Source organism: Roseococcus suduntuyensis (assembly GCF_014196305.1).
Classification (GTDB): domain Bacteria; phylum Pseudomonadota; class Alphaproteobacteria; order Acetobacterales; family Acetobacteraceae; genus Roseococcus; species Roseococcus suduntuyensis.
In genome coordinates this window covers 109,528-220,977 of record NZ_JACIDJ010000003.1, presented here as the reverse complement: position 1 = coordinate 220,977, position 111,450 = coordinate 109,528, and the positions used below count along the sequence as shown (strand labels likewise).

At 71.5% G+C, this 111,450-nt stretch carries 98 protein-coding genes and 2 tRNA genes (2 of these 100 cut by a window edge); 47 read left to right on the top strand and 53 right to left on the bottom strand.

Translation table 11 applies throughout. The features are described 5' to 3' along the window. The 3 genes in view from GGQ83_RS11120 to GGQ83_RS11110 are tightly spaced (at most 47 nt apart) and all read left to right on the top strand, a layout consistent with a single transcriptional unit that may run on beyond the window. On the top strand, positions 1-1,006 hold the 3' portion of the coding sequence (locus GGQ83_RS11120) for a methyl-accepting chemotaxis protein (RefSeq protein ID WP_184383922.1). It extends 611 nt beyond the left edge of the window; only the last 1,006 of its 1,617 coding nucleotides appear in the window; the start codon falls outside the window, past its left edge; it ends in the stop codon at positions 1,004-1,006. A gap of 11 nt (positions 1,007-1,017) precedes the next feature. Beyond that, positions 1,018-2,169 (top strand): PP2C family protein-serine/threonine phosphatase, encoded by a 1,152-nt coding sequence (locus GGQ83_RS11115; RefSeq protein ID WP_242535069.1) that lies wholly within the window; start codon positions 1,018-1,020, stop codon positions 2,167-2,169. A 47-nt stretch (positions 2,170-2,216) separates the two neighbouring features. Beyond that, a complete protein-coding gene (locus GGQ83_RS11110) occupies positions 2,217-2,567 on the top strand; it encodes an HPF/RaiA family ribosome-associated protein (protein ID WP_184383918.1) in 351 nt (116 codons plus the stop codon). A gap of 158 nt (positions 2,568-2,725) precedes the next feature. Here GGQ83_RS11110 and GGQ83_RS11105 read toward each other — a convergent pair whose 3' ends face one another. The 7 genes from GGQ83_RS11105 to GGQ83_RS11075 all read right to left on the bottom strand — a co-directional run bounded on the left by GGQ83_RS11105 (position 2,726) and on the right by GGQ83_RS11075 (position 9,314). Next, positions 2,726-5,083, bottom strand: coding sequence for a chemotaxis protein CheA (locus GGQ83_RS11105; RefSeq protein ID WP_184383916.1), 2,358 nt, complete (start codon positions 5,081-5,083; stop codon positions 2,726-2,728). Further along, positions 5,083-5,742, bottom strand: coding sequence for a response regulator (locus GGQ83_RS11100; RefSeq protein WP_184383914.1), 660 nt, complete (start codon positions 5,740-5,742; stop codon positions 5,083-5,085). The genes GGQ83_RS11105 and GGQ83_RS11100 overlap by 1 nt, the downstream gene beginning before the upstream one ends. Next, positions 5,739-6,755 carry a chemotaxis protein CheB gene (locus GGQ83_RS11095; RefSeq protein WP_184383912.1) on the bottom strand — a complete coding sequence of 339 codons (1,017 nt, stop codon included), beginning with the start codon at positions 6,753-6,755 and terminating at the stop codon, positions 5,739-5,741. Before GGQ83_RS11095 ends, GGQ83_RS11100 begins: the two co-directional genes overlap by 4 nt. Further along, complete coding sequence (locus tag GGQ83_RS11090) at positions 6,752-7,705, bottom strand: chemotaxis protein CheW (protein WP_184383911.1); 954 nt, start codon at positions 7,703-7,705, stop codon at positions 6,752-6,754. The genes GGQ83_RS11095 and GGQ83_RS11090 overlap by 4 nt, the downstream gene beginning before the upstream one ends. Further along, positions 7,698-8,462, bottom strand: coding sequence for a CheR family methyltransferase (locus GGQ83_RS11085; RefSeq protein ID WP_184383909.1), 765 nt, complete (start codon positions 8,460-8,462; stop codon positions 7,698-7,700). Before GGQ83_RS11085 ends, GGQ83_RS11090 begins: the two co-directional genes overlap by 8 nt. Positions 8,463-8,468: 6 nt before the next feature. Continuing rightward, positions 8,469-8,792, bottom strand: coding sequence for an STAS domain-containing protein (locus tag GGQ83_RS11080; RefSeq protein WP_184383907.1), 324 nt, complete (start codon positions 8,790-8,792; stop codon positions 8,469-8,471). 108 nt (positions 8,793-8,900) lie between these two features. Further along, positions 8,901-9,314 (bottom strand): ATP-binding protein, encoded by a 414-nt coding sequence (locus GGQ83_RS11075; protein ID WP_184383905.1) that lies wholly within the window; start codon positions 9,312-9,314, stop codon positions 8,901-8,903. 168 nt (positions 9,315-9,482) lie between these two features. Between GGQ83_RS11075 and GGQ83_RS11070 the strand changes: the two genes are divergently transcribed. The 4 genes from GGQ83_RS11070 to GGQ83_RS11055 all read left to right on the top strand — a co-directional run bounded on the left by GGQ83_RS11070 (position 9,483) and on the right by GGQ83_RS11055 (position 14,199). Continuing rightward, positions 9,483-11,036 carry a Na/Pi symporter gene (locus GGQ83_RS11070; protein ID WP_184383903.1) on the top strand — a complete coding sequence of 518 codons (1,554 nt, stop codon included), beginning with the start codon at positions 9,483-9,485 and terminating at the stop codon, positions 11,034-11,036. Positions 11,037-11,102: 66 nt separating this feature from the next. Then, positions 11,103-12,278, top strand: coding sequence for an acyl-CoA dehydrogenase family protein (locus GGQ83_RS11065; RefSeq protein WP_184383901.1), 1,176 nt, complete (start codon positions 11,103-11,105; stop codon positions 12,276-12,278). Continuing rightward, positions 12,275-13,240: a Bug family tripartite tricarboxylate transporter substrate binding protein gene (locus GGQ83_RS11060; protein ID WP_184383899.1), complete on the top strand. Its 966-nt coding sequence runs from the start codon at positions 12,275-12,277 to the stop codon at positions 13,238-13,240. The genes GGQ83_RS11065 and GGQ83_RS11060 overlap by 4 nt, the downstream gene beginning before the upstream one ends. Next, positions 13,237-14,199, top strand: a complete 963-nt coding sequence (locus tag GGQ83_RS11055; protein ID WP_184383897.1) for an NAD(P)H-dependent flavin oxidoreductase — start codon at positions 13,237-13,239, stop codon at positions 14,197-14,199. The genes GGQ83_RS11060 and GGQ83_RS11055 overlap by 4 nt, the downstream gene beginning before the upstream one ends. Here the strand turns inward: GGQ83_RS11055 and GGQ83_RS11050 are convergent. Beyond that, the gene (locus GGQ83_RS11050; protein WP_184383895.1) at positions 14,184-15,158 is read right to left on the bottom strand and encodes a 2-hydroxyacid dehydrogenase; all 975 of its coding nucleotides are present in this window, start codon (positions 15,156-15,158) and stop codon (positions 14,184-14,186) included. The two genes, GGQ83_RS11055 and GGQ83_RS11050, sit on opposite strands and share 16 nt — an antisense overlap. A 116-nt stretch (positions 15,159-15,274) precedes the next feature. On the opposite strand from GGQ83_RS11050, the gene GGQ83_RS11045 reads away from it, so the two are divergent. The 4 genes from GGQ83_RS11045 (at position 15,275) to GGQ83_RS11030 (ending at position 25,041) form a co-directional block, all read left to right on the top strand. Further along, positions 15,275-16,063 (top strand): SDR family oxidoreductase, encoded by a 789-nt coding sequence (locus tag GGQ83_RS11045; RefSeq protein ID WP_184383893.1) that lies wholly within the window; start codon positions 15,275-15,277, stop codon positions 16,061-16,063. Next, positions 16,060-18,153, top strand: a complete 2,094-nt coding sequence (locus GGQ83_RS11040; protein ID WP_184383891.1) for a hydantoinase/oxoprolinase family protein — start codon at positions 16,060-16,062, stop codon at positions 18,151-18,153. Before GGQ83_RS11045 ends, GGQ83_RS11040 begins: the two co-directional genes overlap by 4 nt. Positions 18,154-18,217: 64 nt before the next feature. Further along, positions 18,218-19,879, top strand: a complete 1,662-nt coding sequence (locus tag GGQ83_RS11035; protein ID WP_184383890.1) for a hydantoinase B/oxoprolinase family protein — start codon at positions 18,218-18,220, stop codon at positions 19,877-19,879. Between the two features lie 212 nt (positions 19,880-20,091). Next, positions 20,092-25,041: an autotransporter-associated beta strand repeat-containing protein gene (locus GGQ83_RS11030; protein ID WP_184383888.1), complete on the top strand. Its 4,950-nt coding sequence runs from the start codon at positions 20,092-20,094 to the stop codon at positions 25,039-25,041. Positions 25,042-25,203: 162 nt separating this feature from the next. Here the strand turns inward: GGQ83_RS11030 and GGQ83_RS11025 are convergent, their stop codons facing one another. From GGQ83_RS11025 to GGQ83_RS11015, 3 genes are all read right to left on the bottom strand, one after another. Continuing rightward, positions 25,204-25,539, bottom strand: a complete 336-nt coding sequence (locus GGQ83_RS11025) for a hypothetical protein (protein ID WP_184383886.1) — start codon at positions 25,537-25,539, stop codon at positions 25,204-25,206. 200 nt (positions 25,540-25,739) lie between these two features. After that, the gene (gene araD, locus GGQ83_RS11020) at positions 25,740-27,464 is read right to left on the bottom strand and encodes an L-arabinonate dehydratase (protein ID WP_184383884.1); all 1,725 of its coding nucleotides are present in this window, start codon (positions 27,462-27,464) and stop codon (positions 25,740-25,742) included. Next, a complete protein-coding gene (locus GGQ83_RS11015) occupies positions 27,464-28,225 on the bottom strand; it encodes an SDR family NAD(P)-dependent oxidoreductase (RefSeq protein WP_184383882.1) in 762 nt (253 codons plus the stop codon). The genes araD and GGQ83_RS11015 overlap by 1 nt, the downstream gene beginning before the upstream one ends. Before the next feature lie 101 nt (positions 28,226-28,326). Here GGQ83_RS11015 and GGQ83_RS11010 point away from each other — a divergent pair, with 101 nt between their 5' ends. Next, positions 28,327-29,838, top strand: a complete 1,512-nt coding sequence (locus tag GGQ83_RS11010; protein WP_184383880.1) for an AMP-binding protein — start codon at positions 28,327-28,329, stop codon at positions 29,836-29,838. Positions 29,839-29,862: 24 nt separating this feature from the next. On the opposite strand, the gene GGQ83_RS11005 is transcribed toward GGQ83_RS11010, so the two are convergent. The 11 genes from GGQ83_RS11005 to GGQ83_RS10950 form a co-directional block, all read right to left on the bottom strand. Continuing rightward, complete coding sequence (locus tag GGQ83_RS11005; RefSeq protein ID WP_207018135.1) at positions 29,863-30,852, bottom strand: Bug family tripartite tricarboxylate transporter substrate binding protein; 990 nt, start codon at positions 30,850-30,852, stop codon at positions 29,863-29,865. Between the two features lie 5 nt (positions 30,853-30,857). Continuing rightward, positions 30,858-32,672 carry a CocE/NonD family hydrolase gene (locus tag GGQ83_RS11000; RefSeq protein ID WP_207018133.1) on the bottom strand — a complete coding sequence of 605 codons (1,815 nt, stop codon included), beginning with the start codon at positions 32,670-32,672 and terminating at the stop codon, positions 30,858-30,860. A gap of 115 nt (positions 32,673-32,787) precedes the next feature. Continuing rightward, on the bottom strand, positions 32,788-33,669 hold the full coding sequence (locus tag GGQ83_RS10995; RefSeq protein ID WP_184383876.1) for an SDR family oxidoreductase: 882 nt from the start codon (positions 33,667-33,669) through the stop codon (positions 32,788-32,790). Next, positions 33,669-34,628, bottom strand: coding sequence for a tripartite tricarboxylate transporter substrate binding protein (locus GGQ83_RS10990; protein WP_184383874.1), 960 nt, complete (start codon positions 34,626-34,628; stop codon positions 33,669-33,671). Before GGQ83_RS10990 ends, GGQ83_RS10995 begins: the two co-directional genes overlap by 1 nt. A 10-nt stretch (positions 34,629-34,638) precedes the next feature. Continuing rightward, the gene (locus GGQ83_RS10985; RefSeq protein WP_184383872.1) at positions 34,639-35,598 is read right to left on the bottom strand and encodes a tripartite tricarboxylate transporter substrate binding protein; all 960 of its coding nucleotides are present in this window, start codon (positions 35,596-35,598) and stop codon (positions 34,639-34,641) included. Between the two features lie 31 nt (positions 35,599-35,629). After that, positions 35,630-36,796 carry an acyl-CoA dehydrogenase family protein gene (locus tag GGQ83_RS10980; RefSeq protein ID WP_184383870.1) on the bottom strand — a complete coding sequence of 389 codons (1,167 nt, stop codon included), beginning with the start codon at positions 36,794-36,796 and terminating at the stop codon, positions 35,630-35,632. A gap of 29 nt (positions 36,797-36,825) precedes the next feature. Beyond that, positions 36,826-37,953, bottom strand: a complete 1,128-nt coding sequence (locus GGQ83_RS10975; RefSeq protein ID WP_184383868.1) for a CaiB/BaiF CoA transferase family protein — start codon at positions 37,951-37,953, stop codon at positions 36,826-36,828. 65 nt (positions 37,954-38,018) lie between these two features. Next, complete coding sequence (locus GGQ83_RS10965; RefSeq protein WP_242535068.1) at positions 38,019-39,365, bottom strand: phosphotransferase; 1,347 nt, start codon at positions 39,363-39,365, stop codon at positions 38,019-38,021. Continuing rightward, a complete protein-coding gene (locus tag GGQ83_RS10960; protein ID WP_184383866.1) occupies positions 39,358-40,563 on the bottom strand; it encodes an acyl-CoA dehydrogenase family protein in 1,206 nt (401 codons plus the stop codon). The genes GGQ83_RS10965 and GGQ83_RS10960 overlap by 8 nt, the downstream gene beginning before the upstream one ends. 67 nt (positions 40,564-40,630) lie before the next feature. Then, the gene (locus tag GGQ83_RS10955) at positions 40,631-41,362 is read right to left on the bottom strand and encodes an SDR family NAD(P)-dependent oxidoreductase (RefSeq protein WP_184383864.1); all 732 of its coding nucleotides are present in this window, start codon (positions 41,360-41,362) and stop codon (positions 40,631-40,633) included. A gap of 62 nt (positions 41,363-41,424) precedes the next feature. After that, positions 41,425-42,369 carry a Bug family tripartite tricarboxylate transporter substrate binding protein gene (locus tag GGQ83_RS10950; RefSeq protein ID WP_184383862.1) on the bottom strand — a complete coding sequence of 315 codons (945 nt, stop codon included), beginning with the start codon at positions 42,367-42,369 and terminating at the stop codon, positions 41,425-41,427. Between the two features lie 123 nt (positions 42,370-42,492). Here GGQ83_RS10950 and GGQ83_RS10945 point away from each other — a divergent pair, with 123 nt between their 5' ends. Genes GGQ83_RS10945 through leuB form a run of 4 tightly spaced genes read left to right on the top strand, consistent with a single transcriptional unit; the run spans position 42,493 to position 46,506 of the window. Beyond that, positions 42,493-43,362 (top strand): ABC transporter substrate-binding protein, encoded by an 870-nt coding sequence (locus GGQ83_RS10945; protein ID WP_184383860.1) that lies wholly within the window; start codon positions 42,493-42,495, stop codon positions 43,360-43,362. Between the two features lie 32 nt (positions 43,363-43,394). Further along, positions 43,395-44,792, top strand: a complete 1,398-nt coding sequence (gene leuC / locus GGQ83_RS10940; protein WP_184383858.1) for a 3-isopropylmalate dehydratase large subunit — start codon at positions 43,395-43,397, stop codon at positions 44,790-44,792. Between the two features lie 5 nt (positions 44,793-44,797). Further along, on the top strand, positions 44,798-45,421 hold the full coding sequence (gene leuD, locus GGQ83_RS10935; RefSeq protein WP_184384350.1) for a 3-isopropylmalate dehydratase small subunit: 624 nt from the start codon (positions 44,798-44,800) through the stop codon (positions 45,419-45,421). Continuing rightward, a complete protein-coding gene (leuB, locus tag GGQ83_RS10930; protein WP_184383856.1) occupies positions 45,418-46,506 on the top strand; it encodes a 3-isopropylmalate dehydrogenase in 1,089 nt (362 codons plus the stop codon). The genes leuD and leuB overlap by 4 nt, the downstream gene beginning before the upstream one ends. A 154-nt stretch (positions 46,507-46,660) precedes the next feature. Here the strand turns inward: leuB and GGQ83_RS10925 are convergent, their stop codons facing one another. The 7 genes from GGQ83_RS10925 to GGQ83_RS10895 all read right to left on the bottom strand — a co-directional run bounded on the left by GGQ83_RS10925 (position 46,661) and on the right by GGQ83_RS10895 (position 51,639). Further along, entirely contained in the window at positions 46,661-47,875 is a 1,215-nt protein-coding gene (locus GGQ83_RS10925) for a beta-ketoacyl synthase N-terminal-like domain-containing protein (protein WP_207018122.1), read from the bottom strand. After that, positions 47,875-48,933 carry a beta-ketoacyl-ACP synthase gene (locus tag GGQ83_RS10920; protein ID WP_184383852.1) on the bottom strand — a complete coding sequence of 353 codons (1,059 nt, stop codon included), beginning with the start codon at positions 48,931-48,933 and terminating at the stop codon, positions 47,875-47,877. The genes GGQ83_RS10925 and GGQ83_RS10920 overlap by 1 nt, the downstream gene beginning before the upstream one ends. Further along, complete coding sequence (locus tag GGQ83_RS10915) at positions 48,930-49,379, bottom strand: 3-hydroxyacyl-ACP dehydratase FabZ family protein (RefSeq protein WP_184383850.1); 450 nt, start codon at positions 49,377-49,379, stop codon at positions 48,930-48,932. The genes GGQ83_RS10920 and GGQ83_RS10915 overlap by 4 nt, the downstream gene beginning before the upstream one ends. Before the next feature lie 3 nt (positions 49,380-49,382). Continuing rightward, positions 49,383-49,679: an acyl carrier protein gene (locus GGQ83_RS10910; protein ID WP_184383848.1), complete on the bottom strand. Its 297-nt coding sequence runs from the start codon at positions 49,677-49,679 to the stop codon at positions 49,383-49,385. Positions 49,680-49,882: 203 nt separating this feature from the next. Further along, on the bottom strand, positions 49,883-50,845 hold the full coding sequence (locus GGQ83_RS10905) for a DUF1579 family protein (RefSeq protein ID WP_184383847.1): 963 nt from the start codon (positions 50,843-50,845) through the stop codon (positions 49,883-49,885). Positions 50,846-50,875: 30 nt separating this feature from the next. Beyond that, the gene (locus GGQ83_RS10900; protein WP_184383845.1) at positions 50,876-51,307 is read right to left on the bottom strand and encodes an SRPBCC family protein; all 432 of its coding nucleotides are present in this window, start codon (positions 51,305-51,307) and stop codon (positions 50,876-50,878) included. After that, on the bottom strand, positions 51,304-51,639 hold the full coding sequence (locus GGQ83_RS10895) for an ArsR/SmtB family transcription factor (RefSeq protein WP_184383843.1): 336 nt from the start codon (positions 51,637-51,639) through the stop codon (positions 51,304-51,306). The genes GGQ83_RS10900 and GGQ83_RS10895 overlap by 4 nt, the downstream gene beginning before the upstream one ends. Positions 51,640-51,834: 195 nt before the next feature. On the opposite strand from GGQ83_RS10895, the gene GGQ83_RS10890 reads away from it, so the two are divergent. Continuing rightward, on the top strand, positions 51,835-52,728 hold the full coding sequence (locus GGQ83_RS10890; RefSeq protein ID WP_184383841.1) for an AraC family transcriptional regulator: 894 nt from the start codon (positions 51,835-51,837) through the stop codon (positions 52,726-52,728). Positions 52,729-52,765: 37 nt separating this feature from the next. On the opposite strand, the gene GGQ83_RS10885 is transcribed toward GGQ83_RS10890, so the two are convergent. Next, a complete protein-coding gene (locus GGQ83_RS10885; RefSeq protein WP_184383839.1) occupies positions 52,766-53,521 on the bottom strand; it encodes an SDR family NAD(P)-dependent oxidoreductase in 756 nt (251 codons plus the stop codon). Between the two features lie 184 nt (positions 53,522-53,705). Beyond that, a tRNA-Leu gene (locus GGQ83_RS10880) sits at positions 53,706-53,791 on the bottom strand. Positions 53,792-53,893: 102 nt separating this feature from the next. Here GGQ83_RS10880 and GGQ83_RS10875 point away from each other — a divergent pair. The 3 genes from GGQ83_RS10875 to GGQ83_RS10865 are packed head-to-tail and all read left to right on the top strand — an operon-like array spanning position 53,894 to position 56,678. Next, positions 53,894-54,610 carry a response regulator gene (locus GGQ83_RS10875; RefSeq protein ID WP_184383837.1) on the top strand — a complete coding sequence of 239 codons (717 nt, stop codon included), beginning with the start codon at positions 53,894-53,896 and terminating at the stop codon, positions 54,608-54,610. After that, positions 54,607-56,004, top strand: coding sequence for an ATP-binding protein (locus GGQ83_RS10870; RefSeq protein ID WP_242535067.1), 1,398 nt, complete (start codon positions 54,607-54,609; stop codon positions 56,002-56,004). Before GGQ83_RS10875 ends, GGQ83_RS10870 begins: the two co-directional genes overlap by 4 nt. 35 nt (positions 56,005-56,039) lie before the next feature. Beyond that, the gene (locus tag GGQ83_RS10865) at positions 56,040-56,678 is read left to right on the top strand and encodes an MBL fold metallo-hydrolase (protein ID WP_184383836.1); all 639 of its coding nucleotides are present in this window, start codon (positions 56,040-56,042) and stop codon (positions 56,676-56,678) included. A 263-nt stretch (positions 56,679-56,941) separates the two neighbouring features. Here the strand turns inward: GGQ83_RS10865 and hemN are convergent, their stop codons facing one another. Next, on the bottom strand, positions 56,942-58,273 hold the full coding sequence (gene hemN, locus GGQ83_RS10860) for an oxygen-independent coproporphyrinogen III oxidase (protein ID WP_184383834.1): 1,332 nt from the start codon (positions 58,271-58,273) through the stop codon (positions 56,942-56,944). Between the two features lie 89 nt (positions 58,274-58,362). On the opposite strand from hemN, the gene hydA reads away from it, so the two are divergent. The 3 genes from hydA (at position 58,363) to GGQ83_RS10845 (ending at position 61,903) form a co-directional block, all read left to right on the top strand. Next, positions 58,363-59,811 (top strand): dihydropyrimidinase, encoded by a 1,449-nt coding sequence (gene hydA, locus GGQ83_RS10855; protein WP_184383832.1) that lies wholly within the window; start codon positions 58,363-58,365, stop codon positions 59,809-59,811. A 110-nt stretch (positions 59,812-59,921) separates the two neighbouring features. Further along, a complete protein-coding gene (locus tag GGQ83_RS10850; RefSeq protein ID WP_184383830.1) occupies positions 59,922-60,890 on the top strand; it encodes a Bug family tripartite tricarboxylate transporter substrate binding protein in 969 nt (322 codons plus the stop codon). Between the two features lie 41 nt (positions 60,891-60,931). Further along, positions 60,932-61,903 carry a tripartite tricarboxylate transporter substrate binding protein gene (locus GGQ83_RS10845; RefSeq protein WP_184383829.1) on the top strand — a complete coding sequence of 324 codons (972 nt, stop codon included), beginning with the start codon at positions 60,932-60,934 and terminating at the stop codon, positions 61,901-61,903. Positions 61,904-61,959: 56 nt separating this feature from the next. On the opposite strand, the gene GGQ83_RS10840 is transcribed toward GGQ83_RS10845, so the two are convergent. The 3 genes from GGQ83_RS10840 to GGQ83_RS10830 are packed head-to-tail and all read right to left on the bottom strand — an operon-like array spanning position 61,960 to position 64,303. Then, entirely contained in the window at positions 61,960-62,532 is a 573-nt protein-coding gene (locus GGQ83_RS10840; RefSeq protein WP_184383827.1) for an HD domain-containing protein, read from the bottom strand. Further along, on the bottom strand, positions 62,529-63,680 hold the full coding sequence (locus GGQ83_RS10835; RefSeq protein ID WP_242535066.1) for an aminotransferase: 1,152 nt from the start codon (positions 63,678-63,680) through the stop codon (positions 62,529-62,531). The genes GGQ83_RS10840 and GGQ83_RS10835 overlap by 4 nt, the downstream gene beginning before the upstream one ends. A gap of 2 nt (positions 63,681-63,682) precedes the next feature. After that, positions 63,683-64,303: a DNA-3-methyladenine glycosylase family protein gene (locus GGQ83_RS10830; RefSeq protein ID WP_184383825.1), complete on the bottom strand. Its 621-nt coding sequence runs from the start codon at positions 64,301-64,303 to the stop codon at positions 63,683-63,685. Between the two features lie 62 nt (positions 64,304-64,365). Between GGQ83_RS10830 and GGQ83_RS10825 the strand changes: the two genes are divergently transcribed. Together GGQ83_RS10825 and GGQ83_RS10820 are read left to right on the top strand one after the other, a co-directional pair. After that, a complete protein-coding gene (locus GGQ83_RS10825) occupies positions 64,366-65,067 on the top strand; it encodes an RraA family protein (protein WP_184383823.1) in 702 nt (233 codons plus the stop codon). Next, positions 65,068-65,565, top strand: a complete 498-nt coding sequence (locus GGQ83_RS10820; RefSeq protein ID WP_184383821.1) for a thioesterase family protein — start codon at positions 65,068-65,070, stop codon at positions 65,563-65,565. A 267-nt stretch (positions 65,566-65,832) separates the two neighbouring features. Here the strand turns inward: GGQ83_RS10820 and GGQ83_RS10815 are convergent, their stop codons facing one another. Continuing rightward, a complete protein-coding gene (locus tag GGQ83_RS10815) occupies positions 65,833-67,218 on the bottom strand; it encodes an NAD(P)/FAD-dependent oxidoreductase (protein ID WP_242535064.1) in 1,386 nt (461 codons plus the stop codon). Positions 67,219-67,301: 83 nt separating this feature from the next. On the opposite strand from GGQ83_RS10815, the gene GGQ83_RS10810 reads away from it, so the two are divergent. The 8 genes from GGQ83_RS10810 to GGQ83_RS10775 all read left to right on the top strand — a co-directional run bounded on the left by GGQ83_RS10810 (position 67,302) and on the right by GGQ83_RS10775 (position 77,218). Next, positions 67,302-68,915, top strand: coding sequence for an amidohydrolase (locus tag GGQ83_RS10810; RefSeq protein ID WP_311727867.1), 1,614 nt, complete (start codon positions 67,302-67,304; stop codon positions 68,913-68,915). Then, positions 68,915-69,856 (top strand): ABC transporter permease, encoded by a 942-nt coding sequence (locus GGQ83_RS10805; protein WP_184383817.1) that lies wholly within the window; start codon positions 68,915-68,917, stop codon positions 69,854-69,856. Before GGQ83_RS10810 ends, GGQ83_RS10805 begins: the two co-directional genes overlap by 1 nt. 10 nt (positions 69,857-69,866) lie before the next feature. Continuing rightward, positions 69,867-70,742 carry an ABC transporter permease gene (locus GGQ83_RS10800; RefSeq protein ID WP_184383816.1) on the top strand — a complete coding sequence of 292 codons (876 nt, stop codon included), beginning with the start codon at positions 69,867-69,869 and terminating at the stop codon, positions 70,740-70,742. A 115-nt stretch (positions 70,743-70,857) separates the two neighbouring features. Further along, entirely contained in the window at positions 70,858-72,465 is a 1,608-nt protein-coding gene (locus tag GGQ83_RS10795) for an ABC transporter substrate-binding protein (protein ID WP_184383814.1), read from the top strand. Between the two features lie 27 nt (positions 72,466-72,492). Next, complete coding sequence (locus GGQ83_RS10790) at positions 72,493-73,926, top strand: amidohydrolase family protein (RefSeq protein WP_184383812.1); 1,434 nt, start codon at positions 72,493-72,495, stop codon at positions 73,924-73,926. After that, positions 73,926-74,915, top strand: coding sequence for an ABC transporter ATP-binding protein (locus tag GGQ83_RS10785; protein WP_184383811.1), 990 nt, complete (start codon positions 73,926-73,928; stop codon positions 74,913-74,915). The genes GGQ83_RS10790 and GGQ83_RS10785 overlap by 1 nt, the downstream gene beginning before the upstream one ends. Before the next feature lie 64 nt (positions 74,916-74,979). After that, positions 74,980-76,026 (top strand): ABC transporter ATP-binding protein, encoded by a 1,047-nt coding sequence (locus GGQ83_RS10780; protein ID WP_184383810.1) that lies wholly within the window; start codon positions 74,980-74,982, stop codon positions 76,024-76,026. A gap of 19 nt (positions 76,027-76,045) precedes the next feature. After that, the gene (locus tag GGQ83_RS10775) at positions 76,046-77,218 is read left to right on the top strand and encodes an iron-containing alcohol dehydrogenase (RefSeq protein WP_184383809.1); all 1,173 of its coding nucleotides are present in this window, start codon (positions 76,046-76,048) and stop codon (positions 77,216-77,218) included. A 12-nt stretch (positions 77,219-77,230) separates the two neighbouring features. Here the strand turns inward: GGQ83_RS10775 and GGQ83_RS10770 are convergent, their stop codons facing one another. Both GGQ83_RS10770 and secD read right to left on the bottom strand, forming a co-directional pair. After that, positions 77,231-78,376 (bottom strand): EAL domain-containing protein, encoded by a 1,146-nt coding sequence (locus GGQ83_RS10770; RefSeq protein ID WP_184383808.1) that lies wholly within the window; start codon positions 78,374-78,376, stop codon positions 77,231-77,233. Between the two features lie 75 nt (positions 78,377-78,451). Then, on the bottom strand, positions 78,452-81,034 hold the full coding sequence (gene secD / locus GGQ83_RS10765) for a protein translocase subunit SecD (protein ID WP_184383807.1): 2,583 nt from the start codon (positions 81,032-81,034) through the stop codon (positions 78,452-78,454). 91 nt (positions 81,035-81,125) lie between these two features. On the opposite strand from secD, the gene GGQ83_RS10760 reads away from it, so the two are divergent. Both GGQ83_RS10760 and GGQ83_RS10755 read left to right on the top strand, forming a co-directional pair. Next, positions 81,126-82,076 (top strand): Gfo/Idh/MocA family protein, encoded by a 951-nt coding sequence (locus GGQ83_RS10760; RefSeq protein ID WP_184383806.1) that lies wholly within the window; start codon positions 81,126-81,128, stop codon positions 82,074-82,076. Positions 82,077-82,159: 83 nt separating this feature from the next. Beyond that, the gene (locus GGQ83_RS10755) at positions 82,160-83,458 is read left to right on the top strand and encodes an HlyC/CorC family transporter (RefSeq protein WP_184383805.1); all 1,299 of its coding nucleotides are present in this window, start codon (positions 82,160-82,162) and stop codon (positions 83,456-83,458) included. Between the two features lie 97 nt (positions 83,459-83,555). Here the strand turns inward: GGQ83_RS10755 and GGQ83_RS10750 are convergent, their stop codons facing one another. The 4 genes from GGQ83_RS10750 to GGQ83_RS10735 form a co-directional block, all read right to left on the bottom strand. Continuing rightward, entirely contained in the window at positions 83,556-84,245 is a 690-nt protein-coding gene (locus GGQ83_RS10750) for a lysophospholipid acyltransferase family protein (protein ID WP_184383804.1), read from the bottom strand. Positions 84,246-84,247: 2 nt separating this feature from the next. Then, entirely contained in the window at positions 84,248-86,143 is a 1,896-nt protein-coding gene (locus GGQ83_RS10745) for a potassium transporter Kup (RefSeq protein ID WP_221223493.1), read from the bottom strand. A 97-nt stretch (positions 86,144-86,240) separates the two neighbouring features. Then, the gene (locus GGQ83_RS10740; protein ID WP_184383803.1) at positions 86,241-87,047 is read right to left on the bottom strand and encodes an amino acid ABC transporter ATP-binding protein; all 807 of its coding nucleotides are present in this window, start codon (positions 87,045-87,047) and stop codon (positions 86,241-86,243) included. 199 nt (positions 87,048-87,246) lie between these two features. Continuing rightward, the gene (locus tag GGQ83_RS10735; protein WP_184383802.1) at positions 87,247-88,191 is read right to left on the bottom strand and encodes an amino acid ABC transporter substrate-binding protein; all 945 of its coding nucleotides are present in this window, start codon (positions 88,189-88,191) and stop codon (positions 87,247-87,249) included. A 453-nt stretch (positions 88,192-88,644) separates the two neighbouring features. On the opposite strand from GGQ83_RS10735, the gene lhpI reads away from it, so the two are divergent. Continuing rightward, positions 88,645-89,559, top strand: coding sequence for a bifunctional Delta(1)-pyrroline-2-carboxylate/Delta(1)-piperideine-2-carboxylate reductase (gene lhpI / locus GGQ83_RS10730; protein WP_184383801.1), 915 nt, complete (start codon positions 88,645-88,647; stop codon positions 89,557-89,559). 129 nt (positions 89,560-89,688) lie between these two features. On the opposite strand, the gene GGQ83_RS10725 is transcribed toward lhpI, so the two are convergent. Beyond that, positions 89,689-90,162: a MarR family winged helix-turn-helix transcriptional regulator gene (locus GGQ83_RS10725; RefSeq protein ID WP_184383800.1), complete on the bottom strand. Its 474-nt coding sequence runs from the start codon at positions 90,160-90,162 to the stop codon at positions 89,689-89,691. Between the two features lie 150 nt (positions 90,163-90,312). Between GGQ83_RS10725 and GGQ83_RS10720 the strand changes: the two genes are divergently transcribed. From GGQ83_RS10720 to GGQ83_RS10700, 5 genes are all read left to right on the top strand, one after another. Further along, complete coding sequence (locus tag GGQ83_RS10720) at positions 90,313-91,431, top strand: TRAP transporter substrate-binding protein (protein WP_184383799.1); 1,119 nt, start codon at positions 90,313-90,315, stop codon at positions 91,429-91,431. Between the two features lie 78 nt (positions 91,432-91,509). Beyond that, positions 91,510-92,121 (top strand): TRAP transporter small permease subunit, encoded by a 612-nt coding sequence (locus GGQ83_RS10715; protein ID WP_184383798.1) that lies wholly within the window; start codon positions 91,510-91,512, stop codon positions 92,119-92,121. Next, complete coding sequence (locus GGQ83_RS10710; RefSeq protein WP_184383797.1) at positions 92,118-93,521, top strand: TRAP transporter large permease; 1,404 nt, start codon at positions 92,118-92,120, stop codon at positions 93,519-93,521. The genes GGQ83_RS10715 and GGQ83_RS10710 overlap by 4 nt, the downstream gene beginning before the upstream one ends. A gap of 14 nt (positions 93,522-93,535) precedes the next feature. Further along, on the top strand, positions 93,536-94,234 hold the full coding sequence (locus tag GGQ83_RS10705) for a hypothetical protein (protein WP_184383796.1): 699 nt from the start codon (positions 93,536-93,538) through the stop codon (positions 94,232-94,234). 58 nt (positions 94,235-94,292) lie between these two features. After that, complete coding sequence (locus GGQ83_RS10700) at positions 94,293-95,177, top strand: polysaccharide deacetylase family protein (protein WP_184383795.1); 885 nt, start codon at positions 94,293-94,295, stop codon at positions 95,175-95,177. A gap of 72 nt (positions 95,178-95,249) precedes the next feature. On the opposite strand, the gene GGQ83_RS10695 is transcribed toward GGQ83_RS10700, so the two are convergent. From GGQ83_RS10695 to GGQ83_RS10660, 8 genes are all read right to left on the bottom strand, one after another. Continuing rightward, complete coding sequence (locus GGQ83_RS10695) at positions 95,250-96,089, bottom strand: sugar phosphate isomerase/epimerase family protein (protein WP_184383794.1); 840 nt, start codon at positions 96,087-96,089, stop codon at positions 95,250-95,252. Between the two features lie 328 nt (positions 96,090-96,417). Beyond that, a complete protein-coding gene (locus tag GGQ83_RS10690; protein WP_184383793.1) occupies positions 96,418-97,227 on the bottom strand; it encodes a class I SAM-dependent methyltransferase in 810 nt (269 codons plus the stop codon). 11 nt (positions 97,228-97,238) lie between these two features. Further along, positions 97,239-99,053, bottom strand: a complete 1,815-nt coding sequence (locus tag GGQ83_RS10685; RefSeq protein WP_184383792.1) for a non-ribosomal peptide synthetase — start codon at positions 99,051-99,053, stop codon at positions 97,239-97,241. Then, on the bottom strand, positions 99,050-100,039 hold the full coding sequence (locus GGQ83_RS10680; protein ID WP_184383791.1) for an ABC transporter substrate-binding protein: 990 nt from the start codon (positions 100,037-100,039) through the stop codon (positions 99,050-99,052). The genes GGQ83_RS10685 and GGQ83_RS10680 overlap by 4 nt, the downstream gene beginning before the upstream one ends. A 39-nt stretch (positions 100,040-100,078) precedes the next feature. Continuing rightward, positions 100,079-100,780, bottom strand: a complete 702-nt coding sequence (locus tag GGQ83_RS10675; RefSeq protein WP_184383790.1) for an ABC transporter permease — start codon at positions 100,778-100,780, stop codon at positions 100,079-100,081. Continuing rightward, positions 100,780-101,547: an ABC transporter ATP-binding protein gene (locus GGQ83_RS10670; RefSeq protein ID WP_184383789.1), complete on the bottom strand. Its 768-nt coding sequence runs from the start codon at positions 101,545-101,547 to the stop codon at positions 100,780-100,782. The genes GGQ83_RS10675 and GGQ83_RS10670 overlap by 1 nt, the downstream gene beginning before the upstream one ends. Further along, a complete protein-coding gene (locus GGQ83_RS10665; protein ID WP_184383788.1) occupies positions 101,544-102,935 on the bottom strand; it encodes an alpha/beta fold hydrolase in 1,392 nt (463 codons plus the stop codon). The genes GGQ83_RS10670 and GGQ83_RS10665 overlap by 4 nt, the downstream gene beginning before the upstream one ends. Positions 102,936-103,088: 153 nt before the next feature. Then, positions 103,089-104,384, bottom strand: coding sequence for a hypothetical protein (locus GGQ83_RS10660; protein ID WP_184383787.1), 1,296 nt, complete (start codon positions 104,382-104,384; stop codon positions 103,089-103,091). Between the two features lie 111 nt (positions 104,385-104,495). On the opposite strand from GGQ83_RS10660, the gene GGQ83_RS10655 reads away from it, so the two are divergent. After that, positions 104,496-105,104 (top strand): sulfotransferase family 2 domain-containing protein, encoded by a 609-nt coding sequence (locus GGQ83_RS10655; protein ID WP_184383786.1) that lies wholly within the window; start codon positions 104,496-104,498, stop codon positions 105,102-105,104. A gap of 61 nt (positions 105,105-105,165) precedes the next feature. Here GGQ83_RS10655 and GGQ83_RS10650 read toward each other — a convergent pair. Both GGQ83_RS10650 and GGQ83_RS10645 read right to left on the bottom strand, forming a co-directional pair. Beyond that, a tRNA-Ser gene (locus GGQ83_RS10650) sits at positions 105,166-105,255 on the bottom strand. A gap of 44 nt (positions 105,256-105,299) precedes the next feature. Continuing rightward, complete coding sequence (locus tag GGQ83_RS10645) at positions 105,300-106,709, bottom strand: MmgE/PrpD family protein (protein ID WP_184383785.1); 1,410 nt, start codon at positions 106,707-106,709, stop codon at positions 105,300-105,302. A 155-nt stretch (positions 106,710-106,864) separates the two neighbouring features. Here GGQ83_RS10645 and GGQ83_RS10640 point away from each other — a divergent pair, with 155 nt between their 5' ends. The 5 genes in view from GGQ83_RS10640 to GGQ83_RS10620 are tightly spaced (at most 8 nt apart) and all read left to right on the top strand, a layout consistent with a single transcriptional unit that may run on beyond the window. Next, positions 106,865-107,836 carry a lytic murein transglycosylase gene (locus tag GGQ83_RS10640; RefSeq protein WP_184383784.1) on the top strand — a complete coding sequence of 324 codons (972 nt, stop codon included), beginning with the start codon at positions 106,865-106,867 and terminating at the stop codon, positions 107,834-107,836. Positions 107,837-107,838: 2 nt separating this feature from the next. Beyond that, on the top strand, positions 107,839-108,732 hold the full coding sequence (locus tag GGQ83_RS10635) for a septal ring lytic transglycosylase RlpA family protein (RefSeq protein ID WP_184383783.1): 894 nt from the start codon (positions 107,839-107,841) through the stop codon (positions 108,730-108,732). Between the two features lie 3 nt (positions 108,733-108,735). Next, on the top strand, positions 108,736-109,971 hold the full coding sequence (locus GGQ83_RS10630; protein WP_242535063.1) for a D-alanyl-D-alanine carboxypeptidase family protein: 1,236 nt from the start codon (positions 108,736-108,738) through the stop codon (positions 109,969-109,971). Positions 109,972-109,979: 8 nt separating this feature from the next. Further along, positions 109,980-110,600: a dTMP kinase gene (tmk, locus tag GGQ83_RS10625; protein ID WP_184383782.1), complete on the top strand. Its 621-nt coding sequence runs from the start codon at positions 109,980-109,982 to the stop codon at positions 110,598-110,600. Beyond that, positions 110,597-111,450, top strand: partial view of a DNA polymerase III subunit delta' gene (locus GGQ83_RS10620; RefSeq protein ID WP_184383781.1) — the 5' portion only. The gene runs 133 nt beyond the window's last position; only the first 854 of its 987 coding nucleotides appear in the window; it begins with the start codon at positions 110,597-110,599; the stop codon falls past the right edge of the window. The genes tmk and GGQ83_RS10620 overlap by 4 nt, the downstream gene beginning before the upstream one ends.

Sequence of the window (111,450 nt, the reverse complement as noted above, 5' to 3'; positions counted from 1 at the left end):
ATCCGGCCGCCGCGCCATCCTGATCGCGACCGGCGTGGGCATGCTGGGCGTGCTGCTGGTCTGGGTGGTGCTGGTGCGGCTGACGGCCCAGCCGCTGGAACGCCTGGCCCGCGCCATGCAGGCCCTGGCACGCGGCGATGCCGGCGTGCGCGTGCCCGAGGCCGGCCGCCCCGACCAGGTCGGCGAGATGGCGCGCGCCGTGGAGGTGTTCAAGCAGAACCTCGCCAACACCCAGCGGCTGATGGACCAGGCGCTGGAAGGCGCGCGGCGCACCGCCGTGGTTACCACCCAGGCCAGCCAGGCCATCGGCCAGGTGAGCGAGGGCGCCATGACGCAGCTCGCGGAATTGCGCCAGGTCTCCGACGCCCTCTCCCAGACTGCCGACGCCATCGCCGAGGTGGGGCGCGGCACCCAGCAGGCCCGCGACACGGCGGCCGAGGCCCGCGCCCTGCTCGCCGAGAACCTGAAGAAGGTGCGCCTGCTGATCGAGACCGTGGATGCGGTGGGCGAGGACACGGAGCGTGTCACGCGCATCGCGGGCGTCATCGCCAAGATCGCGACCCAGACGAACATCCTCGCCATCAACGCCGCCATCGAGGCCGCCCGCGCGGGCGAGCACGGGCGGGGCCTCGCGGTGGTGGCCGAGGAGGTGCGGGCGCTGGCCGCCAATTCCGAGGCCCTGGCGCAGGAAATCGCGGATGTGGTGCTGCTCGCCGGCCGCCGCGCGCGCGAGGGCGCGGGCACGGCCGCCGCCGTGGGCGAGGCGATGGACGGGCTGGAGACGCTCTCCAGCGAGAGTGCCAGGCTGGCCGCCGGCATCGCGGTGGCCATGGAGGAGCAGCAGGCCACCATGGCCTCGCTCGACACCCGCGTGGCGACGCTCACGCGCATCGGCCAGTCCAATGCGACGGCCGCGGAGGAAATCACCGTGACCATGATCGACCTGTCCCGCCTCGCCAGCGAATCCCGCGCGGCGGTGGAGAGCATGGCGGCCCGCCCCGCATGACAACAACGGGCATGAGCACCTCCATCCTGGTCGTGGACGACAGCAGCTTCAACCGGCTGCTGCTGAAGCGCCGCCTGTCCGAACTGGGCTATCCGGAGCCCGAGATGGCGGTGGACGGGCGCGAGGCGCTGGCGGCCATCGCGGCGCGGCGCTTCGACGTGATGCTGCTCGACCTCGAGATGCCCGAGCTGGACGGCATCGGCGTGCTGGAGGCGCTGCACGGCCAGCCCCATGCGCCCCCCGTGATCGTGATCTCGGCGCAGACCGAGATGTCGGGCGTGATCCGCTGCATCGAGCTGGGCGCGGAGGACTACCTCCCCAAATCCTTCGACCCGCCGCTGCTGCGCGCGCGCCTGGCCGCCGTGCTGGAGAAGAAGCGCCTGCGCGACCTGGCCGATGAGCGGCTGGCGGCGCTGGAGGCGGAACTCGAATCCGCCCGCCGCGCGCAGCTTTCATTGGTGCCGCGCGACTTCGCGGGGCTTTCGCGCGGCGCCATCACGGTGGCGGCGCATATGGAGCCGGCGCGGGAGGTGGGGGGCGACCTCTACGACATCCTGCCGCTCGGCCAGCACCACTTGATGTTCGTGGTGGCGGATGTGGCGGGGAAGGGGGCCTCGGCCGGCATGACCATGGCCAGGGCGTTCGGCCTGCTGCGCGCGGCGGCCCGGCTGGCGGATGCCGCGGGCACGCTGCCGGACCCGGGCGCGCTGCTGGCCACCGCCAATGAGGACCTCGCCGCCGACAACGAGGACATGACCTTCATCACCGCCGCACTCGGCATTGTGGACACGCGCGATGGTTCGGGGCGCATCGCGGTGGCGGGGCATGAGGCGCCGCTGCTGCTGGGCCCGGCCGGCGTCGAGACCCTGGGCGGTTGGCGCATCCAGCCGGCACTCGGCATCATCGAGGGCTTGGCCTATGCCAGCGCGCCCTTCGCGCTGGCCCCCGGCCAGGGGCTGCTGCTGCTGAGCGATGGCGTGACCGAGGCGCAGGACCACGCGGGCGCGCTGTTCGGCAAGGAACGCGTGGTGGCGGCGCTGGCGGGACAGGCCGAGCCCGCCCCCGCCATCGCCACGCTGCTGGCGGCCGTGGCGGGGTTCGTGGACGGGGCGCCGGCTGCCGATGACGTGACGGTCCTGGCGCTGCGCCGCGCCGCAACCTGACGCCCCCCGGCGCGCTGTTCCCCCAGACAGTTTGAAGAGGGAAACGCGTGCAGATCCAGGTGAACACGGACGACAATATCTCCGGCCGCGAGACGCTGGTGGCCCGGGTGCAGGAAGATGTGGAGCAGGGCCTGGCCCGTTTCGCCCAGCAGGTGACGCGCATCGAGGTGCATCTGAGCGACGAGAACGCCGCCAAGCCCGGCGACAGCGACAAGCGCTGCCTGATGGAAGCCCGGCCCTCCGGCCAGAAGCCCGTGGCCGTGACGCATATGGCGGCGACGCTGCCCGAAGCCTGGGCGGGAGCCATCAAGAAGCTGCGCGCGCTGCTGGACACGCAACTGGGCAAGCTGAACGAGAAGAAGGGCGCGGAATCCATCCGGGATAATGATCTGAGGTAGCCCCGCCCGATCGTCGCCGGCGCAGCCGGCGGCGTGAATCGGCCGGGCGGTCCAGCGTCCGATCGTCGCCGGCGCAGCCGGCGGCGTGAATCGGCCGGACAGACAGCGTCCGATCGTCGCCGGCGCAGCCGGCGGCGTGAATCGGCCGCCCAGAAAGCCTACAGCCCGTCCGGCTCCAGCAGCAGCACCGCCTCGCCATTGCCGAGCACGCCCACGCCGCCCACGCCCGGCGTGGCCGCAAGCTCCGGGTGCAGCGGCTTCAGCAACAGGTCCGTCCGCCGCCCCAGCCGCGCCACGGCCAGGGACAGCCGCCCCCCCGGCCGGCGCAGCACCACCACCGCGCCAGGCCGCGCGGGCGGCAGGCGCAAGACGGTCTCCAGCGCCAGGGGCGCGGCATCGGCCGCGCATTCCTCCGGGCGCAGCACCGCCTCGACGCGCCCCGCCGGCAATGCGTAGGAATGGCCTCCCGCTTCCACCAGCAGCACGGGCTGGATGGCGGCGTTGAGCGGCACGTCCAGCGTGAAGCGGGTGCCCTGGCCTTGGGTGCTCTCCACCCGCACCACGCCCCCCGCGCGCCGCGCCGCTTCCTGCACCACGTCGAGGCCCACGCCGCGGCCCGAGGTCTCGCTCACCGCCTCGCGCGTGGAGAAGCCGGGCAGGAAGAGCAGCGCATGGATATCGGCCGGCGCCAGCCGTGCGGCGGCGTCCGGCGAGAGCAGGCCACGGTCCACCGCGCGCGCCAGGACCAGCGCCTCGTCAATGCCGCGCCCGTCATCGGCCAGGCTGACGCGCAGCCTTCCGGGCAGGCGTTCCGCGCTCAAAACAAGCTGCGCGGTGGCGGGCTTGCCGGCCGACATGCGCTCGGCGGGGGGTTCCACGCCATGATCGGCGGCGTTGCGGATCAGATGCAGCAGGGGGTCGGCCAACGCATCGGCCAGCGCGCGGTCCAGCTGCACATCCTCGCCCTCCACCACCAGGGCGGCCTGCTTGCCCCCGGCCTCGGCGGCGGCGCGCAAGGCGCGGGGCAGGCGGGTGGCCAGCGTGGCGAAGGGCACGACGCGCAGTGCCAGCACCGCCTCATCCAGTTGGCCGAGCGTCAGGGAGACGCGGCTGGCCGCGCGTTCGGCGGCCCCCGTCGCGGCGCGCAGCCGCTCCAGCGGCCCCGCGATGCGCGCGGCGAAGGCCGGCGGAAGGCGGCCCTGCAAGGCGCCCAGCTCCGCCAGGGCCGCGCGCGCCTCGGGTGCGGCCAGCGCCTCGGTCAGCGCCAGCGAGGCTGAGCGCAGCTCCGTCTCCAGCGCGATGACGGCATCGATCCGGTCCTGCCGCACGCGCATGGTGGGGGCGGGGGGCGGGGCGTCGGCGGGGGCGAGATGCGCCAGCGCCACGCCTTCGGGGTCGGTCTCGGCGCGCAGGGCCGCGATCTCGCCGGCCGGCAGGGCGCTGGCCAGGAAGATGTCCATGGCCTCGGGCGGGCCGGCGCTGGCCAGCACCTCGCCGGTCCGGGCGAGGAAGGGGGCGGCCAGGGATTCCGCGGCGGCGAGCGGCCCCAGGCGCAGCCGCCAGATGCGCTGCCCCCCGGCCATGGCGGCGGCGGCGCGCGCATGGGCCGAGGGCGGCAGCACGGCGGCCAGCCCCGGCGTCAGCGGCGGCGGCGGGGGCGCCAGCGCGCCCTCCAGCGGCCGCCCGGCGGTGAGCGCCGCCTCCAGCCCCGCGGGCCGGGGCAGGCCGCGCAGCGCGAGGTCCTGCACCTGCCGGCCGAGCGTCTCGGCCCCCTCCATCCCATAGGCGAGGGCGGCATCGGCATAGTCGCGCGCGGCCTCGGCCAGTTCCGCCTCCGTGGCCGCGCGCAGCGGGTCCGGGTCGGGCGGGTCGGGCCAGGCGATGGCGGCGCCCGCGGGCAGGCCGGTATTCGCCTCCAGCAGAAGCAACGCCGCGCGCAACCGGCCGAAGGCGGCGGCGGAGCCGGGGGCGGCGCGCAGCAGCATGGCCAGGCGCGGCAGCCCCGCGCCCTCGGCGGCCTCGGCCAGGCCGGGCAGGGCCTCGCCCCGCGCCAGGGTCGGCACCTCCTGCGCGAGCCGCGCGGCGAGGCTGAGGCGCAGTGGCGAGGCGCCCGCCACGGGCGCGGCGGAGATGGCGGGGTGCGCGGCCTCCGGCCGGCCCTCGGCCAGTGCCGCCAGCCGCGCCAGAAGCTCCGGCGGCGGCGGCGCATCGGCCTGGCGCTCCAGCAGTGCCGCGCGCTGGACCCGCAGCGCGTCCACCGCCGCCAGCAGCGCGTCGCGCGCCGGCGCGTCCAGCGCCATGCGCCCGGCCCGAACCAGCCCCAGCACATCCTCGGCACGATGGGCCAGCGCGCCCATGCCCTGCGCGCCAAGGGCCGCGGACATGCCCTTCAGGCTGTGCATGGCGCGGAACAGCACATCCACCGGCGCGCTGCCGTCCAGCCCCAGTTCGAGCGTGTCCAGGTGCTCCGCCGTCTCGGCGGCGAATTCCTGCCAGAGCGGGTCGTCGGCTTCCATCAGCGCTCCAGTGCGGCGCGGGCGGCGCGCAGGATGGCCTCGCCCGACCGCGCGGCGAGGTCGGGCGAGAGCGCGCCCGAGGGCTTGGCCACCGCCGCCCGCGCCCCGCGCCGCAGTGCCTCCAGCGCCGCCGGGCTGCCCGGATGGGCGGCGGAGGACACCACCACCACCTCGCCCGGCCCCGCCAGCGCCCATTCGGCCAGGAAGCCCATGCCGTCCAGCACGGGCATCTCGAGGTCGAGCAGCGTCAGGTCCGGCCGCAGCCGCGCCAGTTCGGCGAGACCCGCGCGCCCGTCCATGGCCTCGCCCACCACGGTGAAGAGGGGGTCGGTGGCCAGGATCTCGCGCAGCAGGCGGCGGATGGTGGCGCTGTCATCCACGATCAGCACGCGCGCTGTGGTGTCAGGTGAGTCCCCGGGCGCGTCGCCAGAGGCCAGCGCGGCCAGCACGGGGGCGGCGGCGCGCAACGCCTCCAGCGCCTCCTCGCCCTCCAGCGCGGAGAGGGCCGCACTGAGCGGCGCCATCTCCAGTGCCTCGGCCATGGCGAGAAGCTGCGCCACATGCCGCCGCGCGGCCGTGAGGTCGGGGGCGGCGGCCAGCGCGGCGCAGCCGGCGGCGAATTCCTCCTGGAAGGCGGCGAGAAGCTCGGGGTCGGTCATGCCGGCCACCAGCCGCGCAGCAGCGCGCCAAGGGCCTGGGGCGGCAGCGCCTCCGCGCCCGCCACACGGGCGGCGGCGGCGCGCGGCATGCCCGGCACCACGGCGCTTTCGGCCGACTGCACCAGCACGCGTCCGCCGATCGCGGCCAGCGCCTCGGCCCCCGCCGCGCCATCCTCGCCCATGCCGGTCAGCACCACCGCGGCCGCTGGCAGGCCCGAGGTGGCGGCGGAACGGAACAGCAGATCGGCCGAGGGATGCACCACGCCACCGCCGGGGGCCAGGCGCAGCCGCAGCCCGTCGCCCGCGCGCAGCACCACGCCATCCTCCGGCAGCAGCAGCGCCTCGCCGCCGCGCAAGGCCTCCTCCGGCCCTGCCGCGCGCACAGGCCAGCCCGCGCGTTGGGCGAGCTGGGCGGCGAGTTCCGGCGCCAGGCCGCGCGGCATGTGCTGGGCGATCACCATGGGCACGGGCAGCGGGCCCGAGGCCGCCAGCAGCGCGGCCAGCGCCTCCGGCCCGCCGGTCGAGGCCGCGACCAGCACCAGCGGCGGCGGCGCCCCCAGCGCTGCCCGCGCGGGCGTGGCACCCGGCCGCCCCACCTGCGCCCGCGCCCGTGCCCAATGCCGCAGCCGGTCGCGCAGGGCGCGGTCGAGATGGCCGAGGTCGAGCCCGCCCAGCCCCGTCTCCTTGCTGATGTAGTCCGCCGCGCCCGCGGCCAGGGCTTCCAGCGCGGCCGGGCTGGCGTCCTGGGTGTGCTGGCTGACCATGACCACGGCGGGCGGGGCGTCGAGCGCCATGATGCGCCGCGTGGCCTCGATGCCCGACAGCACGGGCATTTCCACATCCATCGCCACGAGTTCGGGGCGGAGGCGGCGCACGGCCTCGACGCCGGCCTCGCCATCCGCGGCCTCGCCCACCACGCTGAGGTCGCCATCGGCCTCGATGATGCGGCGCAGCGCCATGCGCATGAAGGCGCTGTCGTCCACCACGACCACACGGAGGGGGGCGGCGTTCATGCCGCCAGCGCCGTGGGGGAGAGCAGCATCAGGTTCTCCCCCTGCACCCGGGCAAGGCCCGTGACGAGGCCTTCGCCGGTCCCCAGCGGGGTGATGTCGGCGGCCGGGACGCGCCGCACCCCCTCGATGGCCGAAACCGCCACCAGGCATTCGCGGGCCAGCGCCAGGCGGATCATGGGCGTGGCGGTGCCATGGGCGGCGGGGGCGGCGCCCAGGCGCAGCCCGGCATCGCGCACCGGCAGCAACTCCCCCCGGTGCGGCGCCACGAAACCGCTGCCACCCGGGCCGCCGCCACCGGGCAGGGATTGCGCGCGGACGGGGGCAAGCACGGCCCGCACGGCCTCGGCCGGCAGGGCGGCGCGCAGCCCGCCCGCGCGGAACAGCACCAGATGGCGTTCGGGGATGGTGCGGCTGGTGGCCTCTTCCAACGCGGGGGGTGCCAGCGCCAGCGCCGCCCGCGCCTCGGGGCCGTCCAGCCATGCCTCGAACTGCCGCAGCGCGGGCACGGCGGGCCCGGCCGCGATGCGCGCGGCGGGCAAGCCGAGCCGCCGCCCCTGCCAGCGCAGCGCCAGCAACCAGGCGGGCGCCTCCTCCGCGCCGCCGCCGCCCGCGAGAGCAAGGCTGTCCAGCACCAGGATGGGCGCGCCGCCGGCCAGCGCCAGCCCGCGCACCCAAGGGGGCGCGCCGGGCAGGGGCAGCAGCTCGGGCATGGGGTGGATGTGCTCGGCGAGCGCGGAGGGCAGGGCCAGCGCCACGCCGGAGAGGCTGAGATGCAGCGCCTCCAGCCCCGTGCCACGGCGGCGCGCGGCGGCGGGCGGCGCGGCTTCGGGCCGGGGCGCGGCCTCTGCGGGCAGGGGGCGGGGCGGGGCCGAGACGGGCTCGGCCGTGCCGCCGCCCAGCGCGCACCAGCCGCCGCCCGGCAAAGGCAGCAGGGGGGCGGGCTCAACCATGGAGGAGGTTCTCGTCCAGATGCGCCATGCCCGGCGGGTGGCGGTCGGTGGGGCCGAGGCCCAGCACGCCGCCGGGCGCCAGCGCGGCCGCGAGCCGCGCCAGCAGCCCCGCGCGTGCCTCCTCCGTCAGGTAGATCAGCACGTTGCGGCAGAAGATCACGTCGAACCCGCCGGGGACGCCGAGGCCCGCATGCAGGTTGGCGCGGCGGAAGCGCGTGCGTGCGCGCAGGGCGGGCGAGGGGTGGCCCCCCGCGAAATCCGGCAGCAGGTCAGGCGGCACCAGGGCCAGCGGGTCGCCCAGGCCGGGTTCCAGCCGGCCGGATTGCGCGCGGGCCAAAGCGGGGCGGCAGAGGTCGAGGCCCAGCACCTCCACGGGCCAGTCGGGCGCGGCGGCGCGGGCCAGGGCGGCGAGGGTGAAGGCCTCCTCGCCCGAGGCGCAGCCGGCCGAGAGCAGGCGCAGCGCCCGCCCCTCGGCGCGGGCCCGCGCGGCGAGGCCGGGCAGCAGGGCGCCGAGGGCCGCGCATTGCGTGGGGATGCGGAACAGCCGCGTCTCCTGCACCGTCACCGCATCGAGCAGCGCGGCCCAGGCCGGGTGGTCATGGTCCTCGGGGGAATTGGCACAGGCGGGCAGCAGCGCCGAGGCGGCCGCGAGCCGCCCCGCCAGCACGGGTGAGGGCGCCAGCCCCGCGATGCGTCCGAGCGCCCCCATCACGCCCTCCGCCAGGTCGCCATCGGCCAGGCGGGCGGGCGCGGACATGGGCGGTCAGCCCGAAGCGGCGTCGGCCCGCGTGTCGAAGGCGGGGATGATCTTGTCGAAGCCGCTGATCTCGAAGACCTCGCGCACCGCGGGCTGCAGCCCGGCCACCGCGAAGCCATGCCCCGCCGCCTTGGCCTGCTTGGCCGCCTTGAGCAGCACGCGCAGCCCGGCCGAGGAGACGTAGCGCACCGCCGAGAGGTCCGCGATCACGGCACCCTGGCCCAGCATCGCCAGCAGCTTCGCCTCGGCCGCCGCCGCCGTCGCGGTGTCGAGGCGGCCGTCGAGCACGGCCACCGCCTTTCCGCCTTCGCTGGTCTCGGTGATCTCCATTCGTGGTCGCTCCGTTGTGGGGGCAGTCCGCGAGGGCGGATACCCATTGTCAGGCACAGGTTAATCCAAGATACGCGCGCCGCGAAATCCGGCCCGCGGAGGGAATGTTCAGAATTCGCGGGGCAGCAGGCAGGTCAGCCGGTTCACGCCGGCCCTTCGCTCCCAGCTGGCGTCGCGCGTCATCTTCCGCAGCAGGTGCAGGCCGAGCCCGCCCACCTCGCGCGAATCCACGCCCTCCTCGGTGTGGGCCGCGGGGGCGGCCAGCGGGTCGAATTCCGGCCCGTCATCCTCGAAGGCGATGGCGACCCCCGCCTCGGTGACGGTGGCGGTGAAGGCGAAGAAGCCCGCGCCCGTGCCGTGCATGACGACATTGGCCGCCAGCTCCTCCGCCACCAAAGCGAGCCGCATGGCCAGCGCGGTGGGGATTTCGGCCTGCTCGGCGAAGGCCTCCACCTCGTCCAGCAGACGCGCCACATCCTCCGTGCCGGGGGGCAGGCGCAGCGTCATGCGGGGCTGGTCCATGCGGGCGGGCCTCGTGTGGTTGGGCGATGAGACTAGCCCCGCCGCCGCGCGCTGGGAAATCCTTGGCTTGACGCGGCGCGGGCTTCGGCGGCACCTCCGAACCAGGAGAGCAAGCCCTTGAAGTTTCTTTGCGTTTTTGTGACATGACGCCGAAGGCGACCGCGTAGCATGGACCTCACAGCCACCCTGCTGGGCGGGCTTGGCCTGTTCTTCCTGGGCGTGCGCGGCCTCTCGGGGCCGCTCGCCGCGCTGGCGGGGCCGCGGCTGCGGGCGGGGCTGGCGGGGGGCACGGGCTCGGCCGCGCTGCTGGGGCTGATGCTGGGCGGGCTGACCCAGAGCAGCAACGCCGTCACCTTCATCACGGCCTCCATGCGCGCCGCGGGGCTGCTGCCCCCGCAGCGCGCCCTGCCGCTGCTGGCCTGGGCCAATGTGGGCACGGCGGGGCTGGTGCTGGTGGCCACCATGGATTTGCGGCTGGCCGCGCTGTGGGTGCTGTTCCTGGCCGGCGTGCTGACCTTCCTGGACCGCGGGCCGGCGGCGGGCGGGCGCCGGGCCGCTGACGCGCAGGGGCGGCTGCGCCCGGCGCTGGCCGCGCTGACGGGGCTGGGGCTGATGCTGCTGGGCCTTGGCCTGTTGCAGGCGGGGGCCGCGCCGCTGCGCGATGCGCCGGGGGTGCAGGCGCTGCTCGCCGCCACCGCCGGCATCGCCTGGCTGCTGGTGCCGCTGGGGGCGGGGCTGGTGCTGGTGACGCAATCCTCCTCCACCGTGTCCATCCTGTTGATCACGCTGCATGTCGCGGGGCTGGTCTCGCTGGAACAGGCGGCGCTGGGCATCTGCGGGGCCTCCTTCGGCTCCGGCCTGGCGGCCTGGATCCTGGGGCGGGGGCTGCGGGGCTCGGCGCGGCAGGTGGTGCTGTTCCAGCTTGTGCTGCGCGCGCTGGGCGCCGCGCTCTTCCTGGCCGCCCTGGCGCTGGAAATGAGCACCGGCGCGCCCCTGGTCCTGGCCGCGACCGGCTGGCTGGCCGAGGGGGCCGGCACCCGGCTCGCCCTTCTGTTCCTGCTGCTGCAACTGGCCATGGCGCTGCTGGCGCTGGTGCGGCCCGAGGCCTGGGCGGGTCTGATGGCGCGCCTCGCCCCCGCCGACGCCCAGGAGGTGGCGGGCCAGCCGCGCTTCCTCCACGTCCAGGCCCTGGCCGACCCGCCCTCCGCCCTGCCGCTGGTGACGGCCGAGCAGGCGCGGCTGCTGGCGCGGCTGCCGGGCACGCTGGGCTCCCTGCGCGGCGAGGCGCCCGAGCCCGACGCCGCCGGCAGCCCGTCGCTGGAGGCGGCCATCGGCCATTTCCTGGACGGGCTGCTGGCGCGGGAACTCGCCCCCGAGGACCTCACCGCCGCCGTCACCGCCCGCGCGCGCCTCGATGGGCTGGTGGCGCTGCGCGAGGCGGTGGAAGGCTTCGCCGAGGCGGGCGCGGAACTGGCCCACCCGCGCGTCGCCCCGCTCGCCGAGGCGCTGCATCTGCTGCTGGAGGAACTCTCCGCCCTCGCCCCCGGCGAGGACCCCGCCTGGCTGGTGGAACTCGCCGCCGACCGCGGCGAGATGATGCAGCGCCTGCGCCGCGCGGCCGCCCAGGACGCGCCGGAGGCCATGTTCCGCCTGACCGGCCATTTCGAGCGCGCGGTGTGGTGGGTGCGGCGCCTCGCCCTGCTGGCGCGCGAGGCGGCTTGACAGCGCGGCGCGCGCGCGCCGACGCTTGCCCATAATCACAACGGGGGGCGCGCCATGAATGACGGCATGCCGGCACGCGCCGGCGCGGCGGAATTCGCCGAATACCTGGAGAATGTCCGCCGCCTGGTGGACGAGGTGCTGATCCCCGCCGAGCCCCGCCTGGAGGGCCAGGAAACCCTCCCCGAGGATTTGACGCAGCGCCTGCGCGAGATGGGCCTCTTCGGCATCTCCATCCCCACGCGCCATGGCGGGCTCGGCCTCACCATGGAGCAGCAGGTGCGCGTGATGCTGGAGGTGACGCGGGCGAGTTCGGTGTTCCGCGCGCGCTTCTCGACCACGATCGGCCTCGGCTCCCAGCCCATCCTCTACAATGGCAGCGAGGCGCAGCGCGCCGAATGGTTGCCGCGCATGGCGAGCGGCGAGGTCACCGCCGCCTTCTGCCTGACCGAGCCCGAGGCCGGCAGCGATGCGGGCGGCGTGCGCACCACGGCGCGGCGGGAGGGCGCCGACTATGTGCTGGACGGGGTGAAGCGCTACATCACCAATGCCCGCCAGGCCGATGTCTTCATCGTGATGGCGCGCACGGAACTGGGCACGAAGGACGCCTCCGGCATCTCGGCCTTCATCGTGCCGGCCGGCACGCCCGGCCTGAGCTGCGGCCCCGCCGACCGCAAGATGGGCCAGGATGGTTCCGCCACCTCCGAGGTGTTCTTCGACGGCGTGCGCGTGCCGGCGGAAAACCTCATCGGCGGGCGCGAGGGGGGCGGCTTCAAGACCGCCATGCGCGGCATCAACCACGCCAGGCTGCATGTCGCCGTCACCTGCGCGGGCCAGGCCGAGCGGCTGATCCAGGAGACGCTGTTCCATGCCCGCCACCGCCGCCAGTTCGGCCAGGCGCTGGCGGAGTTCCAGATGGTGCAGGGGCGGCTCGCGGACATGCGCAGCGAGGCGCTGGCCGCGCGCAGCATGATCCTGGAGACGGCCCGCGCCTTCGACGCGGCGGGCGAGGCGCAGGGCCCGATCATCGCCGACATCGCCTGCTGCAAATTGTTCGCGAGCGAGATGGTGGGGCGCGTCGCCGACCACGCCGTGCAGATCCATGGCGGTGCGGGCTACATGCGCGGCACGGCCGTCGAGCAACTGTTCCGCGACGTGCGGCTGTTCCGCATCTTCGAAGGCGCGTCCGACATCCAGCGCCTGCTGATCGCCCGCGACATGATCAAGGAGAGGAGCGCCCGATGATGCGACGCCGCCATCTGCTCGCCGCGCCCGCCCTTCTGGCCGCGCCGGCGCTTGCCCAATCCTGGCCGCAGGGGCCGGTGCGGATCGTCTCGCCCTTCACGCCGGGGGGCGCCTCCGACCTTTCCGCGCGCTTCGTCGCCCAGGCGCTGACCCAGGCCACGGGTGGCACCTTCCTGGTGGAGAACCGCACGGGCGCGGGCGGCAATCTCGGCATGGACCATGTGGCGAGGGGGCCGGCCGATGGCTCGGTCTTCGTGGTGGCCGCCGCCGCCGCGGCCATCAACCAGACCTACTACCGGAACATGCCCTTCGACCTGCTGCGGGACTTGGCCCCCGTGACGGTCGTGATGATGGTGCCCAATGTGCTGTCGGTGCATCCCTCCTCGCCCGCGCGGGATGCGCGGGGCTTCGTGGAGTGGGCGCGCGGGCAGGCCTCCGGCATCACCTATGGCTCGGCCGGCATCGGCACCGTGCCGCATCTGGCCATGGAGATGTTCTGCCGCCGCGCGGGCATCAGCGCGACCCATGTGCCCTTCCGGGGTTCCGCGCCGGCGGTGACGGAATTGGTGGCGGGCCGGCTGCAGGCGGTGTTCGAGAACCTGCCGCCGCAATCGGGGCAGCTGCGCGCGGGCAGCATCCGGGGCCTGGGCATTTCCTCGACCGAGCCGCATCCGGACTTCGCCGACATCCGCCCCATTGGCGCCGCGTTGGGCTGGGAGGCCTTCGCGCCCGTCGCCTGGCAGTCGCTGATGGCGCCGGCCGCGACCCCCGCCCCCATCATCGCGCGCGTGGCCGAGATCGTCGCCGCCGCGCTGCGCCAGGAGGAACACGCGGCGCGGCTGCGCGCGGCCGGCGCCTTGCCCTCCGGCATGCCACCCGCCGAATTCCACGACTTCCTGGCGCGCGAGGTCGCGACCTGGGGCGAGGCCGTGCGCGCCGCCAACATCAGGGCCGACGGATGATCCATTCCATTCAAACCCGCGCTTCTCGCCTGCTGGGCGTGCGCTATCCCATCGTGCAGGGGGGGCTCGCGCGCGTCGCCAAGGCGGAACTCTGCGCGGCTGTCAGCGCGGCGGGGGGGCTGGGGCAGATCTCCACCGTGGGGCTCGCGGATGCCGAGGCGCTGCGCGCCGAAATCCGCCGTGCCCGGGCGCTCACCGACAAGCCCTTCGGCGTGAACTTCCCCCTCGGCCGGATGGACTTCACCGCCATGATGGAGGTGGTGCTGGAGGAGGAGGTCGCCGTCATCGCCCTTACCGCCGGCAACCCCGCGCCCTGGATCAAGCGCATTGATGGCCGCGCGAAGGTGCTGGTGCTGATCGCGGGGCCGGAGCTGGCGAAGAAGGCCGAGGGCGCGGGCGCCGACCTCGTGGCCACGGTGGGCTATGAGGGCGGCGGCCACCTGGGCCGGGGCGACGAGACGACCATGGTGATGGTGCCGCGCGTGGTGCGCGCCGTGTCCATCCCCGTGCTGGCCTCGGGCGGCATCGCGGATGGGGCGGGGCTGCTGGCGGCCCTCGCGCTCGGGGCGGAGGGTGTCGAGATGGGCACCCGCTTCGTGGCCAGCGCCGAGGCCCACGCGCATGCCAACTACAAGCAGGCGCTGGTGGCGGCGGAGCCCATGGGCACCACCGTCATCAAGCGGTCGCTCGGCATGCCGGGCCGCGCCCTGCGCTCGGCCCACACCGAGGCGATCCTCGCCGCCGAGGCGGCGGGCGAGGACATCGTGCCCATGATCGCGGGCCCGCTCAACGCGCGCGGCGTGGACGATGGCGAGCTGGATCAGAGCTATCTCTGGGCCGGGCAATGCGTGGGGCTGATCGGGGAGGTGGAACCCGCCGGCGCCATCGTGGAACGCATGGCGCGCGAGGCCGGGGAAGGCCTCGCGCGGATGAACAGGGCCTTTCAGCCGACGGGGTGAAGCGCCGGCTTGCCCGCCAGCACGGCGGTCAGATTGTCCAGCGCGCGGTGGCCCATGGCGTCGCGCACCTCGATGGTGGCGCTGCCCAGGTGGGGCAGCAGCACCACGTTCTCCAGGCCGAAATAGCCTTCGAACACCACCGGCTCGCCATCATAGACATCGAGGCCGGCGGCGCGGATGTGGCCGGACTTGAGTGCGGCCACCAGCGCCACGTCGTCCACGCTGCCGCCGCGGCCGGAATTCACCACCAGGCTGCCGGGCTTCATCTGCGCCAGCCGCTCGGCGTTCAGCCACTTCCGCGTGGCGTCGCCGCCCGGGACGTGCATGGAGATCACGTCAATGGTGGAGAGGAAGCCCGCGTCATTGTCGTGGAAGATGGCGCCCTGCTCGGCCTCGGCCGGCAGGCGCTGCACGTCGCGGTAATGGATTTCCATCTTGAGGCCGCGCGCCATGGACGCGAGTTCCCGCCCGATGCGCCCCATGCCGAGGATGCCGAGCTTCTTGCCCTCCAGCGTGACGCCCATCAGCTGCGTGGGCGCCCAGCCCTCCCATTTGCGGGCGCGGACCATGCGCTCGCCCTCGCCGGCGCGGCGGGCGGCCATGAGCATGAGGGTGAGGGCGGTTTCGGCCGTGGCGAAGGAGAGCACCTCGGGCGTGTTCGTCACCGTGATGCCGCGCGCCTTCGCGGCGGGCACGTTGATGTGGTCATAGCCCACGCTGAAGGTGGCGATGGCCTTCACACTGGCGGGGAGCGCCGCGATGGTCTCGGCACTCATCGGGTCGCCCGCCGCGCAGAGGATGCCGGCCGCCCCCGCTTCGGCCGCGCGGCGGGCGATCTCGGCGCCGTCGCGGAACCAGGGATCGTCCTGCGGGTTCAGGCGCGCGTCGAACTCGGCGGCCGCGCGGGCCTCGATGGCCGCGGGCAGCTTGCGGGTCAGCAGCAGGACGGGCTTGGGCATGGTGAATTCCTGGTCAGTTCCGGTGTCGGGCCGCACCATAGCCGCTGGCCCCCGCCTTGCCAGAGGGGGCGCGTTTCGGCAGGGTCCGGCACAGGTTCACCACAGGGGTTTTTGGCATGGATTTCGGGCTGGCAGGGCGTCGCGCGCTGGTGATGGGGGCCTCGAAGGGGCTGGGGCGGAGCATCGCGGAGGCGCTGGCGGCCGAGGGCGCGGCACTCGTCATCACGGGCCGCGACCAGGCGAGCCTGGATGCCGCCTGCGCCGAACTCCGCGCCAAGGGCGCGGGCTTCGCCCAGGGCATCGTGGCCGATGTGGCGGACCCGGCGCAGATGGACGCGCTGGCCCAGGGGGCCCAGGCCGCGATGGGCGGCGTGGACATCCTGGTGCAGAACCATGGCGGCCCGCCGCCCGGCCCCGCCTTGGAAGTCAGCGAGGAGCTTCTCTCCACCTGGTTCCAGCGCATCGTGCTTTCGCCGGTTCGCCTCACCAACGCGCTGCTGCCCGGCATGCGCGAGCGGAAGTGGGGCCGCATCATCAATGTGGGCAGCACGGGCATGCTGCAGCCCCTGCCCAACATGGTGCTGAGCAACACGCTGCGCGCCTCGATCATGGGCTGGATGAAGACGCTCTCGGCCGAGGTGGCGCATGAGGGCATCACCTGCAACATCGTGGCGCCTGGCGCCATCCGCACCGACCGCAGCCTGGAGACGGCGGGCAGCCTGGCCGCGCGCCAGGGCAAGAGCGTGGATGATGTGATCGCGGAGCGGTCCAAGACCATCCCCGCCGGGCGCTACGGCCTGCCCGATGAGTACGGCCCGCTGGTCGCTTTCCTGTGCAGCAACCAGGCCGCCTACATGACGGGCTGCGTGCTGCGCGTGGATGGCGGGATGGTGCGCGGGTGGTGAACACGTCTGTCCGTCTCGCCGCCGACATCGGCGGCACCTTCACCGACGTCGCCCTCGAAGCGCAGGACGCGGACGGCGAGGCCACGCGCTGGACCGCCAAGGTCCTCACCACGCCGCACGCGCCGGAACTCGGCGTGCTGGAGGGCGTGCGCGTGGCGCTGTCGCGCGCGGCACTCACCCCCGCCGATGTCACGCTCGTGATCCATGGCACCACGCTCGCCACCAATGCGCTGATCGAGCGCAAAGGGGCGAAGACCGCGCTCATCACCACCGAGGGCTTCCGCGACGTTCTGGCGCTCGGCAATGAGAGCCGATACGACCAGTACGACCTCAACATCGAGCTGCCGCAGCCGCTGGTGCCGCGCCGCTGGCGCCTGCCGGTGGTGGAACGCCTGGACAACACCGGCAAGGTGCTGCGCCCGCTGGATGAGGCGAGCCTGCGCGCGCACATCCCCTTCCTGAAGTCCGAGGGCATCGAGGCCGTCGCGGTCGGCTTCCTGCACGGCTTCGTGAACCCCGCGCACGAACAGCGCGCCGCCGAAATCCTGCGCGCCGAATTGCCTGACGTGCCCGTCTCGCTGGCCTCCGAGGTCAGCCCCGAGATGCGCGAGTGGGAGCGTTTCAGCACCACCGTCGCCAACGCCTATGTGCAGCCGCTGATGGCGAGCTATCTCGGCCGGCTGGAGGCGGGGCTGCGCGAGATGGGCGTCGCCGCGCCGCTGTTCCTGATGCTCTCGGGCGGCGGCCTCACCACGGTCGAGACCGCGTCGCGCTTCCCCATCCGCCTGGTGGAAAGCGGGCCGGCGGGCGGCGCCATCTTTTCGGCCTTCGTGGCGCGGCAGCGCGGCTGGTCGAAGGTGCTCAGCTTCGACATGGGCGGCACCACCGCCAAGGTCTGCCTGATTGACGACTACGCGCCGCAAGCGAGCCGCACCTTCGAGGTGGCGCGCGTGGGCCGCTTCAAGCGCGGCTCGGGCCTGCCGCTGCGCATCCCCGTGATCGAGATGGTGGAGATCGGCGCGGGCGGCGGTTCGCTGGCCTCGCTCGACGCCATGGGCCGCATCCAGGTGGGGCCGGAAAGCGCGGGCGCCATGCCCGGCCCCGCCTGCTATGGCCGCGGCGGCACCAAGCCCGCGGTGACGGACGCGAACCTGACGCTGGGCCGCTACGACGCGGCGAGCTTCGCGGGCGGTTCGCTCGCGCTGAATGAGGCCGCCGCCGCCACCGCGCTGGACGCGCATGTGGGCGGCAAGCTCGGTCTTGAGCCCGGCATGGCGGCGCTGGGCGTGGTCGAGATGGTGGACGAGAACATGGCCAACGCGGCCCGCGTCCATGCCATCGAGAGCGCCAAATCCTATGAGGGCCGCGCCATCATCGCCTTCGGCGGCGGCGGGCCCGTGCATGGCTATCGCGTGGCGGAGAAGATCGGCGTGAACCGGCTGCTGGTGCCCTCGGGCGCGGGCGTGGGTTCCGCCATCGGCTTCCTGCGCGCGCCCGTGGCCTATGAGGTGGTGAAGAGCCTCTACACGCGCTTCGCCCGCTTCGACCTGGACGGCGTAAACGCGCTGCTGGCGGCGATGAGCGCCGAGGCCTCGCAGGTGGTGGCCGAGGGCAGCTTCGGCGCGCCCACGGTGGAGAACCGCATCGCCTATATGCGCTATGTGGGGCAGGGGCATGAGATCGCGGTGCCCATGCCGGTGCGGGCGCTGGTGCAGGGCGACATCGCCGCCATCCGCGCGGCCTATGACGCCGAGTACACCCGCTTCTACGACCGCCCCGTGCCCGGTTCGGATGTGGAGGTGCTGAGCTTCGCCGTCACCGTCGCCACCGTGGTGGACCACGCGGACCCCGTGGCCGAGGTGATGGACGCCCCCGCGCCCGCGCCCATCCGCACCCAGCAGGTGCGCGACACCGCGACGGGCCAGGTGGCCGAATGGGCCGTCTACGCGCGCGACGACATGGCGCCGGGAGCGACCGTGCCCGGGCCCTGCATCGTGGTGGAGGATGAGACCTCGACGCTGGTGGGGCCGGGGTGGTCGTGCCGGATGGATGGGCTGGGGTATCTGGAACTGACGAAGGGAGACGCTTGATGCTCACCGATTCACGCCTCCGGTGCTCGCTTCGCTGCGCCCTCCTGCGATCGGAGAGACTGGCATGAACGCCCTCGAAAAAATCCAGCGCCAGATCCAATGGAACCGCCTCATCGCGGTGGTCGAGGAACAGGCGCAGACCATGATCCGCACTGCCTTCAGCACCACGGTGCGCGAGGCGGGAGATCTTTCGGCCGGCATCTTCGACCTGGAAGGGCGCATGCTGGCGCAGGCCGTCACCGGCACGCCCGGCCATGTGAATTCCATGATGGAATCCGTGGGGCATTTCCTCGCGAAATTCCCCGCCGCTAGCATGAAGCCGGGCGACCACTACATCACCAACGACCCCTGGCTCGGCACCGGGCACCTGCATGACCTGACGGTGGTCACGCCCGCCTTCCGCAACGGCGCCATCGTGGGGCTCTTCGCCAACACCGCGCACATCATTGACATCGGCGGGCTCGGGATGGGGCCGGAGGGGCGCTCCGTTTTTGAGGAAGGCCTCTACATCCCCATCGTGAAGTGTTTCGACCAGGGCGCGCCCAACGAGACCTTCTTCGACTTCATCCGCGTGGGTTCCCGCACGCCGGTGGAGCTGGAAGGCGACATCTACAGCCTCTGCGCCTGCAACGATGCGGGGGCCAAGCGCCTCGTCGAGATGATGGACGAGTACAAGATGGACAGCCTGGACGGGCTCGCCACCTTCATCTTCGACAGCAGCCTGGCCGCCACGCAGGAAGCGATCGCCGCCCTGCCGCGCGGCACCTACCAGGCCGAAATCCGCAGCGACGGCTATGAGGCGCCCGTCACCCTCCGCGCCGCCATGACGCTGCACGAAGACCGCATCGTGGTGGACTATGCCGGCACCTCGGGGCTGTCCACGCGCGGCATCAACGTGCCGCCCTCCTATTGCCGCGCCTATTCCTGCTTCGGGATCAAGTGCGTGGTCGCACCCGACATCCCCAACAACTGGGCCAGCCTCAAGCCCTTCGAGATGATGATCCCGGAGGGCTGCATCCTCAACGCGCCGCGCCCCTATCCGGTCAGCGTGCGGCACGTCATCGGCCAGCTCATTCCTGACCTGATGATGGGCTGCCTCAGCCACGCCGTGCCCGACCGCGTGAACGCCGAGGGCTCGTCGGCGCTGTGGAACCCGCCGCTCCGCGGCGGCAGCCAGGTCAGCGGCCAGGCGGCCGAGACCGAGGATTTCGAGATCATCACCTTCAACTCCGGCGGCACCGGCGCGCGCCCCACGAAGGACGGGCTGGACGGCATCGCCTTCCCCTCCGGCGTGCGGACCATGCCGGTGGAAGCCACCGAGAACGTCGCCCCCGTCATCTTCTGGCGGAAGGAGCTGCGGCCCGACAGCGCGGGTGCGGGCCAGACGCGCGGCGGCTTCGGCCAGATCATGGAGATCGGCGCCAAGGGCGACGCCGAATTCGCGGTCAACGCCATCTTCGACCGCGTGGCCAATGCGCCCAAGGGCCGCCTCGGCGGCGGCGAGGGCGCCAATGGCTGGGTCGGCCTGGATGACGCCAACGGCACCGTGCTCCGCACCAAGGGCTTCCAGGTGGTGCCCAAGGGCCGGCACCTGCTGCTGAAGCTGCCCGGTGGAGGCGGCATGGGCGACCCGCGCCAGCGCGACCCCAAACTGGTCGCGCGCGACGTGGCCGATGGGCTGGTGAGCGCGGCCGAGGCGAAGCGTCTCTATGGGTGGGGCGGCTGAGCCCCCTCGGCACCGCAGCACCGCACAGCGGCTGATTCACGGCTTCGGCCCACCGAGAGTGCGACGATGGCGGGGTGACCTTCTCCCCGCCCGCCCCTCATTTGGCTTGAGCACCGGGCTTTCCAATCCCCATTCCATGTGTATGACTTTAAAATAACCAAGCATGGGTGGAGCGGTCGGTGCGGTTCGGATCATTTGGCTATGGTGTGGCTTTGCGCAGCAGCACGGCGCTGACTGGCGTCTCGCGTCCTTCCCGTCCTGTCTCGCTGCTGGCCTCGGCTGCCTTCGCGGTGCTGTGCGGCCTGGCGGTGCCGGCCGCCGCGCAACCGGTCTGGATCGGGCCGGGCACGGATTTCAACACCGGGTCGAACTGGAGCACCGGCATCGTGCCGGATGGCGGGGGGGCCATCTTCCAGAACACCGGGCCGACCAGCGTGTTCACCAGTGTCAACACGACTTTCGGTGGCATCACCTTCGCGGCCGGTGCACCGACCTACACGCTGACCCTTGGCGATTTCGCGCAGTTCAGCGCCGATGTCGTCAACAACTCCGGCGTCGAACAGATCATCGTTGTCCCCACCGGACAGACGCTGTTCATGCAGGGTTCGTCCGCCACGGGCACCAACGTCACCTACCAGCTCGTCGGTCAGATGTCGCTTGATAACATCTCCCCGGGCGGGGAGTCGCGGTACGTCATCACGAACCGGCTTGTCTTCAGGGGCGCTGCGCGCAGCACCACGCTGGGTGCGCTCAGCGGCACCGGCAATTTGCAGAGCCTGACCGACAACGACATCACCGCTCGCATCGGCGGGCTCAATACCAATGACACCTTTTCCGGGCAGATCCTCCAGGGTCAGGCCGGCGCGATCCTTCTGGAGAAGGTCGGCACCGGCACGCTGACCCTGGCGGGCCTCAACCTCCACACCGGCGGCACGACCATCACCGCCGGCACGCTGCAGGTGGGCAATGGTGGCACCACGGGCACGCTGGGCAACGGCGCGGTGGTGAACAATGCGGCGCTGGTGTTCAACCGGTCGGATGTGCATCTGGTCGGCAACCTGATCTCCGGCGGCGGTACGCTGGCGCAGGAGGGCACGGGCACGCTGGTCCTGACCGGCGCCAACACCTATTCCGGCACCACGACCATCACCGCGGGCACCCTGCAAATAGGCGATGGCGGCACCATTGGCACGCTGGGCAGCGGCGCGGTGGTGAACAACGCGGCGCTGGTGTTCAACCGCAGCGACGCGGTGACGGTCGGCAACCTGATCTCCGGCGGCGGCACGCTGACTCAGGAGGGCACCGGCGTGCTGACACTGACCGGCGCCAACACCTATTCCGGCGGCACGATCATCAATGCGGGCACCATTGCGCTCGATGACCTCGGCGGCCTCGGCACCGGCCTTGTGACCCTGGATGGCGGTGCGCTGCGCAGCAATGTCACGGGCACGCTTGGCAACAATATCCGCCTCGCCGATCTCGGCACGGGCACGATCGGCGCCGCGACGGGCCAGGCGCTGACGCTGACGGGCCAGCTTCTGCTGGGCCAACAATCCGAACTCGTCTTCGGCAGCCTGACCGATACCGGCACCATCACCGCGCAATTCAGTTCGATTACCCTCGACACCTTGGCGCCGCCCTCCCTGCGGATTGCCGGCGGTACGTTGATCAGCGGCAATGGCAACATTCCCCAGCTCATCCAGCTGGCCACCACCACCACCATCGATGCCGGCGCCACCCTCGACCTGAACGGCAATGCGCCGACATCCAGCTTCGCCATCAACGACCTGCGCGGCGCCGGGCGGCTGACGAATACGGATGTGACCTTTATCCGCGCGGGCGATTTCGCCGGCGAGATCGCGGGCACGATGCGGCTGGAGAAGATCAGCGCGGGCACGCTGATCCTGACCGGCACCAACAGCTATTCCGGCGGCACGACCATAGACGCCGGCACGCTGCAGGTCGGCAATGGTGGCACCACGGGCACGCTGGGCAGCGGCGCGGTGGTGAACAACGCGGCGCTGGTGTTCAACCGCAGCGACGCGGTGACGTTCGGCAATGCCATTTCCGGCAGCGGCACGCTGACGCAGGAGGGGTCGGGCACGCTGATCCTGACGGGCGCCAACACCTATTCCGGCACCACGACCATCACCACGGGCACGCTGCAGGTGGGCGATGGCGGCACCACTGGCACGCTGGGCAGCGGGGCTGTGGTGAACAACGCGGCGCTGGTGTTCAACCGCAGCGACGCAGTGACCGTCGGCAACCTGATCTCCGGCAGCGGCACACTGACGCAGGAGGGGTCGGGCACGCTGATCCTGACGGGCGCCAACACCTATTCCGGCACCACGACCATCACCGCGGGCACCCTTCAAATAGGCGCTGGCGGCACCACTGGCACGCTGGGCAGCGGGGCTGTGGTGAACAACGCGGCACTGGTGTTCAACCGCAGTGATGCGGTGACGGTCGGCAACCTGATCTCCGGCGGCGGCACGCTGACGCAGGAGGGCACCGGCGTACTGACACTCACCGGCGCCAATACCTATTCCGGCACCACGACCATCACCGCGGGCACCCTTCAAATAGGCGATGGCGGCACCACGGGCACGCTGGGCAGCGGGGCTGTGGTGAACAACGCGGCGCTGGTGTTCAACCGCAGTGATGCGGTGACGGTCGGCAACCTGATCTCCGGCAGCGGCACGCTGACCCAGTCCGGCACCGGCGTGCTGACACTGACCGGCGCCAATACCTATTCCGGCGGCACGATCATCAATGCGGGCACCTTGGCGCTGGGCGATTTGGGCGCGCTCGGCGCCGGGCTCGTCACGATCAATGGGGGCACGCTGCGCTCCGACGTGACGGGCACGCTGGCCAACAACATCGGGACCGGCACCAGCGGGACGCAGACCATCGCCGCCGCCAGCGGGCAAGACCTGACCTTGGGCGGCGACCTGATCGTGAATGGACCGGTCACCTTGGCCTTCGGCTCGGCCACCGAGACCGGCACTGTGACCCTGGGCCTGAGCGGCGCCAGCGGGCTAGATACCGCGGCCCTGCTGGTTGCCGGCGGTACGCTGCGGACCGGGAATTTAACTGGCGCCGTGTTCCTCTCCACCTTCGGCACGACGACCATCAACGCGGGCGCCACGCTCGACTACGACACCACGCTGGGGACGGAGTTGGTGATCACCAACCTTCTGGGCAGCGGCACGCTCACCAACAATGGCTTGACGGTCATCTTGCGGGGCGATTTCGCCGGCGAGATCGCGGGCACGATGCGGCTGGAGAAGGTCAGCTCGGGCACGCTGATCCTGACCGGCGCCAACACCTATTCCGGCGGCACGACCATCACCGCGGGCACCTTGCAGGTGGGCGCTGGCGGCACCGCTGGCACGCTGGGCAGCGGTGCGGTGGTGAACAACGCGGCGCTGGTGTTCAACCGCAGCGACGCGGTGACGGTGGACAACCTGATCTCGGGCAGCGGTACCGTCACGCAGGCGGGATCGGGCCATCTGATCCTGACCACAGCCCAGACCTATACCGGCGCCACGCTGGTGCGGTCCGGGCGGCTTTCGGTGAATGGCTCCATCGCCGCATCCGCCGGCGTCACGGTGGAGGCGGGCGGCACGCTGGGCGGCACGGGCACTCTGCCGGGCGTTGCGGTGCTGGCCGGCGGGGCGATCGCGCCGGGCAATTCGATCGGCACGCTGACCGTCAGCGGCAACCTCACGCTGGCGCCGGGCTCGATCACGCAGATCGAGGTGGATGGCCCGCTGGCGGACCGCATCAACGTCTCCGGCACGGCGACACTGGGCGGCACGCTGCAACTGGTGGCGCTGGGCGGCAGCTACAACTTCAACGCGCCCTACACGCTGATCCAGGCCAGCGCGGTGGCGGGCAGCTTCGCCACGGTGGACACGCAGGGCAGCTTCGGCGCCGGCGTGACCAGCACGGTGACCACCACGGCGACAGAGGCGCAGCTGGTGCTGACGCCGGCGATGCTGGAGCCGATCATCACCGACCCGCCGCCGCCGCCGCCGACCCCCGGCGTGCCGGTGCCGATCCTGGGCCAGGGCACGCCGAACCAGATCGCGGTGGCGCGGGGCTTTGACCGGGCGGTGACACGCGGGGCCGATGTCTCGGCCTTCTTCCCGCTGTACAACCTGCCGGCGGCGCAACTGCCGCGCGGGCTGGACCAGGTCTCGGGCCAGGTGCACGCGGTGGCGGCGGGGCTGCACGCGCAGGGCGCCGGGCAGTTCCTGGGGGCGGTCCTGGACCCGGCGCGGAATGCGGAGGCCCTGGGTGATGGCGCGGCCGGTTCCACGCCGCGCTACGCGGTCTGGGCCACGGCGCTGGCCGGCAACCAGCGGATGGGGGCGGGCGGCAACGCCCCGAACTTCGTCTCCTCGACCAGCGGCGGCGTGGCGGCGGGGGCCGATGTGCGGCTTTCGGCGCAGGTGGTGGCGGGCCTCGCGCTCGCGGCGACGGGGGCGACGGCACGGCTGTCGGAGGGCCTGGGCCGGGCGGAAGGCACCCAGTTGCAGGGGGCGGTGTATGGCACGGGCCAGTTCGGGCCGCTGCGACTGGCGGCGGCGCTGGCCTATGGCGCGACGGAACTGTCCACGGAGCGGCAGGTGCCGTTCTTCGGCGCCGGCCAACTGCGTGGGGATGTGACGAGCCAGGGCGTGTCCACGCGGCTGGAGGCCGGGTGGCGTGTGGCGGATGTGCTGCCGGGCGTGGCGCTGACGCCGCAGCTGGCCTTTCAGGGCAGTTGGTACACGGTGCCGAGCTACTCGGAACGCGCGACGGGCGGGCAGGGGCCGGCGGCGCTGGCGGTGGCCGGGCAGACGCACGGGCAGTCGCGGCTGGAGGTTGCGGTGCGGGCGGATATGAGCCTGGGCACGGCGCTGAGCGGCTTCGCGCGGGCGGGCTGGGCGGCGTATCTGCAGCGGGATGCGCGCATGAGCGCGCAGTTCATCGGACTGCCGCAGGCCGGCTTCACGGTCAGCGGGCCGCGGCCGGACGCGCATGCGGCACTTGTCTCGGGCGGGTTGGATTGGCGGCTGAGCCCCTCCACCACCGTGACGGCGCGGGTGGATGCGGAATTGTCGGGCCGCAGCCACGCCGTCAACGGCACCGCGCGCATCCGCTACGCCTTCTGAGGCGGGCGAGGTCCGGCGGCGTTGCCCAGGCTGCGGCCTTCTCTCGGCCAGGCAGCCTGGCAGCACATCAGACCAACTCCGCGGCTCCCAGGAGCCCGCAGCACCTGGGGCAGCGTCCGATCGGGTTGAACCGCGAAGCGGTTCAGCCGATCGGACGCTGCTCTAGCCTTTCGTCGGACGCCGATAGGTGTTCCGCACCGTCTGCAGCAGCGCGTTGTTGTCCTCGCGGCTCACCACATAGATGAAGATCACCGCGAGCCGCCGGTCGCCGATGCAGCGGATGGCGATGCTGTCATCGCCACGCCAGCCGAACACCGTCTGCCGGTCGTTCGAGATGCTGCCACGGAAACCCGCCTGGCGCGTGGCCTCCACGCCGGTGCTGAGGCAGGCATCCTGCCCGTCATTGACGGCTTCCCAGGCGGTGGTCACGGTCGCGGCCTGGGCCGTGCCGATGCCTGCGGCGAGCGCAAGGCCCAGCATCCAAGTGCGAGGCTTCATCATGGCTTCTCCCTCGATCTCAAGGGGCGAAGCGCGCCCCCGCGGCCAGTATGGCAGAAGAGGATGCGGTGGAAACGCTTGACGCAGAAAAATTCCGCCTGGAGCAGGCGGCGTTCACATGCGTTCGCGCAGCCTGCTCCAGCCGTTGTCGAGAGCGGGATTCAGCGTTCTCGGCGATGCCACCTCAACGCCTCCCGCCCCTAATGGATTTCGGGTTCCTCCACCGCTTCCGTGCCGCGCTCCAGGAAATCCATGTCGCAGCCGTTGTCCGCCTGGTTCACATGCGCCTGGTAGAGCCCGGTCCAGCCGCGCGCCTGCACGGGCTTGCGCGGCGTCCAGGCGGCGCGGCGGGCGGCGAGTTCGGCCTCCTCCACCAGAAGGTCCAGCTTTCGCGCGCTCACGTCGAGGCGGATCATGTCGCCATCCCGCACCAGGGCGAGCGGCCCGCCCAGCGCCGCCTCGGGTGCCACATGCAGCACGCAGGTGCCATAGCTGGTGCCGGACATGCGCGCGTCCGACACGCGCACCATGTCCCGCACGCCCTGCGCCAGCAGCTTCTTCGGGATGGGCAGCATGCCCCATTCGGGGAAGCCCGGCCCGCCCACGGGGCCGGCATTCTTCAGCACCAGCACACTGTCCGGTGTGACGTCCAGCGCGGGGTCATCCAGCCGCGCGTCGAGGTCGTTGTAGTCCTCGAACACCACGGCCGGCCCGGTGTGGGAGAGCTTCTCGGCGCTGGCCGCGCTCTGCTTGATGACCGCGCCATCAGGGGCCAACGAACCGCGCAGCACCACCACGCCGCCATTGGGGTGCAGCGGGTTGTCGAGGGCGCGGATCACATCGGCGTCGAACACCTCCGCACCCTGAAGCTGCGCGCCCAGCGTGCCGTTCACCGTGGTGGCATCCAGCGCCAGATGCGGCGCCAGCACGTTCAGGAAGGCGCGGCTGCCGCCGGCGTAGAAGAAGTCCTCCATGAGGTAGCGGTCGCCATTGGGGCGGAGGTTCGCGATCAGCGGCACGCGCGCGCTGATGGCGTCGAAGCGCTCCAGGTCCATCGCGATCCCCGCCCGCCGCGCGATGGCGATGAGGTGCGGGATGGCATTGGTGGAACCCCCGAAGGCCATGGTCGCCGCCACCGCATTGTCCAGGCTGCGCTGGTCCAGCAGGCGCGTGATGGTCAGGTCCTCCCACACCATCTCCACGATGCGCGCGCCCGCCGCCGCCGCCATGCGCGGATGCGCGCTGTCCACGGCGGGGATGCTGGCGGCACCCGGCAGCGTCAGCCCCAGCGCCTCGGCCGCCAGGGCCATGGTGCTGGCCGTGCCCGCCGTCATGCAGGTGCCGGCCGAGCGCGAGAGGCCGGCCTCCATCTCGTTCCAGTCGCCCTGCGTGATCGTGCCGGCGCGCAGTTCCGAATAATACTTCCAGACATCGCTGCCGGAGCCGAGCTTCCGCCCGCGCCAATTGCCGCTCAGCATCGGGCCGGCCGGCACATAGATGGCGGGCAGCCCCATGCTGATGGCGCCCATGATCAGCGCGGGGCCCGTCTTGTCGCAGCCCCCCATCAGCACGAGGCCATCCAGCGGCAGGCTGCGCGCGATCTCCTCCGTCTCCATCGCCAGGAAGTTGCGGTAGAGCATGGTGGAAGGCTTCTGGAACACCTCCGGCAGCGCCATCGCCGGGATTTCCACGGGGAAGCCCCCGGCCGCCCAGACGCCGCGCTTCACATCCTGCGCGCGCTCGCGGAAATGGCCGTGGCAATGCATCAGGTCGGACCAGGTGTTGATCACCCCGATCACCGGCCGCCCGCGGAATTCCTGCGGCCCGAAGCCCAGTTGCAGAAGTCGCGAACGGTGGTTGGCCGAGCGCATGGTCTCGACGCCGAACCAGCGATGGCTGCGAAGGTCCTCGGGCCGCTTGCGCATCAGCGGGGCGCCATGCGGATGGCGCCGTCGAGGCGGATGGTCTCGCCGTTCAGGTAGCCATTTTCCACGATCTGCATGGCGAGCTTGCCATACTCGTCCGGGTTGCCCAGGCGGTGCGGGTTCGGCACCGTCTGCGCCAGCGACTGCTTGATGGGGTCCGCCAGCCTTTGCAGCATGGGCGTGTCGAAGATGCCCGGCGCGATGGTGCAGACGCGGATGGACTTGCTGGCGAGGTCGCGCGCCGCGCAGATGGTGAAGCCGATCACGCCCGCCTTGGAGGACGCATAGGGGATCTGCCCGATCTGCCCCTCATAGCCGGCCACCGATGCGGTCAGGATGCACACGCCGCGCTCGCCATCCTCCATCGCCTCGGTCTTCGCCATGGCGGCGGCCGCGAGGCGCACCGCGTTGAAGGTGCCCGTCAGGTTCACGCGGATGATGTTCTCGAAATGCGCGAGGCTGCCCGGCGTGCCGTCGCGCTCCAGGATGCGCAGCGCGCCGCCGCGGCCCGCGCAATGCACCAGAACGCGCACCGGGCCCATCGTCTCGGCCTGCGCCACGGCGGCCTGCATCGTGGCCTCGTCGGTCACGTCGGCCACCGCGAACTGGCCGCCCAGTTCCTTCGCGACGGCCGCGCCATTGCTGGTCTCGAGGTCCACGATCATCACCTTGGCGCCCTTGGCCGCCAGGCGCTTCGCGCTGGCCAGCCCGAGCCCGGAGGCGCCCCCCGTCACGATCGCGACGGCACCCTGAACATCCATGCGTCTTCTCCCTAACTTGCGGGCGCAGCGCACCACTTCCCCTTGCTTGACGCAAGCCGCCACCCTCACGACCATGCCGGGAAACATGATGAGGAACGCCCATGCCGCTGCTCGCCGAACGCGCCGCGCGCACGCCGGACAAGCTGGCCGCCATCTTTCCCGACAGCGGCGAGGCGCTGACCTTCCGCGAGCTTGATGCCCACGCGAACCAGGCGGCGCATGGCTTCGTGGCACTCGGCCTGGAGCCCGGACAGGGCATCGCGCTGCTGCTGGAGAACGGGCCGGATTTCCTCATCCTGACCTATGGCGCCAAGCGTGCGGGGCTGAGGGTCACACCCCTCTCCATTCATCTCCGTCCCAACGAGGTCGCGCATGTGCTGCGCGATTCGGGCGCGGCACTGCTGGTGGCCAGCGCCTCCCTCGCCACGCTGGCCGGCGCGCTGGACTTGGGCGCCATCGCGCACCGCTACGCCTCGGGCGGCGCATTGCCAGGCTACGCGCCGCTGGCCGCGCTGATGGAAGGCCACCCCACCACCTGGCCCGCCCTGCGCCCCATCGGCCGCGAATTCCTCTATTCCTCGGGCACCACCGGCCTGCCCAAGGGCATCCGCCGCCCCCTCATTCCCTTCGAGGACCGGCACAAGCCCGAATTCGACATGAGCTGGAAGGCCTTCTACGGCTTCGACGAGAGCATGGTGTATCTCTCGCCCGCGCCGCTCTATCACGCGGCCCCCAACCGCTACGTCCAGCGCGCGATGGACCATGGCGGCACCGCCGTCATCCTGAAGAAGTTCGACGCCGAGCGCTGCCTGGCCATGATCGCGGAACACCGCGTCACCCACAGCCAATGGGTGCCCACCATGTTCGTGCGGCTGCTGGCCCTGCCGGACGCCACCCGCGCCGCCCATGACCTCAGCAGCCACCGCTGCGCCATCCATGCGGCCGCGCCATGCCCCGTGCCCGTCAAGCGCGCCATGATCGAATGGTGGGGCCCCATCATCCGCGAATACTATGCGGGCAGCGAGGGCATCGGCACCTGCTTCATCGACAGCGAGACCTGGCTGAAGAAGCCCGGCTCCGTGGGCCGCCCGGCCTATGGCAAGGTCCACATCCTGGATGATGACGGCCGCGAACTTCCCCCCGGCGAGACCGGGCGCATCTGGTTCGAGGGCGGCGCGCGCTTCGCCTACCACAACGACCCCGACAAGACCGCGCAAGCCTACAATGATCGTGGCTGGGCCAGCCTGCATGACCTGGGCTGGCTGGACGAGGAGGGCTTCCTCTTCCTCTCCGACCGGCGCGCGGACCTGATCCTGTCCGGCGGCGTCAACGTCTATCCCGCCGAGATCGAGGCCGTCCTCCTCACCCACCCGGAGGTCGGCGAAGCCGCCGTCATCGGCGTGAAGGACCTCGAATTCGGCGAACGCCCGCGCGCCCTGATCGTCCCACGCCACCCGCCCGGCACCGATGCCCTGGCGCAGGAACTGCTGGCCCTGTGCAAGCAGAACCTCGCCGGCCCCAAGCAACCCCGCGCGGTGGAGTTCCTGGACGAACTCCCCCGCAGCGAAGCCGGCAAGCTGCTCCGCCGCGTGCTGAAGGAGCGGTACCTGTAGCGCGGGGGGCCGCGCCGCCCGCCACTACTCGGGGCGCAGCCCGCGGGCGCGGATGAACTGGCCCCAGACCTCGCTGTCCTGGCGCATGCGGGCCAGCAGGTCGGCGGGAGAGCCCGGGATGAGCACCAGCACCACCTCGGCCAGGCGCCGCTGCACATTGGCGTCATTCAAGGCGGACTGGACGGCGGCGTTGACCGTGTTGACCACCGGTTCCGGCACGCCGGCCGGGCCCAGCAATCCGAACCATCCTGGCATGATGGGCGCGTCGATGCCGGCCTCGGCCTGGGTGGGCAGATCCGGCAGGAAGGGCAGGCGCCGGGGTGCCACGAGGGCCAGCGGGGTGATGGCCCCCGCGCGGACCTGGCCCAGCGCGACGGCCAGCACGATGATCATGATGTCCGTCTCGCCCGAGATCACGCTGGTCAGCGCCTGGGCGGTGCCGGAATAGGGCACATGGGTGAAGCGCACGCCGGCGCGGTCGGCGATCATCTCCACCGAGAGATGCGTGGAGTTGCCGATGCCCGCACTCGCATAGGTGATCCGCTCCGGCGCCGCCCGCGCGCGCTCCAGCAGTTGCGCCACGCTGGTGATGCCGGAGCGCTTGCTGGCGAGCAGGATGAAGGGCGCGTCCGTGACGGGCGCCACATAGGTGAAGTCGCGCACCGGATCATAGGGCAGGTTCGGGTAGAGGTGCGGGTTGAAGGAAAGCTGCGACACGCCCGAGAGCAGCATGGCCGTCCCGTCCGGCGCCTGCTGCTTCAGGAAGTTGATGGCGACGATGCCGTTCGCGCCGGGCCGGTTCTCGACGACCACGGGCTGGCCCAGCACGCGCGACATGGGCTCCGCGATCACGCGCGCCACCGCGTCATTGGCCGAGCCCGGCGGCTGCGGCAGCACCATGCGCAGCGGGCGGGCGGGGAAGGTGCCCTGCGCCTGGGCTGCGGGCAGCAGCGCGGGGCTCGCCAGCGGCAGGGCCAAGGGGGAGGCCAGCAGGGCGCGGCGGGTCGGGCTCATCGGGGTCACTCCTGGAAGGGGCCGAGCGGCAGGTCGAGCGCGCATTGGCCGAGGTGAAGGGTCAGCACCGGCGGGCGGCCGTGCGGGATCTGCTTGAGGTGATGGGCGTCCGCACCGGCCAGCGAGAAGCGCAGCCGCGAGCCCGCGCGGAACACCCATGCGGTGGGTAGCAGCGGGATGCGGATGCGCTCGGCCACCCCGGGCACCAGCGGTGCCGCGTCGGCGCGCGCGAAGCTGCGGAACGGCCAGGTGCAGCGGTAATTGGGCGGGCAGGGCGCCTCCTTGCGGTGCAGCGCGCGCAGCAGGCCCTCGGTGACATAGCGCACCGTGCCATCCGCCTCGACCTCGGAGAGGTAGCAGAGGATGGCGGCGTCCACCTCGCTCGAGGCCAGCATCAGGTCCGCGACGGCATGGCCGGTCAGTTCCATGTCCTGTGTGAAGGGCGCGCTGTCATAGGCGGGCAGCGCCGCCTGACGTTCCTGCCAGTCGGTGTGGTAGTCGAGCGAGTTGATGGCGGCGATGCGCTCATAGCGCGTGCCGTGGCCCGAGCCCCAGCCGAAGTCGGTCGCGTGCCCGGCCGTGGCGTCGGCACCTGGCGTCGCCTGCAGCGAGCCGGGCGCGAAGTGCATCCGCGTGGTTTCCGGCACCGGCGGCCATTGCGTGGCGGACTGCCAGGCTTCGCCATGCATGGCGAAGAAGTGGATGGGCGCCTCCTCGCGCAGGCCGGTGTCACGGCCCATCAGGTATTCGTCGAAGAAGCGCAGCATCTCGCCCAGCAGGGCGAATTCCGGCTCCACCCGCGCGCGCCAGGGCGAGACGTTGCAGCGCGCGCCATGGTCCCAGGGGCCGAGCAGCAGGTGCGTCGGGTTGCCCTGCATGGTGAGGTAGCGCGCGATGGAGGAATTGGCGTAGCCCGCGCCATCGAGCCAGCCCGAGACGGCATAGACCGCCACATCCTTCGGGATGCGGCCCGAGACGGAATAGGGGCTGATATTGGCGGAGGAGAAGCCCGCGTCATGCGGCAGCGCCTCCTCGCGGAAGGGCAGGTCGGTGATGAAGTCGGGCATGCGGAAATTGCCCTGGTGCTGCGCGATGGCCGCGCGCAGCAGGCTGCCATCCGTGTCCTCGTCCACCGGTGCGGGACCGGCCAGGTCGGGGTTGGCGAAATAGCTCACCTTGGAGAGCAGGTCGCGGCGGTCATGGTCCATCGCGACCATCAGCTCGTCATAGACCTGCGCCAGGCGGTTCAGCAGGATGCCGCCCGGGTAGTAGTGGTCGGCCCAGGTGTCCCAGACGGCGTGCAGCGGCATGATGGCGCGCACCGCGGGGTGGCCGGTGCCGGCCAGGAAGTCCGACGCCGCGCCGGGGTAGGAGATGCCGGTGGCGCCGATCCGCCCATCCGACCAGGGCTGCGCCACGATCCAGTCCGCGATCTCGCGCGCATCCTCCATCTCGCGCGGGGAGCGGAAGCTGTCGCGCGTGCCGAAGCTTGCCCCCGTGCCGCGGATGTCCACCACCACCAGCGCATAGCCGCGCGGCACCAGCGCGTCGCGGAACTTCGCGGCGTTCGGGCAGGCCTCGCCCTGGCCGCCCGGCTTCATGGCGAAGCGGCGGTAATAGGGCGTGTGGACCAGCACGGCCGGCACGGGGCCGGAGACGCCCTCGGGCACCCAGGCGTCCAGCGCGAGGCGGCAGCCATCGCGCATCGTCACGTAGAGGGAGAGCGGCCGCGCCGGCAGTGCGTGCTCCGCCGGCCGCCCGGCGAGGTAGCGCGTGGGCGGAACGCGCCAGGCGGAAGTGTTCAGATCGGCATCGGCCACGTTGCTTGCAATCCTCGCGTTGGGCGCGAAGACTGCCATGGCTCCAGAGGGGGGAGAACCCTCCCGCGTGGCGCTTGTTGCCGTCGCGGAGGGGCCGTCTCCCTGGCCGAGGCGCCTACGCGCGCTGCGCCTTGTCCGCCGCGTTGCGGGCCTTGATGCGTTCGCGCGCCTCGGCCCATTCCGCGTCGCCCCAGGCCAGGTATTCCGTGTAGGAACCCGCGCCGTTGGCCAGCCACTGCCCGCCATCGAGTGCCACGGTCTGCCCCGTGATCCAGCCCGCGCCATCGCTCAGCAGGAAGGCGGCGAGGCGGCCGATATCCTCGGGCGTGCCGGTGCGGCCCAGCGGGTTGCGCGCATTCCACTTGGCGGCGGGGTCGTTCTCGCCGGGGCGGATGCGCGCGAGCATGCCCTCGGTCGGGATCAGGCCGGGTGCGATGCCGTTGAGCCGGATGCCATGCCGCCCCCACTCGATGGCGAGCGACTTCGTCATGGCGTCCAGCCCCGCCTTGGACATGGCCGACGGCACCACGAAGGGCGAACCCGTCCAGATCCAGGTGACGAGGATGGTGACGATGGCGCCGCCCGTGCCCTCGCTGATCCAGCGCTTGCCCAGCGCATGGGTGACATGGAAGGTCCCGTTGAAGACGATGTCCGACACCGCGCGGAAGCCGCGATGCGACAGATCCTCGGTGCGGGAGATGAAGTTGCCCGCCGCGTTGTTGATGAGGCGCGTGGGGCCATGCCCGGCCGCGAAGCTGGCCGCGATGGCCGCCTCCACCGCGTCGGCGTCCTTGATGTCCACCGCCTGGAAGCGCGCGCGGCCGGGGTGGGTGGCGTTGAGCTCGCCGCAGGCCTCCTCCAGCACCGGCGCGCGCCGGCCCCAGATTTCCACCTCGGCGCCATGGGCCAGCAGGAACTCGGCCATCATCCGGCCGAGCCCCGATCCGCCCCCGGTGACGAGGACGCGCTGCCCCGCCATGAAATCGGGTGCGAACATCACATGCGCAGCCCGAGGCGGTTCACGCGCGCCTCTTCCTCATCCGTCGTGCGGGCCATGAAGGCCGCGTAGTCGTCGGTGTTGAGGTATTCGAGGGGCATGTCGATCCGCTCCAGCGTGGCCAGGTGCGCGGGGTCGTGCAGGGCCGCGCGGAAGCCCTCGTGCAGGCGGTGGACGATCTCGGGGTTCATGCCGCGTGGCCCCACCAGCCCATAGGGCGAGGTGACGACCATGTTCTCGTAGCCCAGCTCCGTCAGCGTCGGCACCTCGGGGACCTTGGCCGAGCGGTTGCGCGACCAGACGTTCAGCGCCCGCATCCGCCCCTGCGCGATGAGGGTGAGCGGGCCGGAACCCGTCGCCGCCGCCTCGATATGGCCGCCCAGGATGTTGGGCGTGCTGTCCGCCTCGCCGCGGAAGGGGACGTGGATGACGTCCAGGTTCTCGCGCTGCGCGATGTCCACGAGCGTCAGGTGCGGCGTGCCATTGGCGCCGGTGTTGCCCCAGCGCACCTCGCCCGGGCGGCGGCGGCAATCGGCCACCAGGTCCGCCCAGCTCTGGTAGGGGCTGTCCTGGCGCAAGCACATCATGAACAGGTAGCCCGTCAGGTGGATGATGGGCGTGAAGTCCGTGCGCGGGTTGAAGGCCATGCGCTGCATGAAGGGCAGGCGCAGCGCGGGCAGGGGAAGCTGCGCGATGGTGTAGCCATCGGGCGGCGTCCGCAGCATGGCGGCGGCCGAGAGCGTGGCCCCCGCGCCCGGCCGGTTTTCCGTGATGACGTTCACGCCGAAGGCGCGCGTCGCGGCCTCGGCGAAGGCGCGCATCTGGATGTCGGTGGACCCGCCGGGCGGGAAGGGCACCAGCAGGGTGATGGGCCGGCTCGGGAAGCTCTGCGCGGCGGCGAGGCCGGGGGCGAAGGCCGGCGCGGCGAGGCCGGCCAGCAGCAGCTTGCGGCGGTTCATGCCCACGCCCTCAGCCGCGCAGGCCGAGGCGCGTCACGCGGGCCTCTTCCTCGTTCACGGTGCGCTGGATGAAGGCGCCGTAGTCGGTGGGGTTCAGGTATTCCACCGGCATGTCGAGGCGCTCCAGCGTGGCGAGGTGCGCGGGGTCGTTCAGCGCGGTGCGGAAGCCCTGGTGCAGCTTCTCCACCACCTCGGGGTCCATGCCCGCGGGGCCCACCAGCCCGTAGGGCGAGGTGATGACCATGTCCTGGAAGCCCAGTTCCAGCAGCGTGGGCACCTCGGGCAGGCGGCGCGAGCGTTCGCGCGTCCAGACGTTCAGCGCGCGCAGCCGCCCCTCGGCGATGAGCGGCAGCGGGCCGGAGCCGCTGGCGGTCGCCTCGATGTGGCCGCCCAGAAGGGCCGGGATGGCATCGCCCTCGCCCCGGAAGGGCACGTGGATGATGTCGAGGTTGGCGCGCATGGCGATGTCGATGTTGGCCAGATGCGGCGTGCCATTGGCGCCGGTGTTGCCGATGCGGACCTCGCCCGGGCGGCGCCGCGCATCGGCCACCAGGTCGGCCCATGTGCGATAGGGGCTGTCGCCGCGCACGCACATGATGAAGAGATAGCCCGTCAGGTGCATGATGGGCGTGAAGTCGGTGCGCGGGTTGAAGGCCATGCGCTGCATGAAGGGCAGGCGCATGGCCGGCAGCGGGAATTGCGCGATGGTGTAGCCATCGGGCCGCGCGCGCGCGACCGTGGCGGCCGAGAGCGTGGCGCCCGCGCCGGGACGATTTTCCGTGATGACGTTCACGCCGAAGGCGCGCGTGGCGGCCTCGGCGAAGCTGCGCATCTGGATGTCGGTGGCCCCACCCGGTGGGAAGGGCACCAGCAGCGTGATGGGGCGGCTCGGGAAGGCCTGCGCGGCGGCGAGGCCGGGGGCGAGCGCGGGCGCGGCCAGCCCTGCCAGCAGCAGCTTGCGACGGTTCATGTGACGTTCTCCCTGTATGTTTTTTTCGTTCTTACAGCGTGCGCGCGATGATCTCGCGCATCACCTCGGAGGAGCCGCCATAGATCCGGCCCACCCGCGCATCGGCCCAGGCGCGGCCGATCTCGTATTCGGCCATGTAGCCATAGCCGCCATGCATCTGCAGGAAATCATCCAGCAGGCGGTTCTGCATCTCGGTGCCCAGCAGCTTCACCGCCGCCGCCTCCTCGGCCGAAAGCTCGCCCTTCATGTGGCGGGCGATGCAGTCGTCCAGATAGACGCGGAACATGCCGATCTCGGCCTTGGCCTGGGCCAGCTTGAAGCGGTGCACCTGGAAGTCGAACACCGTCTGGCCGAAGATCTGGCGCTGCTTGGTGTATTCGACGGTCTTCTGCAGCATGGTCTCCATGCTGATGCCGCAGCGCACCGCGATGATCAGGCGCTCCTGCGGCAGCTGGTGCATGAGCTGGCGGAAGCCCATGTTCAGCTCGCCCAGCAGATTGGCGGCGGGCACGCGCACATCCTCGAAGAACAGCTCGCTCGTGTCCTGGGCGTGCATGCCGATCTTTTCGAGGTTGCGGCCGCGGGTGAAGCCGGGTGTCCCTTCCTCCACGCAGATCAGCGACATGCCGCGCCGCCCGGCTTCCGGATCCGTGCGGCAGACCACGATGACGAGCCCCGCATTCTGCCCGCTGGAGATGAAGGTCTTGGAGCCGTTGATCACCCACTCATCGCCATCGCGCACCGCCGAGGTGCGGACGGCCTTGAGGTCGCTGCCCATTCCGGGTTCGGTCATGGCGATGGCGCCGATCATCTCGCCCGAGACCATCTTCGGCAGCCATTCCGCCCGCTTCTCAGGTGTGGCGTAGTGCTGGATGTAGGGCACCACGATGTCCGAATGGAGCTGGAAGGCGACACCCGAGGCATTCACCCGCGCCAGTTCCTCCAGCACGATGCAGGCATGGCCGAAATCCCCGCCCGCGCCGCCCAGCTCCTCCGGCAGCATGGTGCAGAGCAGGCCCTGTTCGCCGGCCTTCCGCCAAAGCTCGCGCGGCACCACGCCGGCATGTTCCCAATCGCGGTGGTGGGGGGCGACCTCGCGCTCCACGAAGCGGCGCACCTGGTCGCGGAACATCTCGTGATCGGTCGAGAAGATGTCGCGGGCCCGGAAGGGGCGCGCGGCGGCGGCATTGGTGTCCATCGAAGTTCCTCCGGTTCTTGGGCGCGAGGCTAGCGCGGGCTTGCGGCGGGCGCGAGGGCTTCGATCTCTTCCGGGGCGAATCCGAATTCCGCCAGGACCTGACGGCTGTGCTCCCCCTTCAGGGCCGGCGGCGCGCCGATTGCGCCGGGCGTGCGCGAGAAGCGCGGGGCCGGGGCGGGCTGCACGGCGCCGTCCCGCTCCACGAAGGTGCCGCGCGCGGCGTTGTGCGGGTGGGAAGGCGCCTCCTCCATGGAGAGGATGGGCGCCACGCAGCCATCGCTGTCGGCGAACACCGCCGCCCATTCGTCGCGCGTGCGGGCGCGGAAGGCCTCGGCCAGGATGGATTTGTGGGCCGGCCAGCGGCTGGGGCTCATCCGGTCCTCGAAGGCCGCGGCATCGAGACCCATGCGCGCCAGCATCTCCGCGAAGAATTGCGGCTCGATGGGGCCGACGGCGACATAGCCGCCACAGGCGCATGCATAGCTGTCATAGAAGCTGGCGGCGCCGTCCAGGAAATTGGCGCCGCGCGCCGAACCCCAGCGCCCGCGCGCCTTCATGCCGAAGATGGGCGCCATCAGCAGGGCCGCGCCATCCACCATGGCGGCGTCCACCACCTGGCCCTCGCCGCTCGTTCCACGCTCGACCAGGGCCGCCATGATGCCCATGGCCAGCAGCATGCCGCCGCCGCCGTAATCGCCCACCAGGTTGAGCGGGGGCGCAGGGGGCTCGCCGGCCCGGCCCATGGCGTGCAGCGCGCCGGTCAGCGCGATGTAGTTGATGTCATGGCCCGCTAGCTTGGCCATGGGGCCATCCTGCCCCCAGCCCGTCATGCGGCCATAGATCAGGCGCGGATTGCGGCCGCGCACCGCCTCGGGGCCGAGGCCCAGGCGCTCCATCACGCCGGGGCGGAAGCCCTCGATCAGCACGTCGGATTGTTCGGCGAGGCGCAGCACGGCCTCCACCGCCTTGGGGTTCTTCAGGTCCAAAGCGAGCGAGCGGCGGCCGCGCATCACCACGTCGCGCCGGTCGCCGGGCGGACCGTCGGGGCGCTCGACGCGGATCACCGTGGCGCCCAGGTCGGCCAGCAGCATCGCGCAGAAGGGGCCGGGGCCGATGCCCGCCATCTCCAGCACCTTCACGCCGCGCAATGGACCCATGTCGTTTCTCTCCTGTTGTGTCGCGCCTGTGGCGCGCGGAATATATCGCGCCCATGGCGCGCGGATTACTGTGCCACGCCGAGGGCGCGTGGGTTGCTGATGGCGCAGCGCAGATCAGTGAGGCGGCGCAGCAGGGCGCGCACCTGCGGCCCGCGTTCCGTGCCCGCGCGGATGCCGGCGGCCAGCGCCGCGAGGTCCGGGGCGTCGTCCGGCGCCACGCCGATGGCGCGTGAGGCGATGGCGATGGCATTGGCCGCCATCCGCGCCTCGTAGTGCAGCGCGGGCGGCAGGGCGGGCAGCAGCTTGCCCAGCAGCGCCTCGCGCGCGGTGGCGAGAAGATCGGCCGCGTCCGGCGCCTCCAGCAGGGGTGAGGGCGCGTGGCGCGGCACCGCTTCCGGTGCAGTGGGCTGCACCGCAACGCCGTCCAGCCCGTCCACCTGCGCCAGGATGTCGAGTTCGAGTTCCGGCACGATCTGCGCCGTCAGCGCCAGTTCCAGCCCGCGCTCCCGCCCCGAGAGATGCCGCGCCCCCTGGTCCGCCGCGATGACCGCCCAGCGGATCGTCGCCGCCAGTTCCCAGAAGGGCAGGCGGTCGGGGTCGGGCGCCGCGCCCGCCTCTTCCGCATAGCCCGCCAGGAAGGCGGCGCGCGACCCGAGGCCGCCGGCCTCCAGCGCCCGGTTGCCGAAGCGCCAGCAGGGCGCGCAGAACCAGCCGAGATCGGCATGCGGGTCGCCCCAGGCGGCGAATTCCCAATCCAGCACGGCCGTGAGCCGCCCGCCTTCGACCATGATGTTGCCGGTGCGGAAGTCATTGTGGTTCAGCACGGGCGGCAGGGGCGGCGGCGCGTGGCGGGCCATGGCCTCCAGCCCCCATTCCATCACCGGGCGCGGCGTGCCGGCGGCGTCCAGCCGCGCGCGCATGCTGGCCACGAAGGCCAGCGCCGGGTCGGCGGGCGGGTCGCCCAGGAAGCCCAGCTCCGCGCGCGGCGGGGTGATGCGATGGATGCGCGCGAGTTCGCGGCCCAGCGATGCCACCAGCGCGTCATCGCCCCCCTGCGCGGCGGCGGCCTTGGCCAGCCTGTGCGCGGTGGCGCTGCCCGCCACACGGCGCATCACGAAGAAGGGCGCACCCAGCACGGAGGTGTCGGCACAGGCAAACAGCGGCTCGGGCACCGTCACACCCGCCGCATGCGCCGCCTGGAACAGCGCGAATTCCTCCAGCCGCGGCAGGGAGACGGCCAGCGTGGCGGCATTGTCCGTCCGCAGCACCCACTCCTCTTGCGCGCTGCCGCGCGTCACGGACAGCGCCCAGTTCTGCTGGATGGCGCCGCCCGTCAGCAGCGACGCCGCGCGGATCGCAACAGGCGCACCCGCCGCCTCGCTCAGCCACGCCGCCAGCCGCGCCTCATCCATGGGTGCGCCAGCCGAAATACTCGCCGCCCTCCCGGCGGAGGAAGTTGGCGATCACCATGCGGTGCACCTCCGACGCGCCATCCACCAGCCGCGCCTGGCGGGCGTAGCGATAGATCCACTCCACGATGGTGTCCTTGGAATAGCCGCGGGCACCCAGCAATTGCAGCGCCGTGTCGGCCGCCCGGTGCAGCGCGTCGGCGGCGACGATCTTCGCCGTGCTGATCTCCTTGCGCGCGAAATCCCCCTGGTCGAGCTTCCAGGCCGCGCGCATGGTCAGCATCCGCGAGATGTCGAGCTGCATCGCCGCCTCACCCACCATCATCTGGATGCTCTCCTTGTCGGCGAGCTTCTGCCCGAAGGCGTGGCGCTGCTCGATGCGCGCCATGGCGATCTCCAGCGCGCGGCGCCCCAGGCCCGTCCAGCGCATGCAGTGCGTGAGACGTGCCGGGCCAAGCCGGATCTGCGTCAGCTTCAGCCCGTCGCCCACGCCCATCACCACGTTCTCGTCGGGGATTTCGAGCCCGTCGAAGGTGATCTCGCAATGCCCGCCATGTTCCTCGGGGCCCATGATCGGGATGCGCCGCTCGATCTTCCAGCCGGGCTGGTCGGCGTGGAAGAGGAAGGCCGTCAGCCCCTTGCGCGCGTCGTCGCTGGTGCGCGCCATCACGATGAAGTGCTTGCTCTCGCCGGCACCCGTGATGAACCACTTGCGGCCGAAGATGCGCCAGCGGTCATTGCCCACGCGCTCGGCGCGCGTCAGCGTCATGCCCGGATCGCTGCCCGCGCCCTCGGGCTCGGTCATGGCGAAGCTGGACTGCACCTCGCCCCGCACCACCGGCATCATCCACCATTCCTTCTGGGCGGGGGTGCCGACCTTGTTCATCACCATCATGTTGCCGTCATCGGGCGCGGCCGAATTGAAGCAGACGGGGCCGAAGATGGAGCGGTTCATCTCCTCGTAGCAGGCGGCCATGCCGGTGAAGGGCAGGCCCTGGCCGCCGATCTCCTCGGGCAGTTGCAGGCACCACAGCCCCGCCGCCTTCACCTCCGCACGCAGGGTCTTGAGCAGGGCGGGGGCGATGTTCTCGTGCTCGTCATAGTTCGCGCGGTTGGCCTCCAGCGGGATCAGCCGGTCCTGCACGAATTGGCGCACGGCCTGGCGCTTGGCTTCGCTGCGGGGGTCGAGGGTGAAGTCCATCTGGAACGTCCTATGTCTTGCGGGCATCTTCACGCGCCGGGCCGCCATCGGCCCGGCGCGATATGCCCTAAAGGGGGTTCACGGAATGCCCGCCATCCACCGTGACCACGCTGCCCGTCATGTGGCGGCCGGCGTCGGAGGCGAGCAGCAGCAGGGGCCCGCTGAGATCATCGGGGTTGCCCAGGCGCCGCTGCGGGATGCGCTTGACCATGGCCTGCCCGGCCTCGGTCGCGAAGAATTCGGCGTTGATGTCGGAGGCGATGTAGCCCGGCGCGATGGCGTTCACGCGGATGTTGTGGCGCGCCAGTTCCACGGCCATCTGCCGCGTCAGGTGGATCAGGCCCGCCTTGGCCGCCGTATAGCCCGCCACACCGGGAATGATCCGCGCGCCCAGCACGGACGCGATGTTGATGATGGACCCACCCGTCTTGGCGGCGGCCATGCGCCGCGCCGCCTCCTGGCCCACCAGGAAGGCGCCACGCAGGTTCACCTCCAGCACGCGGTCGAAATCGTCCAGGCTGTGTTCGAGGAAGCCGCGCGTGGCCGCGATACCGGCATTGTTCACCAATATGTCCACGCGGCCCGCGGCGTCGAAGGCGGGCGCCACGCTGTCGGTTGCCTGCACGTCCAGCGCCACCACCGTGGCGCCCAGTTCAGCGGCGAGTGCGGCGCAGGAATCGGGGCGCCGCGCGGCCAGCACCACCTCGGCCCCCGCGCCGCGCAGCACGCGGGCGAAATGCGCGCCCAACAGGCCGCTCGCCCCCGTCACCAGCGCGCGCTTTCCTTGCAGCGAAAACATGGCCGCCCCTCCCCATCACTCCAGGGAGGTTTGGCCGCGCGGCGCGAGAGGTCAAGCGGCCCTCAGCGCGGGATGCGCGCGGCGATGGGCGCCCAGACCTCCACCTCGCGCGCCACATGGCGGGCGGCGGCCGCGGGGGTGGCGTCGGGCCAGGGCTCGACATTCGCGCCGCGCAGCTTCTCCAGCACGGCGGGGTCGCGCAGCACGCGGGCAGCGGTTTCGGTCAGGATGCGCTTGGCGTCCTCCGGCGCGCCGGGGCGCAGGAACAGCACCTGCCAGGCCACCAGCGCATAGCCGGGCAGGGCGGTGGCGATGGGCGGCAGGTTGGGCACCAGCGCCGACGGCCCCTCGCTCGTCACCGCGATGGCGCGCAGGCGCCCGTCGCGGATCAGCGGCATCATCAGCGTGGGGCTGTCGATGGACAGCTGCATGCGCCCGGCCAGCAGGTCCGCCACCGCCTGGGCCGCGGTGCGGTAGGGCACGAGGGTGAAGCTCGTCTCCGACAATTGCTGGAACAGCGCGCCCGCCATGTAGTTGGTCGCACCCGGCGCGGCCGTGCCGAAATTCGCGCGCTCGCCCTGGGCGCGCAGCCAGGTGAGCAGGCTGGGCAAGTCATGGGCCGGCACGTCGGGATGCACCGCCAGCACGAAGGGCTGCTGCGCGACGAGCGAGATCGGCTCGAAATCAGTCACCGGGTGGTGGGCGAAGTTCGGGTCGATCGCCTGCATCACCGGGTGGTTGTTGGTGCCGATGAAGACCGTGTAGCCGTCATTGGGCAGGCGGTGGAAACCCGCGGCGCCCACGCGGCTGCCCGCGCCCACCAGGTTCTCCGGCACGACGGGCTGGCCGAGCGCCGCCTGCATGGCTTCCGCCATGATGCGCCCCACCACATCGGTCACGCCGCCCACGCCCACCGGGATCAGCATGCGCACGGGGCGGTTGGGATAGGCGGCCTGCGCGCGGGCGAGGGAGGGAAGCGCCAGCGCGGCGGAGGCACCCAGCAGCATGCGACGGGAAGAAGACGGAAGCGGCATGAAATCAGTTCCTCATCTTGCGTTTCGGCGTGCCTGGGCGACACTAACGCCATGAGCACGCCGCGCCACATCAATCTGCAAGAACCATTCCGCGCATTGTTTTATGCGCCCTACTACGCCGCGCTCGCGCGCGACGCCTATGCGGCGGAAGGCGTCACGGTGCGCGTGCTGCCGGGCGAGGTGCCCTCGCTCGCGAAGGACAGCGTGCTGGGCGGGGCCGCGCATCTCGCCTGGGGCGGGCCCATGCGCATCCTGCTCGCGCATGACGCCGACCCTGCCTGCCCGCTGCGCAATTTCGGCGCGGCCATATTGGGCGACCCCTTCCTGCTGGTGGGCCGCGAGCCGCGCCCCGGCTTCACGCTGCGGGACCTCGCGGGGATGACGCTCGGCACGGTGGCCGAGGTGCCCACGCCCTGGTGGGCCTTGCAGGAGGATGTGCGCCAGGCGGGGCTCGACCCCACCACGCTCTCCCGCGTCACCGACCGTTCCATGGCCGAGAACGCGGCCGCCGTGGCGGAAGGCCGCCTCGACGTCGCGCAGGTGTTCGAGCCGCTGGTCTCGCAAATGGAAATGGCGGGCACGGGCCATGTCTGGCACGCCTGCGCGTCGCGTGGACCCACCAGCTACACCACCTTCTATTCGACCGCGGCCAACATCGCGGAGTTCGCGCCGGAGTTCATGGCGATGATCCGCGCGCTGGCCACGACGCAAAGCTGGTTCCACGCCGCCGGGCCCGCCGCCATCGCCGCCACCATCCGCCCCTATTTCCCGGAGCTGGATCAGGCCGTGATGGAACGCGCCATCGCGCGCTATCTCGACCTCGGCATCTGGACCACCACGCCGCATTTCCCGCCCGAGCCCTTCGAACGGCTGGAGCGGCACATGCTCACCGCCGGCGCCATCCGCCGTGCGCCCGGCTACGCGCATTGCGTGGATGACGCGATCGTGCGCCGCGCGCTCGCCTGAAACACCCGACACGACCGGGGGAGGAAGCCGGAATGCCCACCACCATGTTCGACCGCATCTGGGACCAGCACGTCGTCGCCGATCTCGGCGAGGGCTGGTCGCTGCTCTATCTCGACCGCATCCTGGTGCATGACCTCTCGGGCGGCCGCGCCATGGAGGAGGTCGCGGAGGCCGGCTACAAGGTGGCCGAGCCGCGCCACGTCTTCGCCACGCCGGACCACGCCGTCAGCTCCGCGCCCGGCCGCACCGCCGAGACCTTCCCCGTCGGTGCGAAGCTGCTCCGCAGCCTGCGCGCCCGCTGCGCGGCGGAAGGCGTGCGGATGTTCGACCTGGGGCAGCGCGGCAATGGCATCGTGCATGTCATCGCACCCGAGATGGCCATCGTGCTGCCCGGCCTGACGCTCGCCTGCGGCGACAGCCACACCTGCACCAATGGCGGCGTGGGGGCGATGGCCTTTGGCATCGGCGCCAGCGAGCTCAGCCACGCGCTGGCCACGCAGACCTTGCCGCAGCGCCGCCCGGGGAGTTTCCGCATCCGCTTCGAGGGCGCGCGGCCGCCGGGGGTCACGGCCAAGGACATGATCCTCGCCGCCATCGGCCGCTTCGGCGCGGCGGCGGGCACGGGCATGGCGATGGAGTATGGGGGCAGCGCGGTGCGCGCCATGTCGCTGGAGGAGCGGCTGACGCTGTGCAACCTCTCCATCGAGATGGGGGCCAAGGTCGGCATGGTGGCGCCCGACGACACCACCTTCGAATACCTGGCCGGCCGCGACTTCGCGCCCAAGGGCCGCGCCTGGGAAGCGGCGCTGGCCGATTGGCGCAAGCTGCCCTCCGATGCGGACGCCCGCTTCACCCGCGACGAGGTGATCGAGATGGCCAGCATCGCGCCGCAGATCACCTGGGGCACCAGCCCCGAGCAGGTGGCCGACGTCACCGGCCATGTGCCCCGTCCCGAGGAAGCCCCCGACGCCGCCCGCGCGAAATCCTGGGAAGCGGCGCTGCGCTACATGGGGCTTGAGCCCGGCCAGCCCCTCATCGGCACCAAGGTGGACTGGGTCTTCATCGGCTCCTGCACCAATTCCCGCGTGAGCGATCTGCGCGCGGCGGCCGAGGTGCTGCGCGGCCGCAAGCGCGCCCCGCACGTCACCGCCTGGGTGGTGCCGGGCAGCGAGAAGGTGAAGGCGGAAGCCGAGGCGGAGGGCCTGCACCACCGCTTCCTCGAAGCCGGCTTCGAATGGCGGGAACCGGGCTGTGCCCTGTGTGTTTCGGCCAATGGCGAGGCGGTGCCGCCCGGGGCGCGCTGCGTCTCCACCTCCAACCGCAACTTCGTGGGGCGCCAGGGCACGGGGGCGCGCACACATCTGGCCTCGCCCGCCATGGCGGCGGCGGCGGCGCTGGCCGGCAGCATCGTGGATGTGAGGAATTTCTGATGGGCATGCAGAGCTTCACCACCGTCACCGGTCCCGCCATCCCGCTGATGGCGGCCAATGTGGACACGGATGTCATCATCCCCATCCAGCGCCTGGTGGGCACGGGACGCGACGGCCTCGGCCCCTACGCCTTCGAACGCCTGCGCTACAATGCCGACGGCACCGACAACATGGACTTCGTGCCGAACCGCGAACCCTATCGCGGCAGCCCCATCATGCTCGCCGCCGAGAATTTCGGCTGCGGGTCCTCGCGCGAGGGCGCGGTCTGGGCGCTGATGGGCATGGGCGTGCGCTGCGTCATCGCGCCCAGCTTCGGTGACATCTTCTTCGCCAACTGCTTCCAGAACGGGCTGCTGCCCGTGCGCCTGCCCATCGAGGAGATCCGCCGCATCGCGGAGGACACCGAGGCCAGCCCCGGCAATGCCCGCACCACCGTGGACCTCGCGCGGCAGGTGGTGGTGAGCCCCACCGGCCGCGAAATCCCCTTCCAGGTGGATGGCCGCAAGAAGGAGGCGATGCTGCAGGGCCTCGACGACATCGCCATGACGCTGAAGCAGGCCGACGCCATCGCCGCCTGGAAGGCGCGCGACAAGGCCGCGCGCGGCTGGGCCTGGGAGAGCGTGGCGTGAAGCTGCTCGTCCTGCCCGGGGATGGCGTGGGCACCGAGGTCACGGAACAGGGCCTGCGCGTGCTGGATTGGTTCGCGCGCCACCGTGGCCTCGCGCTCGACATCACCCACCGCACTTTCGGCATGGAGAACTGGCGCCGCCACGGCACCATGATGCCCGACGAGACCTGGGCGCAAATCCTGGGTGCCGACGCCATCCTCTTCGGCGCCACGGGCAGCCTGGACCAGGCCGCCGCCGTGCCGCCCGAGGAACGCCGCAAGGGATCGCTGCTGCGGATGCGGGGCGCGCTGGACCTCTTCGCCAATCTCCGGCCCGTGAAGATGCCGGCGGCGCTGACCGAGGCCAGCCCCTACAAGCCCCGCATCACCGAGCATGTGGACCTGATCTTCGTGCGCGAACTGACCGCCGGCATCTATTTCGGTGAGCCGCGCGGGGTGGAGACGCTGCCGGATGGAACCAGGCGCGGCATCAACACCCACAGCTACACCGAGGCGCAGATCACCCGCGCCGCCCGCTTCGCCTTCGAGCTGGCGCGCACGCGGCGCAACCACGTCACCAGCGTGGACAAGGCCAATGTGATGGAGGCCGGCGCGCTGTGGCGCCAGGTGGTGGGCGCGCTGCACGCGCGCGAATTCCCGGATGTGACGCTGGAACACATGCTGGCCGACAATTGCGCGATGCAGCTGGCGCGCAGCCCGCGCCGCTTCGACGTGATCGTGACCGACAACCTGTTCGGTGACCTGCTGAGCGACGCGGCGGGCGCCATCATCGGCAGCCTGGGCATGCTGCCCTCGGCGTCACTGTCCGCGCCGGACGCGTCGGGGCGCCGGCGCGCGCTCTATGAGCCGGTGCATGGCTCGGCGCCCGACATCGCGGGGCAGGGGGTGGCGAACCCGCTGGGGTCCATCCTCTCGGTGGCGCTGCTGCTGCGCTGGAGTGCCGGGCGGCCCGAGGATGCGGCGCATCTGGAAGCCGCGGTGGAGCGCGCCCTGGCGCAGGGCGCCCGCACGGCGGACATCGCGGCGCCCGGCGAGGCGGTGCTGGGGACGGCGGCGATGGGGGATGCGGTGTTGGGGTGTCTATAGCGCCTGATGCGCGCAGGCGGAGCCGGAGCGCTGAATCAGTCGCTCAATGACATTGCCTGATGCGCGCAGGCGGAGCCGGAGCGCTGAATCAGTCGCTCAATGACATTGCCTGATGCGTGAAGGCGGAGCCGAAGCGCTGAATCAGCTGTTCAGCTCAGGCCGCGCCCACCACCACGCACACATTCTGCCCACCGAACCCGAAGCTGTTCGACAGCGCCGCCCGGAACCCATGCGGCCTTCCCACCGGCACCGTGTCCATGCCGATCTCGGGGTCCGGGTCGTCCTGGTTGATGGTGGGCGGCAGGAACTGGTCCCGCAGGGCGAGCAGGCACACGCCCGCCTCGATCGCGCCCGCGGCCGAGAGCGTGTGGCCGATCATGGACTTGGTCGAGGAAATGGGCGGCGCAGCCTCGGCGCCAAACACCAGCTTTGCCGCCAGCGTCTCCATCTTGTCGTTCTCGGGCGTGGAGGTGCCATGGGCGTTGATGTAGCCAACATCCCTTGGCGTCAGCCCCGCATCGGCCAGCGCGCGCTCCATGGCCGCCACGATGGCATGCCCGTCCGGCGAGGAGCGGGTGCGGTGGAAGGTGTCCGCCGCCTCGCCCACGCCCAGGATATAGCCCAGGATGGTCGCACCCCGCGCGCGGGCATGGGCCTCGCTCTCCAGCACCAGCGCCCCCGCGCCATCGCCCATCACGAAGCCGTCGCGCGACTTGGTGAAGGGGCGCGAGACCGCCTCGGGCGGCTCGTTGCGGCCGGACAGCGCCTGCAACAGGCCGAAGCGGATGAAGGCCTCGGGCTGCAGCGAGGCCTCGGCCCCGCCCGCGATGGCGCAATCCGCCTCGCCGCGCCGGATGGCCTCGATGGCGAGCTGGATGGCGGAGGCGCCGGAGGCGCAGGCGGTGGTCACGGCCTGGGGCACGCCCTGGGTCTCGAAGCGCTCGGCAAGCCAGGTGGCCACGCCGCCCAGCAGGAAGTCCTGGTAATGACTGGCGATCCCGGCGCCGGCTGCGATCATTCCCGCATGGTCCGGCGCGCCCAAGGCCAGGCGCTGCGGCCATTCGATCTCGACGGGCGGCAGGCCGAAGCAGAGCGGGCCGGGGAAGGGGCCCGACAGCCCCGCCTGGGCCAGCGCCTCGGCGATGGCGGCCTCACCCATGCGACGCAGGCGTTCGGGCGCGACCAGCGGCGTGCCGGAAGCGTCTTCCGGATAGTCCACGCAGGCGGCGACCCGCGCCTTCATTCCTGTGGTGTCGAAGCGCGTGATGTCGCGCACGCCGGAGCGCCCGGCACGGATGGCGGCCCAGCTCGACGCCGCGTCCCGGCCCACCGCCGTGACCATCCCGATTCCCGTGACCGCCACACGCATCAGATCGCCTCCAGCACCGCCGCGGCCTCGCCGCGCCATTGTCCGCACCCCGTGACCAGGACGCGCCGCGCGCGCCCCTCGGCGATCGCGTATGTGGCCAGCGCCAGGCCCGCCGGGAAGGCGGCCTCGGCCGAATGGCCGAAGAGGTCGGCCGTGAAGAGGTCGGGCGCGCGGGGCAGGGCGGCCAGTTCATCCGCCGTGGCGGCGGGCGCGCCGGAGGCGGTGGAGATGATCATGTCCGGCGCCGCCCCCATGCGGCCCAGCAGCGCGCGCAGCCGCGCCACGCGCCCCTCGGGCCGGCCCTGGCTGGTCTCGATGGCGGTGAGCCGCGCCAGCGGGGCGGGGTTGGCGCCTTCCGGCTCCAGCGTCAGGAAGGCGGCGACCGAGCCCAGCACCATGCCCTGGCGTTCGGGCAGCGGCGCCCAGGGGCCCTGGTGCAGCGCGCCGCCGAAGCCATAGAGCAGCAGCAGCTCCGGCCGGTCGCTGGTCATGGCCGCGCCCGTCAGGGCCAGGGGCGAGGTGCCGGCCGCCACGCGCCGTGCCGCCACGCGCGCGGCCTCGGCGCCGGCCACCTCCTCGCCCATCAGGGTGCGGGAGGAGCCCGCCACGCCATGGGTGATGGAGATGGAGCCCGCCAGCAAATTGGGCAATTGCGCCAGGAACAGGGTGGGCCGCAGCCCCTCCAGCAGCATCTTGTGGACCCCGGCCGGGCCAGGCTTCGCGGCCAGGATGGCGGCGTCCAGCGCGGCGTCGCGCTCGCCCCCGCCGGCGGCCACCGTCACATCCATGCGGGCGACCTGGGGCTTGAGCCCGGCCTCCTCGATGGCGATGCCGGCCGCGTGCACGCCGATGCGCTGCCAGGGCTCCATCTGCCGCATCTCGCGGCGCGGGATGAAGCGGTCCAGCGGCAATTCGGGGGTGGGATGGATGTCGCAGGGCGCATCCTTGGCGCGCGCCAGCACGGGGGCCGCGCCGCCGGCCAGGAGGGGGGTATGCACGCCGCGCCCCTCGCCATGGCTGGAGATGAGGCCCACCCCCGTCACCATGACGGGCGTCATGGCAGCAGGCCAATGGCGGTGGCGCGCGCCCGCAGCGCGGGTTCCAGCCCGGGGGCGGGGAAGGCCAGGGTCTTGAGGGTGAGTTCCGCCTCGGCCACGCGGGGAGTGCCCTCGTTCACCGCGCCCCGCAGCACGGCATAGCCCGAACCGTCATGGATCAGCTCGGCCGTCACGGTCAGTTCCGCGCCGGGCCTGACCATGCCGCGCAGCTTGGCCTCGCTCACCTTGGCCAGCACGGCCATGCGGGTGAAGCCATGCCGCGCCACGACCAGCCAGCCGGCGGTCTGGGCCATGGCCTCCACCATCAGCACGCCGGGCAGCAGGGGGAAGCCGGGGAAATGACCCTCGAAGACGGGGCTTTCCTCGGGCACGCGCGCCAGCGCCACGAGGCGGTCCGCCTCGCGCTCCAGCACGCGGTCCACCATCTCGAAATATTCGAGGCGCAAGGCTCAGCCCTGCTTGGCGGCCACGAGTTCCTCGATGCGCGTGGCCAGGCTGCCCATCACGAAGAACTGCTCGGCCGGGGCCTTGCCGGAATTGACCTGCTCGGTCCAGGCCTCGACCGGCACCTTCACGCCGAAGCGCTTGTCGATCTCGAAGACGATGTCGAGGAAGTCGAGGCTGTCGATGCCCAGGTCATTGATGACATGCGCCTCGGGCGTGATCTTCGCGCGGTCCACATTCGCCGTCTCGGCGATGATCTCCGCGATGGTGTCGAAGGCATTGGCAGGCGGCGCCGAGGACATGGCGACGGGCTCCGTATTGGGAATGAGGCGCTGTCTTTGGCGCTTTGTGGCCCCGCTGTCCAGCGCGCCCCGCGCGGGGCTCATGTGACCAAGCGTTACCACAGGTGTGGCGGCCAGCCCCGGGCACCGGGGGGTGCAAGGGGGCATCGGGGCTGGCCGCGGGGGCGGGTGGCACCAGGGGGATGGCGCCGCCCGCCCCTTTCTCAGGCCCGGCGGCCGTGTCGCAGCACCATCAGCCGCGTCCATCCGCCGTCGGCGCCGCGCACGGAGGTTTCCATGCGGCGATGGTCCTCATCCTCCCAGACCATGACGTCGCGGTAGAGGGCGGTGCCCTCGCCGGTGAAGGCGGGGCCTTCGCTTTCCAGCACCAGCTCGCGCCCATCCTCGGAGAGCGTGCCGTCATAGATGGACAGGTGCCACATCATGGACCCCACCCAGCTGCCGATGAAGCGCTGCCGCACCGGGTCGTAGCCGAGGGTGATGACGCAATGCGCCTCGCCGCCGCCGCCGGGCATCTCCCCCAGCGATTCGCCCATGATCCAATAGCCGCCGAGGGAGCGGACCCGCTCCGTGCCCTTGCCGGTGAAGCTCTGGCCATCGGGCCCCATGAACTCGCCCGTGTAGTCCCATTCGCCCAGGAAGCGGTGCAGCCAGCCGTGGCCATGGGCGGGCGGCGTGCCCATGGGGCACATCTGGGTCGGGCATGTCACGAAGGCGGTGAGGCGGTCCATCATCTCGCCCCAGCCGCGTTCGAAGCCTATGGCCTCATGCGCCGCGCGCATCTCCGCCGTGGGGTGGGACCAGTGGATGTCGAGGCGGGTGCCGCCCGCCTCGGGCGTGAAGGTGAGGGCGAGGCGCGCGCCGGGCAGGGGGCTGCCCGCCGCCTCGTCCAGCCGCATCACCAGGCGGCGCGGCGCCTCGATCGCCTCGATGAAGCCGAGGCCGCCGCATTCCTCGCCCGAAGGGTCGCCCAGCCGCGTCAGGAAGCGGCCGCCCACGCGCGGTTCGACCTCGCAGGCCGTGAGGGTCATGCCCTTGGGGCCGAACCATTCGCGCAGCTCCCCGGCGCTGGTCCAGGCGCGGAAGACCTGTTCGGGCGGGGCGGGCAGGCGGCGGGTCATGCGCAATTCGGTGTCGGCCGCGCGGGCTTGGTGGTGGGTGTCCATGGTGCTTCCTTCCTTCCTGGTGGTTCGTGTTCAGCCCAGCTGGGCCAGCAGGCGCTCCAGCGCCTCGGTCCAGCCGCGGCGGTGGTTGGTCGCGGTGGTCTCGTCGGCGAAGCGGTCATGGGTGAGGGTGAGTTCCGTGCCCTCCTCCACCGCGCGCAGCACGACCGTGAGGCGCGAGACGCGCTCGGGCGTCGAGGCCCAGCACCAGGCCAGCACCAGCCGGCGCGGCGGCTCGATCACCTCGAACACGGCCTTTGTCTCGTGCCGCTCGCCATTGTCCTCGCGCAGCACCACGTTCAGCTCGCCGCCCGGCCGCAGGTCCACGCGCGCCGATTCCACCCGCGTGTGGTGCGGGCCGAACCAGAGGGCGATGACCTCGGGGCTGGTCCAGGCCTCCCACACGCGCTCGGGCGCGGCCTTGAAGCGGCGCACGAGGGTGAGGCTGGGGGTGATGGCGTTCATGTCGGGTCCCTCGCTTCGACGATGGCGGCCAGCCGATCCAGGCTCTCGGCCCAGAAGCGCTGGTAGCGGGCGAGCCAGGCCATCGCGTCCTCCATGGGGGAAGCCGCCAGCCGGCAATGCACTGTGCGGCCGGTCTTGCGGCGGGTGATGAGGTGCGCGCCCTCCAGCACATCCAGGTGCTTCATCACGGCGGGCAGCGACATGGCGATGGGCGCGGCCAGCGCGGAGACGGTCTGCCCGTCCTCCGCCGCCAGGCGTTCCAGCAGGGCACGGCGCGTGGGGTCGGCCAGTGCGGCGAAGACCTGGTCCAGCGGGGCGGAATGCTTATCCATATGGTTCACTATCCGCGCCGCGCGCGAATGGTCAACCATTTTTTTAAGTATTGAGCCAGAGGCGGCCGCCCGCGAACCCTCTGCGCGGCCTTCCGGGCCGGAATCCGGTATCGCGCCCGGGCGTGATGCGCCCGGGTTCTTGCCCGATCCGCCAAGTCGCTTGCCGGGCGGCCGCAATCCCATAGTCTCAAGCCCATGACGCAGACGCTTCTCGACGCCGTCCGCCGCCATTCGGACGCGCATGCCGATGCGCTGGGCATCGCGCAAACCCCGGTGGCCGGACTGTCCACCGTGCGCGCCACTCGCCCGAGCGAGCTGCAATACGCCGTCAACCGCCCCCTGGTGGCGCTCGTCCTGCAGGGCCGCAAGCGCGTGACCATGGGCCGCGAGAGCTTCGACTTCGGCGCCGGCGACTCCCTGCTGATCGCGGCCGACGTGCCGACCGTCAGCCAGATCACGCGCGCCGACCTGGCCATTCCCTACTACTCCTTCGTGCTCGAGCTCGACCCGGCGGTGATCGAGCCGCTCGCGAGGGAGATGCGCATGGTCCAGCAGGGGCCAGGGGCCCGCATCAGCGTGGACCCGACCGATGCGGAGGTCGCGGATGCGGCCCTGCGCCTCCTGCGCGTGCTGGATCGCCCGGCGGCCCTTGCCGTGTTGAAGGACCAGCTGGTCCGCGAACTGCATTTCTGGCTTTTGGCAGGCCGCCATGGCGCGTCGATCCGCGCGCTCGGCGTCGCGGGCAGCCATGCGCAGCGCATCGGCCGCGCGGTGGCGATGATCCGGGAGGGCTATGCCCAGCCGCTCCGTGTCGAGCGGCTGGCAGAGGCTGCCGGGATGAGCCCCTCCTCCTTCCACCATCACTTTCGCGCCGTCACCTCGCTGTCGCCCCTCCAGTTCCAGAAGCAGCTGCGCCTCATCGAGGCGCGGCGCATGATGCTGTCCGAGGGCATTGCCTCCAGCCACGCGGCCTATGCCGTGGGCTATGAGAGCATCCCGCAATTCACCCGCGAATATGGCCGCGTGTTCGGGGTGACGCCCGCCCGCGACATGAAGCAGGCCAGGAGCGGGACCAACCTGGCTGCTTGAGCGCGCGGGCGGGCGACCGCGTGGGGCATGCCCGGGATCAGATGTTCTGGCCGCCCGAGATCTCGATGCGCTGCGCGGTGATCCAGCGGTTGTCGGGCCCGAGGAGGCTCGCGATGGCCGGGCCGATGTCATCGGGAACACCAACGCGGCCCAGCGCGGTCACGTTCGCGAAGGCCTCGTTGTAGGCCGGCGTGTCGCGGACTGCGCCGCCCAGGAAGTCGGTCTCGATGGCGCCGGGTGCCACCGTGTTGGCGGTGATGCCGCGGCCGCCGAGTTCCTTGGCCATGTAGCGGGTGAGGACCTCGACCGCGCCCTTGGCCGCCGAATAGGCCGAGAAGCCGGGGTAGGACACCCGCGTCAGGCCGCTCGAGAAGTTCACGATGCGGCCGCCATCCACCATGAGCGGCAGCAGCGCCTGCGTCAGGAAGAAGACGCCCTTGACGTGGACATTGAACAGCGCGTCGAACTGCTCGACGGTGGTTTCGCCGAAGCCGGCCATCTCGCCGTGGCCCGCGTTGTTCACGAGATGATCGAAGGTGTCGCGGCCCCAGGTCGCCGCAAGCGCCGCGCGCACGGAATCGACGAAGGCGGGAAGGGCGGCGACGTGGCCGACCTCGAGCTGGAGCGCCACGGCCTTCCGGCCAAGCGCCGCGATCTCCGCGACCACGGCCCGCGCGCCGTCGGCGCCATGGCGATAGGTGAGAATGACGTCGCCGCCGTGGCGGGCGATGCTGATGGCGGCGTTGCGGCCAAGGCCGCGGTTGCCGCCGGTGACGATGGAGATGGTGCTCATCGGGAACTCCTGTTGGAGGGGTGTTGCGGCGGCACCTATCCTCCAAGGCGACCTTTCCTGGTTGCCGGATCCTCCCTCAAGCTTGCCTGTTTCTCCAGGCGTTCCTTCCTTTCGCGCACATCCTCCACGTGAGGGGTGGCCGTGGCTGAGGCGCCTGGAACGGCGGTCTTCCGGAAGGGGGGTCTGGTAGGGGCGGGGGGACTCGAACCCCCATGGCCTTGCGGCCGCTCGATTTTGAGCCGAGTCCGTCTACCGTTCCGGCACGCCCCCGTGGGCGCTGCATATCACGCGCCGCGCGCGGGGGTCGAGAGCCGCAAGCTCTGTTACAATAGGCCACACCGCGCAACACGGCCCCGCTGTAACATTCCCGGCATGGAGACCAAGCCGCACATCCTCGTGATCGACGACGACCGCGACATCCGGGAGCTTCTGGGAAAATTCCTGGAAAAGCAGGGGCTGCGCGTGACCCTGGCGCGGGACGCGCGCGATGCGCGCAAGCTCTGGCCGCTGGCGCGCTACAACCTCGTCGTGCTGGACCTGATGATGCCGGGGGAATCCGGCCTCGACCTCGCGCGCTGGCTGCGCCAGCAATCCAGCATCCCCATCGTGATGCTGACCGCCATGGGCGAGGAGACGGACCGCATCGTGGGCCTCGAGCTCGGCGCCGACGACTACATGGCCAAGCCCTTCAACCCACGCGAGTTGCTGGCCCGCATCCGCGCCGTGCTGCGCCGCGCCCAGGGTGCGGAGGCGCAGGAGGCCGTGCCCGACCAGATCCTGCGCTTCGCCGGCTGGGTGCTGGAGCCCACGCGCCGCCGCCTGCTCAACCCCGATGGCGCGGAGGTGCCGCTCACGGGCGGCGAATACGAGCTGCTGACCACATTGCTCGACCGCCCGAACCGGGTGATGACGCGCGACATGCTCATGGACATCATCCACAACCGCCAGCCCGGCCCCTTCGACCGCGCCATTGACGTCGCCATCTCGCGGCTGCGGCGCAAGCTGGAGGATGACGGGCGCAACCCCTCGGTCATCAAGACCGTGCGCGGCGGCGGCTATGTGCTCTCGGCCACGGTCGAACGGGGTTGAGCACCGCCTCACCCCAGCGCGAATGGCGCTGGTTCGGCTGGCTGCGCCCGCGCACGCTCGCCGGCCGCACCGCGCTGGTGCTGGTGGTGGGGCTGATGTCGGTGCAGGGGCTGGGCCTGACCATCCACGCCTTCGACCGCATCGAACTGCAACGCGCGGCCGAGGCGCGTTACATCTCCAACCGCATCATCGGCCTGTGGCGGGTGCTGGCCACCGCGCCGCCCGAGCGCCGGATCGCCCTGCTGGCCGAGGCCGAATTCCCCCCCGAGGTGACCGCCACGCTGGAGGCCACCCCCCGCGCCAAGCCCGACATGCCCCCCGTGGCCCCGGGCCATGCGCGGCTGTTCCGGCTGGAGGGCCCGCCGCCCATCGTGGCTCGCCGCATGCGCCCGGCCGACATCGTCTCGGGCATGGCCGGCCCCTCGCATATCGTGATCTCGCTGCGCTTCGCCGACCCGCCCTGGGCGCCGCCCGCCTGGCTGAACCTCTCCATGCGCGTGCCCGCCCCCCGGCCCTGGCATTCCGACCGTTTCCTCTTCGCCTTCGCGGCCATGTCGGTCACGGCGCTGCTGCTCATCCTGTGGGCGGTGCGGCGGCTGACGCGCCCCGTGGCGGACCTCGCGGCCGCGGCCGAGCGCCTGGGCCGCGACGTGAACGCGCCCGCCCTGCCCGAGAACGGCCCGCGCGAGGTGGCACAGGCCGCCGCCGCCTTCAACGGCATGGCCAGCAACATCCGCCGCTTCGTGGCCGATCGCACGCAGATGCTGGCCGCCATCAGCCATGACCTGCGCACGCCCATCACCCGCCTGCGGCTGCGCGCCGAATTCATGGACGACGAGGACCAGCAGCGCCGCATGCTGGCGGACCTGACCGAGATGGAGGCGATGATCGCCTCCACCCTGGCCTTCGCCCGCGACGACGCGGCGGCCGAGCCCGCGACTCCGCTCGACCTGGCCAGCCTCGCCCGCACCGTGCTGGACGAGGCGACCGATGCGAACCCGGAGCTGGCCGAGCGCATCCATTACGAGGGGCCGGAGCATTTCGTGATGCCGCTGCGGCCGCTGGCGATGAAGCGCGCCCTCGTCAACCTGGTGGCCAATGCCCTGAAATACGGCGATGCCGCAAGGCTGACGCTGGAACCCCGCGGGGGCGGCGCGCGCCTGGTGCTGGAGGATGACGGGCCGGGCATCCCCGACCACTTCCACGAAAAGGTGTTCCAGCCCTTCCAGCGCATCGAGGGCAGCCGCAACCGCGAGACGGGCGGCACGGGGCTCGGCCTGACCATCGCGCGCAGCATTTTCCGGGCGCATGGGGGCGAGGTGACGCTTCATAACCGCGCGCCCTCGGGCGAGGACCAGGGCGGGCTGAGGGTGGTGATGCTGCTGCCGGGGTGATAGCCAGGGGCGGACCCCGGAACGGAGACCCGCCCATGGCCCTCAAGGCCGCCATCCTCCCCGTCACCGCCTTCCAGCAGAACTGCGCCCTGGTCTGGGACGACACGACCCTGCGCGCCACCGTGATCGACCCCGGCGGCGACGTGGCGCGCATTCGGCAGGTGCTGGCGGAGCAGGGGCTGGAGCTGGAGCAGATCCTGCTCACCCACGGCCACATAGACCACGCCGGCGGCGCGGATGAGCTGCGCGAGGCCTCGCCCGGCGTGCCCGTGGTGGGGCCGCACCTGGCGGACAAGATGCTGCTGGACAATCTGGAAAAGCAGGGCGCCGCCTATGGTCTGGAGGTGCGCAACCTGGTGCCCGACCGCTGGCTCACGGAGGGCGAGACGGTCACCATCGCGGGCCAGGAATTCGCCGTGCAGCATTGCCCGGGGCATTCGCCGGGCAGCGTGGTCTTCGTCTCGGAGGCGCTGCGGATCGCCTTCGTGGGCGATGTGCTGTTCCAGGGCTCGATCGGCCGCACGGACTTCCCCTATGGCGACCATGACGCGCTGATCGGCGCCATCATGACCAAGCTGATGCCGCTGGGCGACGACATCCAGTTCCTCTGCGGGCACGGGCCGGGTTCGGATTTCGGCACGGAGCGGCGGACCAACCCCTTCTTGCCGCGCTGAATTTCTTGACTTTTTTCAGTATTTCAGGGCATTGTCCGGGCCGCTAACGCCCTTCCCATGCCTACCGCATGTGGGGAACGGGTAAGATAGTAAGATCGTAAGATAGTAAGGCGGCTGACCCGACGGGGCCCCCGCGAAAGCGCCGAAGGCGGTTTTGTGGGGAATACCTCGGGGCCCCCGCGAAGACGCCGCAGGCGGTTTCGTGGGGATTAAAGTCGGGGCCCCCGCGGCAGCGCCGAAGGCGATGTCGTGGGGAACAATAATCACACCGCCGCGCTGTGCCTGCCCTTGCCGCTGTTCAGCCTGGCATCGAAGCAGGAAGCGACATGCCGCAGGAAGGGCCGCGCCTCGTCCGGCACCGTCAGCCAGGCGCCGGCCAGCCGCACCAGCCCATCCCGCTCCAGGCCCTGCAGCCCGGGCAGCGCCGATTGCAATATGGCCGCCGGCAGCGTGTCGAGGTCCAGCGCCAGGTCGCACATCACCCGTTCGATGGCCGCGCGGCGGATGATGTCCTCGCCCGTGAAGGCGAGGCCACGGACCACGGGCAGCTTCCCCGCCTCGATGGCCGCCACATAGCCGCGCTCATCGGGGATGTTCTGGGCATAGCCCTGCGGCACCGCGCCGATAGAGGAGGCGCCCAGCCCCAGCAGCATCGGCGCGTCATCGGTGGTGTAGCCCTGGAAGTTGCGGCGCAGCCGGCCGGCGGCGGCGGCGCGCGCCATGGGGTCGGCGGGCCGGGCGAAGTGGTCGAGGCCGATGGGCATGAAGCCCGCCGCGCGCAGCACGTCGGAGGCTTCCTGCGCCTGTTCCATGCGGGCGGCGGCATCGGGCAGGTCGCTCTCGAGGATCGCCTTCTGGGCGGGCTTCATCCAGGGCACATGGGCATAGCCGAAGACCGAGACGCGGTCGGCGCCGAGTTCCGCCGCCAGCGCCGCCGTCGCCGCCACATGGGCGCGGCTCTGGCCGGGCAGCCCATACATCATGTCGAGGTTGATGGCCGAAACCCCCGCCGCCCGCAGCCGCTCGACGGCGGTGCGCACCATCTCGGCCGGCTGGATGCGGCCCATCAATTCCTGCACCTCCGGGTTCGCATCCTGCAAACCGAGCGAGGCGCGGGTGAAGCCCTCCCGCGCGAGCGTCGCCACCACCTCTTCGGTCAGCGTGCGCGGGTCCAGCTCGATGGAGAGTTCCGCATGCCGCGCGAAGGGATACAGCGCGCGCAGCTTGCCCATCAGCGCCGAGAGCCGCGCGGCCCCCAGCGCGCTCGGCGTGCCGCCGCCCAGGTGCAGGTTCTGCACGATGCCATCGGCGGGCAGGGCGAGTGCGAGCAGCCGCGCCTCGCGGTGCAACGCCTCGGCATAGCGGGCGATGCGCTCCTCGTTGCGCGTCACCGAGGTGTGGCAGCCGCAATACCAGCACAGCTCATGGCAGAAGGGGATGTGGACGTAGAGGGAGAGCGCCTCGGCCGGCGGCATGCGCGACAGCCAGCCGCGATAGGTCGCCTCCTCCAGCGGGCCGAAATGCGGCGCGGTGGGATAGCTGGTGTAGCGCGGCAGGTTGGCCTGGGCGTAGCCGGAGCGGTCGAGGAGCTTCATGGGTCAGGATGCTGCCTTGTCACCCCGTCGTATCGCCTTGCGCCCGATCAATCCAAGGACTTTGATATGTTGGAACCAGGAGTGCGGGAATGAGCGAAGTGGAACTGGCGATCCGTGGCGGCATGATCGTGACCGCCGATGGCATGCGGCGGGCCGATGTCGGCATCGCGGGCGGGCGCGTGGTGGCGCTGGCGGAACGGATCGAGGGGGCCGCGCAGGTCATCGAGGCCGATGGGCTGTGGGTGATGCCGGGCGGCGTGGACACGCATTGCCACATCGAGGAACCCAATGCCGCGGGCGGGCTCAGCGAGGAGAGCTTCATCACCGCTTCGCGCGCCGCCTTCGCGGGCGGCACCACCAGCACCGTGTCCTTCATTCCGCAATGGAAGGGCCATGGCATCCTGGAGCGCGCGGACGACTACGCCCGCCGCGCCGCCACCGGCATGCTGGACCACAGCTTCCACCAGATCATCACCGACCCGACCGACGAGGTGCTGGAACGCGAATTGCCGCAGGTGGTGGCGCGCGGCATCCGCAGCCTGAAGGTGTTCCTGACCTATGACGCGGTGCACCTGAGCGACGCCGAATACCTGCGCGTGCTGCGCGCGGCGCGGAAGCACCAGTGCCTCGTTCATGTCCATTGCGAGAACTACGACGCCATCAAGTGGCGCATCGAGGCGCTGCTGGCCGCGGGCCTCACCGCGCCCAAATACCACGCCTGGGCGCGGCCGCCCGTGGTGGAGCGCGAGGCCACGCACCGCGCCATCGCGCTGGCGGAACTCGTGGACCAGCCCATCCAGGTCTTCCATGTGAGTTGCGCCGAGGTGGCCGAGGAGATCGCCGCCGCCCAGGCGCGCGGCGTGAAGGTCTGGGGCGAGACCTGCCCGCAATACGTCACGCTGACGGCCGACGACATGGCCCGCACCAGCGCGAAGGATGGCGCGTTCGAGGGGGCGAAGTTCATCTGCAGCCCCGCCCCGCGCGGCGCGGACGAGCATGAGCGCGTCTGGGACATGATCCGCCGCGGCGTGCTGGACGTGGTGTCCAGCGACCATTGCGCCTACAGCTTCGAGGGCCCGAACGGGAAGCGGCAGAACGGCACCGACCGCTTCGACCGCATCCCGAACGGCATCCCCGGCATCACCGCCCGCCTGCCGCTGATGTTCAGCGAGGGTGTCTCCAAGGGCCGCATCACGCCCGAGCACTTCGTCCGCCTCGTCGCCACCAACCCGGCCAAGATGCTGGGCCTCTGGCCGCGCAAGGGCGGCATCCATGTGGGCGCCGATGCCGACATCGCGCTGTGGGACCCCCAGCGCAAGCGCACGCTGACCAACGCCATGATGCAGCATGTGGCCGACTACACGCCCTATGAGGGCATGGAGGTCACGGGCTGGCCGGTGCGGGTGCTGCGCCGCGGCGAGAGCGTGATGGAGAACGACCAGGTGACGGCCCAGCCCGGCACCGGCCAATTCCTGCCCCGCGCGCCCTACGACATGATCGCCCCGCGCGGCATCACGCCCAATGGTTTCGCTGATTAAGGAGGGGGCATAAGCCGCCTGGTGGCGTCATCCCGCCGTAACCTTGTGATTGCGGCGGCGGGGCCGGTTGGTTAGCGTCGCTGCAATCAATCGGCAAGGAGGCCACTATAATGAATCGGCGTGGGATTTTGGCCGCGGCGGGCGTCGGTCTGCTGGCGGCGCCGGCGGTGCACGCGCAGGGCGCCTGGCCCAACCGCACCATCCGCCTGGTTGCACCCTACGCGCCGGGCGGCTCGGTGGATGCCATGGCGCGCATCACCGCGCAGAAACTCCAGGAACGGCTTGGCCAGAACGTGGTGGTCGAGAACCGTTCCGGCGCCAGCGGCACGGTGGGCGGGCGCTATGTCGCGCAGTCCACCCCGGATGGCTACACCTTCTGCTTCTCGGCCAGCGTGCAGACGCTGGCGCGGCTGGTGCTGCGCGACCCGGGCTATGACCCCATGGTGGACCTGGCGCCGGTGGCCCGCGTGGGGCAGGGGCCGCTGCTGCTGATCATGGCGCCGGGCCGCCCGCAAACCACCCTGCAGGAGGTGGTGGCCGCCATCCGCGCCAATCCGCGCGACTGGACCTTCGCCACCTCCTCGCTGGGGGCGGCGGGGCATCTCGCCACGGTGGAGTTCATCCGGCAACTGGGCGTGGAGGTGCCGATCGCGACCTATCGCGGCACCGGCCCCGCCCTGCCGGACCTGTTCGCCGACCGCGTGCAGCTCATCTTCGACCCGATGCTGGCCACGCTGCCGCCGGTGCGCGCCAACCGCGCGAAGCCCGTCGCCATCACCTCGGCGCGGCGCAGCCCGGCCGCGCCGGATGTCCCGACCACGGCCGAGGGCGGCATGCCCAGCGTGGACCTGCAATCCTGGTGGGCGATCTGGGGCCCGCGTGGCGTGCCGGCCGAGATCACGGAGCGCATCCAGCGCGAACTTTCCACCGCCATGCTGGAGCCCGACGTGGCGCAGCGCACGGTGACGCTGGGCATCGAGCCGCTGTTCCAGGGCGGGCAGGAGCTGGTGAATTTCATTCAGGCCGATTTCAACCGCACGCAGGAACTGCTCCGGATCGCCAACTTCCAGCCGGAGTGAGGGGCGGGCATACTGCCTTCAACGCAAGGGAGGCAGTTGCCATGTCCATCATCACCACCGCGCGCCGGGCCTTGCTGCTCGGCGCGCTCGCCGCACCGGCGGTCGTTCACGCCCAAGGCGCCTGGCCGCAACGGCCGGTGCGCGTCATCATCCCCTGGCCGCCGGGCGGCGGCGCGGACACGGTGGGGCGCATCCTCTTCGCGCGCGTGGCCGAAATCCTGGGCCAGAACTTCATCATCGAGAACCGGCCGGGCGCCACGGGCACCATCGGCGCCAATGCCGCCGTGCGCAGCGCGGCCGATGGCTACACGCTGCTCTATGATGCGACGGGGCTCTCCATCAACCCGTTCCTGATGCCGCACATCCCCTTCGACGTGCGGCGGGACCTGGTGCCGGTCTTCCTCTCCGCCGTGGTGCCGAACCTGCTGGTGGTGACGCCCAGCGTGCAGGTCCGCACGGTGCAGGATGTGATCGCCCTGGCACGGAACACGCCGGGCGGGCTGAACTGGGCGTTCTCGGGCAATGGCTCGGCGCAGCACATGGCGTTGGAGCTGTTCCGGCAGATGACGCAGCTGCCGCTGACCCATGTGCCCTATCGCGGCGGCGGGCCGGCCCTCACGGATGTGATCGGCGGGCAGATCAATTTCTTCTTCAGCAATGCCAGCGCCTCCACGGGCCATGTGCAGTCCGGCGCGCTGCGGGCGGTGGGGCATAGCGGCGCGGGGCGGCTGGCCAGCCTGCCCGACGTGCCGGCGGTGGCCGAGACGCTGCCCGGCTTCGAGGCCTATGAGTGGAACGGTGCCTTCGTGCCCCGCGGCACGCCCGCCGAGGTGGTGCAGCGACTCAACGCCGCCATGAACGAGGCCATCGCCCACCCGGCCGTGGCCGAGCGCCTGGCCGGGCTGAACGTGGGCACCCGCCGCAACACGCCGGACGAGTTCCGCGCCTTCCTGGAGGCCGAACTCTCCAAGTGGGAGCGGGTGATCCGCGAGGGGAACATCCGCCTGGATTGATTCTCCGCGCGCGGGATTCAGACCCTCGGCTTTCGCCTCGGGTCATCCCGCGCGGCCTACTTCCTGAGGTAAAACGGCACCTTCCCCGTGGACCGCAGCGCGTGGTCCGCGGCGAAGAGGTCGGCATAGTGCAGCACATGCGCCTCCGGGTTCTCGGTGTGGAAGGGCGCGTTGGTGGCGTGGGTGGTGACGGTGCTGACCACGCGGTGGGGGAAGCCCAGCTCCTTCAGCAGCATGCCCCCCACCACGCCGTGCGGCAACTCGCGGTAAAGGCGCGTGTATTCCGTGGGCGTGTAGAGCAGCGGCTTGTCCACATCATGCAGGATCAGGATGGACATCATCACGTCCCAGTCCAGCGGGATGCCCCAGTCGGCCATGGCCCGCTGCGCCAGGTCCACGCCCGCGCGCGTCACCTCGTTCACGTGGTGGCCGAGCGGATAGCTGGGGGTGGCGGGCTGGAACACCATGTCCTCCAGCCTCTCGTAAGTCGAGGACGCCCAGGTGGTGACCCAGGCCGTCACGATATCGTCCCGCACCTTGGGCGAGACGCGGTCCAGCCCCCAGAGCCAGTCGCTCACCGCCGCGCGCTGGTGGTTCGTGCCGGTGGTGATGGTGTAGGTCTCGCTCATCGGGGGCTCTCCGTGAAGCTGAAGCGGGCGCCGAGTTCCGCCAGGCGCTTCGCTTCGGCATTGGCGAAGGCGAGGCGCAGGTGGCGCGCCTGACCGGGGCCGAAGAAGGGGCCGGGCAGGGTCATCACGCCGCGATGTTCGGCGAGCCCGGCGGCGGCGTCCATGGCGTCCGGCGCGTCCTTGGGCAGGCGGACATAGGCGAAGTAGGCGCCCAGCGCGTCGATGCGCGCGTGATTCAGCGCGGCGCGGCAGGCCTGCGCGCGCTCCTCCATCAGCCGGCGGTTCGCCTCGCGCCAGTCGCGCAGGGCGGGGATGGCCCAGGCGATGACGCGCTGCGCGGGGCGGGCGGGGCAGATCTGGAAACTGTCCAGCGCCTTGGCGAGCTGCGCCTGGAAGGCCCGCGGCGCGATGACGGCGCCGAGGCGATGGCCCGGGATGCAATGCGCCTTGGAGAAGCTGTAGAGGTGGACCAGGTTCTCGCGCGCCGTCTCGAACAGGTCGTGCGGGGCGGCGGCCAGGAAGTCGCGATAGGTCTCGTCCAGCACGAGCCACAGGCCGCGCCGTGCCGCCAGCTCCGCGAAGGCGGACAGCGTGGCGGCGGGGTAGATGGCGCCCGTCGGGTTGTTGGGGCTGACCAGCAGGATGGCGCGCGTGCGGTCGTTGACCAGTGTTTCCGCCAGCGCCGGGTCGGGCACGAAGCCGTCCTCGGCACGGCAGGGCAGGGGGCGCGCGGTCACACCCTGCATGCGCAGCGTCATCTCGTGGTTGAAGTACCAGGGGGTGGGGACCAGCACCTCCGCACCCGGCTCCGCGATCACGGTCATGGCCATGGCGAAGGCCAGGTTGCAGCCGGCGGTGATGGCGACCTCGGCGGCGCTGATGGTGCTGCCATAGAAGCGCGAGGCGTCCTCCGCCAAGGCCTCGCGCAGCGCGTCATCGCCGGCGATGGGGCCATAGCCGGCGGCGTCGCGCTGGCTGGCCGCCTCGCCCAGCCGCGCCAGCAATTCGGGGTGCGGCGGATAGCCGGGCACGGCCTGGGTCAGGTCCAGCGCCGGCCCGTGCCGGCCCGCATAGCGCGAGGCCCATTCGCGCGCGGCGGGAATGGGCGGTTCGGCGGTGGCGAGGATGGCGGGGGAGAAGCGGGGCAAGGTCAGGGGTCCTCGATCAGCGGGCGGCCCGTCTCGTGCCGCCAATGGTGCCAGAGCAGGCGGGCTGCCAAGCCCCGCGCGGGCGACCAGGCGGCCGCCATCGCCGCCAGCGCGCGCGGCGCGCGCCGCGCCTCCAGCGCGAAGAGGTGCCGCACGGAATTGGCCAGCGCGATGTCGCCCGCGGGAAAGATGTCCGGCCGGTTCTCGGCAAACAGCAGGTGGACCTGCGCCGTCCATGGCCCCAGCCCGCGCACCGTGCAGAGCATGGCGATGGCGGAGTCATCGTCCAGCTCCGCCAGCCGGTCGAAATCCAACGTGCCATCGGTGCAGGCGAGCGCCAGAGCGCGCCCATGCGCCGCCTTGGGGCGCGACAGCCCCGCCACGCCGCACAGCGCGGCATCGTCCAGCGCCAGGAACCCCGCCGGTTCCAGCGCGCCCGGCAGCGCGGACAGCCGCAGCCAGATCGCGCCCGCCGCCTGGTTGCTGATCTGCTGCCCGCAGATGGTGCGCAGCAGCCCCGCGAAGCCGCGCGGGCGCGTGCGCCAGGGCAGGGGCCCCGCGCGTTCCTCGATCGCGGCGAAACGCGGCTCGGCGGCGAAGAGGGCGGTGCGAAGGAAATCCACGCTGCAGGTTTGACGCAAGCGGCGCCGCGCAACAAGCTGCGCCCCCTACGGAGGAATTCGCCATGCAACGCCCCTACACCCAGGCCGACCTCGACGCGCTCTGCGCCTGGGACACGCCCACCATCTGCAACGCGCTGGAGCTGGTGGTGCCCGCCCGCCGCGGCCATGGCTTCACCGTGCGACCGCTGACGGCGGCCCACCCTTCGATGCCCCCCATCTGCGGGCCGGCGCGCGTGGGCACCATCCGCGCCGCCCATCCCTCGGGCCGCAGCAAGGAAGCGGACCGCGCGGCGCGCATCGGCTGGTATGAGTATGTGGCGAACACCGACATGCCGACGGTGGTGGTGCTGCAGGACCTCGACGACGTGCCCGGCACCGGCGCCTTCTGGGGCGAGGTCAACACGAACGTCCACAAGGGGCTGAAGGCGCTGGGCTGCGTGACGAACGGCTCGATCCGCGACCTCGACATGGTGGCCCCGGGCTTCCAGCTGCTGGGCGTGGTGAACCCCTCGCATGCCCATGTCCACATCGTGGATTGGGGCCGCCCCGTGAGTGTCGCCGGCATGGCCGTGAACCATGACGAGGTGGTGCACGCCGACCGCCATGGCGCGGTGGTGATCCCGGCCGAGGCTGTGAAGGCCATCCCCGCCGCCATCGACCTGCTGACGCGCAAGGAGGCCGTGATCCTGGAGATGGCCAAGCGCCCCGATTTCGACATCGGCATGCTGCGCGACGCGCTGGCGAAGTCCGACGAGATCCACTGAATGCCGTTCGACGACGATGCGCCCAAGCCGCGCATGGAGGGGGGCTGGTTCCGCTGGGACCAGCCTCTGGCCAGCGTGAAGCGCGAATGGGTGGACGGCAACGCCCATCTCAACATGGGCTACTACATGGTGGCCTTCGACCTGCAGACGGACCGGGTGTGGACGCCGCTCGGCCTCGGCAACGCGCTGCGGCGCGTGGACATGGGCACCTTCGCGGCCGAGGCCTGGCTCGACTACCAGCGCGAGATGACGGAGGGCATGCCCATCGGCTGCGACAGCATGGTGGTCTCCTTCGACGAGAAGCGCCTCTTGATGAAGCACCGCATGTTCCACTTCACCGAGGGCTGGGTGTCGTCGGAGAACGAGCTTCTCTATCTCTGCATGGACATGACGGCGCGGCGCGTGGGCAAGTGGCCGCAATACGTGCTGGACGGCTTCGCGAAGGTGGCAACGGGCGAACCCACGCGGCGGGTGACGTTGCGCAAGCGGGGTTCCTGACGCGTCCGATCGCCGCCGGGCGGAGCCCGAAGGCGTGAATCGGCCGCGTAGCCACGCGTCCGATCGCCGCAGGGCGCAGCCCGGAGGCGTGAATCGGCCGCGCAGCCACGCGTCCGATCGCCGCAGGGCGCAGCCCGGAGGCGTGAACCGGCCGCAACACCAAGTCGCGGCCCAGGCGCAGCCTGGGACGAGCGGCCGAATGGCCGCCGCGGCCTGTGCCGCGAAGCCAAGGCGGCGCAGCCGCCGCCCGGCGTCTAAGGGCATGAATCAAGCCGCGATGCGGTCGATCCGGTCCCGCAGCCGGTACCACGCCCCCACCATCGGCAGGAACCAGTCCGGGTTGCCGTTGTAGAGGGCGCGGTCCGGGAAGGGCAGCCCGTCCAGCGCGAAGCCGGCATTGGAGGCGCCCGCCATCTTCAGCGCGGCGTTGTGGCCCATCCAGGTCGCCATCGCGACGCCGCTGCCCTGGCAGCCGGCGGCGTAGTGCACGCCCGCCTCCTCGCCCAGATGCGGCAGGTAGTCGAAGGTGAAGGCCACATTGCCCGTCCAGGCATGGGTCACGCGCACGTCGCGCAGCTCGGGCAGCACGGCGCACATCATGGCGTGCAGGCGCGGCGCCGCGGCCTCGGGCGATTGCGGAGCGAAGCTCGCGCGCCCGCCCCAGAGGATGCGCTTCCCGTCCGGCGAGGGCCGGTAGTAGTTCAGCACGCGCTTGGTGTCGCTGATCATGCGCCGCCTGGGGAACAGGCGTTCGATGCGCTCCTCGCCCAGTTCCTCGGTCGCGATGATGTAGGAGGCGACGGGCAGCAGCCGCCGCGTCAGCCAGGGCATGGGCCCGCCGCGCGAATAGCCGTTGGTCGCCATCAGCACGGTGTCGGCGCGCATCTCGCCCGCGCTGGTGTGCAGGCGGAAGCCGGCACCTTCCGGCTGCGCGGCGGCGACCCGCACCTGGTCCACCAGATGCGCGCCGGCGCGTTCCGCTGCGGCGGCCAGGCCGCGCGCATACTTGCCCGGGTGCAGGCTGCCCGACCCCTCGGCGAACATGCCACCATGGTAGTGGGTGGTGGCGATGAAGCCGCCCTCCTCGCCGCGCGGGATCATGCGGGCGGGGTGGCCCGAGATCTCCTGGATGCGCGGCAGGGTCTTGGCCAGGGTGTCGAAATGCTTCGGCGTCCAGGCGCCCACGAAACGGCCGCAGCGCACATAGTCGCACTCGATGCCCTCGCGCGCGATCGTCTCCTCGATGAAGGGGAAGCTGGCGCCGCAGGCGCGGGCGATCTCGGCCGCGCGCTCGGGGCCGAAATTCTTCTCAAGCGGCCCGCGCGCCACCTTCAGCCCGCCCGAGACCATGCCGCCATTGCGCGAGGAGGCCCCCCAGCCGATTCGCTCGGCATCCAGCACCACCACCTCATGGCCCAGGCGCCGCAGGGTGAGCGCGGCGGAGAGCCCCGTGTAACCTCCACCCACGATGGCAACGCGGGTTCGCTCCGGCAGGGTGTTGTCGCGTGCCGGGGGCTCGGCCGCCTCCCACCACCAGGGACGTGCCTTGAAATCCGCCGCGAAGGGATGCCGGTTCATCATCATGCCCAAGGTTGCGCCAGCCGGCACGCGCCGTGCCGCATGGCGCAGCGTGACACGCGTAACGGTCGGCATGGAAGGGTCCGCGCCAGTTGACGGGCGTCCTACGGCCAGTGACGATTGCTGCAAGGCAAAGTTTGGGGGCATGGGTTTTGGCGGTGGATCTGATCCTCACGGGCGGCAGCGTGTTTCGCGGCCTGGCGGGTGGCATGGCGGAGGCCGTGGCGGTAAGCGGCGGCAAGGTGGCCGCGGTCGGCACCAATGCCGAGATCGAGGCGCTGGCCGGGGCGGACACGAAGCGCGTGGCGCTGGACGGGCGGCTGGCGATTCCCGCCTTCAACGAAGCGCATATGCACCTGCTGCCGTTTGGCCTCGGGCTGTCCATGGTGAACCTCCGCGCGGAGGAGGTCCGCACGCTGGACGAGGTCCGCACCCGGCTGCGCGCGGCCGCCGACAAGACGCCCAAGGGCGAGTGGGTGCTGGGGCGTGGCTATGACCATGCCGCACTCGACATCAACCGCCACCCGACGGTCGCGGAGCTGGATGCGGCGGTGCCGGACCATCCGGTCTTCATCACGCGCACCTGCGGCCACATGGGCGTGGCGAACACCGCCGCCCTGCGCGCGGCGGGCATCAACCACAACACGCATGACCCCGAGGGCGGCGTCATCGAACGCCGCGACGGTGCGCTGACGGGGCTGATCCAGGAACGGGCACTTTCGCTCATCAAGGCGGCAGTGCCCTCGCCTGACACGGGGCGCATGGTGGACGCGATCGAGGCGTCGGGGCGGCATCTGGCCGCCATGGGCTTCGCCTCGGCCACCGACATGAATGTGGGCATGACCGCCAACCTCGCGGAAGTGGCGGCCTTCGCCCGCGCCGTCGAGGAAGGCCGCTGCCTGCAACGCATGTGGCAGGTTCTGGCCGGCAACCCCGAGGGCATCGCCGATGACGCCTGGGAAGCGGGCATGCGCCCCTGGAAGCCTGGCGACGACCCGGACGCCATGCTGCGCTGGGGGGCGGTGAAGGTCTTCGCCGATGGCTCGGCGGGCGGGCTGACGGCGGCCTTCTTCGACCCCTACCTCATCGGCAACACCACCGGCGTCTTCACCTTCCCGACCGAGACCATCCACGCGCTGCTGGCCAAGTATCACCAGCAGGGCTGGCAGCTCGACATCCACGCCATCGGCGATGCCGCGATCGAACAGGTGCTGGTGGGCATGGAGCAGGCGGGTGCGACGCCCGACCGCCGCCACCGCATCGAGCATTGCGGCTTCCTGACGCGCGACCAGCGCCGGCGGATGCTGGCGAGCGGCATCCTGCCCGTGCCGCAGCCCATCTTCCTCTACGAGTTCGGCGATCTGTATCTCCGCAACCTCGGCCTGCCGCGTACGGCCGGTGCCTATCCGATGAAGACCTGGCTTTCCGAGGGCCACCACCCTAGCGCCAGCTCGGATGCGCCGGTCTCCACGCCCGACCCCTTCCTGAACCTGCTGACCATGGTGACGCGCCAGACCAACCAGGGCACCGTCTTCGGGCCGGAGGAGCGCCTGTCCATCCAGGAGGCGCTGCACTGCTACACCTGGTGCGGCGCCTACAGCACCTTCGCGGAGAACCAGCGCGGCACGCTGGAGGTGGGCATGGACGCCGACATCGCCGTGATGTCGCGTGACCTCACGCAGATCGCGCCCGAGGAATACCCGGATGTGCAGGCCCACCTGACCCTGCGCGGCGGTGTTCCCATCTTCGACCGCAACGGGGAGCTGGGCTGATGCTGCGCCACGCGCTTCACCGCATCGCGCTGGCCGTGCCGGTGCTCTTCGGGGTGCTTGTGATCGGCTTCCTGCTGATGCAGATCGTCCCCACGGACCCGGCCACCGTCCGCGCGGGCCCCACCGCCACGCAGGAAGTGGTGGCGGCGATCCGCGCGGAGCTGGGGCTCGATCAGCCCATCTGGGTGCAGTTCGGCCTCTATCTCTGGCGGCTGGCGCATGGGGACCTGGGTGTGTCCATCATCAACAACGTGCCGGTGACGCAGGAGCTGGGTGCGACCATCGGCCCGACGGTGGAGCTGATGCTGGCCTCGCTGGTGTGGTCCATTCCCACGGGCATCTTCCTCGGCACCATCGCGGCCTATTGGCGCGGGTCCATCCTGGACCGCACCATCATGGCGGTGAGCGTGGCCGGCGTCTCGGTGCCGGTCTTCTTCCTGGGCCTCGTTTTGATCTGGTTCGCGGGCTTCCAGTGGCAGTTGCTGCCCTTCACCGGCCGCGAGGGGCCGCTGTGGAGCTGGGAGGGCATACGTGCCATCATCCTGCCCGCCATCACGCTGGGCGGCGTGCTGGTGGGACCAGTCGCGCGCATGACGCGCACGGCGGTGGTGGACACGCTCTCCGCCGACCATGTCCGCACCGCCCGCGCCAAGGGGCTGAACGAGCGGCTGGTGGTGCTGCGCCACGCGCTGCGCAACGCGCTGATCCCGGTGGTGACGCTGATCGGGCTGCAGATCGGCTTCCTGCTGGGCGGGGCTGTCGTCACCGAGACCATCTTCTCCTGGCCCGGCGTGGGGCGGCTTGCGGTCGGCGCCATCCTGTCCGCCGATTTCCCCATGGCGCAGGGCACCATCATCGTGCTCTCGGCCGGCTTCATCCTGGTGAATCTGATCGTGGACCTTCTCTACGCGGTGCTCGACCCGCGCGTGCGGCAATCGTGAGGGCATGGCCATGAGCGACACCACCCTCGACGCCACGACCGCGCCAGCGGCCCCCCGCCGCCCCTCGGCGCTGCGCATGCTGCTGCGGGATTTCGGCGGGACGGTCAGCCTCGTCCTCGTCATCCTCATCGTGGTGCTGGCCATCCTGGCACCCTGGCTCGCCCCGCATGACCCCTTCGCCACCGACCTGATGGCGGTGATGGAGCCGCCCTCCTCGCGCTACTGGTTCGGCACGGACGGGCAGGGGCGCGACATCTTCTCGCGCATGCTGTTCGGGCTGCGGGTGACGCTGGGCATGGGTCTCCTCTCGCTGGTCGTGGGTGGCGTGATCGGGGCCGTGGTGGGCTTCTGCGCCGCCTATTACCGGCGCATCGACGGGCTGCTGATGCGGCTGATGGACATGCTGCTGAGCTTCCCGGCCATCCTCTTCGGCCTGGCGCTGGCCGCCATCTTCGGCCCCGGCCTGACGGCCGTCATCATCGCGCTGTCCATCGCCACCATCCCGCTGATGGCGCGCATCGTCCGCAGTTCCGCGCTGGTGGTGATGGGCCTCGACTACATCGAGGCCGCGCGCGCCATCGGCATGAACGACTTCCGGCTGATCTTCCGGCACCTGGCGCCCAACTGCCTCTCCTCCGTCTTCGTGTTCTCCACGCTGCGGCTGGGGCAGGTGATCCTGCTGGGGTCCGCGTTGTCGTTCCTCGGCCTCGGCGCGCAGCCGCCGACGGCGGAGCTGGGGGCCATGGCCGCGCAGGGCCGCAACTTCCTCTTCATCGCGCCGCACATCAGCGTGATCCCCTCCTTGGGCATCTTCGTGATCGTGCTGGCCTTCAACCTGCTGGGCGATGCGCTGCGCGATGCGCTCGATCCCCGGCTTCGCATTTAGGGCGGTTTCCACATGCGCGGAAACCGCCTTTGCCGTCATTTTCCGAGCCGGTTCACGCAATGGCCGCAAGCGGCCATGTGCGATCGGATCTAGTTCAATCAGGGAGAGCAAAGAGATGAAAAGCTTCTGGCAACGCGCGACGCTGGGGGGGCTGGCCGCGATGGGCCTCGCCCTCGTGGCCGGGCAGGCGCAGGCGCAGCCGCGCAACCAGATCACGATCATGCGCGAGATCGACGCCGACCGTTATGACCCCGCGCGCTCCACCGCACTCGCCGCGGGCGAGGTCATCACCATGCTGTCCGACACGCTGGTCAGCATGGACTACGACATGCGCACAATCCGCCCCGGCCTCGCCGAGCGCTGGGACGTGTCGGAGGACGGCCTCAGCTACACCTTCCATCTGCGCCAGGGCGTAACCTTCTGCGATGGCACGCCCTTCACCGCGGAAGCCATGGCCTTCAGCCTCAACCGCTGGATCGGCCGCACCACCCCGCGCGTGACCTCGCCCGTCGCCTGGCGCGCGGGCGATGTGAAGGAAATCCGCGCGAGCGGCCCGCACACGCTGGTCTATGAGCTGAACCGCCCGCATTCGGAGCTGCTGCCCAACCTCGCGCAGTTCTTCGCCTCGGCGCTGGACCCCGCCGCGGTGGAGCGGCTGGGCGACAATTTCGGCGTGCAGGGCTTCAACGGCACCGGCCCCTTCTGCTGGGAGAGCTGGACGCCCCGCAACCAGCTGGTGCTGACGCGCCACCCCAACTACCGCTGGGGCCCGCCCGTGATGCAGAACCAGGGCCCGGCCCATGTGGAGCGCATCGTCTGGCGCGTGATCCCGGAGGCCGCCTCGCGCGTCGCCGCGCTGCAGTCCAACCAGGCGGACCTGACGCAGTACATCCCCGACGCCTTCATCGAGTCGCTGCGCCGGGTGCCCACCATCACCATCAACACGCAGCCCAACTACCTGTGGGACACCTATCTGGGCTTCAAGGTGGACCGCCCGGTGGCCAATGACATCGCCATCCGCCGCGCCTTCCACATGGCGGTGGACCGGCCGGCCATGGTGCGCGCCGTGTGGTCCGGCAATGCGCGGCCCGCGCGCGGCATCATCAACCCCACCGCGCTCGACTACTACGAGGCCGGTGACCAGGGCGTGCCCGCCTTCGACCAGGCGGCCGCGCGCCGCATGCTGGACGAGGCCGGCTGGCGCATGGGCTCCGATGGCGTGCGCGTGAAGGATGGCCAGCGCGCCACGCTCACGCTGTTCGCCATCAACAACCTGGTGAACCAGCGCCTGGGCGAGATCATCCAGCAGGCCGTGCGCCAGGTGGGGATCGAGCTGCGCGTGCAGCTCTTCGACGCGACGGTGGCCTGGGGGCGTCTGGCCAGCCAGGACTTCGACGTGCTGTTCCTGAGCTACCCCTACATCTCGGCCAATGACGCGCTGAACCTCTACTGGCACAGCCGTTCGCGCCCCACGCCGAACCGGATGAACTGGAACGACCCGCAGACCGACGCCTGGCTGGAAGAAGGCCGGTCGGCGACGGACCCCGCGGTGCGGGCGCGTGCCATGGCGGACCTCCAGCGCCAGCTGAACGAGAGCTCGGCCTGGATGAACATCGCGCACAACAACCTGAACCTGTTCAGCACCCGCCGGGTGGAGGGCGCCCGCGCGCACGGCCTCTACGGCATCGCGATCTACAAGGGCCTGGACCTGCGGGTCCGCTGAAGCAGTAAACGGCAAGGAAGCACCACCATGGCCACCACGCTGATCAAGGGCGCCGAACTCATCGTCGCCTGGGATGCCTCGGAAAAGCGGCATGTCTACATGCCGGATGCGGACCTCGCCTTCGAAGGAGGGGTGATCCGCTTCGTCGGCCGGGGCTATGACGGCGTGGCGGACATGGTGGTGGACGGGGCGGGCATGCTGGTCATGCCGGGCCTCGTGAACATCCACTCGCACCCGACCAGCGAGCCGATGAACAAGGGGCTGCTCGACGAGATCGGCAGCCCCGGCCTCTACAACTCCTCGCTCTATGAGTTCATGCCCATCTTCCGCTCGGACGCGGAGGCCGTGCCCGATTGCGTGCGCGTGGCGCTGAGCGAGCTGCTTCTCTCCGGCGTCACCACGCTGTGCGACCTGTCCATGGCGCATCCCGGCTGGCTCGACCTGCTGGCGGAAGCCGGCATGCGCGTCTGCATCGCGCCCATGTTCAAGTCGGCGCGGTGGTTCACCAAGAACGGCCATGTCGTCGAATACGAGTGGGACGAGAAGGCCGGCGAGAAGGCAATGGAAGAGGCCTTTTCCCTGATTCAGCGCGCGGAGCAGCACTCTTCCGGCCGGCTTTTCGGCATGGCATGCCCCGCGCAGATTGATACCTGCACGCCCGAACTCCTGCGCGACAGCCGCGCCGAGGCCCGCGCGCGCGGCATCTCCTGGCAGATCCACGCCGCGCAGTCGGTGGTGGAGTTCCACGAGATCACGCGCCGCCACGGCTTCACGCCCATCCAGTGGCTGCACGAGATGGGGCTGCTCGACCAGCAATCCATCATCGGCCATGGCATCTTCCTAGACGACCACCCGAGCACGCCCTGGCACACGGACCGCGACCTCTCGATCCTCGCCGAGACGGGCACCACGGTCGCGCATTGCCCCACCGTCTTCGCCCGGCGCGGCATCACCATGAAGGATTTCGGGCGCTATCACCGGCGCGGCGTGAACCTCGGCGTGGGCACCGACACCTACCCGCACAACATGCTGGATGAGCTGCGCCTCGTGGCCTATCTCGCCCGCACCCAGGCCACCGACCCGCGCACCACCACCACCAACGACATCTTCAATGCCGCGACCATCGGCGGCGCCCGTGCGCTGGGCCGCGACGATATCGGCCGCCTCGCCGTGGGTGCCCGCGCCGATATCGTGCTGGTGGACGCGACCCATCCGCGCATGCAGCCGCGCCACGACCCCGTGCGCAGCCTGATCTACGCCGCCGGCGACCGCGCGGTGAAGGATGTCTTCGTGGATGGCGAGAAGGTGGTGGAGAATGGCGAGGTCCTGACCATGGATTTCCGCCAGGCCGCCGCCCACCTCGCGGAGGCGCAGAAGCGCATCACTGCCAAGGCCACCCAGCAGGATTGGGCGCACCGGCCGGTGGACAAGATCGCCCCTCCCACCTTCAAGTGGCTGTGATGTCGGAACCCCTGCTCCGCATCGAGGGCCTTCGCACGGTCTTCCGCACCTCGGGCGGCGACGTGCCGGCGGTGGATGGCGTTTCGCTCGAAGTCCATCGCGGCAGGACGCTCGGCATCGTGGGCGAGAGCGGCTGCGGGAAGTCCGTGCTCTCGCTCTCGGTCATGCGGCTGGTGGCGCATCCCGGGCGCATCGCGGCGGGGCGGGTGATGCTGGGCGAGCGTGACCTCGCCTCGCTCTCCATGGCCGAGATGCGCCAGGTGCGCGGCCGTGACATCGCGATGATCTTCCAGGAGCCGATGACCTCGCTGAACCCCGTGCACAGCGTGGGCTTCCAGATCACCGAGGCCATCCGCGCGCATGACCCGCGCGCGAGCAACGCCGAACTCCGCAACCGCGGCATCGAGGCGCTGAAGCGCGTCCGCATCCCCTCGCCGGAGCGGCGCTTCGACGAATACCCGCACCAGCTTTCGGGCGGCATGCGCCAGCGCGTGATGATCGCGATGGCGCTGGCCTGCTCGCCCAAGCTGCTCATCGCCGACGAGCCCACCACGGCGCTGGACGTGACGGTGCAGGCGCAGATCCTGGACCTGCTGCGCGAACTCCAGGCCGAGACCGGCATGGCCATCATCCTCATCACGCACGACCTCGGCGTGATCGCGGAAATGGCCGATGAGGTGGCGGTGATGTATTCGGGCAAGGTCGTCGAGCGCACCAACGCCCGCGCCCTCTTCGAGGACCCGCAGCACCCCTACACGCTGGGCCTGCTCGGCAGCATCCCGCGCCTGGATGAGGACCGCGAGAACCTGCTGGCCATCCGCGGCACCGTGCCCCCGCCCTTCAACCTGCCGCCCGGCTGCCGCTTCAACCCGCGCTGCCCCTTCGCCATCGAGGCATGCCGCGCGGAAATCCCGCCGCTGCGGTCCATCATCCCCGGCCATGAGGTCGCGTGCATCTGCGCGCCCGTCGAAGCGAGTGTGGCGGCATGATTTGCGCCGCCGATTCACGCCTTCGGGCGCCGCTGCGCGCCACCCTTCAGCGATCGGAGGCGGCATGAGTGTCCTTCTTGAGGTCGAGAACCTCGCCAAGCACTACCCCGTCCGCAACGGCGCCATCCTGGCCAGGCAGGTCGGGCTGGTGCGCGCGGTGGACGGCGTCTCCTTCACGCTGAACCGTGGCGAGACGCTGGCCCTGGTGGGCGAGAGCGGCTGCGGCAAGTCCACCACCGCGCGCCTGGTGCTGCGCCTCATCGAGCCCACCACGGGTGCCGTGAAGTTCAAGGGCACCGACATCACGACGCTGGACGGCGCCACGCTCAAGGGCTTCCGCCGCAACGCGCAGATCGTGTTCCAGGACCCCTACGCCTCGCTCAACCCGCGCTACACGGTGGGGCAGACCATCTCCGAGCCGATGGAGGTCCATAACATCGGCGATGCCGCCTCGCGCAAGGCACGGGTCGAGGAATTGCTGAAGCTGGTGGGCCTCGCGCCCTACCACGCGCAGCGCTACGGGCATGAGTTCAGCGGCGGCCAGCGGCAGCGCATCGGCATCGCCCGCGCGCTGGCCGTGGAGCCGGACCTCGTGGTGTGCGACGAGCCGGTCTCCGCGCTCGACGTCTCCATCCAGGCGCAGGTGGTGAACCTGCTGCGCGACCTGCAAAGGCGTCTGGGGCTGGCCTATCTGTTCATCGCGCATGACCTCGCGGTGGTGAAGCACGTGGCCGACCGCATCGCGGTGATGTATCTCGGCCGCATCGTGGAAATCGGCGAGAAGCGCGCGTTGTTCTCCAACCCGCGCCACCCTTACACGCGGGCGCTGCTGGCCGCGATCCCGCACCCGGACCCCTCGCGCAAGGGCCGCGTGACACCGCTCGGCGGCGACGTGCCGAGCCCCATGAACATCCCGCCCGGCTGCCGCTTCCACACGCGCTGCCCCTTTGCCCAGGACATCTGCCGCCAGCAGGACCCCGTGTTGAAGAACGGCGTGGCCTGCCACCTGGCCGATGAACTGCCCCCGGCGGGGGTGGACTTCGCGGGCGGCCTGGCCCCCAATGCGGCCAAGCGGCTCGCCCTCTACGCGGAGGCGGCCGCGCGGACATAACTCGCGCAAGAGGAAAAGCATGGTCCAGGCGATCGTGGCCCCCCGTCAGATGCTGGTGGGGGCGGGAAGCATCGCGCGGCTGGGGGCGCTGCTCGGCCAGTTCGGCTTCTCCCGCCCGCTGGTGGTGACGGACCGCTTCATGGTCTCCTCGGGGCTGGTCGAACGCTGCCTCGCCCCGCTGCGCGAGGCCGGCATGGCCCCTGTCGTGTTCCACGAGACCGTGCCCGACCCGACCGACACGGTGATCGAGGCGGGCGTGGCCGTGCTCCGCGCGGGTGACTACGATGTGCTGCTGGGCTTCGGCGGCGGCAGCCCGATGGACACGGCCAAGGCCATGGCCATCCTCGCCGCCGCGCCGTCCGGTGCGAAAATGCGCGACTTCAAGGTGCCGGTGGCGGCCGACCGCGGCGCGCTGCCCGTCATCTGCGTGCCCACCACGGCCGGCACGGGCAGCGAGGCCACGCGCTTCACCGTCATCACCGACACCGAGACCGACGAGAAGATGCTCATCGCGGGCCTGGGCGCGCTGCCGCTGGCCGCCGTGGTGGACCACGACCTCACCTTCACCCTGCCGCGCCGCATCACGGCCGATACGGGCATCGACAGCCTGACCCATGCGCTGGAGGCCTTCGTCAGCCAGCGCGCCAACCCCGTCTCGGACATGTATGCGCGCGAGGCCATGCGCCTGATCGGCCCCAACCTCCGCCCCGTCTATGCCGATGGCGGCAACGCCGCCGCGCGCGAGGCGATGATGCTGGGCGCGACGCTGGCGGGCCTCGCCTTTTCCAACGCCTCGGTGGCGCTGGTGCATGGCATGTCGCGGCCCATCGGCGCGCATTTCCACGTGCCGCATGGCCTCTCCAACGCCATGCTGCTGCCGGCGGTCACGCGCTTCAGCCTGGACGCGGCACTGCCGCGCTATGCCGAGGCCGCGCGCTGCATGGGCTGCGCGGCGGCGGGCGACGCCGACCAGGTGGCGGGCGCCAAGCTGCTGGAGGAGCTCCGCGCCCTGAACACGGAGCTGGAGGTGCCCACCCCCGCCGCCTGGGGCATCGAGGAGGCGCGCTGGAACGGGCTGCTGCCCACCATGGCGGCGCAGGCCATCGCCTCCGGCAGCCCGGGCAACAACCCGCGCGTGCCGCAGGCCGAGCAGATCATGGCGCTCTATGCGGAGTCCTATCGGGGGGCCTGACGCCCGCCGGCTTCACCCCGCTTGGGACGCCCGCCAGCGGTCCACCCAGGCGGACAGGGCGGCCAGCGGCAGCGGGCGGGCCAGCCAGAAGCCCTGGGCCCGCTCCACGCCCAGATGCCGCAGCGAACGCCAGATGGCGGCGGTGGAGACACCCTCGGCCGTCATGCTCAGCCCCTGCCGCGCCAGCCGCCGCACCTGCTGCCGCGCGCGGGCGGAGGTGGCGAGGCTCTGCACGAAGTCCTTGTCGAGCTTCACGCCGGAGAAGGGCAGGCGCAGCAGGCGCCGCCGCCGGTCATCCATCTCGAAATCATCGATCAGCACCTGGTGGCCGCGCGCGCGCAACCGCCGCACCGAACGGCCCAGGCGGGAGAAGTCGCGCACGGGCGAGGTCTCGGTCAGCTCGATGGCCAGGCGGTGGCGCGGCATCCGGGCCGCGCGCAGCTGGTCCGCGATCCAGGAGAGGGTGTCGCGCTTTTCCAGCTCATCCACCGGCAGGTTCACCGAGACGGCGAGGCCGGCCGGCGCGCCGGCGCGCATCAGGTCGCTCGCCGCGATGCGCGCGACGGCGGCGGCCAGGCGCCGCGCCAGCCCCGCGCGTTCCAGGGCCGGGACGAAGCTGCCGGGGCCGAGCGCCACCGGGTCGCCCCGCCAGCGGGCCAGGGCCTCGACCATCACCAGCCGGCGGTCGCGCACGCGGACGATGGGCTGGTAGCGCAGCAGCAGCCCGTCATCCCCATCGAGCCCCTGCGCCATGCCCGCCAGGCCGCCGCCATGCGGCGTGGGTGGGACGCGCGGGCCGCCCCTCAGCGCCGCGCGGATGCGCGCCTCCAGCTCGGCGGGCGGGGCATGGGCGGGCAGGGGCAGGATGTTGGCGCCGGGCGAGGCCTCGGCCAGGGCGTCGAGCAGGGTGGATTCCACCCCCGTCATCCGCTCCTGGAGAAAGAGGTGCGCGAAGCCGCCCATGCCTTCCAGCACCGCGGCCATCAGCGCGGCATGCCCGTCGAGCACGGTGGGCGGCTCCACCCCGGCCAGGGCCGCGGCGGCCCGGACGGCCTCGGCCAGCCGGGGGTCGCGCGCCACCACGGCGATGCGGGCGGCCGGGGCGGCGTCGGCGGGTTCCGCCTTGGGCCGGGATGTCTCGTTCTGGGGCAAAGGCACCTGGCAATGCGAACAATGCGGTAGCCTATACGCCGCGCCGCCCCGTCTCAATGCCTGGACGCGGCGGGCGGAGCCTTACGGCGTGGCAACCTCCTTCTTTTCGCCGGCACCCTCCGCGGCCAGGCCGGGCCGCAGGCGCTTCGCCCCCGTGTAGAGCACGATGGGGGCGGCGATGAAGATGGAGGAGGAGGTGCAGAGCAGCACGCCGAACAGCATCACCCAGGCGAATCCGGCCAGCGTCGCGCCGCCGAACAGCGCGAGCGGCAGCACGGCCAGCGCCAGCGTCATGGAGGTGCCGAGGGTGCGGTTCAGCGTCTCGTTGATCGAGAGATCCACCACGTCGCGCAGCGGCATCACCTTGTAGCGGCGCAGGTTCTCGCGCATCCGGTCATAGACCACGACCTTGTCGTTCACCGAGAAGCCGATGATGGTCAGGATGGCCGCGATGGTCGTCAGGTTGAACTCGATCTGGAACAGAACCATGAAGCCCACGGCCTTGGTGGTGTCCAGGATCAGGGTGATGAGGGCGGCGAAGCCGAACTCCCATTCGAAGCGCACCCAGATATAGACCATCATCGCCAGCAGCGAGAGGCCGAGCGCGATGAGCCCGCCCTGGAACAGCTCGGCCGAGATGCGGTTGCCCACGGCCTCCACGCGCAGCACGCGCAACCCCTCCTGGGCACCTTCCAGCGCGGCGCGGACGCGGTTCACGACCGCCTGGGTCTGCGCCTCCTCGGAGGGGGCCGGCACGCGGGCCAGCACGGTGAACTCGTCGCCGAAGCGTTGCAGGCCCACATCGCCGGTCTCCAGCCCGGCCACCGCGGCGCGCAGGGCGGGCAGGTTGGCGGGTTCGGGCGTGCGGACCTCCATGATGATGCCGCCCTGGAAGTCGATGCCGCGCTGCAGCCCCGGGTAGAAGGCGCCGATGACCGAGGCGGTGGAGAGCAGGCCCGAGACGAGAAGGCCCGCGACGGCCCCCTTCATGAAGGGAATGCGCGTCACATCCGGCACGATCCGGAACAGCGGGCGGCGCAGGCGCTCGACCAGCCCCGCACCGGGCTTCTCGACCACCGGCAGGTCCTTCGGCCGGCGCCAGCGATACCACCAGACGGTGAAGAGGCGCACCAGCACGGTGGCCGTCCACATCTGCGCCAGCGTGCCGATGGCCACCGTCACCGCGAAGCCCCGCACCGGGCCCGAGCCGAAGCCATAGAGGAAGCCCATGGCGATGAGGTTGGTCAGGTTGGCGTCGAGAATGGTGCCCGAGGCCTTGGTGTAGCCCGTCTCCAGCGCCGAGAGCGGAGAGCGGCCATTCTTCACCTCCTCCCGGATTCGCTCGTTGATCAGGATGTTGGCGTCCAGCGCCGTGCCCAGCGTCAGCACGATGCCCGCGATGCCGGGCAGGGTGAGCGTGGCCTCCAGCAGCGACATGGCCGCGATCAGCAGCAGGATGTTGATGCCGAGCGCGATGTTCGCGATCCAGCCGAACAGCCCATAGGCGAAGCCCATGTAGAGGAAGACGAAGAGGAAGCCGGCGGCGAGGCTGATGAGGCCCGCGCGGATCGCGTCCTCGCCCAGCTCCGGCCCCACGGTGCGTTCCTCCACCACGGTCAGCGGGGCGGGCAGGGCGCCGGCGCGCAGCAGCACGGCCAGGTCATTGGCGGTGCGGACGGTGAAGCTGCCGCTGATCTGCCCGCGGCCGCCCGTGATGGGCTCGCGGATCACGGGGGCGGTGATGACCTTGTCGTCGAGGACGATGGCGAAGGGCCGGCCCACATTGGCGCGGGTGATGTCGGCGAAGCGGCGGGTGCCCAGCGAATCGAAACTGAAATTCACCACCCATTCGCCGGTGCGGCTGTCCTGGGCGGCGCGGGCGTCGTTCAGGTTCGCGCCATCCACCTCCACGCGGCGGCGCACGGCGAAGCGTTCGCCCGTCTGCTCGCCTGTGAGGAACATGACGCCGGGGGGCGCGGTGATGGCCTGGAGGTTGGCCGTCTCGTCCAGCAGGTGGAAGGTCATGCGCGCGGTGCGGCCCAGCAGGTCCTTGATGCGCTGGGGGTCTTCCACGCCGGGCAGTTGGACCAGGATGCGGTTCTGGCCCTGGCGGGCGATCAGCGCCTCGGCCACGCCCGTCTCGTCAATGCGGCGGCGGACGATCTCGATGGATTGCTCGACCGCGTTGGTCGCCTTGGCGCGCAGCCCCGCCTCGGTGATGGTGGCGGTGATGGTGCCATCAGGCCCGGCCGCCACCTCCATGTCGGGTTGCTGGGTGCCGGCGCTGACGGTGATGGGGTTGGCCAGCTCCCGGATGATGCGAAGGGCCGTGTCGCGCTGCGCGGGGTCGGTGATTCGCAGCTGCACCCGGCGCTGGTCGGGCTGGGCGGTCAGGCCGGTGTAGGAGATTCGCGGCGTGGCCTGGCCCAGGCCCCGGCGCGTGCCCTCGACCACCGCCTCCAGCCGCTCGCGCAGCAGGACGGAGGTGTCCACCTCCAGCAGCAGGTAGGAACCGCCGCGCAGATCGAGGCCCAGGTTCACCTGGCGCATGGGGAACCACTCGGGCGCGGAGGCGCGCGGGAAGAGGTTGGGCAGGCTCAGCAGCAGCGCCGCCAGGCAAACGCCCAGGATGGAAAACGTCTTCCAACGCGAAAAATACATCATGTGACCGAAGAGCCCCGTCTGCGCGGCGGGAACATGACGAGGGGGAGGGGGGGATGCAAGTGCGCCCCGCTCAGGCTAGGCATGACGCAACATGTCCTTACGCATCGGCGTCCTCGGCGCGGGCTATTTCGGCCGCTTCCATGCCCTCAAGCTGGCGCGCGCCCACGGCGCCACCCTGGTGGGGCTGCACGACGCGGACCCTGGCCGGGCCGCGCTTGTGGCGGGCGAGGCGGGCTGCCCCACCCTGGGCGCCGAGGAACTGATCGCGGCGTGCGACGCCGTGGTGATCGCGACCCCCACCCGCTTCCATGCCCCGCTGGCGACCCGGGCGCTGGAGGCCGGGCGGCATGTCTTTGTGGAAAAGCCCATCGCCGCCACGACCGAAGAGGCCGATGCGCTGGTGGCGCTGGCCGCGGCGCGGGGCCGTGTGCTGATGGTGGGGCATATCGAGCGCCATTCGGCCGCCATCCGCACGCTGCGGACCTCGCTGGCCATTCCTTCAGGGGGGGGGCGGCGGCTTCGGGCCATCGAGGCGGTGCGCGTCGCCCCCTTCCGGCCGCGCAGCCTGGATGTCTCGGTCGTGCTCGACCTGATGATCCATGACCTGGATTTAATTCTCTCCCTGGTGCCGGCTCCGCTGGCGGAGGTCCGCGCCGTGGGCGGCCGCGTGGCCAGCGACCATCCGGACTGGGCGGTGGCCCAGCTGCGCTTCGCCGACGGCACCCAGGCCCAGGTGACGGCGAGCCGCGTCGCCGTCGGCCTCGAACGCCGCCTGCGGGCCATGGGCCCGGAGGGCGAGCTGCGGGTGGATTTCCTGGCCCGCAGCCTGGAAGCCCTGGCCCCGGGCGGGGCGGCCCCGGTGGAGCACATGCCCGGCTGGGGCCTGGACCGGCATTCCTGGACCGACCATGACAGCCTGGAGGCCCAGCACGCGGCCTTCCTGGCCGCCATCCAGGGCGGCGGCGCCTATGAGGCCGATGGCGCGGCGGGGCGCGCGGCGCTGGATGCGGCGTTGCGGGTCGAAGCCAGCCTCGCCGGCTAGAACACCAGCCGCCCTCGCGGGTGGGACCACCAGCCGCTACAGTCGGACCACACAGCGCCCGCCATGCGCTACGAGAGGATGCAATGGATTTCGGAAGCCTGATCACCCTGGGACTGATCGTCCTGCTGCTGATGGCCTCCGCGCTGTTCTCCGGGACCGAGACGGCCTTCACCGCCGCGAGCCGCGCCTTCGTGCTGCGCCGCGCGCGCGAGGGCGACCGCCGCGCCAACCGCCTCTCCGGCCTTACCGAGCGGAAGGAGCAGGTGGTGGCCGCCATCCTGGTCGGCAACAACCTGGTGAACACCACGGCCACCGCGCTCGCTTCCGCGCTCCTCATCACCTGGTTCGGAGAGGGCGGGGTGGTCTATGCCTCGCTGGTGATGACGGCGCTGCTCGTCATTTTCTCCGAAGTGCTGCCCAAGACCCTGGCACTTCGGGGCCCGGACCAGGCGGCGCTGCGCCTCACGCCCCTGCTGGCGGTCGTCATGGCGCTGCTGGGGCCGGTGGCGCGGGGGGTGAACGGCATCGTGCGCTTCACGCTGGGCCTGTTCGGCACCAAGCCCCCGGCCGCCGACAACCCCGGCATCACGGAAGACGAGCTGCTGGGCGCGATCGAGCTGCACGGCATGGGCCACAAGGGCGAGGCGGACCTCGCCGCCATGGAGGAACGCCGCATGCTGCGCGGCGTGCTGGCGCTGGACGACATGGTGGTGCGCGACGTGATGACCCACCGCTCGCGCGTGGTGGCGCTGGACGCGGACCGCCCGGCGGCCGAGCTCGTGGCGCTGCTGCTGGACCAGCCCCACCAGCGCCTGCCGCTGTGGCGGCGCAATGGCGAGGACCTGCTCGGCATCATCAGCCCGCGCGACGTGCTGCGGGCGCTGACGGCCGCGGGGGGCGATGCCGCGCGGCTGGACCTCGCCGCCATCGCGACACCCCCCATGGTGGTGAGCGAGGGGCGGCCGCTGCGCGCCCAGCTCCAGGATTTCCGGCGCACGCCGCACCGCATCGCCATCGTGGTGGACGAGTACGGAACCTTGAAGGGGATCGTGACGCTCGAGGACATCCTGGAAGTGGTGGTGGGCCAGATCGCGGAGCGTGGCGAGCCCATTCTCTCCGACCTCGCGGCCAGCGGCACCCTGGAAATCCGGGGCGATGTGCGCCTGCGCGACCTCAATCGCGAGCTGGGCTGGAACCTGCCCGAGAACGAGGCCGCGACCTTGGCCGGCTTCGTCGTGGGGCGGCACCGCGGCATCCCGCCCGTGGGGCAGGAGCTGGTGCTGGATGGCTATGGAATCCGCATCCTGGAACGGCGCGGACTGCGGCTGGACCGGCTTTCGGTGCGCCCGCCGGAGGGGCCCACCCAGGGACTGAACGCCTAGAGCATGCTGCGCTCACATGCGTTCACGCAGCCTGCTCCAGACTTCGTTGGGAGCGGGATTCAACGTTTTCGGTGATTCCACCTCAACGCATCCCGCCCTAAAGCCGCGCCTGCTCCGCCTGGAGGCAGGCGGCGAGGCGCGGCAGCAGGTCCTGCGCGGGCAGGGGTGGCAGGAGGCGCAGGATGATGGTGCCCGGCCGCTTGAGGAAGGCGCGCTTGCCCCAGACGCGCCCGCTGTTGGTCGCGACCGGGATCACCGGCAGGCCGGTCGCCCTGGCGAGCGCCAGGATGCCGGGTTGCAGCGGCACCGTCTCACCGGGAGGCACGCGGGTGCCCTCGGGGAAGATCACGATCTGCCGGCCGGCGGCGGTCGCTTCCTTGGCGTCGCGCAGCAGGCCGCGCATGGCCTTCGCACCCGCCTTGCGGTCCACGCTGATCATTCCCGCATGGCGGGCGTTCCAGCCGAAGACGGGGATGCGCACCAGTTCCCGCTTCAGGACATAGACGTTGTCCGGCACCAGGGTGATCCAGATGAGGGTGTCGAAGGCCGATTCATGGCGCGGGGCGATGAGGGCGGGCCCGCCCGTGGGCAGATGCTCGCGCCCCTCCACCACGATCCTCACGCCGCAGATGAAGCGCAGCATGGCCACCGAGCCCCGCGCCCAGACGCGCATGGCCCAGCGCATCCCGCCGGGCGGCGCCGCCAGCAGCGGCAGCGCCGCGAGCGAGATCAGCGTCGTGAAGCCATAGAAGCCGATGTTGAACAGCAGCGAACGCAGCAGCACCATGTTCAGATCGCGACCCTGACGCCCAGCTCCACCACCCGGTCGGAGGGGATGCGGAAGAATTCCGTGGCCGGCACGGCGTTGCGGCTCATCAGCGTGAACAGCCATTGCCGCCAGCGCGACATGCGCGGCACGGCCGCCGCCACGATGGTCTCGCGGCCGAGGAAATAGCTGGTCTGCATGTGTTCGAAGGGGATGCCCAGCTCACGCAGGGATTCGAGTTCGCGCGGGATGTTGGGGCTCTCCTGGAAACCATAGTGCAGGCTGATGCGGTGGATGCCGGGGGCCAGCTCCTCCACCTCGCGCCGGCGGTCGGCCGCGACATGGGGGATGCTTTCGTTGGTCACGGTCACGAACAGCACGTTCTCGTGCAGCACCTTGTTGTGCTTGAGGTTGTGCAGCAGCGCGCCGGGCAGGTAGTCGGCCTGGCTGGTCATGAAGACCGCGATGCCGGGCACGCGCAGGGTGCGGCTCTGCGGCAGCCGCGCGATGAAGGAGCGCAAGGGAAGCCCATCCTGCCGGAAGCGGGCGAAGAGCAGGTCCCGCCCGCGCTGCCAGGTGGTCATCAGCAGGAAGATCCCGGTGCCGACGATCAGCGGCACATAGCCCCCATCGGGAATCTTCAGCACGTTGGAGGCGAAGAACACCACGTCCAGCACCAGGAAGGCGCCGAAGACCGGGATGACCAGCGCGACCGGCCAGCGGAACTGCGCGCGGTAGACGGCCGCCGCCAGCAGGGTGGTGCAGACGAAGGTGCCCGTCACGGCGAAGCCATAGGCCGCGGCCAGCCGCTCGGACTCGCCGAAGATGATGACCAGCGTCAGCACGCCCACCAGCAGGAGGAAATTCACCTGGGGCAGGTAGATCTGCCCCTCCTCGGTCGCGGAGGTGTGGCGCACTTCGAGCCGCGGCAGGAAGCCCATCTGCACGCATTGCCGTGCGATGGAGAAGGCGCCCGAGATCATCGCCTGGCTCGCGATGATGGTGGCCATGGTCGCCAGCACCACCAGCGGCAGGCGGAACCATTCAGGCGCCAGCATGTAGAAGGGGTTCACCAGCGCCTCGGGCTCGAACAGCAGCAGCGCGCCCTGGCCGAAATAGTTCAGGCACAGCGCCGGCAGCACGAAGAACAGCCAAGCGTAGCGCATGGGCTTGCGGCCGAAATGCCCCATGTCGGCATAGAGCGCCTCCGCCCCCGTCACCGCCAGCACGACCGAGCCGAAGGCGATGAAGGCGATCACCCCATAGGCCATCGTGAACTGGATGGCGTAGTGCGGCGACAGCGCCACCAGGATGCTGGGGTGGCGGATGATCTCGACGAGGCCGAGCGCGCCGATGACCAGGAACCACACGGCGCAGATGGGCCCGAACACCATGCCCACGGCCCCGGTGCCGCGCGACTGCACCAGGAAGAGCAGCAGCAGGACCACCACCGCCAGCGGGACCACCGCCTCCTCGAAGGCGGGCGAGACGACCTTCAGGCCTTCCACCGCGGAAAGCACCGAGATGGCGGGCGTGATGATGCCATCCCCGAAGAACAGGCTGGCACCCACCATGCCGATGACGATGGCGACCGCCTTGGCGCGGGGGGAGGTGAGGCCGCGCTGGGCCAGCGCCGTCAGCGCCAGGATGCCGCCCTCGCCCCGGTTGTCGGCCCGCAGCACGAAGGCCACGTATTTGAGGGTGACGACGATGTTCAGCGACCAGAAGATCAGGCTGAGCAGCCCCAGGATCTCCCACCGTTCCAGCCCGTCATGGCTGAAATGATGCGCCGCCGCCCGCATGGCATAGAGCGGGCTGGTGCCGATGTCGCCATAGACGACGCCCAGCACGCCCAGCAAGGCAGCGCCGCTCGCGGCGCGCTCAGGGGTGCGGCTTTCAGGCTTGAGGGGATCGGCCAAGGACGTGCTCCGTCACGGTGCGGCGCGCGGTGTGAACCCGCCGCCGGCCCGGATCAAACCTGAACGCCGCATGGCAGCCCCGCAAGGCCCTTATGCGTCAATGCCCGCGCAGGATCTGGCCGAGGAAGGTCTGCAGCCGCTCGGTGCGGGGGTTGCTGAAGATCTCGGCGGGCGCGCCCTGTTCCACCACCTCGCCACGGTCCATGAACACCACGCGGTCGGCCACCTGGCGGGCGAAGCCCATCTCGTGCGTCACGCAGATCATGGTCATGCCCGTCTCGGCCAGCATCACCATGGTGTCGAGCACCTCCTTGATCATCTCGGGGTCGAGGGCGGAGGTCGGTTCGTCGAACAGCATGATCTTGGGGCGCATGCACAGCGCGCGGGCGATGGCGACGCGCTGCTGCTGCCCGCCCGAGAGCTGGCCCGGGTATTTGTGCGCCTGTTCGGGGATGCGGACGCGGGTGAGGAACTCCATCGCCAGCGCCTCCGCTTCCTTGCGGGGCATCTTCCGCACCCAGATGGGCGCGAGGGTGCAGTTCTCCAGGATGGTGAGGTGCGGGAAGAGGTTGAAGCTCTGGAACACCATGCCGACCTCGCGGCGGATGGCGTCCAGGCTGCGCAAATCGCCCGACAGCTCGATGCCGTCCACGACGATGCGTCCCTTCTGGTGCTCCTCAAGCCGGTTGATGCAGCGGATCAGGGTGGACTTGCCCGAGCCCGAGGGGCCGCAGACCACCACGCGCTCGCCAGTGGCCACCTCCAGGTGGATGTCGCGCAGCACGTGCAGCGACCCGAACCACTTGTTGACGCCCGAGAGCATGATGGCCGGCGGCGCATCGGCGCGCACGGAGGAGGCGATGGTGGGGGCCGCCGCCGGGGCGGTGGCGATGGAGGCGGACATGCGGCAGCGGACTCCCGAACGAGGATGAGGAAGCGAAACCCTGCGATGGCGTGGCCCGGTCTGTCGCCGGCCCTGGGCGGCCGCGCGCCGCCAGGCGGCCCCGCCTCGCGGCGGGACTCGCATTCATTACAGGATGGTCAGGCCCGCGACAATGAGAATGGCGGGGCGCTCTCTCAACCCCAAAGGGGCAGCGGAACGGTCAGCGGAAGGGGGGCGCGTATTGCAGCCCGCCCGGCTGGGTCCAGAGCGCGTTGCGTCCGCGCTGCAGGCCGATGGGGCCCAGGTTGCGCTCATAGATCTCGCCGTAATGGCCGAGTGCCGCGATGACGTTCAGCATCCAGGCATTGTCGAGGCCGAAGGGCCGCCCCGGCTCGCCCGTGCGGCCGAGCAGGCGCTGCACCTCGGGGCGGGGGTCGCCCTCGGCCATCTGGCGGGCCTGGGCGGCGGTGACGCCCAGCTCCTCCGCCGTGACGAGGCCGAAGTGCACCCAGCGCACCAGGTCGGCGAAGCGGGGGTCGCCCTGGCGGATCACGGGGGCGAGCGGCTCCTTGCTCAGCACGTCGGGCAGGATGATGTGGTCGGCCGGGTTGGGCTGCACGGCGCGGATCGCGGCCAGCGCCGAGATGTCGGAGGTGAAGGCGTCGCAGCGCCCGCCGGCATAGGCGGTGACGATCTCCTCCAGCCGCTCGATCACGACGGGGCGGAGGTTGATGCGGTTGCTGCGCGCCCATTCGGCCAGCACCTGCTCGGCCGTGGTGCCGGACTGCACGCAGACCGTCGCACCCGCCATCTGCCGGGCGTTCTGCACGCCGAGCGAGGCCTTCAGCATGAAGCCCTGGCCGTCGAAGAAGGTGATGGGCCCGAAGTCGAAGCCCATGCCGGCGTCGCGGGCGAAGGTCCAGCTGGTGTTGCGCAGCAGCACGTCGATATCGCCGGACTGCAGGGCGGTGAAGCGGTTCTGGGCGCCGGTGGGGATGAAGCGCACCCGCTCCTCGGCCGTGCCGAAGATGGCGATGGCGATGGCGCGGCAATAATCCGCGTCGAAACCGCGCCACTGGCCCTGGGCATCGGCCGCGGCGAAGCCCGCGAGGCCGGCATTCACCCCGCAGAGCAGGGCGCCGCGGTTGCGGATGGTGTCGATCATGCTGGCGGGGGCGGGGGGCTGTGCCGCGGGGGCAGGGGGTGTCGCAGCGGGAGCCGGGGCCGGGGCTGCCGGGGCCGCCTGTGTCGGGGCCGCCTGCGGCGCGGGGCTTGCCTGCGGCGCCGGGGTTGCCTGCGGCGCCGGGCTTGCCTGCGGCGCAGGGGCCGCCTGCGGCGCCGGGCTTGCCTGCGGCGCGGGCGCCTGCCCGGCCGCGGGGCCGATCGCGAGGGACATCAGCAGGGCCCCACCCAGGGCATGGGCGAGGGGTCGCCGGTTCGGCATATGCATCTCCTGGAACCTTGGCGCGGCCGCCCCGGGGGCACCGCAGGTCGGGCCGGACACTGCGCCATCGCTGGCCGGGGATCAATCGCGTGGCTTTTGCGGAATGTGACAGGCGGGCCTTGTTGCCTGGGCCCTTGCCGCGCAACCTCTGGCCGTGCCGAAGAGGGAAGGTTCATGCTGCAGCTCGACCGCCAGGAGATCGCCGCCCGCCTGCCATGGCCCGCCCTGGTCGAGGCGCTGGCCGCCATGTTCCGCGAGGGCTGCGACGCGCCGCTGCGCCACCGCCACCCCCTGCCGGGCGGGGGCAGCCTGCTGCTGATGCCGGCGGTGGGGCAGGGGCATTCGGGCGTGAAGGTCGTGCATGTGGCACCCGGCAATGCCGCGCTGGGCCTGCCCGCCGTGCACGCGGAATACCTGCTGTCCGATGCCGCGACGGGCGTTCCGGTGGCGCTGCTCGATGGCGGGGAGCTGACGGACCGCCGCACCGCGGCCGCCTCGGTGCTGGCGGCGCGATATTTGGCGCGGCCCGATTCGCGGCGGCATCTGGTGCTGGGCGCGGGCAAGGTGGCGGCGGCGCTGGCCGAGGCCTTCCACGCCGCCTATGGCATGGAACGCACCTCCATCTGGGCGCGCCGGCCCGAGCAGGCGCGCGCGCTGGCCGCGCGGCTCGTGGCGCATGGGGTGCCGGCCACGGCGGTGGAAAGCCCGGACCCGGCGGGCCATGACATCATCAGCGCCGCCACGCTGGCCACCACGCCGCTGGTCATCGGCGCGGCGCTGGCGCCGGGGATGCACCTCGACCTCGTGGGTGCCTATCGCCCCGACATGCGCGAGGCCGATGGAGCGGCGCTGGCCCGCGCCCTCTGCGTGGTGGACACGCGCGCTGGCGCCATGGCCGAGGCGGGGGACATCGTGCAGGCCATCGCGGAGGGGCATATCACGGCCGGCCATGTGGCGGCGGAACTCGCGGAATTGTGCCGTGGCGCGCATCCGGGCCGCACCGATCCGGGGCAGATCACGCTGTTCAAGTCGGTGGGCTGGGCGGGCGAGGACCTGGCGGCGGCGGTGCTGGCCACGTGCGGCGGCTGATCCGCCGCGCCGGCGAGTTCGCCTGGCGCTGGAGCATGCTGCGTTCACATGCGTTCACGCAGCCTGCTCCAGCCTTCGTCGAGAGCGGGATTCAGCGTCTTCGGTGCTTCCACCTCAACGCATCCCGCTCTAACCCTCCGCCACCCGCCGCAGCATGGCCAGGAGCTGCCGGCGCTCCACAGCCGAAAGGGGCGCCAGCACCGAATCATTGGCCCGCCGTCCCGCCTTCTGCGCGGCGCGCAGCAGCTCGGCCCCCGCCTCGGTGATGGTGAGGATGCGGATGCGCCGGTCCTGCGGGTCCGCCGTGGCCTGCACGAGCCCGCGGTCCACCAGGCGGCGCACCACCCCCTGCACGGTCGCGGAATCCATGGCGGCCAGCCGGCCAAGGTGATTTTGCGTGACGCGCCCCATCTCGGACAGGCGCAGCAGCGCGGCGAATTGCGGCCCCGTGAGGCCGAGCCCCGCCGCGCATTCCTGGAACATGGACTGATAGCGCTGGTGGGCGCGCCGCAGCATGTGCCCGGCCGAGGCATCCAGGCTGTAGCCGGGGGCGGAGACACCTGTCTCGGGCGAAGCGGCCGCGGGCTCCTGCTCGTCGCGCATCATTTTCCACCCTGTTCCGATCAGTTGGCGGAACGGTCGCCGCACTGTCAAGCGCGGTGCCGTATGGAAGCCGTTGCATGGCTTCTTCCGTTTCACTAAACGGGGAGGGTCGGCCGCGCGAACGGCACAATATACTGGGAGAGAAAACAAATGAGCTCATCCACCCCTGGCACCGCCCGCCGCGGCCTGCTCAAGGCCGGCGCCGTTGCCGCCGCCGGCGCCGCCGTGCTGGCCACGCCCGGCGTCAGCCGCGCGCAGACCACCACCCTGCGCTTCCAGTCCACCTGGCCGCAGCGCGACATCTTCCACGAATTCGCCAATGACTACGTGACGCGCGTGAACACGCTGGCCGGTGGCCGGCTGCGGGTGGAGCTGCTGCCCGCGGGTGCCGTCGTCGGCGCCTTCCAGCTGATTGACGCCGTCTCGGCCGGCACGCTCGATGGCGGCCATGGCGTCTCGGCCTACTGGTTCGGCAAGAACAAGGCGTTCAGCCTGTTCGGCACGCCGCCCGCCTGGTTCTACGACGCGAACTCCTACCTCGCCTGGTTCTACTATGGCGGCGGCGAGGCGCTGTACAACGAGCTGATCACCGACATCCTGCGCGTGAACGTGGTGGGCTTCCAGACCGGCCCGATGCCGACGCAGCCGCTGGGCTGGTTCCGCAACCGCGTCGAGAACGCCGAGCAGATGCGCGGCATGCGCTACCGCACCGTGGGCCTCGCCACCGACCTGTTCAACGCCATGGGCGCGGCCGTGACCGCCCTGCCGGGCGGGGAGATCGTGCCCGCGCTGGAGCGCGGCGTGATTGATGGCGCGGAGTTCAACAACCCCTCCTCCGACCGCGTCCTCGGCTTCCCGGACGTGGCCAAGAACTACATGCTCCAGTCCTACCATCAGAACACCGAGACCTTCGAAGTGCTCTGGAACAAGGGCCGCTTCGACGGCCTGCCGGCCGAGCTGAAGGCCGTGCTGCGCGTGGCGGCCGAAGCGGCCTCGGCCGACATGTCCTGGAAGCAGCAGCTGCGCTATCCGAACGACCTGCAGGCGATGGTGACCAGCGCCGGCGTGAACGTCCACATCACGCCCCGCCCCATCCTTGACGCGCAGCTGCGCGCCTGGGACGGCGTGATCGCGAACCTGGAGAGCGACGCCTTCTTCAAGAAGGTGACCGACAGCCAGCGCGACTGGTGCCGCCGCGTCAGCGCCTTCTACCTGCGCAACAACGCATCCTCCGCCGCCGCCTTCAACCACTTCTTCGCGCGGCGCTGAGCCACTGACCCCACCACGCCCGTCCCGACACCCCGGGGCGGGCGTTTTTCATGCCCTTCCGTCACGGAGCCCGCCCAGGTGCAAGCACTGCTGGTGAATGTGGACCGGATCAGCGCCTTCATCGGCAAGGTCTTTGCCTGGTGCATCGTGCTGCTGACCGGTGCCATCGTGTACGAGGTCTTCGCGCGCTACCTCTTTCGCGCACCGACCGCCTGGGCCTTCGACGTCTCCTACATGCTCTACGGCACGCTGTTCATGATGGCGGGGGCCTATACCCTGTCGCGCCAGGGGCATGTGCGGGCGGATTTCATCTACCGGCTGTTCCCGGTGCGGGTGCAGGGCGGGCTCGACTTCGTGCTCTACATCCTGTTCTTCTTCCCGGGCATGCTGGCGCTGGTCTATTTCGGCTGGGACTTCTTCACCCAGTCCTACTGGCAGAACGAACGCTCCTCGATCAGCCCCAACGGGCCCTATATCTGGCCCTTCAAGTTCATCATCCCCTTCGCCGGCGCGCTCATGATCCTGCAGGGCATCGCCGAGACGGCGCGGGCCGCCATCGCCTGGCGCAGCGGCGCCTGGCCCGACCGCCTGCATGACGTGGAGGAGCTGGAAGTGCTGACGCTGAAGCAGGCGCAAGCCGCCCGCGAAGCCGAGATGGCGGCCGCGCGCCGCGCGGAGATGCCCCTGTGACCGACCCCGTTCTCGGCATGATCATGCTGGGCAGCTTCATCTTCGTGATCCTGCTCGGCTTCCCCGTCGCCTTCACCCTCACCGCCATGGGCCTCGGCTTCGGCTATCTCGGCCTCGGCACGCGGGTCTTCGACCTGCTGGTGCAGCGCACCTACGCCGTCATGGCCAATGACGTGCTGATCTCGGTGCCGCTCTTCATCTTCATGGGCTATGTGATCGAGCGCGCGAACATCCTGGACCGGCTGTTCCGCGCGTTGCAGATGGCCTCGGGCGGGCTGCCCGGTTCGCTCGCCATCGCAACGCTGGCCACCTGCGCGCTGTTCGCGACCGCCACCGGCATCGTGGGCGCGGTGGTGACGCTGATGGGGCTGCTGGCCTTCCCCGCCATGCTGCGCGCGGGCTACGACCCCAAGCTCGCGGCGGGCGTCACCTGCGCGGGCGGGTGCCTGGGCATCCTGATCCCGCCCTCCATCATGCTGATCCTCTATGGCGCGACGGCGGGCGAGAGCGTGGTGCGCCTCTACGCCGCGGCCTTCCTGCCGGGCGTGGGCCTCGCGTTCCTCTACATGCTCTACGTGCTGATCCTGGCCACGCTGAAGCCCGGCATGGCGCCCCGCCTGCCGCCCGAGGAGCGCACGACGCCGGTCGGGCAGATCCTGCTGGCGCTCGCCACCTCCTTCATACCGCTCGCGGTGCTCATCGGCATGGTGCTGGGCGCGATCCTGTTCGGGCTGGCCACGCCCTCCGAGGCGGCGGCCATGGGGGCCGCGGGCTCCGTGCTGCTGGCGCTGCTCTACCGCAGCCTCACCTTCACCAAGCTGAAGGAGAGCGTGTTCCTGACCGCCCGCACCACCGCCATGGTGTGCTGGCTGTTCATCGGCGCCTATATCTTCACCTCGGTCTTCGGCTGGCTGGGCGGGCACCATGTGGTGGAGGAGGCGGTGAAGGCGCTCGACCTCTCGCCCATGATGTTCCTGCTGCTGGCGCAGGTCATCATCTTCCTGCTGGGCTGGCCGCTGGAATGGACCGAGATCGTGCTGATCTTCGTGCCCATCTTCCTGCCGCTGCTGGGCACCTTCGAGATCGACCCGATCCTGTTCGGCGTGATCGTGGCGCTGAACCTGCAGACCTCCTTCCTCACACCCCCCGTCGCCATGGCCGCCTACTACCTGAAGGGGGTGGCGCCGCCGCATGTGAAGCTGTCGGAGATCTTCCTGGGCTGCCTGCCTTTCGTGGGCATCGTGATCTTCGCGATGGCCATGCTCTACATCTTCCCCGAGATCGCGACCTGGCTGCCCTCCTACCTGTATGACAATGTCGGCGGGCCGGGCCAGGAACTGTCCGTGCCGGAGGGCGGCTTCACTGTGGATGAGGAGCCCGCCCTGCCGGCCTTCAACTGAGCAGCATGGACCGCATGACCGACATCACCACCCAGGCCGCGAACTGGCTGCACGAGGCCTGGGAGACGGGCAACCCGCTCGCCCCCTTTCCGGAGGAGATGGCGCCCCCCGACCTCGCCGCCGGCGAGGCCATCGCCGCCGCCCTGGTCGAGACGCTGGAAATTCCCGTCACGGGCATGCGCCTCGCCCCCGCGCCCGGCGACACCTGGGTTTCGGCGCCGCTGCTGGAGCCGCGGCTGATGCGGGCCGGCACGCCGGTGGCGCTGGCCGCGCTGCGGCATATCCGCATCACGGCCGGCATTCTGGGCGTGCTGGCGGAAGACCTCACCGACGCCCCGCCCGTCTTTTCCGCCCTGCACCCCGTGGTGGACGTGGCGGCGGAACGTTACCAGCAGGGCGCGCCCGATGCCGCGCAGCGCGTGGCCGATCTCGGCGGGCTCGGCCATGTGCTGGTGGGCAAGCGCTTCGTGGGACCATTGCCGGAGGTGGTCTCGGTGCGGATCGGCCCCACCGGCACCCGCCCGCGCCCCTTCGAGGTGAAGCTCGCTCCCCTGATGGATCAGCTCGTGGAAGATGCGCGCCGCTGGGGGCCACTGCCGGCCGGGGCCGTGCTGGTGGTGGCGGGGCTGGCGCTGGGCCGCGTGCCCAACCCGGGCGAGAAATGGTCGGCCGCCGTGGCGCCCGTGGGCCGCATCACCGTCCAGTTCGCCTGAGCGGGGTGGTCCGTCCGGCGGGGCAGGGCCATGATGCCCGCCCCTGACGGAGCCCGCCATGCCTGACCCCAATCCGCGCATTCCCTTCCGCCTCGAATCCGACGTGCCGCCGCTGCCGGCCTTCCGCGGCAAGCGCGTCATCGTGAACCTGGCGGTGAACGTCGAGCACTGGCCCTTCGACCAGCCCATGCCGCGCGCCATCCTCACGCCGCCGCACGGCATCAAGGCCATCCCGGACGTGCCCAACTTCACCTGGGTGGAATACGGGCTGCGCGTGGGCATGTCGCGGCTGCTTGAGATGTGCCGCGCACTCGGTATCCGCGCCTCCAACCTCTCCAACGCCCAGATCTGCACGCATTACCCGCGCCTCGCGGAGGCCATGCTCCAGGCCGACTGGGAATTCGTGGGCCATGGCGTGTATCAGCGCGCACTCGCCACCATCGAGGATGACAAGGCGGCGGTGGAGGAGGCGCTGTCCACCATGCGCCGCTTCTCGGGCCAGAAGGTGCGCGCCTGGCTGGGGGCCGGCCTCAGCGAGAAGGCCGACACGCCCGAGGTGCTGCGCCGCAACGGCGTGGATTTCCTGCACGACTGGCTGGTGGATGACGTGCCCGTCTGGATGCGGACCGAGGCGGGGCCGCTGCTCTCCTTGCCCTACACGGTCGAGCTGAACGACGTGCCCATCTACATGCTGGCCTCGCAGGGCTCGACCGCCATGGCCGATCGCATCCGCGCCAACATGGCCTTCTACGCGCGTGGCGGCTTCGAGCGGACGCGGGTGATGACCATCGCACTCCACCCGCACGTGATCGGCGTGGCGCACCGGATGGAGAGCTTCTGGGCCGCGATGGAGGAGCTGGCGGCGCACCCGCAGGTGGCTTTCGCCACCTCGTCCGAGATCGGCGACTGGTTCACGGCGCTGCATCCGGCGCCGCACGCGTGATCAACGCCGGTTGATCGCGGGCGGATTGGTTGGGCGGCTGATGCACGCCTTCGGTGAGTTCACCGAAGGCGATCAGGCGCGGGCCGCCATCTCCCACTCCGCCACCAGCTTGTCGCGGCCCGCGCGCATGTCGTCCGGGCCGCCGAAGGCCAGCATGTAGTGGCCGCGATAGCCCTCGCCCTCGATCAGGCGAAACAGGGCGTTGAAGTCCATGTTGCCCTCGCCGGGAAACAGGTGCTCCTCCTTGGCCCCTCGGTTGTCGGCGAGGCGCACCTCCGCCATCCGGGCCGGGCCGAAATGGCGGTAGAAGCCCTCGACGCCCACGGGCAGCATGTGCGCGTGGTTGGCGGTGAAGGACCAGCCGAAGACCTCCGGGTCCAGGGCCGCGAAGAAGCGCTCGCATTCGGGGATGTCGCAGGCCAGGTAGCGCACCTCGGCATCCGCGGGCTCGGGGTTCATGTTCTCCAGCAGCAGGCGCACGCCCTGGGTGCGCGCGTAGTCGCCCAGGCGTCGCAGCCGGGTCAGCGCGGCCTGGGTGCGGCGGTCGTAGTCGTCGGTGAAGTGGTAGCCGGCATGGACCACGATCCAGCCCGCGCCCAGCGGCCCGGCCAGGTCCACATAGGCGCGCAGGTAGTTGTCGGTGGCGGCGGCGAGGTAGGGCGCGGTCTCGGCCATGTTCACGGCCGACAGCGTGTGCAGGCCAAGCTCGAGCCCGAGCCGTTCCTTCAGCCCGCGCGCCGCGCGCAGCCGTGCGCCGTCGAAGCCGTCGAACTCATTGCCCGCATCGCCCAGGCGGATGTCCAGATGCGCGAAACCCGCCGACGACGCCCATTCCAGCCCGTCCTCCAGCCGCAGGCGCGCGCCGAGATCCACGCCGATGCGGGCGGAGAGGGAAGCCTTGTCGTCAGCCATGGCGGGGCTCCGTGGGAAAGAGTGTCGCGTATCCCCTTGGGATGGATCGCTTAACCAATCCTACCTGCGGCGGCCACCAATGTCCCTCCCGTGCCGGGGCCAGGGCCTGCCGCGCGAGGGCAAGCCGCTCGCTCCGGAAGAGGAGGAGCTTGCGGAGATGACCCGGCTCGCGGAGGGTTTCGCCGGAAGCCGCCTGCCGCCGCTGCAGGCCCTGGGGGTGGCTCGAGGGGGACGCCGCCATCATGCGGTTGCGGACCGGCGGGACTTCCTTTCGCGACGGCTCGCCCCGAACCTGGACCTTCCCTTCGTCACGCCGCGTGGGCGCGCGCTACCCTGCCTCCACCGCCGCCCCGGCGGGCTTGCGCCCCCAGACCTGCACCACGGTGTAGAGGATCGCCGTCGTGCCCGGATCGTTGAGGTGCGACCGGCAGGCGGCGATGGCCTCGTCCAGGGCGGGGCCGTCGGTCAATCCGGCGCGCAGCAACGGGCCGCGCAGCGAGTCCACGATGTCCGGAAGCCAGGCGGCCTGCGGGTCGCCCGCCTGGCAGGACACCAGGAAGGGGCGGTAGCGCAGCTCGCGCAGCCCCGCCTGCCGCAGCAGGCCGAACAGCCGCCGGGCGACGCCGCGGCCGGTGCCGCTCTGCTCCAGCCCCGCGCCGAGCATCCCCTTCAGCCGCGCGAAGGCGGGGTGCGGCGGGAAGCAGGCCATGCTGGAGAGGTCCTGCTCCTGCAGCGCGATTGTTCCCCCTGGGCGGGCCAGCCGGATGGCCTCCGTGAGCAGCGGGTCGAACTGCGCCGCGCCGGCGAAGAGGAAGCGGCCATGCACCAGGTCGAAGCCGCCATCGGGCAGGCCCGTGCGGCAGGCATCCGCCTCCAGGTACTCGACCGCGCCCGCCGCCTCGGCGCGCGCGTGGTCGAGGAAGCGCCGCTCCAGGTCCAGGCCGACCACCAGCCCTGGCGCGCCGGCCCGCGCCGCCATCAGCCGCGTCACGTCGCCCAGGCCGCAGGCGAGGTCGAGGCAGCGCCAGCCCGGCCCGACCCCGATGGAGGAGAGCAGCGCCTCGGCCTCCTCCGTGAGCCAGGCGCCTTGCGCGGCCAGCCGGCCGATCTCGCCCGCGCGGGGTTCGAGGGGATACATCGCCGGGCTCCTCAGGCCGCGTCTTCCGTGAGGCGGTCCACCGCCGCGGCCATATCGGCCAGGCGGGGGTGCTCCAGCAGGTCGGAATCGGTGATGAACACCGCGCGGCGCTCGTAGAGCCCGGCGGCCACCTGCAGCATGTCGAGCGAATCCCCGCCGAATTCGAAGAAGTCATCCTCGCGGCCGACCTCGTCCACCTCGAAGATCTCGCACCAGATCTCGGCCAGCAGCCACTCGGTCTCGCCGCGCGTCGGCACCGGCGGGGCCATGCCGTCGGGGCGCGTGCCGCTGAGCGTCGGCAGCCGGCCCCGGGCGATCTTGTTGCCGGCCGAGCGCGGCAGGGCCTCGAAGACGCCGACCCGCCAGGGCAGCATGTAGTCCGGCAGCTGCGAGGCGAGGCGCCGCCGCAGGGCAAGGCCATTGATCTCCACGCCTGGCGCGGGCTGCACCCAGGCGGCCAGGCGCATGTCGCCGCCCGACGTCCGCACGGCCTGCACGACGCCTTCCGCCACGCCCTCCTGCCGGCACAGCACCGCCTCCACGGCGGCCAGTTCCACGCGGTAGCCGCGGATCTTCACCATGTGGTCGGCCCGGCCGAGATGCTCCAGCATCCCGTCCGGGTGCAGCCGGCCGAGATCGCCGCTGAAGACGCGGAAACACCCCGGGCGATCGGGGTCGGGGCGGAAACGCTCGGCCGTCAGCTCCGGGCGCCCCCAGTAGCCGATGGCCGTGTAGTCGCCGGAGACGACGATCTCCCCGATCTCGCCCAGGGGCACCGGCTCGCCCTGCTCGTCCACCAGGGTGACGTGGCGGTCCTCGACCGGCCAGCCGACCGGCACCGCCTCTCGCCCCTGCACGGCCGCGGGGTCCACCACCCATTCGGCGATCATCCCCGCCTCGCTGCTGGCCAGGCGGTTCACCACGGCGCAGTCCCAGCCCAGGCGGTCGCGCAGCGCCGTGACATCCTCCGGCCGCAGCACCTCGCCGCCCACGATGATGCGGCGCGGCTGCCAGGCCTGGCGTTCGGGCATGCGCGCCTCGACGAGGTCACGCAGCACGGGGGGCGTCACCGGCAGCACGGTGATCCGCCGCTCCGCCGCCCAGCGCCCGAGGCCGAGCAGGCCGTGGCGGCGGCTGTCGAAGACCTCCACCGTGGCGCCGGCCAGCAGCCCGCCGAGGATGGCCGGGATCGAGCCCGCGAAGGCGAAGGAGGAGAGGTGCGCGATGCGCTCGCCCGGCGCATAGCCGTGGTGGCGGGTCTGCAGCCCGGCATGCCAGCACAGCGAGCGCTGGGTGCGGACCACGCCCTTGGCCGGCCCGGTGCTGGCCGAGGTGAGGTAGATGATGGCCGGGTCCTCCGGCCGCGGCGTCCGTGCAGCCTGGGCGGGGGCCGGATGGGCCGTGCCGACCTGCACCGGCACCTGGCCCGCGCGGTCCCGGCACCAGGCCTCCTGCGCCGGCGCGGTGACGATGCGCGCCACCTGTGCGAAGAGGCCCATGACATCCTCGGGCGGGGCGGCCGGGTCTATCGGCATGGCCGGCACGCCGGCCTTCAGCGCGCCGAGCAGGGCGATGACGGCCTCGGTGCCGATGCCGAAGACCAGGGCCACCGCGCCGCCCGCCGGCAGGTCGGCGAGGGAGGCGGCCGCGCGGTCGGTCTCGGCGTCCAGCGCGGCATAGGTCAGGGCGCGCCCGTCCTCGACCAGCGCCTCGGCCTCCGGCAGGGCCTCGACGATCCGGCGCAGCCGGGCTGGGATCGTGCCGTCGAACTCGGCGCGTTCGAAGGGCATCTTGCCGTCGAATTCGGCGCGTTCGAAGGGGATCACGGCGTGATCTCCGCCACCAGGTCGGACGGCGCCAGCACGCGGTCAATCAGCCGCCGCTGCCGCAGCCAGTCCTGATAGGCGAGCAGGCTGTCCAGGTTCAGCGCGCCATCGGCCGGCATGCTGGGCCAGCAGGCGCGCTCCAGCAGCTCGGGCGAAAGCCGGGTGGCGCGCGCCAGGATTTCGAGGTTGCGCGGCGTCTTGCCCTCATTGTAGCGGACCAGTGCGGCGCGGTAGGCGCGCAGGAAGCGGCGGCCCAGCGCCTGGCCATCGGCCAGCATCCGCTCGGAGAACATCAGCGCGGTGAATTGGCCGCCCGGGAGCAATTCCTCCGCCCCCACGGCGACGCGGCCCACCCCGGCCTGATCGAGCCGCGCCACCCAGGGCTCGGAGAGGAAGGCGAGGTCCAGCGCGCCGGCGGCCAGCGCCGCCTGCTGCGCCGGCACAGGCATCTCGCGGAACTGCACCTGCAGCCGCTCGGCGCCGCGCCGCTGCCGCAGCAGGTCCACCAGGAAGCCCTCGAAGGCGTTGGGGTCGGCGCTGACGCGCAGCGAACGCGCCTCGCCCGAGGTCAGCGCCGCGAGCGTGAGCCCGGTGCCGTAGAAGGCGGCGTAGGAACAGGGGGCCGGCGCCAGCATCACGCCGGAGGCCACCAGCCGGGCGCGGCCGCCGCGCGCCACCGCGTTGAACAGCGCGGGTGAGGCCTGGGGGATGCCGGCGTCCAGGTCCCCGCTCATCAGCCCCGGCAGGGCGAGATGGGAGGAGGAGAGGGCGACCGGCTCGATCGTGATGCCCTCGCGGGCAAAGAGGCCCTCCTCCAGCGCGATGAAGATCGGCGCCTGCGACAGGAAGGGCAGCACCACGAGCTTCACCCGCTCCGCCCGCGGCGCGGCCGGCAGCAGCGCCGCGAGGCACAGCGCCAGGCCGAGCACCCGGCCGGCCCGTGCCGCGACGCGGGCGATCCGCGTCCATCCTCGCCTCTTCAGCATCTCACCTGATCCTTCCAAAAGGCGGCCCGCCACACCCGCTCAGCGGCCGAGACAGCGGTTGAAGACAAGGCCGAGCATGGCCAGGACCAGCAGCGTGCCGTAGAGCTGCTCTACCCGCATGGTCTGCCAGGACTGCCAGACCGCGGCGCCCAGCCCGTCATTGCCGCTCAGCATCTCGACCGAGATCAGCACCACGATCGCGGCGTTGAGCGACAGCCTGAGCCCCGCCCGCAGCACCGGCCAGGCGCCCGGCAGCACCAGGCGGCGCAGTACCATCAGGGGCGGCGCGCCATAGTTGCGTGCGACATTCCACAGCAGCGGATCAATGGCGCGGACGGCGACGGCGCCCGCGATGGCCGCGGGGAAGAAGGCGACCAGCGCCACCGGCACCATCCGCGCCTTCTCGCTGAAGCCGAACAGCACCAGGAACAGCGGCAGCAGCGCCACCTTGGGCATCGGGTGCAGGGCGGCGATCACGGGGTCGAGCGCACGGTGCAGGCGCGGGGCGAGGCCCATCGCGAGCCCGGCCAGCGTGCCCAGCCCGGCCCCCAGGCCGAAGCCGAGCACGAGGCGCTGCCCGCTCGCCATCAGGCTCTCGGCCATCTCGCCGTTGCGCAGGCTCTCCACCAGCCAGGCGAGGATGATCGTAGGCGGGGGAAAGAGCAGCATGGCCACCCAGCCGGCCCGCGCGGCGGCTTCCCAGGCCGCGGCGGCGAGGAGGAGGGCGAGCAGGTGCGCCATCAGGCGGCCGGCGGCGTGATGGTGGGCGCCAGCATGTCCCAGATCCGCCAGCGCAGGGCGGCGACCTCCGGCGGGGGTGGGCCCATGATGCGGCGCGGGCGGGGGAAGGGCACCGTGATGTCCGCGATCACCCGCCCCGGCCGCGCCGAGAGCACCACCACGCGGTCGCAGAGCAGCAGCGCCTCCTCGATGTCATGGGTGACATAGACCACGCTGCGCCCGGTGCCGGACCAGAGGTCCAGCAGCTCCTGTTGCAGCACCACGCGGGTCTGCGCGTCGAGGGCGGAGAAGGGCTCGTCCAGCAGCATCGCCTCGGCCTCGGCGACGAAGAGGCGGGCGAGGGCCGCGCGCTGGCGCATGCCGCCCGAGAGCTGGTCCGGGCGCGACGTGGCGAAGCCCTCCAGCCCCAGGCGGCGCAGCATGGCATGGGCGCGGGCCTCGCGCGCGGCGCGCGGCATGCCCTGGGCCTCCAGGCCGAAGGCGACATTGTCCAGCACGCTCAGCCAGGGCAGCAGCCCATGTTCCTGGAAGGCCATCAGGCGGCGGGGCGGGCGGGGGCCGGTCCAGCCGGGAAAGCCGATGCGGCCGGCGCTGGGCGCTCGCAGCCCGGCCAGCATCGCCAGCAGGGAGGACTTGCCGCAGCCGCTGGGGCCGATCAGGCCCAGGAACTCCCCGGGCGCCACCTCCAGGTCCAGCCCGTCCACGGCGCGCAGCGGGCCCCGCGGCCCGGGATAGTCCAGCCCGATGCCCTGCAGCGTGATCCTCACGCCGGCGGCGCCTCGAACAGGGAGGCGACCAGGCCGGGCACCTCGCCCCGCCGCAGGAACCAGCGGATGGCGCCGTGGTCGGCCAGGCCCTCGGCCGCCACCAGCCGCACGCCGGGGATGCCCCGCATCCGCGCGGCCTCCCGGCGGTCCGTCTCATGGCCTTCACCGAAGCACAGGATGGTGCGCGGGGGCCGCGCGGCCGCGGCATAGGCCTGCGCCAGGTCGAAGACGAGGCCGGGGTTGCGCTGCGCGATGGCATTGATGGCCGGCGCGAACTGTGGGTCATGCCGCGTCTGCGGATTGGTCAGCATGCTGAAGGCGAGCGCCCCTTCCGCCCCCAGGTCGAGGGCATAGCGCAGCGCCGCGTAGCCGCCGGCCGAATTGCCGAGGCAGGCAAGGTGCGTGGCACCCAGCCCGGCGGCCTGCGCGCGCAGCAGGTCGAGCAGGCCGGCATAGTCCGCGATGCCGAGATCCGGATCGCCAGCCATGTAGAAGCTGGCGCCAAGGCCCCTCAGATAGATCAGGTGCACGCCGCAGCCGCGCAGCACGCGGTGCAATTCGTCGAGCAGCAGCCAATAGCCCCGCGCGCCGCCGGAGAAGACGATCAGCGCCCGGTCGCCGCCGGCGGGGTTGCGCCAGACCAGGGTGGTGCCGGGCCGCGCGGGTTCCGCGCCCCCGGCCTCGAGGTCCTCCAGCAGGCCGCTGTGCTCCAGGGTGCGGATGATGTGGGCGCAGGCGCGGCCGGTGGCGCTCTCCCGATCGAGCGCGGGGAGCGTCTCCAGCACCCGCTTCGCCTCGGAGGGCGTGCTGAAGCGGAGAAGATTCTCCACGTCCCGCAGGCTTGGCGGCCCGGCGGGCGTGGGGCTGCCGCCGGCGCTGCCGCGGCGGCCATAGGCGCGCTGGTCCCACCAGGTTTCGTGATCCGGCCAGCGCTGGCGCAGGCTGGCGCGGAGCGCCTTGAAGACGGGACCGGCATGGGCAAGCCAGGCCACCGTCATGGCCTGCTCGTACCAGCCCGGCTCGGCCACGGCGTCGAACCGCTCGAACACCGCCTGCCAGTGACCCATGGCTTCGGGCCAGACCAGGCGCCATTCGGCGAGCTTCGCGAGCCCGATCCAGCCCAGCGGCTCCTCCGGCCAGCGCGCGTGCAGCCGGGCCAGGGCCCCGGCGGCGTGCGGCGGGACCAGCGCATCCTCCGGCCGGCGCGGCGTGTTGAAGGCAAGCAGCAGGCGGGCGAAGGCGAGGGTCTCGTCGCGGCCGGCATGTTCCGGCCAGCGGTGCAGGGCCTCGTCCCACAGGGGCAGCGCCGCCGCATGATCACCGCCGTCATGTGCCTGCCGCGCCCTGGCCAGGAGGCGAGCGCGCTCATCCTGCGGTATCGCGGCCACGCAGCCGCATCGCGGCCGCTGCCCCGCCTCCCCGTTTTCGCCCGCCGTCGTTTCCATAGGAAGAAGCATGGCAAAAAACTATTTAGAGTTGAAGGATGCCAGAAGCTTTTCGCCAGGGATATTGGCGAAGCGGGCCGTTGGGCGGCCTCGGCGTCAGTCGGCCTGGTAGCTGTAGCGCCAGAGGTTGAAGATCTTGGGGCGGCCGTCGTCGCTGGGCCGGCCGGCCTCGGTGTCCGTCAGCGCATGCTCGCCATGCAGCCCGATGCGCACCCAGCCGCGCCGCGCGACCGCGCGGAAGCAGATCGCCTCGGCCACCTCGCGCCGCGGCTCGGACCAGCTCCGCACCGGCATGCCGTCCACCGTCACCGTCAGCCGGTCGCGCAGGCCAGGGTCCACCCAGCCCTTGTTGTAGAGGCGCAGCGTCAGCCGCGCGCCCGGCCCCGGCACCGGCAGGTAGATCAGGGCGTCGCGGTCGGCACCCAGCCAGCGGCAGCACTCGCGACTGCCGGCGGCGTCGCGGCCGTGCAGGCCCCGGCCGACCAGCGGCATGTTCATGTCGAAGACATGCTCCGCGCCGATCCGCATCGGCGCCAGCGCGGACAGGCGCGCGGCGACGAACTCGGCCTCGAACTCCGCGAGCGTGTAGTCGCGGGCAGGGGCCGCGCGCAGCGCCGCCACGGCGCGGTCGTGCAGGAGGCGGTCGCCCGTGGTGACCGCGGCGGCGGCGGCCCGCGCGGCCTCGCCATGTTCCTCCGGCGCGGTCCGGTTGCGAACCTCCAGCGGGGCGGGGGGGCACCAGCCCATGTCGCGCGCCAGCTCGCCGCGCAGCCGGTCCACCTCCTCCAGCACGCCGATGCGGGCGCCGTAGTGTTGCAGCGTGCGCCAGGCCTGCGCGGCGCGCTCCTCCGGCGGCATGGCGTCGAAGGCCTCCGCGCTGACGCTGTGCTGCGTCAGGGCGCGGCACTGGTGGTCCTCGAACATGCTGCGGAAGGGCAGGGCGTCGCCGCAGGCGGCGCGCAGCCGGGCGAAGTCGGGAAGTTCGCGGCAGGCCTCGTGCATCCGGCGCCAGTCGTCGGGCTTGTGGGCGTAGTCGTGCGGCGCCAGCCGGCGATAGTCCTGGAACTGCGACAGGGCGCGCCGGTCGGCCCGGCGCAGCACCGTGAAGACATGGTCGTCCGCGTCCAGCCAGGGGGCGATGTCCACATGGCCGTGCAGCACGTCGAACCAGGCGATGCTCTCGCGCGCGGCCTCGGCGAGGGTGGGGCGCAAGGCGGGGTCCTGCAGGGCGGCGATGTCGGCATGGGCGATGCCGCGGTCGCGCAGGCGCTGCCCGAACTCGGCGGGCGGACGCGCGCGCTCGGCATGGGTTTCGGAGTCGAGCGCGGCGTTCAGCGCCGTGCCGCCGCATTTCGAGATGTGCAGGTGGAAGATCTTGCGTGCAGCCAGCATGGAGGCCCCGGTGGGTGTGCGCGGTGATGCCTCTCCCGGCAGGCCAGCGCCCTGGTCCGGCGGGGGCGTTCCTGGACGAGGCGTAACCCGGACTGCTATTCTTTCAAACCTATGATCTCGATTCGCCACGACTTCCTGTTTATCCATCGTGGCAAGTCGGGCGGGAATTCGATATCAGAGATACTGCTGCCCTATTCCGAGGACAGCAAGAGCGTCACCGGTTCCCAGGACGGGACCGAGCGTTTCGACGTGCGGAACGACGGCTTCGGCACCCGCAAGCACTCCCGCCTCGCGGATTACAAGCGGGCTCTGCCGGCCGAGCTGTTCGACCGGCTCTATAAGTTCTCCGTCATTCGCAATCCGTATGAGCGGTTGGTGAGCGCCTATTTCTCACCACACCGTGTGGCGGACGGGCGCATCCAGGGGTTTGACCGGGACGCCTTCCGGCAGCTGATCATCAGCCAGGCGACCCTGCGCGACTTTATCCGCACCGGTCCCGGCGGCGCATTGGACGCGGAGCTGGACATGCTCCTGCGTTTCGAGCGCCTCGAGCGGGAGGTCGCTGCCTTGCTCCAGGCCATCGGCCTGCCGCCACGGGCGCTGCCGCACCGCAACCGCGGCGACCATGCGCCCTACCGGACCTACTACGATGCCGAGTTGCGGGAACTGGTCGAGGCGCGGTTCCGCGAGGAGCTGGACTGGGGCGGCTACGCGTTCTGAAGCGGGCCTGCACGCGGCCCGTGGGGGATTTTCGCCGCATCAATCCGTTGAGAGAGGTGGGTGGCGGACAGGGTGGGATTCGAACCCACGGTAGAGTTGCCCCCACGGCGGTTTTCAAGACCGCTGCCTTAAACCACTCGGCCACCTGTCCCCGGCGCCCGCCTATACAGCCGCCGCGCGCGCCGCGCGAGGGGATCACTCCCCCGCGAGGCGCGCGGCCGGCTCAGCGCCCAGGGTGCTGCCCAGGCGCATCATCGCGTTCACATCCGCGGCTCCTGCCAGCCCCAGCACCGCATCGGCCAGAGCGGCCGCGCGGTCCGCGCCCAGCACCTGGTCGGAGAGACCATGGAACTTGGCGCGCAGCTCGGCCTCGGTCAGGAAGTTGCCGGGCTCGCCCTTGGGCACCACGACGAACTTGGTGAATTCCTGCCCGCGCGCGCGGATGGTCAGCTTGCCCGACATGTTGCGCGGGAATTCGGCCTGCACCTCCGGGTCCTCGACGCAGGTCACCTTCGGCATCAGCGCACGCAGAACGGGGTCGTCCATGCGGGCATAGCTGTCCCAGCCGAAATGGCCGTGGCCCAGCGCGCAGGACACGACGAAGGGGCCGCTGAACTGGCCATCCACCGTGTTCTTCGGGTGCTGCTTGTATTCCAGCGGCGCGCCCACCAGCAGCATGCCCTTGTTGGGCAGGCCCATGGTGACGCTCTCGATCTCCTCCGGTCGCAGCCCGTGCTCGGCGCGCAGCATCAGCGCCGCGTCCACGCTGGCATGGCCGTAGCGGCAGGAGGGGTAGGGCTTCACCGCCGTTTCCATCAGCTCGAACTCGCCGCCCAGGTTGCGGATGGCGCGCTCGGGGATGGGGTTGGGGGCATAGGCGCTGAGGAAGCCCGCCTTGCCCTCCATGGCCTGGGCGGCGCCGCGGAAGCCCTCGCGCGCCAGCAGCGCGGCGGAGAGGCCGGCCATGGCCGCCCAGCCCACCTGCCAGCGCTTGGTCCAGGCGCCATTGGCCAGGAATTGCAGGCTGCCGGCGGCCTGGCTGAGCACGATGCCGAAGGCGTCCGTGATCTGAGCCTCGGACAGGCCCATGACCCGCGCGGCGGCGGCGGCACCGCCGAAGGCGCCGCAGGTGGCCGTCGGGTGGTAGCCGCGGTCGTAATGGTCGCCGGCGGGCAGGGCGACCGCCAGGCGGTTCGTCACCTCGTAGCCCGCCACGATGGCGGCGATCACGTCGGCGCCCTTGGCGCCGCACATCTCGGCGGCGGCCAGCGCCGCCGGGATCACGGGGGCGCCCGGGTGCAGGCTGCCGGCGGCATGGGTGTCGTCGAAGTCGAGGCTGTGGGCATAGGCGCCATTCAGCAACGCGGCCCCGGCGGGCGACCAGCGGGCGGCCTCGCCGAACACGGCGGCTTGGCCGTGGCCCAGGCCCATGGCGCGGGCGGCGGCGCGCAGCGGCGGGCTGCTCTCGGCCTCGACCCCGCCGCGGACCATGTTGCCCACCAGATCCAGGATGAGGAAGCGCGTGCGCGCCTCGACCTCGGCCGGCAGGTCCGCGTGGCGGATCGAGGCGGCGTAACGGGCGAAGGTTTCGGTGACCGCGACCATGGACGTGTTTCCTTTCGCAATTGCGCCGATGCTACGCCGTCTTCCGCCGGGCTGGAACCGGGCGGCTCGAGTGCTGCGCAAGCGGCCGGTTCGAGTGCGGCGCAAGCGGCCGGTTCGAATTGCGCTGGCCGGTCAGAAGTGGCACCTATCCCCTTATGTTCACCCGACGCAGCCTATTCGCCGGAACCGCCGCCGGCGCGTTCGCGGCCCGGCCCGCTTTCGCGCAGGAAAGCTTTGCCGCCTTTCTCCAGGGCGTCCGCGCCGAAGCCCGCCGGGCGGGCATCCGCCAGGCCACGCTGGACCGCGCGCTTTCCGGCCTGCAGCCCAATGAGCGGGTGATCGAGCTCGACCGCCGTCAGGCCGAATTCACCCAGACCTGGCCGCAATACCGCGACGCGCGGCTTTCGCCCCAGCGAATCGAGGCCGGCCGCCGCGCCTATGCCCAGAACCGCACCCTGCTGGAATCCATCCAGGCCCGGCATGGGGTCAGTGGCCGCGTGGTGGTCGCGATCTGGGGGCTGGAGACCAATTACGGCGGCTTCACCGGCAATTTCAACGTGATCGAGGCATTGGCGACCCTGGCGTGGGAAGGCCGCCGCGCCGCCTTCTTCCGTGCCGAGCTGATGGCCGCGCTGCGCATCCTCGATGCCGGCCATGTGGATGTCAGCCGCATGCGCGGCAGCCATGCGGGGGCCATGGGCAACCCGCAATTCATGCCGACCAGCTTCGAGCGACTGGCGGTGGATTTCGACGGCGATGGCCGCCGCGACATCTGGGACAACCGGGCCGATGCGCTCGCCTCCATCGCCAACTACCTCGCGAACCATGGCTGGCGCGAGCCCGCACCCTGGGGCTTCGAGGTGACGCTGCCGCCGGGCTTCGACACCGCCCTGGCCGACCACCGGCGCATGCGCCCCGTGGCCGAATGGGCGCGGATGCGCGTGACGCGCGCCGGGGCAGGCGGGCTGCCGGACATGGGCGGGGAATGGGCCATCGTCATGCCGGGCCTTTCGCGCGGCGACAGCCAAGCCTTCCTGGTGGGCGCCAACTTCATGGCCATCCGCCGCTACAACCCCTCCAATTTCTACGCGACGGCGGTGGGGCTGCTGTCGGACCGCGTGGCCTGACCATGGGGCGCGCCCTGGCGGGGCTGCTGGCGCTGGCCATGCTGGCGGGGTGCGGCCGCGCGCCGCCGCCCACCGAGGCGCGCTACCATCTGGGCGAACCCTGGCGGCAGGGCCCGCTCTGGGCCTATCCGCGCGAGGATTTCGCGCTGAACCAGACGGGCATCGCTTCCCTGCTGCCGCGCCGCGCCGCCGCCACGCTCACCGCCAATGGCGAGCGACGGGAGGATGGCATGTTCGCCGCCCACCCCACGCTGCAACTGCCCGCCATCGTCACCGTGACCAACCTGGAAAACGGCCGCTCGCTGCGGCTGCGGGTGAATGATCGGGGCCCGGCCGAGCCTGGGCGCGTCATCGCCGTGGCGCCGCGCGCCGCCGCCTTGCTGGGCGCGGCCGGCCCCTTCCAGGCGCGGGTGGTGATTGACGCCGAGGCCTCCCGCGCCGCCATCGCGGGCCTCGCGGGGCAGGCCGAGGCGCTGCCCGTCGCCGCCGCCCCGGTGGGCGAGGTGGGGCGCGAGGCCCTGGCCCCGCCGCCTGGCGCGCGCGGCCTCGCCACCGCCGCGCCGCGCGCCGCGCGCCCGGCCGTGCAGACCGTGGCCACCTCCGCGACCGCCCGCCCGCCCGAACGCCTGCCCGAACAGGTGACTCAGGGCGCGCCCCGCCCGGGCCTGCTCTGGATCGAGGCCGGGACCTATTTCAACAGGCAACTGGCCGCGCGCGAGGCCGCGCGCCTGAGCGGCGGCCGGGTGGAGCCCTTGGGCGTTGCCGGCGGCCCGCGCGGGCGGCAGCAGCAGTTCCGCGTCCGCACCGGCCCCTATCGCGGCCTCGCGGAGGCCGATGCGGCCTTCGCCCGCGCCATCGCGGTGGGGCTCACCGAACTGCGCCTTGTGGTGGATTGAGAGATGCGCGAAGTCCCGGACATGGTGAACCGCCCGACCCATTCCACCCGCCGCACGGCCCTGCTGGCCGGCGCCGCCGCCCTGGCACCCATGCCCGCCCTGGCGCAGGCCCCGCGCCCGGCCGCCCGCGCCGCCAGGCCCGCGGCCCCGCCCGCCACCCCGGGCCAGTCGCCGCTCGGGCCCGTCGAGACCATCGCCCGCAACGCCCTGCTGATGGATTTCGACACGGGTTCCGTGCTGCTCGACAAGGGGGCGGACCAGTCCATCCCGCCCGCCTCCATGTCCAAGCTGATGACCATGTATGTGGTCTTCGACCAGATCCGGCAGGGCCGACTGCGGCTGGACCAGACGCTGCCGGTCAGCGAGGCCGCCTGGCGCATGGGCGGCAGCCGCATGTTCCTGGAACTCAACAGCCGCGTCACGGTCGAGGATCTGGCGCGGGGCGTCATCATCCAGTCGGGCAATGATGCCTGCGTGGTGCTGGCCGAGGCCATCTCCGGCAGCGAACGCGCCTTTGCGGACCTGATGAACACCGTGGCCCCCACCATCGGCCTGCGGGACAGCGTGTTCCGCAACGCCACCGGCTGGCCCGACCCCGAGCACCGGATGACGCCGCGCGACCTCGCGACCCTGGCGCGGCGCCTGATCACGGACTTCCCGGACCATTACCGCTTCTATTCCGAGCGGTCCTTCCGCTGGAACAACATCAACCAGCCCAACCGCAACCCGCTGCTGGAGCGGATGCGCGGCGCCGATGGCCTCAAGACCGGCCGCACGGATGAGGCGGGGTATTGCCTCACCGCCAGCGTGCTGCGCGAGAACCGCCGGCTGATCCTGGTGGTGGCGGGCCTCGCCAGCGAACGCGCCCGCGCGGAGGAGAGCGAGCGGCTGATGGAATGGGGCTTCCAGGCCTTCGACAATGTCGTGCTGTTCCGCGCCGCCGACACCATCGAGGACGTGCCCGTCCATATGGGCGAGCGCGCCAGCGTGCCGCTGGTGGGCGGGCGCGATGTGGTGGTCACCCTGCCGCGCGGCTGGCGCGACCAGCTGCAGGTGCGGCTGCGCTATGACACGCCCGTGCCCGCGCCCGTGCTGCGCGGGCAGGAGCTGGCGCGGATGGAGGTGGCGGGCGCGGGCGTCACGCCGCTCAGCCTGCCGCTCTATGCCGGGGCGGATGTGGACCAGCTCGGCCTCTTGGCCCGCATTCCCGTGCTGGCGCGCGGCCTGCTGGGGCGCTGACGGCCGCCATGCGCGGCCGCTTCATCTCGCTGGAAGGCGGCGAGGGGGCGGGCAAGTCCACCCAGGGGCGCGCGCTTGCCGCCGCCCTGGCGCGGGCGGGCCTGCCGGTGCTTCGCACGCGCGAACCGGGCGGCAGCGCGGGGGCGGAGGCCATCCGCGCCCTGCTGCTGGGCCGCGGCGGGTGGGACCCGGTGGCGGAGATGACGCTGCACTTCGCCGCCCGCCGCGAGCATTGGGCCAGCACCATCGCGCCCGCGCTTCAGGCCGGCATCTGGGTGGTGTGCGACCGCTTCTTCGACAGCACGCTGGCCTACCAGGTGGGCGGGCAGGGGGCGCCCCGCGAGACCTGGGCCGCGCTGCGCGCCGCGACCCTGGGCGAGGCCGCGCCTGATCTTACCCTGCTGCTGGATCTGCCGGTGGCGGCCGGGCTGGCCCGCGCCCAGGCGCGCGGCGAGGTCAACCGCTATGACGCGCTGGGCCAGGGTTTCCATGAGCGGGTGCGCGCCAGCTTCCTGGCCCAGGCCGCGGAGGAACCCGCGCGCTTCGCCGTGCTGGACGCCACGCGCCCCGCGCCCGAGGTGCTGGCCGCCATGCTGGAGGCCTGCCGCCAGCGGCTGGGCGCGCCATGAGCCCGCGCGCCACCGCGACTCTGTTCGGCCATGCGGAGGCGGAGGCAAGCCTCGCCCGGGCCTTCCATTCCGGGCGCCTCGCCCATGCCTGGCTGTTCTGCGGGCCGCCCGGGATCGGCAAGGCGACGCTGGCCTGGCGTTTCGCCCGCTGGGTGCTGGCGGGCGGGCCGCATGCCAAGCCGCCCCTGCACGTGCCACCGGAGGACGTCGTGTTCCGCCGCGTGGCGGCGGGTGCACATGCCGATGTGCTGGAACTCGCCCCCCAGGCCGAGCCGGGCAAGCGGCGCATCATCAAGGTGGAGGAGGTGCGCGCCGCCCGCCACTTCCTGGCGCTCACCGCGGCCGAGGGCGGCTGGCGCGTGGTGCTGGTGGATGGCGCCGAGGCGATGGAGGCGGCATCGGCCAACACCATCCTGAAGACGCTGGAGGAACCGCCGCCGCGCACCGTGCTGATCCTGGTGACGGATGCGCCGGGGCGGCTGCTGCCCACCATCCGCAGCCGCTGCCGGCGGCTCGATCTGTTCCCGCTGGAGGAGGGCGACATGGCGGCGTGCCTCGCCAGCTTGTTGCCCGAGACGTCGGAGGCCGACCGCGCCGCGCTGATGGAACTGGCCGAGGGCGCGCCCGGCCGCGCGCTGGAACTGGCGGAAGGGCAGGGGGTGGAACTGGCGAAGCTGGCCCGCGCCGTGCTCGAATCCTTGCCCGATGCCGCCGGCGCCCATGCCCTGGCCGACCGCATCGCGGGACGCGACGCGGCGCTCGCTTTCCCGGCCTTCTTCGCCCTGCTGGTGCGGCAATTGACGCAATCCGTGCGGGAGGCGGCGCGGGGCGGGGCCATGCCCGGCTGGCT

What these genes read in the sequence shown, in the direction of transcription:
- GGQ83_RS10840 (WP_184383827.1), bottom strand. Translation starts at nt 62,532, where the DNA reads ATGAGCGAGACCTACACCATCACCACCGGCACGAACCACCAGCGCGCG.
- GGQ83_RS10660 (WP_184383787.1), bottom strand. Translation starts at nt 104,384, where the DNA reads ATGCTGGCTGCACGCAAGATCTTCCACCTGCACATCTCGAAATGCGGC.
- GGQ83_RS10990 (WP_184383874.1), bottom strand. Translation starts at nt 34,628, where the DNA reads ATGAACCGCCGCAAGCTGCTGCTGGCCGGCCTCGCCGCGCCGGCCTTC.
- GGQ83_RS11025 (WP_184383886.1), bottom strand. Translation starts at nt 25,539, where the DNA reads ATGAAGCCTCGCACTTGGATGCTGGGCCTTGCGCTCGCCGCAGGCATC.
- GGQ83_RS10890 (WP_184383841.1), top strand. Translation starts at nt 51,835, where the DNA reads ATGACGCAGACGCTTCTCGACGCCGTCCGCCGCCATTCGGACGCGCAT.
- leuC (WP_184383858.1), top strand. Translation starts at nt 43,395, where the DNA reads ATGCCCACCACCATGTTCGACCGCATCTGGGACCAGCACGTCGTCGCC.
- GGQ83_RS11095 (WP_184383912.1), bottom strand. Translation starts at nt 6,755, where the DNA reads ATGAACGCCGCCCCCCTCCGTGTGGTCGTGGTGGACGACAGCGCCTTC.
- GGQ83_RS10735 (WP_184383802.1), bottom strand. Translation starts at nt 88,191, where the DNA reads ATGATCGACACCATCCGCAACCGCGGCGCCCTGCTCTGCGGGGTGAAT.
- GGQ83_RS10740 (WP_184383803.1), bottom strand. Translation starts at nt 87,047, where the DNA reads ATGTCCGCCTCCATCGCCACCGCCCCGGCGGCGGCCCCCACCATCGCC.
- GGQ83_RS10975 (WP_184383868.1), bottom strand. Translation starts at nt 37,953, where the DNA reads ATGGGTCCATTGCGCGGCGTGAAGGTGCTGGAGATGGCGGGCATCGGC.
- GGQ83_RS10790 (WP_184383812.1), top strand. Translation starts at nt 72,493, where the DNA reads ATGGCCACCACGCTGATCAAGGGCGCCGAACTCATCGTCGCCTGGGAT.
- GGQ83_RS11015 (WP_184383882.1), bottom strand. Translation starts at nt 28,225, where the DNA reads ATGGATGTTCAGGGTGCCGTCGCGATCGTGACGGGGGGCGCCTCCGGG.
- lhpI (WP_184383801.1), top strand. Translation starts at nt 88,645, where the DNA reads ATGCTGCAGCTCGACCGCCAGGAGATCGCCGCCCGCCTGCCATGGCCC.
- GGQ83_RS11085 (WP_184383909.1), bottom strand. Translation starts at nt 8,462, where the DNA reads ATGTCCGCGCCCGCCCGCCTGGCCGATGGCGACCTGGCGGAGGGCGTG.
- GGQ83_RS10755 (WP_184383805.1), top strand. Translation starts at nt 82,160, where the DNA reads ATGGATTTCGGAAGCCTGATCACCCTGGGACTGATCGTCCTGCTGCTG.
- GGQ83_RS10780 (WP_184383810.1), top strand. Translation starts at nt 74,980, where the DNA reads ATGAGTGTCCTTCTTGAGGTCGAGAACCTCGCCAAGCACTACCCCGTC.
- GGQ83_RS10725 (WP_184383800.1), bottom strand. Translation starts at nt 90,162, where the DNA reads ATGCGCGACGAGCAGGAGCCCGCGGCCGCTTCGCCCGAGACAGGTGTC.
- GGQ83_RS10965 (WP_242535068.1), bottom strand. Translation starts at nt 39,365, where the DNA reads ATGGATGAGGCGCGGCTGGCGGCGTGGCTGAGCGAGGCGGCGGGTGCG.
- GGQ83_RS11060 (WP_184383899.1), top strand. Translation starts at nt 12,275, where the DNA reads ATGATGCGACGCCGCCATCTGCTCGCCGCGCCCGCCCTTCTGGCCGCG.
- GGQ83_RS10640 (WP_184383784.1), top strand. Translation starts at nt 106,865, where the DNA reads ATGTTCACCCGACGCAGCCTATTCGCCGGAACCGCCGCCGGCGCGTTC.
- GGQ83_RS10960 (WP_184383866.1), bottom strand. Translation starts at nt 40,563, where the DNA reads ATGGACTTCACCCTCGACCCCCGCAGCGAAGCCAAGCGCCAGGCCGTG.
- GGQ83_RS10980 (WP_184383870.1), bottom strand. Translation starts at nt 36,796, where the DNA reads ATGGACACCAATGCCGCCGCCGCGCGCCCCTTCCGGGCCCGCGACATC.
- GGQ83_RS10875 (WP_184383837.1), top strand. Translation starts at nt 53,894, where the DNA reads ATGGAGACCAAGCCGCACATCCTCGTGATCGACGACGACCGCGACATC.
- GGQ83_RS11050 (WP_184383895.1), bottom strand. Translation starts at nt 15,158, where the DNA reads ATGCCCAAGCCCGTCCTGCTGCTGACCCGCAAGCTGCCCGCGGCCATC.
- GGQ83_RS10775 (WP_184383809.1), top strand. Translation starts at nt 76,046, where the DNA reads ATGGTCCAGGCGATCGTGGCCCCCCGTCAGATGCTGGTGGGGGCGGGA.
- GGQ83_RS10825 (WP_184383823.1), top strand. Translation starts at nt 64,366, where the DNA reads ATGCAACGCCCCTACACCCAGGCCGACCTCGACGCGCTCTGCGCCTGG.
- GGQ83_RS11115 (WP_242535069.1), top strand. Translation starts at nt 1,018, where the DNA reads ATGAGCACCTCCATCCTGGTCGTGGACGACAGCAGCTTCAACCGGCTG.
- GGQ83_RS11090 (WP_184383911.1), bottom strand. Translation starts at nt 7,705, where the DNA reads ATGGTTGAGCCCGCCCCCCTGCTGCCTTTGCCGGGCGGCGGCTGGTGC.
- GGQ83_RS10720 (WP_184383799.1), top strand. Translation starts at nt 90,313, where the DNA reads ATGAGCTCATCCACCCCTGGCACCGCCCGCCGCGGCCTGCTCAAGGCC.
- GGQ83_RS10905 (WP_184383847.1), bottom strand. Translation starts at nt 50,845, where the DNA reads ATGGACACCCACCACCAAGCCCGCGCGGCCGACACCGAATTGCGCATG.
- GGQ83_RS10805 (WP_184383817.1), top strand. Translation starts at nt 68,915, where the DNA reads ATGCTGCGCCACGCGCTTCACCGCATCGCGCTGGCCGTGCCGGTGCTC.
- GGQ83_RS10920 (WP_184383852.1), bottom strand. Translation starts at nt 48,933, where the DNA reads ATGACGCCCGTCATGGTGACGGGGGTGGGCCTCATCTCCAGCCATGGC.
- GGQ83_RS10900 (WP_184383845.1), bottom strand. Translation starts at nt 51,307, where the DNA reads ATGAACGCCATCACCCCCAGCCTCACCCTCGTGCGCCGCTTCAAGGCC.
- GGQ83_RS10750 (WP_184383804.1), bottom strand. Translation starts at nt 84,245, where the DNA reads ATGGTGCTGCTGCGTTCGCTGCTGTTCAACATCGGCTTCTATGGCTTC.
- GGQ83_RS10695 (WP_184383794.1), bottom strand. Translation starts at nt 96,089, where the DNA reads ATGGCTGACGACAAGGCTTCCCTCTCCGCCCGCATCGGCGTGGATCTC.
- GGQ83_RS11100 (WP_184383914.1), bottom strand. Translation starts at nt 5,742, where the DNA reads ATGACCGACCCCGAGCTTCTCGCCGCCTTCCAGGAGGAATTCGCCGCC.
- GGQ83_RS10655 (WP_184383786.1), top strand. Translation starts at nt 104,496, where the DNA reads ATGATCTCGATTCGCCACGACTTCCTGTTTATCCATCGTGGCAAGTCG.
- GGQ83_RS10995 (WP_184383876.1), bottom strand. Translation starts at nt 33,669, where the DNA reads ATGTTCGCACCCGATTTCATGGCGGGGCAGCGCGTCCTCGTCACCGGG.
- GGQ83_RS11065 (WP_184383901.1), top strand. Translation starts at nt 11,103, where the DNA reads ATGCCGGCACGCGCCGGCGCGGCGGAATTCGCCGAATACCTGGAGAAT.
- GGQ83_RS10705 (WP_184383796.1), top strand. Translation starts at nt 93,536, where the DNA reads ATGACCGACATCACCACCCAGGCCGCGAACTGGCTGCACGAGGCCTGG.
- tmk (WP_184383782.1), top strand. Translation starts at nt 109,980, where the DNA reads ATGCGCGGCCGCTTCATCTCGCTGGAAGGCGGCGAGGGGGCGGGCAAG.
- GGQ83_RS11105 (WP_184383916.1), bottom strand. Translation starts at nt 5,083, where the DNA reads ATGGAAGCCGACGACCCGCTCTGGCAGGAATTCGCCGCCGAGACGGCG.
- hydA (WP_184383832.1), top strand. Translation starts at nt 58,363, where the DNA reads ATGAGCGAAGTGGAACTGGCGATCCGTGGCGGCATGATCGTGACCGCC.
- GGQ83_RS11010 (WP_184383880.1), top strand. Translation starts at nt 28,327, where the DNA reads ATGCCGCTGCTCGCCGAACGCGCCGCGCGCACGCCGGACAAGCTGGCC.
- GGQ83_RS10950 (WP_184383862.1), bottom strand. Translation starts at nt 42,369, where the DNA reads ATGCTGCTGGGTGCCTCCGCCGCGCTGGCGCTTCCCTCCCTCGCCCGC.
- GGQ83_RS10635 (WP_184383783.1), top strand. Translation starts at nt 107,839, where the DNA reads ATGGGGCGCGCCCTGGCGGGGCTGCTGGCGCTGGCCATGCTGGCGGGG.
- GGQ83_RS10760 (WP_184383806.1), top strand. Translation starts at nt 81,126, where the DNA reads ATGTCCTTACGCATCGGCGTCCTCGGCGCGGGCTATTTCGGCCGCTTC.
- GGQ83_RS11070 (WP_184383903.1), top strand. Translation starts at nt 9,483, where the DNA reads ATGGACCTCACAGCCACCCTGCTGGGCGGGCTTGGCCTGTTCTTCCTG.
- GGQ83_RS10845 (WP_184383829.1), top strand. Translation starts at nt 60,932, where the DNA reads ATGTCCATCATCACCACCGCGCGCCGGGCCTTGCTGCTCGGCGCGCTC.
- GGQ83_RS10885 (WP_184383839.1), bottom strand. Translation starts at nt 53,521, where the DNA reads ATGAGCACCATCTCCATCGTCACCGGCGGCAACCGCGGCCTTGGCCGC.
- GGQ83_RS10645 (WP_184383785.1), bottom strand. Translation starts at nt 106,709, where the DNA reads ATGGTCGCGGTCACCGAAACCTTCGCCCGTTACGCCGCCTCGATCCGC.
- GGQ83_RS10925 (WP_207018122.1), bottom strand. Translation starts at nt 47,875, where the DNA reads ATGCGTGTGGCGGTCACGGGAATCGGGATGGTCACGGCGGTGGGCCGG.
- GGQ83_RS10785 (WP_184383811.1), top strand. Translation starts at nt 73,926, where the DNA reads ATGTCGGAACCCCTGCTCCGCATCGAGGGCCTTCGCACGGTCTTCCGC.
- hemN (WP_184383834.1), bottom strand. Translation starts at nt 58,273, where the DNA reads ATGAAGCTCCTCGACCGCTCCGGCTACGCCCAGGCCAACCTGCCGCGC.
- GGQ83_RS10985 (WP_184383872.1), bottom strand. Translation starts at nt 35,598, where the DNA reads ATGAACCGTCGCAAGCTGCTGCTGGCAGGGCTGGCCGCGCCCGCGCTC.
- GGQ83_RS11035 (WP_184383890.1), top strand. Translation starts at nt 18,218, where the DNA reads ATGAACGCCCTCGAAAAAATCCAGCGCCAGATCCAATGGAACCGCCTC.
- GGQ83_RS10690 (WP_184383793.1), bottom strand. Translation starts at nt 97,227, where the DNA reads ATGTATCCCCTCGAACCCCGCGCGGGCGAGATCGGCCGGCTGGCCGCG.
- GGQ83_RS10815 (WP_242535064.1), bottom strand. Translation starts at nt 67,218, where the DNA reads ATGCCGACCGTTACGCGTGTCACGCTGCGCCATGCGGCACGGCGCGTG.
- GGQ83_RS11055 (WP_184383897.1), top strand. Translation starts at nt 13,237, where the DNA reads ATGATCCATTCCATTCAAACCCGCGCTTCTCGCCTGCTGGGCGTGCGC.
- GGQ83_RS10675 (WP_184383790.1), bottom strand. Translation starts at nt 100,780, where the DNA reads ATGGCGCACCTGCTCGCCCTCCTCCTCGCCGCCGCGGCCTGGGAAGCC.
- GGQ83_RS10895 (WP_184383843.1), bottom strand. Translation starts at nt 51,639, where the DNA reads ATGGATAAGCATTCCGCCCCGCTGGACCAGGTCTTCGCCGCACTGGCC.
- leuD (WP_184384350.1), top strand. Translation starts at nt 44,798, where the DNA reads ATGCAGAGCTTCACCACCGTCACCGGTCCCGCCATCCCGCTGATGGCG.
- GGQ83_RS11080 (WP_184383907.1), bottom strand. Translation starts at nt 8,792, where the DNA reads ATGGAGATCACCGAGACCAGCGAAGGCGGAAAGGCGGTGGCCGTGCTC.
- araD (WP_184383884.1), bottom strand. Translation starts at nt 27,464, where the DNA reads ATGCGCAAGCGGCCCGAGGACCTTCGCAGCCATCGCTGGTTCGGCGTC.
- GGQ83_RS10850 (WP_184383830.1), top strand. Translation starts at nt 59,922, where the DNA reads ATGAATCGGCGTGGGATTTTGGCCGCGGCGGGCGTCGGTCTGCTGGCG.
- GGQ83_RS10820 (WP_184383821.1), top strand. Translation starts at nt 65,068, where the DNA reads ATGCCGTTCGACGACGATGCGCCCAAGCCGCGCATGGAGGGGGGCTGG.
- GGQ83_RS10910 (WP_184383848.1), bottom strand. Translation starts at nt 49,679, where the DNA reads ATGTCCTCGGCGCCGCCTGCCAATGCCTTCGACACCATCGCGGAGATC.
- GGQ83_RS10955 (WP_184383864.1), bottom strand. Translation starts at nt 41,362, where the DNA reads ATGTTTTCGCTGCAAGGAAAGCGCGCGCTGGTGACGGGGGCGAGCGGC.
- GGQ83_RS10800 (WP_184383816.1), top strand. Translation starts at nt 69,867, where the DNA reads ATGAGCGACACCACCCTCGACGCCACGACCGCGCCAGCGGCCCCCCGC.
- secD (WP_184383807.1), bottom strand. Translation starts at nt 81,034, where the DNA reads ATGATGTATTTTTCGCGTTGGAAGACGTTTTCCATCCTGGGCGTTTGC.
- GGQ83_RS11075 (WP_184383905.1), bottom strand. Translation starts at nt 9,314, where the DNA reads ATGGACCAGCCCCGCATGACGCTGCGCCTGCCCCCCGGCACGGAGGAT.
- GGQ83_RS10700 (WP_184383795.1), top strand. Translation starts at nt 94,293, where the DNA reads ATGCCTGACCCCAATCCGCGCATTCCCTTCCGCCTCGAATCCGACGTG.
- GGQ83_RS10630 (WP_242535063.1), top strand. Translation starts at nt 108,736, where the DNA reads ATGCGCGAAGTCCCGGACATGGTGAACCGCCCGACCCATTCCACCCGC.
- GGQ83_RS10865 (WP_184383836.1), top strand. Translation starts at nt 56,040, where the DNA reads ATGGCCCTCAAGGCCGCCATCCTCCCCGTCACCGCCTTCCAGCAGAAC.
- GGQ83_RS10680 (WP_184383791.1), bottom strand. Translation starts at nt 100,039, where the DNA reads ATGCTGAAGAGGCGAGGATGGACGCGGATCGCCCGCGTCGCGGCACGG.
- GGQ83_RS10795 (WP_184383814.1), top strand. Translation starts at nt 70,858, where the DNA reads ATGAAAAGCTTCTGGCAACGCGCGACGCTGGGGGGGCTGGCCGCGATG.
- GGQ83_RS11005 (WP_207018135.1), bottom strand. Translation starts at nt 30,852, where the DNA reads ATGAGCCCGACCCGCCGCGCCCTGCTGGCCTCCCCCTTGGCCCTGCCG.
- GGQ83_RS11045 (WP_184383893.1), top strand. Translation starts at nt 15,275, where the DNA reads ATGGATTTCGGGCTGGCAGGGCGTCGCGCGCTGGTGATGGGGGCCTCG.